The organism is Pseudomonas sp. FBCC-B1667 (assembly GCF_059133255.1).
Genome location: NZ_CP101437.1, coordinates 2877045 through 2991160, shown reverse-complemented (window position 1 = coordinate 2991160; position 114116 = coordinate 2877045). Strand labels below are relative to the sequence as shown.

Genomic DNA, 114116 nt, shown 5'->3' with positions numbered 1-114116 from the left:
TGGTCGAGGTTACGCCCCTCCTGACCCGCGCCAGCACCACCCTTGCGCCCCAGCTCCCCGTCCAGGCTGACGAGGTCGATCATGGAAGTCCCGGCGCGCAGATGCACCAGCCCAAGAGGGTCTTGGCGCTTGACCAGTTCAGCGCCGAATACCTGGGCGTAAAACGTGATGCTGCGCTCCAGATCCTGAACGCGTAGCACAATGTGATCAATGTGTTGAATCGTGAACGGATGCATGAAATCAGTTCCTGAAGGGTTGCATGACCGGTAACCCGAACACTGTAGTCCAGGGCCACAAAAATTCACTGTCGATTTTCCGGTGGAGTCACCGCCCGCAGGGTTTTATGCTCAGCCCATGAACATACAAACCGCTTTGCTGCCGCCCCACGCCGAAATGGTTCGCGCCATGCTCGAACGCGACACCGCCTACGAAGGCGTGTTCTTCACGGCCGTGAAAACCACCGGGATCTTCTGCCGCCCTGGCTGTACCGCGCGCTCGCCAAAACCGGAGAACGTCGAGTTCTTTGCCCACGCCGATGAATGCCTGGCGGCGGGTTATCGCGCGTGTCTGCGCTGCAAGCCGCTGGACGCAGCGGCCATCGCGCCCGACTGGGTACAGACACTGCTGAAGTCGGTGGACGCCGACCCCGAGCAGCGCTGGACCGACGCCCAGTTGCTGGCCGAGGGCATCGAGCCGCTGAAATTGCGGCGCTGGTTCAAGCAGCATTTCGGCATGACCTTTCACGCCTGGCTGCGCACCCGTCGTCTTGGCATGGCCTTGGGCGGGATCAAACAGGGCGATTCCATCGACAGCGCAGCCTTCGACTCGGGTTATGAATCCCTCAGCGGATTTCGTGACGCGTTCCAAAAGTCGTTCCATATCACTCCGGGCCGAGCCGCGCAGAGTGAACCCCTGCTCTTCACACGGCTGACCACGCCACTGGGACCGATGATCGCCATGGCCGAGCGTCGCGGGCTGGTGTTGCTGGAGTTCCTCGACCGCCCGGCATTGACCCGTGAAGTCGAAGCGCTGCAAAACCGATATGGCTATGCAGTCGCGCCGGGGCATAACGCACACCTGCAACAAATCGAAGCCGAACTGGCGCAGTACTTCGCCGGCAAACTCAGCGAATTCACCGTGGCGCTGCACACGCCCGGCAGCGAATTTGCCCGGCAGGTCTGGGCTGCACTGGCACACATCCCGTACGGCCAGACCAGCACCTACGGCAGCATCGCCAGGTTATTGGGCAAGCCCGGCGCCAGTCGCGCGGTGGGTCTGGCCAACGGGCATAACCGGCTGGCCATCGTGGTGCCGTGCCACCGGGTGATCGGTGCAGACGGCTCGTTGACCGGCTATGGTGGAGGACAACCGCGCAAGGCTTTTCTGCTCCGGCTGGAAAACGCCGCGATGCAGATGACCCAACAACTGGCGTTCTGATTGCCTCAATCGTCATAAGGAAGGACATTCGATGGACAAGCAATTCCACCAACTGCACCACGAAGGCTTGTTGATCCTCACCAACGTCGCCGACGCCACCGGCGCGCGCATCGTTGAGCAACTGGGCTGCAAAGCCGTCGCCACCAGCAGCGCGGCCGTGGCCTGGGCCCATGGTTATGCGGACGGCAACACCCTGCCCCTCGACCGTCTGGTCTCGACCGTCGAGTCCATCGCCCGGGTGACTGCCGTGCCGTTGACCGTGGACGTCGAGGCCGGTTATTCCGATGACCTGACGCGGGTCGCGCAAGTGATAGAAGCGGTGATTGCAGCCGGTGCGGTCGGGATCAATATCGAGGACGGCGCGTCCCCGCCCGAGTTGCTGGTGCGCAAGATCGAAGTGGCGCGCAAGGTGGCGGATCAGCGCAATGTGAAGCTCTTTATCAATGCGCGCACCGATGTGTACCTGAAGGGGCTGGTTCCGGCTGAAGATCGCGTGGCCCAGACACTCAAGCGTGCCGCGCTGTATCAAGCGGCGGGTGCCGACGGGTTGTTCGCGGCGGGGGTGTCGGCGGAGTACGAAATCGCCGCACTGTGCCAAGGCACCACGTTGCCGGTGAACGTGCTGGGGCTGGCAAGCCTGCCTTCGCCTGAAACGCTGAAAGCCCTGGGCGTGCGGCGTTTGAGTGCCGGCTCGGGCATCGCCGAATTTCTGTATGGCGCCATGGCCGGGCTGGCCAAGGGGTTTCTGGACACCGGCAAACTCGACAGCAGTCAGCTCAAGGCGTTTACGTACGGTGAAGTCAACGCCTTGCTGAAAACGGCCGGGAACGCTTGACCGCGATGCCCGACCCCTATCGTTCCGCGACCGGGTTTCTGGCGTCCCTCGACGCAGACTGGGCGCGCCACATTGCCGCCGTCGGCCCGTGCCTGCACCAACCGCATGCGGCTCGCGATCCGTATGAGTCGCTAGTGCGGGCGATTGCCTACCAGCAACTGCATGCCAAGGCCGGGGATGCGATTATCGGCCGCTTGTTGGCGTTGTATCCGTCAGTGACGTTTCCACGGCCGGAACAGATCCTGGCGTCCGGGTTTGATCAACTGCGCAGTTGCGGGTTTTCGGCGGGCAAGATCGCGACCATTCAGGGGATTGCCCAAGCGACGCTGGATGGCGTGGTGCCCGATTATGCGACGGCGTTGGCCATGGACGATGAGGCATTGATCGAGCGCTTGATCACCTTGCGCGGCGTCGGGCGCTGGACGGTTGAGATGTTGCTGATCTACAGCCTTGAGCGGCTGGATATCTTGCCAGCCGATGACTTTGGGGTGCGTGAGGGGTATCGGCGTCTGAAGGGGCTGGAGGTGCAGCCGACGCGCAAGCAGATGGTGGAGATCGGGTTGGGGTGCAGCCCGTATCGGACGGTGGCGGCGTGGTATCTGTGGCGGGTGCCTGGCCAGTAGACCGCGTTATCGTTCATCGCGAGCAAGCTCGGCTCCTACAGGGGATTTGGGCGTTCACAAAACCAATGTAGGAGCCGAGCTTGCTCGCGATGACGGAATCAAATTCACCCCATGTCACAACCCCGACTTCAACCGGCTAAACGCCCGAATCAACGCCCGGTTAAACGCCTTCCCATTGTCATTCTTGCTATACAACGAAGCCCTGACCTGCGCCGACGGATACGTCCCCGGGTCATCGCGAATCGCCGGATCGACCAGCCCGTCCGCCGCCGTAATTGCATTGGCGTAGTGAATGGTGTCGGTGATCGGCGCGATCACTTCAGGTGTCATCAGGTAATCCATCAATGCCAGCCCCGCCTCGGGGTGTGGCGCATCCTTGGGAATGACCATCGCGTCAAACCAGATCAACGTGCCTTCCTTGGGTATCCGGTACTTCAGCGTGAACGGTTTCTTCGCCGCCTCGGCCTGCCCCGCCGCGATGGCCACGTTGCCGTTCCAGGACATCGCCACGCAGGTGTTGCCGTTGGCCAGGTCGCTGATGTTCAGGTCATTGTCGAAATAGCGAATGTACGGCCGGATCTTCGCCAATTGTTGCTCGGCCAGTTTCAGGTCATCGAGGTTCTGGCGGTTGATATCCAGGCCCATGTATTTCATGACCGCCGCAAACACCTCGTTGGGATCGTTGAGCAGGCTGACCCCGCAATCGGCGAATTTCGACACCACGGCCGGGTCGAACAGCATCGCCCAACTGTCCCGTGGCGCGTCGGGCAGGCGCTGCTTCACCGCTTCTTCCTGATAACCGACGCCGGTCGTGCCCCAGGCATAAATGCCGGCGTAACGGTTGCCCGGATCGAACACCGCCATGTGCTGGCGGAACTCCTCGCCGACGCCTTGAAAGTGCGGCGTTTGCTTGCGGTCCAGTATCTGGATCGCGCCACTCTGAATCGCTCGGGAAAGATGTTGCCCGGCGGTCAGCACCAGGTCATAGCCGCTGCGACCGGTGAGCAATTTGGTTTCGACGGTTTCCAGCGAATCAAAGTGATCGGCGACCACATGGATGCCGGTTTGCTTCTCGAAATTGCTCAGCGTATCCGGCGCCAGGTACTCGCCCCAGATGTACAGGTTGACCACCGGTTTGGCGGTGTCGGCGGCCTGCACACACAGGGGTGCAAGCACCAGCATTAACGCTTGAGTCAGTTTGTGCAGGCCCATGTTCATACTCCCTTTTTGTGGCTGGCAGGCGCGGCGTATTGAGGCATGGTGATGCAAGCCACGTTGCCACCACCGAGGAGGATTTCCCGGGAGTTTTCGATGCCGATGATTTTGTGCTGCGGGAACAGTTCGGCCAGGGTCGCCATCGCAGCCTGATCATTGCGATCGCCAAACAGCGGCACCACGATCGATGTGTTGCCGGCGTAGTAGTTGATGTACGACGCGCAGATTTGCGTTCCGGCCTGACGCGTGTGCGTGCTGTCTTGCTGATCCAGGCCCTCGGCTTCTTCGGCTGTCCACTCCAGCACGTCCGGTTGCGGCAGTTTGTGCACGATCAATTCGCGACCACGGCTGTCGCGGGTGCTGCGCAGGATGTCATAGGCCTCCTGATAGATTTCCCACTGCGGGTCATCGCGGTTGTCGGTCCATTGCAGCACCACTTCGCCGGGGCGCACGTAGCACGCGAGGTCATCGACGTGGCCGTCGGTTTCGTCGAATTTGCAGCCCCGTGGCAGCCAGATAACTTGCTCGGCACCGAGGTAATCGGTTAAGCGTCGCGTGACTTCTTCCTTGCCCAGATGTTGGTTGCGATTGCGGTTGAGCAGGCATTGTTCAGTGGTGAGAATGCTGCCCTGGCCATCGCTCTGTATGCCGCCCAGTTCGGCGATCAGCGGTGCGCGATAGCGGTCGAAACGTTCGATTTCGAGGACCTTGCTGGCGATCTGGTCGTCCTTGTCCCACGGGTAGTACAACCCCCCGTCGAGACCGCCGTAAGCGTTGAATTCAAAGTCGACACCGCGCACTTCGCCGCTGTGGTCATTGACCACAAAGCACGGCCCGCTGTCGCGGAACCAGGTGTCGTTGCAGGTCATTTCCACCACACGTACTTGTGGCGGCAATTGGCGGCGGGCGGTGGCGAATTGCGCGGCCGAGGCGCAAACGGTGACCGGCTCGCTGTGCGAGATCGCGGTGACGATTTGCACCCAGACTTTTTGCGCGGGCTTGGCACCGTTGCGCCAGACGTCGGTGCGCTCCGGCCAACCGAGCCAGCAACCGGACTTGGTTTCGAATTCGCCGGGCAAGCGGAAACCGTCTTGCTTGGGGGTGGAATCGAGCAAACGTGCCATGGTCAAACCTCATCAGCGGGGATTGGAATGACCACAGGCTAAGGTCGCTGGCGCCGTCCTCGCCAACGATGATTATTTCGGAACAGTTGAATTCAACTCATCAATCGATCAGCTGATCGTTGAACCATTCCAGCATCTGCGCCACGGCCGGACGCTCCAGCCGTACCCGCTCACACACCAGTGCGTATTGGCCGAGGGCGGTCATGCTGGAAGTGAAAGGCCGGACCAGGCGACCGCTGAGCAAATCTTCCTGCGCCGTCAGGTTATCGCCCATGGCCACGCCCTGCCCCTGGGCTGCGGCTTCCAGTGCGAGGCCGGCGTGAGCGAAATACAGCTGTCGCTCGGGGCGTTGGTCCCCGGCATGACTGGTCAGCCAGGCGGTCCAGGTCTTGCCGTCCTGATCGTCGTGCAACAGGCAATGGCGGGCTAGATCCTTAGGCGTTTTCAACGTGCCCTGATTGAACAGGCCGGGGCTACACACCGGGAAGAACTGCAACGCCGGCAAAGGTTTGACGAAGTACGCACTGCTGTCCACCGGACCAGTGCCATAGGTGATCGCCAGGTCGATGTCTTCTCCCGGCGCCGTGCCGTCAATCGGTTGTTCGTACAGGTGCAGGGTGATGTGCGGATAGCGCGCATAGAAATCCGTGAGGCGGCTCATCAACCACTTTTGCGCCAGCTCGGCCGTCACGGCCAGGCGCATTACCGCCAGCGATGACGGATCGCGCAGCTCATCGCAGGCATCGCCGATCAGTTCGAAGGCTTGCTGCAGGCTCTGCATCAGTCGGCCTGCGGCCATGGTCGGGCGGATCTGCCGGCCTTCGCGGATGAACAGCGAAACGCCGAGGTGTTCTTCGAGTTGGCGGATTTGATGGCTGACGGCGCTGTCGGTGACGCACAGTTCCGAGGCGGCCCGGCCGAAATGCGCGTGGCGGGCGGCGCATTCGAAGGTTCGCAGTGCGGCCAGTGAGGGTAGTCGTCGCATGAGTCAGCCTTGAAGATTAAGGCCTCCATGCTGCCTTGGCCATTTGCGGGCGTCCAGTAGGACCGCGTTATCGTTCATCGCGGGCAAGCCCGGCTCCCACAGGGGATCTGTGGCGTTCGCAATACCCTGTAGGAGCCGAGCTTGCTCGCGATGACCGCAGCCCATTCACCACAAATCCGTAGGCCCATCACCCTCCCTTATCCACCATGACTTCCCTCCAGACCCGGCGCATGTTGATGCCTCAACCGGAGGGATTCGCCATGCTCGACACACTCAAACAGATCAACTCAACCTCAGCCTTCAACCGCTGGGCCGGTATCGAAGTGACCCATGTCGCCAGCGGAGAAGCCGAGCTGACCATGGCTTTTCGCGACACCGATATGGCGCAATATGCAGGCTTTCTGCACGCCGGCCTGATCGGCGCGCTACTCGACACCGCGTGCGGTTTTGCCGCTGGCACGGTCGCCGGCAACGTGCTGGCCTCGCACTTCTCGGTCAATTGCCTGGCGCCCGCCGTCGGTGAAGTGTTCTTCGCACGCGGCCGTGTGGTAAAGGCCGGCAAGAAACAGGTATTCGCCCGCGCCGAGCTGTTTGCCCAGAGCGGTGATCAACTCAAACTGGTGGCGACGGGTGATGCGATTCTGGTGCCGGTCTAGTCTGTCTGGATAAACCCAGACAGGTTGGAGGTTGCCATGCAACTCGAAGGTTCCTGCCATTGCGGCGCGGTATCGTTCAGTTTGAACAGCGCCCACCCCTACCCTTATCAGCGTTGCTACTGCTCGATCTGCCGCAAGACCCAGGGCGGCGGCGGGTTTGCGATCAACCTCGGCGGCGATGCCGGGAGCCTCAAGGTTCGCGGTCGCAAACACATCGCGATCTACCACGCGCGCCTGAAGGACGAAGGCGATAAACGTGCGCACAGCAGCAGCGCCGAGCGGCATTTCTGCTCGCTGTGCGGGACAGGACTGTGGCTGTTCAGCCCGCAATGGCCGGAGCTGATCCACCCGTTCGCCTCCGCCATCGACACCGCGTTGCCGGTACCGCCAGAGCACACGCATTTGATGCTCGGTTCAAAAGCACCGTGGGTCGAGGTTGAGGCGCATGCGGGGGATCAACAATTCGAGGTTTATCCCGAGGAGTCTATTGCCGATTGGCACGAGCGGCTGGGTTTGACTCGTTGAGTGGATGTTGCGGTGGTGCTGATGGCCTCATCGCGAGCAAGCTCGCTCCCACATTTTGGAATGCATTCCCCTGTGGGAGCGAGCTTGCTCGCGATTGCCCTTGACCTTACAAGGCATCACGCCGCGGCAGGCACTCCGCTGTGAAAACGGAACTCCACGTCCGGCGACTCGATCAGTTCCTGCTCGGCTGCGCGAACCTTGTCGATCACTTGCGCGATGTCCTTGGCGTCGCCGTACTGGTAAGCCAGCTTCAGGTAACCCTGGAAGTGCCGGGCCTCGCTTTTCAGCAGGCCGAAATAGAACTTGCCCAGTTCCTCGTCCAGATGCGGCACCAGCGCCTCGAAACGCTCGCAGCTGCGCGCTTCGATGAAGGCGCCGACCACCAGCGTATCCACCAGTTTCACCGGCTCATGGCTGCGCACCACTTTGCGCAGGCCCGAGGCGTAGCGCCCGGCGGACAACTGGCGCAGCTCGATCTTGCGCTTTTTCATCAGGCGCATGACTTGCTCGTGGTGCACCAGTTCTTCACGGGCCAGGCGCGACATCAGGTTGATCAGGTCGACGTGGGCGTGATACTTGGCAATCAGGCTCAGTGCTGTGCTGGCGGCCTTGAATTCGCAGTTCTTGTGGTCGATCAGCAAGGTTTCCTGATCGGCCAGTGCGGCCTGCACCCAGCCGTCAGGGGTCCGGCAGCCGAGGAACTCGTGAATTTCGGGAAGGATCATGGGGCTCACGGATAAATGGTCAAAACGAAGGGCGCCGATTATACCGGCCTGCCGGCAGACCACCAGACGCCATCCGTTGATATGCATCAAGTACCTGGTTGGCGAGCAGCAACTATAGTTGTGCAACGCCGTGCTTTTTAGCCGTTTATGGAGATCCCGATCATGCAAGCCATTCGCAGCATCCTGGTGGTCATCGAACCCGAACACTCGGAGAGCCTGGCGCTCAAACGGGCCAAATTGATTGCCGGAGTGACCCAGGCCCATTTGCACCTGCTGGTCGGTGACCGCAAACATGACCATAGCGGTATGTTGGGCGTGCTCAAGGCCGCGTTGTTGGCGGACGGTTTCAGTGTCACCACCGAACAGTCCTGGAATGAAAGCCTGCACCAAACCATCATCGATGTGCAGCAAGCCGAAGGCTGCGGGCTGGTTATCAAGCAGCATTACCCAGACAGCCCGCTGAAAAAAGCATTGCTGACCCCGGACGACTGGAAGTTGTTGCGTGCATGCCCAACGCCGGTGTTGCTGGTGAAAACGGCCGGTTCCTGGAAAGACAAAGTCATTCTGGCTGCCATCGATGTTGGCAATAGCGACGGCGAACACCGTCACCTGCACAACACCATCATCGATTACGGCTATGACATCGCCAGCCTGGCCAAGGCGCATCTGCACGTGATCAGTGCGCATCCGTCACCCATGCTGTCGTCGGCCGACCCGACTTTCCAGCTCAAGGAAACCATCGAGGCGCGCTATCGCGAGCAGTGCAAGGCGTTCCAGGCGGAATTTGACATCGACGATAGGCATCTGCATATCGAGGAAGGTCCGGCGGATGTGTTGATTCCGTTCATGGTGCGCAAGCTGCAGGCGGCGGTGACTGTGATTGGCACCGTGGCGCGGTCGGGGCTGTCGGGGGCGTTGATCGGCAATACGGCGGAAGTGGTGCTGGATTCGGTGGAGAGTGATGTGTTGGTGCTCAAGCCGCAGGAGATTGAGGATCACCTTGAGGAACTGGCTCAGCATTGAAATGCTGGAGCGTCTGAACTGACGCCTTCGCGAGCAGGCTCGCGAAGGTTCAAGATTTAACCGCCAAAGGCGTCTTTCAGGAAACCCGGGGCAATGTAGCGCTGGTAATGCGCCTCGGAGAGCAAAAAGAATTCCCGATCAATGGCATCACGCAATTCCGGCAGGTTCCAGTCACGAAACTCCGGCATCAGCACCATCCCATATGCCTCAAGGTTATTGATCACCCGCGCCCCACGGGCTATCAGCTGATACGCCCAGCAATACTCCGACTGGTGCGGTACAAAACGAATTTTCCGTTGTTCAAGCTGCAGACGCAGGCGCTGGGCGTCGAAAACCTCCAGCTTGCTGGCCATCACTTGGGACAGCAATTGCTCAAGACGCAGCCATACCGCGCGCTTCTCCTCCTCGTTGTAACCATTCCAGTTGATCACTTCATGGTGGAAACGCTTGCAGCCACGGCACACCAGATCACCGTAAACGGTGGAGCAGAGGCCGACGCAGGGGGTCTTGATGGTCTGATTGGGCATAGGTAGGCAAAACACGGGAAAGCAGAACAGGTCGGCATGTTAGCCCTTTGTCTAACATTCATCACCCCTCAAAGTTCAGGGGCTAACTTACCTTTAATTTTTTTTTGCCGTAGAATCAGCCAGCCTTTTAAGGCGCCAATGTCCGTTAGAAGCTGTTTTCAAAGCGTCACGAGCACAGTCGTTCCTACAGAGCGGTGTTGGCGAAGGGTTTTTCCAGCGGGGAAAAGCTCAACGCCAACCCTCATCAGCTCCCGTTCTGCAGGCGTAAAACTTTGAAAGCAGCTTCTGTAAGGAATTGTCGGTAATTCTGGCTAAGTGGCCCACAACGCCACGCAGCGCATGAGTACGGCAATTTCGGGATGAGCGTCCCGGACACCCATTTGGGACCACTGATGAGGGTAATAACTGTGCTTGAAGCCTACCGCAAACATATCGAAGAGCGTGCAGCACTGGGTATCGTTCCCCAGCCGCTTAACGCCGAACAAACTGCAGGCCTGGTCGAGCTGCTGAAGAATCCCCCGGCTGGCGAAGAAGCTTTCCTCGTTGACCTGATCACCAATCGCATTCCACCTGGCGTGGACGAAGCAGCCTATGTCAAGGCCGGCTTCCTGTCCGCCCTGGCCAAAGGCGAAGTCACCTCCCCCCTGATCGACAAGAAGCGCGCTGTAGAACTGCTCGGCACCATGCAGGGCGGCTATAACATCGTGACGCTGGTTGACCTGCTCGACAGCGCCGAACTGGCTCCAGTCGCTGCAGCTCAACTCAAGCACACCCTGCTGATGTTCGATGCGTTCCACGATGTCGCGGAAAAAGCCAAGAATGGCAACGAGCACGCTAAAGGCGTGCTCCAGTCGTGGGCTGACGGCGAGTGGTTCCGCAACCGTCCGACCCTGGCCGACAAGATCAGCCTGCGCGTGTTCAAGGTCACCGGCGAAACCAACACCGACGACCTGTCCCCTGCCCCGGATGCCTGGTCCCGCCCGGATATCCCGCTGCACGCCCTGGCCATGCTGAAAATGGCCCGTGAAGGCATCGTGCCTGACGTACAAGGCGTGACTGGCCCGATGAAGCAGATCGAAGAAATGCGCGGTCAAGGCTTCCCGATCGCCTACGTCGGTGACGTGGTCGGTACCGGTTCGTCGCGTAAATCGGCAACCAACTCGGTACTGTGGTTCTTCGGTGACGACGTTCCTCACGTTCCGAACAAGCGTGCCGGCGGTTTCTGCTTCGGCAGCAAGATCGCTCCAATCTTCTACAACACCATGGAAGATGCCGGCGCACTGCCAATCGAGTTCGACGTGTCCAACATGCACATGGGCGACGTGATCGACCTGTACCCGCATGCTGGCAAAGTCTGCAAACACGGCTCCGATGAAGTCCTGGCCACCTTCGAAATGAAGACGCCGGTCCTGTTGGACGAAGTTCGTGCCGGCGGTCGTATCCCGCTGATCATCGGTCGCGGCCTGACCGACAAGGCGCGTGCCGAGCTGGGCCTGGGCCCGACCGACCTGTTCAAACTGCCAGAAGCACCTGTCGACACCGGCAAGGGTTTCACCCTGGCACAGAAAATGGTCGGCAAGGCTTGCGGCCTGCCAGAAGGCAAAGGCGTTCGTCCTGGCACCTACTGCGAACCGAAAATGACCACCGTCGGCTCTCAGGACACCACCGGTCCGATGACCCGTGACGAACTGAAAGACCTGGCGTGCCTGGGCTTCTCGACCGATCTGGTAATGCAGTCGTTCTGCCACACCGCGGCTTACCCCAAGCCGATCGACGTGACCACCCATCACACCCTGCCAGACTTCATCATGACCCGCGGCGGCGTTTCCCTGCGTCCGGGCGACGGCATCATCCACAGCTGGCTGAACCGCATGCTGCTGCCGGACACCGTCGGTACCGGTGGTGACTCGCACACCCGTTTCCCAATGGGCATTTCGTTCCCGGCCGGCTCCGGTCTGGTGGCGTTTGCCGCAGCCACCGGCGTGATGCCGCTGGACATGCCGGAATCGATCCTGGTGCGCTTCAAAGGCAAAATGCAACCAGGCGTTACCCTGCGTGACCTGGTTCATGCCATTCCTTACTTCGCGATTCAGGCTGGCCTGTTGACCGTTGAGAAGAAAGGCAAGAAGAACGCCTTCTCCGGCCGCATCCTGGAAATCGAAGGCCTGGACAACCTGAGCATCGAACAGGCTTTCGAGCTGTCCGACGCCTCGGCCGAACGTTCGGCTGCCGGTTGCACCATCAAGCTGTCGAAAGAGTCGATCACCGAGTACCTGAGCTCCAACATCACCCTGCTGCGCTGGATGATCGGCGAAGGCTACGGCGATGCACGTACCCTGGAACGTCGTGCTCAAGCGATGGAAGCCTGGATCGCCAACCCTGAGCTGATGGTTGCCGATGCTGACGCCGAATACGCTGAAATCATCGAAATCGACCTGGCCGACATCAAAGAGCCTGTGCTCTGCGCGCCAAACGATCCCGACGACGCCCGTCTGCTGTCCAGCGTTGCTGGCGAGAAGATCGACGAAGTGTTCATCGGTTCGTGCATGACCAACATCGGTCACTTCCGCGCGGCCGGCAAGCTGCTGGATCAGGTCAAGGGTCAGCTGCCAACCCGTCTGTGGCTGTCGCCGCCGACCAAAATGGACGCTCACCAACTGACCGAAGAAGGCTACTACGGCATCTACGGCAAGGCTGGCGCACGCATGGAAATGCCGGGCTGCTCGCTGTGCATGGGTAACCAGGCACGTGTAGAGCCGAATTCGACGGTTGTGTCGACGTCGACCCGTAACTTCCCGAACCGTCTGGGTGACGGCGCGAACGTTTACCTGGCCTCGGCCGAGCTGGCGTCCGTTGCTTCCATCCTGGGTCGCCTGCCGACCGTCGAGGAGTACATGGAATACGCTGGCAAGATCGACAGCATGGCGGCTGATGTCTACCGCTACCTGTCCTTCGACCAGATTGCCGAGTTCCGTGAAGCTGCTGCGAACGCCAACATTCCGGTCGTTCAAGCCTAACGCTGCAACGCAATAGAAAACGCCGCCCATCGAGAGATGAGCGGTGTTTTTTTATGCCTGCGAAATCGACCAGCACAACACAACCCCCTGTGTTAGCGAGCCTGCTCGCGCCCACAGGGTTACGCGTATGTCTTGAGGGCTTGTTGTACCGCGCCATCCACGCTCAGACCGCTGAGGCTCACCTGTGTCTCCTTCACTTCCGGTAACGCCGACAATGCCCTTTGTGCCGAGTCCTTGAGCCGAGCGAGCATCAGCTGCTTCCCTTCCCCCCGCACCCGCACGAAAAATTCCTGTAATGCCTCAATACTGGTGCCATCCAGATCCGGCGATTCCTCCAGGCTGAGAACCACCGAGTGAATCGGCGTCTGCGAATGACGGATCAAGTGCAACGTGCTACCCAGAATCCGCTCGACGTTGGCAAAGAACAACGCCTCTCCCGGCCGGACAATCAACACGCCTGGCACCGCTTGCGCCGTCGGATGGAGTTGCAGGTCCACGAAATCGTGACCGCCATCAATGCGCCCAAGAATCTGAATATCCGCCGCCGACATTTGCTTGAGCATCAGCACCACACTGATCGCCACCGACAGCAGCAACCCGTCCAGCACCCCCAGCACCAGCACGGCGGCCACCGCGCAGATGACCAGCAACCGGTCGCGCCGCCAGCTGAAATAGCGTCCCAGCGGTTGCAGGCTCAGGCCTCGGGCCAGGGCATGGATGACGATGGCAGCGAGAATCGGCTCCGGGGTCAGAGCGATGCAGGGCAACACGGTCAGCACGATGAGCAACACCACCAGCGCCGCCACTCCACCCGCCAGCCGCGACGTGGCCCCTGCTGCCTCATTGGCCGACGTTGCCGAGTACCCCGCCCCCGCCGGCATGCCATGGAACAAACCGGACAACAGGTTGGTCGCACCCAATGCCAACAGATCCCGGTTCGACGAGATCCGGTCGCCGTGCTTGACCGCGTAGGCGCTGATCGAACCGTAAGACTCCGCGTACAGGATCATCACCATGGCAAAGGCCAATTCACCCAGGCGCAGCCAGTCAGTGAAAGGCAATACCGGCAGCTTGGGCACCTCCAGGCTCAAATCGATCACACCGATCAGCTTCACGCCATACGCCGGCAGGTTCAGCCACTGACTGGCCGCAATGCCGAGCGCCACCACCAACAAGCCACCCGGCAAGCGCCGGAACCTTGCAAACAGCACCAACAAAGCCAACGCCACGGCGGCGACACCCGCTGCCACCCAGTTCCATTGCGGCAATTGCTCGAGCAGTTGCGGCAGAAAACGCACCAGATTGCCGTCGCTCAGGTGCACACCGACCACACTGGCGACCTGCTTGAGAATGATGGTCAGTGCCAGGCCGAAGGCAAAGCCGCGCAGCACCGGTTTGGCTATGAACGAAGTCACGCGGCCCAACTTGAACAACCCGGCCAGCAAGAAGAACGCGCCGGTGACCAGCACCAGGCCGATGGCCAGGGTCGAGCGCAGTTGCGGATCGCCGTTGGCCAGCGTCGCGGTGGCGGCAGCCAACACAGCCGCAGACGACGATGTGGCCGACACAATGGCGAAACGGCTGGTGCCGAACAGGCCATAACACAGCAAACCGGCAAACAACGCGATCACCCCGGCCTGCGGTGCCACTGCGGCAATGCTTGAATACGCGACCGCTTCAGGCAGCAACAGGCCGGCAATCGACAACCCGGCCAGCACGTCCTGCCAGCGATTGGGTTGTTCAATGAGATTGGGGGGTGAGGCGCTGGGCAATCCGGTGTCTCCAGGCGAAAAAAAAACCGCTGCGCGCAATACGCGCAGCGGCCACTGTAGCTGTCAATCCGGCGCTGCGCGAGCAGGCCGAACGATCACGCGGTCAGCGAGTAAATCAACGCCGTAATCGCCACCAGGCCCACCGCCGTCACGAAGACATTGGACGCTTGCCCGCGATAACGGGCCATCGCTGGCACCTTGCGGATCGCGTACATCGGCATCAGGAACAGAATCGACGCGATGACCGGACCACCGAGGGTTTCGATCATCCCCAGAATGCTCGGGTTCAGCGTGGCAACGATCCAGCACACCACCAGCATGAACGCAGCGGTCATGCGGTCGAGGGTCTTCGGCGCCGGACGCTTGCCGCTTTTCACGATCAGGCCTTTAAGCCCTTCACTGGCACCGATGTAGTGGCCCAGGAACGACTTGGAAATTGCCACGAAGGCAATCAACGGTGCCGCGAAGGCGATGGTCGGGTTGCTGAAGTGGTTGGCCAGGTACGACAGGATCGACAGGTTCTGTGCCTTGGCTTCGGCCAGCTGTGCCGGCGACAGGGTCAACACGCAACTGAAGACGAAGAACAGCACCATCACCACCATCAACAGGTGCGCGCGGGACAGGATCTGCGAGCTGCGCGCTTCCGCGTGTTCGCCGTAACGGCGCTTCTGGTCGACCGCAAACGCCGAGATGATCGGCGAGTGGTTGAACGAGAACACCATCACCGGAATCGCCAGCCACAGGGTGTGCAGCAGCGCCGAGGGCTCAGGCAGCGTGCTGGCGGTGGACAGAATGCCGCCGTTCCAGTGCGGGATCAGGAACACCGCCAAAAACAGCAATGCAACGATGAACGGATACACCATCAGGCTCATGGCCTTGACGATCGCCTGTTCGCCGCAACGCACCACTGCCAGCAAGCCGAGAATCAGCACGAACGACAGCACCGCGCGCGGGGGCGGCATGATGTGCAGCTGATGCTCAAGGAAACTGCCCACGGTGTTGGTCAGTGCCACGCTGTAAATCAGCAGGATCGGGAAGATCGCAAAGAAATACAGCAAGGTGATCAGCGCACCGGCCTTGATGCCGAAGTGTTCTTCCACCACTTCGGTGATGTCCGCGCCTTCGCGTCCGGACAGCACGAAGCGGGTCAGGCCACGGTGTGCGTAGAAGGTCATGGGGAACGCCAAGACCGCCAGGATCAGCAGCGGCCAGAAACCGCCCAACCCCGCGTTGATTGGCAGAAACAGCGTGCCTGCCCCGATGGCCGTGCCAAAAAGGCCCAGCATCCAGGTGGTGTCATGACGATTCCAGCTCGAAAGAGTCGCTGGTGCCGCCGCTACATAGCGTTTGTCGACGCTATTGGCCTGATCATTCATCCGGTGGGATCTCCGCATTCCGGTCAGTTGCTACCCGGCCAGGACGAGTCGGAAAAACCCGACGGGCAGCGCCCTGGCCGAAACAGGGGCGCGATTGTCCGGGATTAATCAACAGAAGCAAAGACTTAGCTGAGCAATGGTGGTGCGGATCAATGTTCAGGAGTGACGCAGGAGTCTGACGTTTACCTGACTGACTACCCGCCCTACGGCAGCGGTGTGCCAGTCGATCGCCCTGCTGGATGCCCCTTCGCAATCGCAAACAGACTCGCTCCACGGGTTTGTTTCATCGCCGAATAGCAGTCCCCTCTTGATAAAGGACATCTGTCATGTATTTTTAACTGACCGGCCTTTTTTCTGGAGACAGCCCATGCCACTGGTTCGTGTCGACATCAAAAAACATCAAGATCCCCTGTTCGCCAAACGCGTCGGCCAGCTGATTTACGCGGCCATGCACAGCGCCATCGCCGTTCCGGAGGACGATAACTTTCAGATCCTGGCGGAACACGATGATCACCACTTCATCTTCGACCCCGGTTACCTCGGCATCAAACGTACCGACAAGCTGATCTTCATCCAGATCACGCTGAGCGAAGGCCGAACGGACGAGAAGAAAAAACTGCTCTACAAAACCATCGCCGAGAGCCTGAATCGCGAGCTGGCAGTGCGCCTTGAGGATGTTTTCATCAATCTGGTGGAAGTGAAAAAAGAGAACTGGTCGTTCGGCAACGGGATTGCCCAGTACGCCCTTTGATTCCCCCCCATAGACCTGTGAGCCACAGATGCCCCGAGTTTCCCGCAAGCAAGCCGATCTCAACCGCGAAATCATCGTCGAAGCCGCCACGCGGCTGTTTCGCGAGCGAGGCGTACACGGTATCAGTGTCGTCGACGTCATGGGCGCCGCAGGCCTTACCCATGGCGGCTTCTATGGGCATTTCGAGTCCAAGGAAGCATTGGCGCAGGAGGCCAGTGGTCGGGCGTTCGAGCAGTCGGCTGAACGCTGGCAGGAACGAATCGCCGCCCATGTCGACGACAAGGCAGCCGCCCGTCGCGCCCTGATCGAGCCTTACCTGTCGCAGGCCAGTCGCGACAACCCGGGTGACAGTTGCCCGGTGGCCGCTTTTGCCGGGGATATTTGCCACGAAGCGGCGGACAGTGGTTTGCGCCAGACCTTCATGGACGGGCTCAACCGGCTGCTGAAATCCTATGGTTCGCTGCTGGACTCAGGCGATGCCGGTGCGGATCGGCAGCAGGCGCTGGTGGAATACTCGCTGATGGTGGGCGCCCTGACCCTGGCGCGCGCCACCCGCGGTGAGGCGGTATCGGACGAGATTCTCGACGCCGCACGCACCTATCTGACCTCAAAGGGTTCATCAAACTGAACATCGGCGTGTGCGACTGTTGGCCGTTGCTAAACTGTTCGGGAGTCCGCAATCTGAAGCAACGTTCGAGCCCCGACAATTCCGATGCCCACAGGAGCGCAGCATGCCTGCAACCGTTCTGGTACTGGTTGAAACCATCAATGATTACTTGCCGATTCTCGAACATCAGGGATTTCACCTGATTCTTGCCCCCACCCCCGCCGAACGCGCGGAGGCCATCAACCGTCATGGAGCGCAGATCGATGCCGTGCTGACACGCGGTCCATTGGGTCTGTACGCCGATGAAATCGCCGCCCTGCCCACTCTCAAGATTATTTGCGTCATCGGCGCCGGCTATGAACACGTCGACCTGCAAGCTGCCGCCGACCGCGGCATCACGGTGACCAACGGTGCCGGGGTGAATGCGTCATCGGTCGCCGACCACGCCATGGCGATGCTGCTGGCGCTGGTGCGTGACATCCCCCGCTGTGATGCGGCGGTACGTCGTGGTGAGTGGCCAAAGATCATGCGCCCCTCCCTGGCCAACAAGCGCCTGGGCATCCTGGGCCTCGGTGCCGTCGGCATGGCCATCGCCAAGCGCGCCGCCAATGGCTTCGACATGACGGTCAGCTACCACAACCGCCAGCACCGCAGCGATGTGCCCTACACCTTTTGCTCAACGCCCACCGAACTGGCACGCACCTCGGATTTTCTGATCATCGCGACCCCAGGTGGCATTGGCACACGCCATTTGATCAACAAACCTGTCCTCGACGCCTTGGGACCCAACGGCTTCCTCGTCAACATCGCCCGCGCCAGCGTGATCGTCAGCGCCGACCTCATCAGTGCGCTAGAACAACGTCGCATTGCCGGTGCCGCGCTGGACGTGTTCGATGCCGAACCGCATGTGCCAGAACCGCTCAAGTCGCTGGCCAACGTGATCCTGACGCCGCATGTGGCGGGTTTGTCCCCGGAAGCAACCCAAGGCACTGTTGAACTGGTCGGGCGCAATCTGGCGGCGTTCTTCTCCGGAAACCCGGTCTTGACCCCCATCGAACTGCCGTCACCGCTGAGCAGCGTCGCGATGTGAGGTTCATTCAAACAGGTGTATCAAAAGCAATGATTGCCCGGCAACACGCTCACCTATAAGGGCCGTTGATGGTTGTGGGGACCGGGTGCGCGGATTAGATTAGCCAATAGTCGCAGGCCTCCAAAATAAGCAGAAGGGATAAGCATGGCGCTTACTGACCAGTCCACCCGTATCCGCGCTGGCGAAGAACTTGATGCCAGCCTGATCGATCCGTACCTCAAGGCGCACATTCCGGGTCTCAGTGGTTGGCCGCAGATCAGCCAGTTTCCCGGCGGCGCGTCGAACCTGACGTACCTGCTGGAATACCCCGAACAGGAATTCGTCCTGCGTCGACCACCGTTTGGCCACAAAGCCAAATCTGCCCACGACATGGGCCGCGAATTCCGCATTCTCAACCAGCTCAAGGACGGCTTCCCGTATTGCCCCAAAGCCTACGTGCACTGCACCGACGAATCGGTGATCGGCGCCGAGTTCTATGTGATGGAACGGGTCAACGGGATCATCCTGCGTTCCGAGCTGCCGCCGGAACTGGGTCTGGATTCGGCACAAACCGAAGCCCTGTGCAAAAGCTTCATCGACAAGTTCGTCGAACTGCACCGTGTCGACTACAACGCCTACGGCCTGGGTGATCTCGGAAAACCCGAAGGTTATGTCGCCCGCCAGATCAAAGGCTGGAGCGACCGTTACGACAAAGCCCTGACCCCGGATGCGCCACAGTGGGACGTGGTCAAAGCCTGGCTCAACGACAAAATGCCGGCCGACCACCCGTCATCCAGCATCGTCCACAACGACTATCGCTTCGACAACGTGATCCTAGACCCGCAAAACCCGATGCAGATCATCGGCGTGCTCGACTGGGAACTGACCACCCTCGGCGACCCGCTGATGGATTTGGGCAACACCCTCGCCTACTGGATCGAAGCCGGCGACCCGGCACCGGTGCAACTGATGCGCCGTCAGCCGAGCCACGCTCCGGGCATGCTGACCCGCCGTGAGTTCGTCGATTACTACGCCGAGCGCTCGGGCATCCAGATCGACAATTTCGACTTCTATTACACCTATGGTCTGTTCCGCCTCGCCGGCATCGTGCAGCAGATCTACTACCGCTTCTTCCATGGTCAGACCCAGGACAAACGTTTCGCGCAGTTCATTCACATGAACAAACTGCTTGAGCAGATGAGCCTGCAAGTCATCCAGAAATCCAGCCTTTGACGACGCGCCTGGCCCAATAACAAGACTTTTTATAAGAGAACCCCATGTCCAAGACTCAGTTGTTCGACCTCGACGGCAAGATCGCTTTCGTTTCCGGTGCCAGCCGTGGCATCGGTGAAGCCATCGCCAAACTCCTGGCCCAGCAAGGTGCCCACGTCATCGTCTCGAGCCGCAAGCTCGACGGTTGCCAGCATGTGGCCGACGCGATCATCGCCGCTGGCGGCAAAGCCACTGCCGTCGCATGCCACATCGGTGAAATGGAACAGATCAGCCAGGTCTTCGCCGGCATCAAGGAACAATTCGGCCGTCTCGACATTCTGGTCAACAACGCAGCGACCAATCCGCAGTTTTGCAACGTGCTGGACACTGACCTCAGCGCCTTTCAGAAAACCGTTGACGTCAACATCCGCGGCTACTTCTTCATGTCGGTGGAAGCCGGCAAAATCATGCGCGAAAACGGTGGCGGCAGCATCATCAACGTCGCCTCGATCAACGGCGTCTCGCCAGGCATCTTCCAGGGCATCTACTCGGTGACCAAGGCCGCCGTGATCAACATGACCAAAGTGTTCGCCAAGGAATGCGCGCAATTCGGCATCCGCTGCAACGCCCTGCTGCCGGGCCTGACCGACACCAAATTTGCTTCGGCACTGGTGAAGAACGACGCGATTCTGAAGACCGCGTTGCAGCAGATTCCGCTCAAGCGTGTTGCCGATCCGAGTGAAATGGCCGGCGCGGTGCTGTACCTGGCGAGCGATGCGTCGAGCTACACCACTGGGGTTTCGCTGAATGTGGACGGTGGGTTCTTGTCCTGACAAGATTGGTCAGCAACCTGTCAAGGGCTGGCACACCACAAACCTTAGGGAGCCGCCCGGGGCGAGCTCGGCTCCCACAGGGTTTGTGGCTTGACTGACAGTAAGCAGCCAACACTTCAAGCACCCAAGGTTATTGGGTGATGCAACGCGTGGTTGTGGTCATCCGCTTCACTTCCCCATCCGCCCTCGCATCACCCAACACTTCGGTCTTGTCGATGGTTTCGCAGTGGCGTTCTACCGGGGGTAGCGGTGGTGGTGGCGGTGGAGGACTGGAGCAACCACTGAGGATCGCAACGCAGAAGGCGAGCGACAGCGGCGAAAAAGCACGTTTTCCAAGACTGTTCATAGGCTGACCCGCGGTAAGTAATCGATGTTTTCCGCGACACGACAACAACACCGCGAAGCCGCGGATCGGTCACAGAAAAATTTTACCCTCGCATTTCTTATAGCCCAGTCACCGGCCAATGCCAGCAAATAAGGCTTTGAGGTCTAGTTTTTTCCCAATAAACGACAGCTCCTACTCGCTGCCGCCCGGGCGATGCAAATTGCTGCTCTGCAATTCATAACGCAGCTCTTCAATCAACGACGCCATGGCTTGCGGCGAATTGAGGCTCGTCACCTTCAATCCGCTGACCACCAGATCGACTTCACCCGATTCAGGGTGATACAGCTTCACCGTCACGGAATTGTCGCCCGACACACTGCATTCGCAGGCGCGGGGCGAAAAGTGCTGCTCCAGCAGCGCACGCAATTGCGTCAGGTAAATCACTGCGATTCCCCCGCCGGCTGACTGACAACCTCATTGACCAAAATGGAGTTGAAGTGGCGACACATGGGGTGGTTCCTTGAGCTGTTCATAAAGGAGGCCAAGTAGTCAAAGACTGGGCTCACACCTTGGCAGCCTAAAGGTTGACTTCGGCTATCAACACCTCCATTTGCACCCTGTTGACTAGTGCATTTGCACCCTAGCGCTGGCTCTTGGGTCGCCATTTAGTGGAGAACAGTCCACGTTCCCGCGCCCACACAATTGCCTCGCTGCGACTGTGAACGTCGAGCTTGGAATACACCGTCGAAACGTGATTGCGCACTGTGTTGAGCGCCAGTTTCAGGCGCACGGCAATCTCCTTGTCGGCAAGTCCCTCGCAGATCAGACCGAGTACATCGCGCTCGCGAGCGGTCAGGTCGGTGAACGACACGTTGGGCAACTTCGGCGAGTTGACGCTTTTCACGTTGGCGAGTTTTTCGATCAGCGTACGGCTGAACCAGGAGGCGTCTTTCATCACTTCCTCGATCGCCGCGACCAGTTCGAGCTCGGTGCGTTTGCGTTCAGTGATGTCCATCAACACCATCAGGTAACAAGGACTGTCCTGAATATCCACCGTGTCAGCGGAGATCGTGCAGTCCATCAGGGCCGTGTCTTTCTTTCGGATTCTGACATCGACGCAATCCAGGCTCCCGGCCTTCTCCAGCGCCGCAAAGAGCTGCGTGCGAGCCGCCTTGTCGTCGATAAAGGCGATCTCCGCGAGGGTCTTGCCGAGCACTTCCTCGCTGGGATACGCGAGGGTATCGAGAAAGGCTTCGTTAACATCGATCACCACTAGATCCTGCGCGCTGCATACCAGCGTCGGCACCGGTGTCAGGCGGAACGCCTTGGCGAAGCGCTCCTCGCTCTGGCGCAGGGCAACTTCGGCTTTGTGCCGGGGCTCCATGTCGACGAACGAAAACAGCATGCAATCTTCTTCGTTCAATTCCAGCGGCTGCCCCGCAACGATCACCTGTTTGCTGCCACCGTCAGCCATGCGCAACTCGGCCTTCATCTGTGGAATCGTGGCGTGTTCGCGCAGACGCTCGATGGCCAGGTCTTTCTTTTCGGCGCCTTCGAGGATGTCCAGTTCGTAGGTCGATACGCCGATGACCTGATCGCGGGTAAACCCCGTCATCTCCAGAAAACCAATGTTGACCTTGATGTAACGCAAATCACTGAGGCGACAGATCACCGCCGGAGCCGGGTTGGCATTGAAGGTCTTTTCGAAACGCTGCTCGGCGCTGGCCCACTCGGTGACGTCGTCCATGATCAAAACCAGCGATTCCGGCTCACCGGTGCTGTCGGCCAGTACCATGCTGCGCACCCGGTGCACCCACCTGCGCTCTTCGTCGTCGGTCGGACTCACTTCAACCAGCACATCGCTGAACGTTTCACCTCGAGCGACACGACTGATCGGGTAATTGTCCTTCGGCACCGGGTGATTGTTGCGATAGCGCAAGGCGAAGCGTTTAGCGTACTCGCGCGCATTGGCACCCAATTCGCTGATCTGCCCGACACCGTGCATTGTCAGTGCGGCGTCGTTGGCCCAGCGTAGGCTTTGGTCGGGCTCCAGCAGAATCACGCCGTCGGACAAACCTGCAATAATCTGCTGCAACTGGCGACGATTGGTTTCGGTACTCAGAACGTCCTGGCTCATTGGATCTCCACAAGTACATCGGGGCTTTTTGCCCCGGTGAAAAGTTCGACCGCGCAGGGATTGGATCGTGCAAAGAACCTGTAGGGGGGACAGTCGGGGCCGGGTGACTGCATGTCCAACGAATCCCTTAATCCCGACAGTTTGTAAGGATGCTGAGGTTTCGGGTATGTGACGTGCGCTGATTTTTTTCAGCGCACCTCGGGTGGGTCAGGCAGCCAGTTCCCCGCTCGCAATCGCCGCCGACGCCGCCAACATCGCCCGCAACAACACCGCACACCCCGCCGCCAAATCATCCGGTGCGGCGTTTTCGATTTCGTTGTGGCTGATGCCGCCTTCGCACGGCACGAAGATCATCCCGGCAGGACCGAGTTCGGCGAGGAAGATTGCGTCGTGCCCTGCTCCGCTGACGATGTCCATGTGCGACAAGCCCAGGCCTTGCGCGGCGTTGCGTACCGCGTCGACGCAGCCTGGGTCGAAGTACAGCGCAGGGAAATCAGCCGTCGGGGTGAGCTCGAAGCTCAGGCCGTGTTGCTCGCAGGTGGTTTCGATCACGTGGCGCACTTCAGCAATCATCGAGTCCAGCCGTGCTGGCTCCAGATGCCGGAAGTCGAGGGTCATGCGCACTTCGCCGGGGATGACATTGCGTGAGCCGGGATACGCTTGCAGGCAGCCGACGGTGCCGCAGGCATGGGGTTGGTGGCCGAGCGCGGCGCGGTTGACCGCACCGACAATCACGGCGGCGCCGACCAGGGCGTCCTTGCGCAGGTGCATCGGGGTCGGACCGGCGTGGGCTTCGACCCCGCGCAGTTTGAGATCGAACCACTTCTGACCGAGCGCGCCCATCACGACGCCGATGGTTTTGTGTTCGTCTTCGAGGATCGGGCCTTGCTCGATGTGGGCTTCAAAATAAGCACCCACTGCATGTCCGCTGACCTGGCGCGGACCGGCGTAGCCGATGGCGTTGAGTGCCTGGCCCACGGTGATGCCTTCGGCGTCGACTTTGGCGAGGGTTTCTTCGAGGGTGAATTTTTCGGCGAAGACCCCGGAACCCATCATGCACGGGGCAAAGCGCGAGCCTTCTTCGTTGGTCCAGACCACCACTTCCAGCGGCGCTTCGGTTTCGATGTTCAGGTCGTTGAGGGTGCGCAGCACCTCGACGCCGGCCAACACGCCGAAGCAGCCATCGAACTTGCCGCCGGTGGGCTGGGTGTCGATGTGGCTGCCGGTCATGACCGGTGGCAGGTTCGGGTTGCGGCCCGGACGGCGGGCGAAGATGTTGCCGACGGCGTCGACGCTGACGGTGCAACCGGCCTCTTCACACCAATTGACGAAGATGTCGCGAGCCTGACGGTCGAGGTCAGTCAGGGCGAGGCGGCAGACACCGCCCTTGACCGTGGCGCCAAGTTTGGCGAGCTCCATGAGGGATTGCCACAGGCGGTCGCGGTTGATGTGCTGATGGGTGGATTGCAGAACGTCTACGGCTGCGTTCATGGTGATCTCCTCAGGCAGTTGTTATAGGTTATTCAGGTATTTCCTGGGTGTTCTTTAGGCCGCCATCGCGGGCAAGCCCGGCTCCCACAGGGTTTTTGTGACCACTGGAGATCCCTTGTGGGAGCCGAGCTTGCTCGCGATGGGGCCATCAGTCACACCGCAGATTTCGCGACGGATGGACTAGGCCGCAACGAGCACAATCCGTAATAAATCACCCCGCCCAACGCCGAGCCGGTAAACCAGCCATAGCTGTAGAACCAGCTGAACGCATCGCTGCCCAGCGACAGCAGGGTCAACGCTACCGGCACACCGAACGCGATAAAGCCGAACCAGTTCCAGGCCGGGTACACGTCATCGCGATAGAGCCCGGCCAGATCCAGTTGCTGTTTCTTGATCAGGAAATAATCCACCACCATGATCCCGGCAATCGGTCCGAGCAAGCTGGAATACCCCAGCAACCAGTTGGAGTAGACCGTTTCCAGACTCAGGTCCGAGACGATCAGCCCGAGTTTTTTCAGCAGTTCATGCGCCATCAGCAGCAGCCCCACTACCCCGGTGAGCAACACCGCTTTGGTGCGGTTGATCAACTTGGGCGCAACGTTCTGGAAATCGTTGGTCGGCGACACGATGTTGGCCGCGGTGTTGGTCGACAGCGTGGCGATAATGATCAGCGCCATGGCCAGCGCGACCCAGACCGGGCTCTGAATATGCCCAATCAGCGTGACCGGGTCGGAGACGGTCACGCCCACCAGTTTCACCGACGCGGCAGTCATGACCACGCCCAGCGAGGCGAACAGGAACATGGTCAGCGGCAGGCCGATAATTTGCCCGACGATCTGGTCTTTCTGGCTTTTGGCGTAGCGGCTGAAGTCGGGAATGTTCAACGACAGGGTGGCCCAGAAGCCGACCATCGCCGTCAGGCCGGCGGCGAAGTAACCCGCCACGCTCGCGCCTTCCGGGCGCTTGGCCGGAATCGCCAGCAACTCGGTCATCGACACATTCGGCAGCGCCCACACCAGCAGGCCTGCGCCGACCAGGATCAACAGCGGCGCGGAAAGGGTTTCCAGCCATTTGATCGACTCGGCGCCCCGGATCACGACCCACAGGTTCAGTGCCCAAAACACCATGAAGCCAATGACTTCGCCGGTGCCGCCTAACGACTTCCAGCCCTCGAACACCGAGCCCAGGAACAGGTGAATAGCCAGCCCGCCGAACATTGTCTGGATCCCGAACCAGCCACACGCCACCAGGGCGCGAATCAGGCAAGGGATGTTGGAACCGAGAATGCCGAAGCTTGAACGCAGCAACACCGGAAACGGGATACCGTACTTGGTGCCGGCGAAAGCGTTCAGCGTCAGGGGGATCAGCACAATGATGTTGGCAAACAGGATCGCCAGCAACGCCTCACCCACGGTCAGCCCGAAGTACGCGGTGAGCACGCCGCCCAAGGTGTAGGTCGGCACACAAATCGCCATGCCGATCCACAGTGCGGTGATGTGCCATTTGTTCCAGGTTCGCTCATGCAAACTGGTCGGTGCCATGTCGTGGTTGTAACGGGGGCTGTCGAGGACGTCGCTGCCGGCTTCGAGTTCATACAAGCCGTTGCGCTCGGTCACTTGCGATCTGATCTGTTGCATGGCCGCTCCACTGTTCTTTGAATTATTGTTTGCTCATCAAGGTGCCGGGGCATCAATAAACGTGCCGGGCACCTCGATTACGCATCGGGCAGTTCCATAAAACGTTACAAACTACTGTTTTTATTCATATATCCAGTGAGCCTTCGGCGACATGCCTGTTCACTCAGGCTGAATGTCAGGCAAGTTGTCCGAATCATCGGGACTCAAACTGGTGCATCACACTTTTTTGAAACGTGGCGCATCAACCATAGACCATCCTCAAGCGGCTGATTTCACATAGAAAATCTCGTCTATTTTTGGAACCTGTCAAGTGCGTCAAAATGGTGAGAAGCCTCACCATTTTGGTGATTTACAAACTTAATCGTTATTAATCAAATGGTTAAAACAGCCATAAGCTTATAAAAAATATTCTTGCTGATTTCACAAACTCAGACTAGCTTCAATTCCTGACAGTGCTGACAGGAATAAACCTGTTGGCGACAGTTTTATATAAAACACCTAGAACCGGCATAAGCCGGTCATTGCCTGCGAGGAACTCGGAATGTCTCTGTTGATCCGTGGCGCCACCGTTATCACCCATGATGAAAGTTATCGCGCCGACGTCTATTGCGCCGACGGCGTGATCAAAGCCATTGGCGATAATCTTGATGTTCCGGCAGGTGCCGAAGTGCTCGACGGCAGCGGCCAATACTTGATGCCCGGCGGCATCGATCCGCACACGCACATGCAACTGCCCTTCATGGGCACCGTGGCCAGTGAAGATTTTTTCAGTGGCACGGCGGCGGGACTGGCCGGTGGCACCACATCGATCATCGACTTCGTGATTCCCAATCCGCAGCAGTCGCTGATGGAAGCGTTTCACCAGTGGCGCGGCTGGGCCGAGAAGTCGGCGTCGGATTATGGCTTCCATGTCGCGATCACCTGGTGGAGCGAGCAAGTGCGCGAGGAGATGGCTGAGTTAGTCAGTCACCACGGCGTCAACAGCTTCAAGCACTTCATGGCGTACAAAAACGCGATCATGGCGGCCGACGACACGCTGGTGGCGAGTTTCGAGCGTTGCCTGGAGCTCGGCGCGGTGCCGACCGTGCATGCCGAAAATGGCGAGTTGGTCTATCACCTGCAACGCAAGTTGATGGCCCAGGGCATCACCGGCCCGGAAGCGCATCCGCTGTCACGGCCGTCGCAGGTGGAAGGCGAAGCGGCCAGTCGGGCGATCCGCATTGCCGAGACGCTCGGCACGCCGCTGTACCTGGTGCATGTCTCGACCAAAGAAGCCCTCGACGAAATCACCTACGCCCGCAGCAAGGGCCAACAAGTCTACGGCGAAGTGCTGGCCGGGCATTTGCTGCTGGACGACAGTGTCTACCAACACCCGGACTGGCAGACCGCCGCCGGTTACGTGATGAGCCCGCCCTTCCGCCCTCGCGGTCACCAAGACGCGCTGTGGCACGGTCTGCAGTCCGGCAATCTGCACACCACCGCAACCGACCACTGCTGCTTCTGCGCCGAACAAAAAGCCGCCGGGCGCGACGACTTCAGCAAAATCCCCAACGGCACCGCCGGTATCGAAGACCGCATGGCGGTGCTCTGGGATGAAGGGGTCAACACCGGGCGACTGTCGATGCAGCACTTCGTGGCGCTGACCTCCACCAACACCGCGAAGATCTTCAACCTCTACCCGCGCAAAGGCGCGATTCGGGTCGGAGCCGATGCGGACCTGGTGCTGTGGGATCCGGAAGGCACGCGGACGATTTCAGCCAAGACTCATCACCAGCAGGTCGACTTCAACATCTTTGAAGGCAAGACCGTGCGCGGCGTACCGAGCCACACCATCAGCCAGGGCCGCGTGGTCTGGGCCGATGGCGATTTGCGCGCCGAGCGCGGTGCGGGACGGTATGTCGAACGGCCGGCGTATCCGGCGGTGTTTGATTTGTTGAGCAAGCGGGCTGAGTTGAACAAACCTACTGCTGTGAAACGCTGAAAGCGGCCGTCGGCCTATCGCGGGCAAGCCACGCTCCCCCAGGGGAATGCATTTCAAATGTGGGAGCGTGGCTTGCCCGCGATGGCGGCAGCCCTGACAACACAAAAACAATGCCCGACAGAGGCAGCACCTCCATCACCGTGAGGCTAAAACCGTGATCAAGACCCTGAACCACCTCCCGCATCCTTATGAGAATGCCGCCGCCCTCGCCGGCCATTTCACCGACCTGGCGCCGCCGCTCAACGACCGCCAGGCCCATCTGGAAGCCTCGCGTTGCCTGTATTGCTACGACGCGCCCTGCGTGAACGCCTGTCCCAGCGAGATCGACATTCCGTCGTTCATCCGCAATATCCATCAAGAAAACGTTCAGGGCGCTGCGCAGAAAATCCTCTCGGCGAACATTCTCGGCGGCAGTTGCGCCCGTGTGTGCCCAACGGAAATCCTCTGTCAGCAAGCCTGCGTGCGCAACAACGACCAAGAATGCGCACCGGTCTTGATCGGCTTGCTGCAACGCTACGCCGTCGACAACGCACACTTCAGCGAACACCCGTTCGCGCGTGCGGCATCAACCGGCAAACGCATCGCCGTAGTGGGTGCCGGGCCGGCCGGTTTGTCCTGTGCGCACCGCAGCGCGATGCACGGCCATGACGTGGTGATTTTCGAAGCCCGGGAAAAGGCCGGTGGCCTCAACGAATACGGGATTGCCAGGTACAAACTGGTGGACGACTACGCGCAGAAGGAGCTGGAGTTCCTCCTGCAAATCGGTGGCATCGAAATCCGCCACGGGCAAAAGCTCGGCGACAACTTGAGCCTCAGCGACTTGCATCAACAATTCGACGCGGTGTTTCTCGGCCTTGGCCTGAATGCCAGCAAACAACTCGGCCTGCCCCATGAAGAAGCGCCCGGTCTGCTCGCCGCCACCGATTACATTCGCGAACTGCGCCAGGCCGATGACCTGACGCAACTGCCGCTGGCTGACCATTGCATCGTCCTCGGCGCCGGCAATACCGCCATCGACATGGCCGTGCAAATGGCCCGTCTCGGCGCTCGCGATGTGAATCTGGTGTACCGCCGTGGCGTGGAAGACATGGGCGCCACCGGTCATGAACAGGACATTGCCAAGGCCAATCAGGTGCGTTTGCTGACGTGGGCGCAGCCGGAAGACGTGCTGCTCGACGACCAAGGCCAGGTGCGTGGCATGCGCTTTGCCCGCACCCATCTGGTGGACGGTCGCCTGCAAACCACCGGGCAAACCTTCGAACTGGCCGCTGACGCCATCTTCAAAGCCATCGGTCAGGCCTTAGATGGCAGCGCCCTCGTCGATCCGCTGGCCCGTGAGCTCAAGCGTCAGGGCGAGCGGATTGAGGTGGATGAACAATTGCGCACCAGCATCCCCGGCGTGTATGCCGGCGGCGACTGCACCAGCCTCGATCAGGACCTCACCGTGCAAGCCGTGCAACATGGCAAACGCGCCGCCGAGGCGATCAATGCTCAACTGATGCTCAACGTGGAGGCTGCGTAAATGGCCGATCTCTCGATTGTTTTCGCCGGCATCAAAGCGCCCAATCCGTTCTGGCTGGCCTCCGCGCCGCCGACCGACAAGGCCTACAACGTGGTCCGCGCCTTTGAGGCCGGATGGGGCGGCGTGGTCTGGAAAACCCTGGGTGAAGACCCGGCGGCGGTCAACGTGTCGTCACGCTACTCGGCGCATTTCGGCGCCAACCGTGAGGTGGTGGGTTTCAACAACATCGAGCTGATTACCGACCGCTCGCTGGAAATCAATCTGCGGGAAATCACCCAGGTCAAAAAGGACTGGCCGGACCGTGCGCTGATCGTGTCGCTGATGGTGCCCTGCGTCGAGGAATCCTGGAAATTCATCCTGCCGCTGGTGGAAGCCACCGGCGCCGACGGCATCGAACTGAACTTCGGCTGCCCCCATGGCATGCCGGAACGGGGCATGGGCGCGGCGGTCGGCCAGGTGCCGGAGTACGTCGAACAGGTCACCCGCTGGTGCAAGACGTATTGCTCGCTGCCGGTGATCGTCAAGCTCACACCGAACATCACCGACATCCGCGTCGCCGCCCGCGCGGCCCATCGCGGCGGTGCGGATGCGGTGTCGCTGATCAACACGATCAACTCGATCACCAGCGTGAATCTGGAGCGCATGGTCGCCAACCCGATCGTGGGCAGCCAAAGCACCCACGGTGGTTATTGCGGCTCGGCGGTCAAGCCGATTGCGCTGAACATGATCGCCGAAATCGCCCGTGACCCGCAGACTCAAGGCCTGCCGATTTCCGGCATTGGCGGCATTGGCAGTTGGCGCGATGCGGCGGAATTTATTGCATTGGGCAGCGGCTCGGTGCAGGTGTGCACAGCGGCGATGCTGCATGGTTTCAGGATCGTTGAGGAAATGAAGGACGGTTTGTCACGCTGGATGGACAGTCAAGGCTACGCCAGCATTTCGGATTTTTCCGGGCGGGCCGTGGGCAATACCACGGATTGGAAGTACCTCGATATCAACTATCAGGTAATCGCCAAGATTGATCAGGAGGCATGCATTGGGTGTGGGCGCTGCCACATCGCCTGCGAGGATACGTCGCACCAGGCGATTGCCAGCGTGAAGCAGGCGGACGGGACGCATCAGTATTCAGTGATTGATGAGGAGTGTGTGGGCTGCAACCTGTGCCAGATCACCTGCCCGGTGCAGGACTGTATCGAGATGGTGCCGACGGACACGGGCAAGCCGTTTCTGGATTGGAATCATGATCCGAGGAACCCGTACCATGTCGCGGTCTGAGTGTTGCAGCGCCTGACCGGCCCCTCGCGAGCAGGCTCGCTCCCACATTTGTAAGTATTCCAATGTGGGAGCCTGCTCACGAACGGGCCCGCAGCACCACCACACACATCACGGCTCCAGGCCGATCCCCCGCAAAATCACGCTGGTCACCGTCTGCACCGCCCGCTCGAACTGCATGTCCGACAACGGCTGATGATCATTCAAAATGTTCACCTGATGATCAAAGTCCGCATAGTGCTGGGTCGACGCCCAGATCATGTACAGCAAGCTCGAAGGTTCCACCGGCAGGATGCGTTTGTCGTCCACCCACTGACGGATTTTCGCTTCTTTCATCTTCGCCCAGTCGTACAGGCTGACGTCCAGCGCCTCGCCCAAAGTCGGCGCACCGTGGATGATCTCGTTGGCCCACACTTTCGAGCCGTAAGGCCGACTGCGCGAGTGGTTCATCTTGGCGCGGATGTAGCTGCTGAGCACCACGCGCGGATCGTCGAACATCTCGAAGCACAACGCGTCCTGTTTCCACACTTCCAGCAGATCGAACAACACCGCGCTGTACAACTCGGTCTTGGTGCTGAAGTAGTAATGCAGGTTGGAGCGCGGCAGTTGCACTTCGGCAGCGATGTCGGCCATGGCGGTGCCGCCAAAGCCTTTCTCGGCGAAGACCTTTTCCGCCCCCAGCAGAATTTTTTCGACGTTACTGCGACGAATCCCGATCTTGTGATTGCCCATGAGGGCTCCCTGACACCAGCGTTGGCCAAGACTAGCATCCGGCTCTGCATCACGGCGACAGGCTAAAACGAAACTTCGACACTCAGCGGTCGGCGGGTAAACTGGCGCCACTTCGAACCTGCCTCAGAGGTATCCACGATGCTCAAGAAAGCCCTGGTCACCACCGCCCTCCTCGGCTCGCTGCTGGCCGCTTCGTCGGTGTGGGCCCACGCCCATCTCAAAGGCCAGACGCCGGCCGCCGACAGCACCGTGAGCGCGCCCGCGCAGTTGCGCCTGGAATTTTCCGAAGGCGTTGAAGCGACGTTCACCAAGGTCACGCTCACCAGGGACGGCGCCGCGGTGCCGCTCAAGAGCCTCGCCACCGAAGGCAGCGACAAGAAAACCCTGATCGTGACGCCTGCCGCACCGCTGACCGCGGGCACTTATAAAGTCGAGTGGCACGCGGTGTCCGTCGACACCCACAAAAGTGAAGGCGCCTACGCCTTCAAGGTGGGCCAGTAATTCATGACGAGCGCGATGGTGCTGTGTCGCTTCGTGCATTTCACCATGGTGCTGATGCTGTTCGGGGCGTGGGTGTTTCGACCGTTGTTGCTCAATGGCCGCGCTGAACACCTCGATCGAAAACTGGCGTTGACCAGTCGTTGGCTTGCTGCTGTGGCGTTGGCCAGCGGCGTTGCCTGGTTGCTGCTGATCACCGCGAGCATGGCCGGAGCGTGGGAGGCGGCGTTCGATCCGTCGACCCTGAATCTGGTGTTGGGCAACACGTTTTTTGGCCAGGTCTGGCGCTGGCACTTGCTGCTCAATGGAGTGTTGGTGGCGTTGCTGCTGAGTCCGTGGCGGGCCAGCAAGCTGCTGCGAATCGGCCTCGTCAGTCTATTGCTGGCGACCCTCGCGCCAGTCGGTCATGGCGCGATGCTGGACGGGCTCAACGGCCAGTTGTTGATGCTCAATCAAATCGTTCACCTGACCTGCGTGGGTGCATGGCTCGGCGGGTTGATGCTGTTGGTGATGATCTTGCGTCAACCGGCAGGGCAGCCCGTCAAAGCGATATTGCAGCGTTTCAGTGGTGTCGGTTATGGCTTGGTGGCGGGGCTGCTGATCACCGGATTGATCAACGTTCGGGTCTTGACCGGGGTGTTCTGGCCGACGCCGTTGTTCACTGGTTTTGCGTTGATCCTGTTGATCAAGGTGGCGCTGATTGCGGCGATGCTCGGGTTGGCCCTGTTCAATCGCCTGCGCATCAACGACTGCGAGCAGCGTCTGTCGACACTCAAAACCAGCGTGATCCTCGAATGGATGCTGGGGATGGGCGCAGTCGCAGCGGTTTCCCTCCTGGGCACCATGCCCCCCATGATCGCCAGCTGACGCCCAACAGGCTTTTTTTGTCCAGACCAATAGCAATTGGTCATCGTATAACTTCTGATTGACAAGCCTTCGAGCTCTCGCAAATAATCGCCGCCAATGTTGTACGACGACGTATGACAAAAATAAAAACAACAAGAAACAAGGGAGCGTCACCGTGAGCAAGCTCGTCCGCAATTCGTCCGCCCACACCCCCACCCCGATTTTCAAACGCCGCCATACCCTGAGCCTCATTGGTTGCAGCGGACTTGCCCTCGCCCTGCCGATGGCCAGCCATGCCGAAGGTTTCACCGACGACGCCAAGGCCACGCTGAACCTGCGCAACGCCTACTTCAACCGCAACTACACCAACCCGGCGTATCCGCAAGGCAAGGCTGAAGAGTGGACGCAAAACTTCATTCTCGACGCCAGATCCGGGTTCACCCAGGGCACTGTCGGCTTCGGCGTGGACGTGCTCGGTCTGTATTCGCAAAAACTCGACGGCGGTAAAGGCACCGGTGGTACGCAACTGCTGCCGATCGACAGTGATGGCCGCCCGGTCGACAATTTCGGCCGCTTGGGTGTGGCGCTCAAAGGCAAGATTTCGAAGACCGAACTGAAGGTCGGTGAATGGATGCCGGTACTCCCAATCCTGCGCTCCGACGACGGCCGTTCGCTGCCGCAAACCTTCCGCGGCGGTCAGGTTACGTCCACCGAGATCAGCGGCCTGACGCTGTATGGCGGTCAGTTCCGCCAGAACAGTCCGCGTAACGATGCGAGCATGGAAAACATGTTTATGAACGGCAAATCCGCTGCCTTCTCATCGGACCGGTTCAACTTCGGCGGCGGTGAATACGCGTTCAATGACAAACACACCCAGATCGGCGTGTGGTACGCCGAACTCAGCGACATCTACCAGCAACAGTATTTCAACCTGAGCCACAGCCAGCCGATCGGCGACTGGACCCTCGGCGCCAACCTTGGTTACTTCATCGGCAAGGAAAACGGCAGCGCCCTGGCTGGCGACCTCGACAACAAAACAGCGTTCGCCCTGCTCTCTGCCAAATACGGCGGTAGCACCTTCTACGTCGGCCTGCAAAAGCTCACCGGTGACGATCAATGGATGCGCGTCAACGGCACCAGCGGCGGCACCCTGGCCAACGACAGCTACAACTCCAGCTACGACAACGCCCAGGAAAAATCCTGGCAAGTGCGCCACGACTACAACTTCGTCGCCTTGGGTGTACCTGGCCTGACCCTGATGAACCGCTACATCAGCGGTGATAACGTGCACACCGGGAAGATTACCGACGGCACCGAATGGGGCCGCGAATCGGAACTGGCCTACACGGTGCAGAGCGGTCCGTTGAAGAACCTCAACGTCAAATGGCGCAACGCGAGCATCCGCAAGAGCTTCAGCACCAACGAATTCGATGAAAACCGTATTTTCATCAGCTACCCGATTTCGTTGCTGTAACGCCGACGTTTTTCAGGGATTACCACAATCCCCTGTGGGATCGAGCGTGCTCGCGATAGCTATCTTTCAATCAGCACATTCGTTGACTGAACCACCGCCATCGCGAGCAAGCTCGCTCCCACAGGGTGCTCTACAGTCTGGAAGATTGTCGGCGGATGTAATGAAACGACCCTCTGTCCATTTCAACCAACGTCGCGTTGACAAGACCCGGAGAGCCTTACGATACTTCCACATAGTCGTACGACAACCTACAACGAATCAATAACAACAACTGTTTGTCCAGGATTCCCATGACTACTACAACCACCCGCCTCCCTTTCAATCGCCTGCTGCTGACCGGTGCCGCCGGTGGCCTGGGTAAAGTCTTGCGCGAAACCCTGCGCCCTTACGCCCATGTGATTCGCCTGTCGGACATCGTCGATCTCGCTCCGGCAATCGATGACCGCGAAGAAATCGTGCCGTGTGATCTGGCAGACAAGCAGGCCGTGCATCAATTGGTCGAAGGCGTGGACGCGATCCTGCACTTTGGCGGTGTGTCGACCGAGCACTCGTTCGAGCAGATCCTCGGTGCCAACATCTGTGGCGTGTTCCACATCTATGAAGCCGCGCGTCGGCATGGCGTCAAGCGGGTCATCTTTGCCAGCTCCAACCACGTGATCGGTTTCTACAAGCAAGACCAGGTCATCGACGCCCACTCCCCACGTCGCCCGGACAGCTACTACGGTTTATCCAAGTCCTACGGTGAAGACATGGCCAGTTTTTATTTTGATCGCTACGGCATTGAGACCGTCAGCGTGCGTATCGGCTCCTCCTTCCCGGAACCGCAAAACCGCCGCATGATGAGCACGTGGCTGAGCTTCGGCGACCTCACCCACTTGCTGGAATGCGCCTTGTACGCCCCGAACGTCGGCCACACCGTGGTATATGGCGTGTCCGACAACAAGAACGTTTGGTGGGACAACCGTTTCGCATCCGGCCTGGGTTATCAACCACAGGACAACTCCGAAGTATTCCGCGAAAAAATCGAGGCCCAACCGATGCCGGCCGCTGATGACCCGGCGATGGTTTACCAGGGTGGTGCGTTTGTCGCGTCGGGCCCGTTCGGCGACTGACCCCCAACAACAAAAAACCAAGGGAATGTGGCCATGCAAGCCGAATTGATTGTCGATGCCCGTAACGCTGTTGGTGAATGCCCGGTGTGGGTCCCCGAGGAAAACGCCCTGTACTGGGTCGATATTCCTGCAGGGGCCCTGCAACGCTGGAATGCCGCCAGCGGGCACGTCGATGCGTGGACCGCGCCGGAAATGCTCGCGTGCATCACTCGCCACCGCGACGGTGGCTGGGTGGCCGGGATGGAAAGCGGGTTTTTCCATCTGCACCCGCACACCGACGGCAGCCTCGACAGTCAATTGCTCGCCCACGTCGACCACGCCCGCTCGGACATGCGCCTGAACGATGGTCGTTGCGACCGTCAGGGGCGTTTCTGGGCGGGCAGCATGGTGTTAAACATGGGCGCCAACGCCGCCGACGGCACGCTTTACCGCTACAGCACCGGTCAACGCGGGCCGCTGGAGGCGCAACTGGGCGGGTTTATTGTCCCGAACGGCCTGGGTTTCAGCCCGGATGGCCGGACGATGTACCTGTCCGACTCGCATCCCGACGTTCAGAAAATCTGGACCTTTGACTACGACCTCGACAGCGGCACACCGTCCAATCGGCGGTTGTTTGTCGACATGAAACAGTTCCCCGGCCGCCCTGACGGCGCCGCTGTCGACGCTGAAGGTTGCTACTGGATCTGCGGCAATGACGCCGGATTGGTTCACCGCTTTACCCCCGACGGTCGACTGGATCGTTCACTCGCCGTCCCGGTGAAGAAGCCCAGCATGTGCGCCTTCGGTGGCAGTCGACTGGATACGTTGTTCGTGACCTCGATCCGCCCCGGCGATGACCATGATGAACAGTCCCTGGCCGGCGGTGTGTTCGCCCTCGATCCCGGCGTTACCGGATTGCCGGAACCCCGGTTCAACGCATGAGCCTATTTAGATGACGCCTACACTGCTCGAACTCGAAGACGAACTGACCCACCTCACCCTCGCCCCCGAACTCGGCGGCAGCCTCGTCAACTGGACGGTGCGCAGCACTGGCCAACCGCTGCTCCGTCACAATGACGCCCAGGCGTTGAACACCGGCCTGCCGGGAAAACTCGGTTGCTATCCCCTGGCGCCGTGGTCCAACCGCATCGCCGAAGGTGGGTTCGATTGCCCCGATGGCTGGCTGGCGTTGGCGCCCAACAGCCTGACCGATCCGCTGCCGATTCACGGCAGCGCCTGGCAGCAACCGTGGCAGGTGGTGTCGCAATCGGCCAATGAAGTAATTCTGCAACTCGACAGCAGCACGCCGTTCGCTTATCGCGCCCGGCAACGGATTCGTCTGAGCAACGGTCAGTTGAGCATCGAATTACAGGTCACCCACTTGGCCGACCGTGCCGCGTGGCATGGCCTCGGTTTGCACCCTTACTTTCCGCGCACCGCGAACACACAGCTACAGGCCAAGGCTGAGCAAGTCTGGTTGTGCGATGGCTCGAAACTGCCGACGGAATTGATTGCGCTGCCCGCCGACTGGGACTTTCGTCAACAGGGCAATTTACCCGCGTCACTGGTCGACAATGGTTTCTGCCACTGGGATGGCCATTGCCTGATCCAGCAACCCGACCTCGGTTATTCGCTGGAATGCCAGGCCACCGGCAGCGATTACTACTTGCTCTATTGCCCGGTCGGTCTGGAGTTTTTCTGCATCGAACCGGTAAGCCACCCCGTCAACGCACATCACCTGCCGGGGCGTCCAGGGCTGCGGTTGCTGGAGCAAGACCAGTCGGCGGAGCTTGGATTCAGCCTGCAATATCGCGCGCTCGGATAACGCCATTACCCGAGCATCTGACTCAGCGCCGCACGCAGCTTGCCGGGCTTCACCGGTTTGTTCAGCAGCGGCGCGCCGAGTCGCTGCAACGAGCGCCGACACTGATCCGTGCGGTCCGCCGTGATGATCACCGCCGGAATCACCTGGCCATAATGCTCACGCAAATGCCTGACCACATCGCAACCGACCACGCCATGATCGAGGTGATAGTCCGCCAGGATCAGTTCCGGCGCTTGCCCGCGAAGCGCCGCCAGCGCCGAGGATTCATCCGTGGCCGTGACCACCTCACACCCCCACTGCCCGAGCAGCGCGCTCATGCTTTCGAGAATGCTGACTTCGTTGTCCAGCACCAGCAGGCGTCGACCCGGCAAGGGATTGCCCGTGGTCAACTGAGGCGCGGCCTGGCTGATCGGCAGCGGAACCTCATGGGAAATCGGTACGTCGATGCTGAACATTGAGCCTCGCCCCGGCACCGATTTAACCCGAATCCGATAACCGAGAATCTTGCCGATGCGCTCAACAATGGCCAGGCCCAGCCCCACGCCTTTGCGGTCGGCGGCACGTCCGACGTCGAGTTGGTTGAACTCCAGGAAAATCGAATCCAGTCGGTCCGCAGCGATTCCACGCCCGGTGTCCCAGACCTCCAGGCGCAGCATCTCGCCGCGACGCCTGGCGCCCAGCAGAATGCTGCCCTCGTCGGTGTAGCGGCAGGCGTTACTGAGGAAGTTACGCAGGATGCGCGTCATCAGGCGCAGGTCGGTGCTGATGGCGTATTCGCCCACATGCACCCGCAGGTTCAGCCCTGCCGCCTCGGCGACCGACTGAAATTCGGACACCAGCGGCCCGAGCAATTCGTCGAGACGATAAAGGGCAACGTCGGGTTTCACCGCGGCGTGATCGAGCCGGGAAATATCCAGCAAATCAGTGAGCAAATCTTCCGCCCCCTCCAGCGCCTGATGAGTGCGCTCGACCAGGACCTGTTCAACGTCAGGCAGTTTTCGCTCACGCAACGTCGAGATCAGCAAGCGTGCGGCGTTAAGCGGTTGCAGCAAGTCGTGACTGGCCGCCGCGAGGTACTTGTCCTTGCTGCGATTGGCGGCCTCGGCGGCGTCGCGGGCATCGCGCAAGGCTTCGGCAATCTGCTTGCGTTGGGTGATTTGCTGTTGCAGGTTGCGGTTGGCTTCCAGCAACTCATCGGTGCGCGCAGCGACCCGCTGCTCCAGTTCGTCGTTGAGTTGCTGTAAACGCTGCTGGGCTTGTTTGCGTTCGGTGATGTCAGCGACAAACCCTTCAACCAGACCTTCCTGATCGGGTTTGAGCAACAGGTTCATCAATACATCGAGGCTGCTGCCGTCCTTGCGCCGCAACTGGGTTTCATAGCCGTGCAGGCTGCGTTGATGCTTGAGGATTTCGCCGATGTTTTCCAACTCGCTGGCCCCGCCGACAAACAGGTTGCTCGCCAGGTCCGCCAGGGAAAACAGCACCTCTTGCGGGTTCTGATAACCGAGCATGTGCGCCAACGCCGGGTTGGCGGCCCGCATGCCTTCTTGCAGGCTGGCCTGGAAAATCCCCTGGACCGCGTTTTCGAACAGCCATTTGTAGCGATTGCGCTCGGCTTCCAGGTCGTCGAGCCGCGCGGCCAGTTCCGGGTAATGACTCTTGCGCGCCGAATGGCTGCCTAACCCGAGTAACCCCGCCAGTGCCCGTTGCTGATCGTCAGAGGGCTTCGCCATAGACGACCTCGACATCACGCTGGCTGGATTCGCGCGGATTGGTCAGGATGCACGGGTCGTGCATGGCGTGTTGCGACAGGAACGGAATGTCTGCCGTACTGACCCCGTGCAAGCCAAGAGTCTCGTGGAAGCCGATCGCGTGTTTGAGCGCGATCAGATGCTCCACCAGCCGCGCGCAGATCTGCCGGTGGTTCAGGCCACGGCAATCGATGCCGAAGGTCTCGGCGATGACCTTGAAGCGATCCGGCGCCGAGCTGTAATTGAACGCCACCACATGTTCCACCAACACCGCGTTACAGAGGCCATGGGGCAGATCGAGGAACCCGCCCAGGCTGTGGGACATGGCGTGCACCGCGCCAAGAATCGCGTTGGAGAACGCCAGCCCGGCTTGCATGCTGCCGAGCATGATCTTCTCGCGCAGGGCGATGTCCGTGGGGTTGGCAATCATTTGCACCAGGTTGCCGTTGATCAACCGCATGGCTTCCAGCGCATGGGGATCTGTCAGCGGCCCATGGCCGGTGGAGACAAACGCTTCGATGGCGTGCACCAACGCGTCGATGCCGGTGCACGCCGACAGGAACGGGTCCATGCTCAGGGTCGTTTCCGGGTCGATCAACGAGACGTCCGGCACCACCGCCTTGCTGACGATGGAGAACTTCATGCGTTCTTGCTGGTTGGAAATGATCACGAACTGCGAGACATCAGCCGACGTGCCGGCGGTGGTCGGGATCAGGATCAGGGGTGGGCTGGGCACGCGAATGGTGTCCACGCCTTCGAATTCGAGAATGCTGCGTCCGTGAGCAACGACAATGCCGATGCCTTTGCCGCAATCCATCGGGCTGCCACCGCCGACGGCGACGATCACATCGCAATGGTTTTCCCGGTACAGCTCGGCGCCGAGCATCACTTCTTCGACCCGCGGGTTGGGCGAAACATCGGCGTACAGGAAGTAGTCGATACCCAAGGCTTGCAGGCTGGCCTCGACATCGGCAACCCAGCCGGCGGCAATCACCCCGGGGTCGCTGACCACCAGGACTTTGCGGGCGCCAAAGGTCTTGGCGTAATTGCCGACATTGTGCCGACAGCCGGCACCGAAGATGATTTCTGGAGACACGAACTTACGCAACTGGCTGAGACTCTGGCTCATTGGAAAGCCTGTTCTTATTGTTTTGAAAGATAGAACCCACACTAAACCATCCAACCGTGAATGCAATCAGACCAAAGAACAGCACTTTGTGCATTCACCGCAGATCCACTGTGGGAGCGGGCTTGCCCGCGAAGACGGAATGTCAGTCAACATAGATGTTGAATGTTAAGCCGCTATCGCGGGCAAGCCCGCTCCCACAGGGATCGACGTATGGCGACTATCCGCGGTAGATCAGTCGCGAGGCCTTTTCGTTGCGCAACGTCAGGTGTTCCATGCCCTGCCCCACAGCCTCGGCTTCTTCCCGGGCCTTGAGGATCACGCCGTGGTGCGGCGACTTGCTGCACACCGGGTCGGCATTGGCGGCATCGCCGGTGAGCATGAACGCCTGGCAGCGGCATCCGCCCAGATCCTTGTGCTTTTCATCGCACGAGCGGCACGGTTCCTTCATCCAGTCATCGCCACGAAAACGGTTGAAGCCAAACGAATCGGTCCAGATGTGCTCGATGCTGTGCTCGCGCACGTTGGGAAACTGCACCAGCAACTGGCGGGCGCTGTGGCAAGGCAGCGCGGTGCCGTCCGGGGTGATGTCGAGAAACAGATTGGCCCAACCGTTCATGCAGGTTTTGGGGCGTTCTTCGTAATAATCCGGCGTGACGAAGATCAGCTTGCACGGGTGGCCCTGGGCCTCAAGCCGTGCGCGATACTCGTTGGTGATGCGCTCGGCGCGCTGCAGTTGTTCGCGGGTGGGCAGCAGGCCGACGCGATTGAGTTCGGCCCAGCCGTAGAATTGGCACGTGGCCAACTCGACAAAATCCGCTTCCAGCGCCAGGCACAAGTCAATGATCTGCGCGATCTGGTCAATGTTGTGCCGATGGGTGACGAAGTTCAGCACCATGGGATAACCCTGGTCTTTTACCGCGCGGGCCATGGCCAGTTTCTGGGCGAAGGCCTTGCGGGAGCCGGCAAGCAGGTTGTTGACCGCTTCGTCGGCTGCCTGAAAGCTGATCTGGATATGGTCCAGCCCGGCCACTTTGAAGTCACGGACTTTCTGCTCGGTCAGGCCAATGCCCGAGGTGATCAGGTTGGTGTAGTAGCCCATGTCTCGCGCAGCTTTGATCAGTTCGGCCAGGTCCTGTCGCACCAATGGTTCACCGCCGGAAAAACCCAATTGCGCGGCGCCCATCTCACGGGCCTCGCGAAACACCCGAATCCACTCCTCGGTGCTCAGCTCCTCGCCGTGTTGGGCAAAATCCAGCGGGTTGGAACAATACGGGCATTGCAGCGGGCAGCGGTAGGTCAGCTCGGCTAACAGCCACAGCGGTGGGCCGACGGGTGAATCATTCAATCCAGAATTGCGCATGGGCCACCTCCAGGAACGCCAGCACATCCTCATCAATCCCCGGTACGCCGGGAAAATTTTCGGTCAGTCGTTCTATGATCGCCGAGACACTGCGCCGGCCATTCACCAGATCGAGGATCTGTCCGGCGCTGGCGTTGAGTTTGATCATGCCTTCGGGGTACAGCAGCACGTGACAGTCCTGGCGGGGCTCCCATTGCAAACGAAAGCCCTGGCGCAACGACGGCAACGACTCGCGATGGATCAGGCTCACAGGGCAATCCCCCGGTGCCAGACCTTATCGGCCGTGACGGTGTGATATGGCGGGCGCTCCAGCTCGTAGGCCATGCTCATGGCGTCGAGCATGCTCCACAGCACGTCGAGTTTGAATTGCAGGATCTCGAGCATGCGTTGCTGCGCCTCACGCGTGACGTAGTGCGCCAGGGTAATGCGCAAGCCGTGTTCCACATCGCGCCGGGCCTGACTCAAGCGGTTGCGAAAATAGTCATAACCGCCCATGTCGATCCACGGGTAATGCGTCGGCCAAGCGTCGAGTCGGGACTGATGGATCTGCGGGGCAAACAGCTCGGTCAGCGAACTGCTCGCCGCTTCCTGCCAGCAGGCACGGCGGGCGAAATTGACATAGGCATCGACGGCGAATCGCACGCCGGGCAGCACCAACTCTTGGGACAGAATCTGCTCGCGATCCAGCCCCACCGCTTCGCCCAGACGCAGCCAGGCTTCGATGCCGCCTTCACTGCCGGGCACGCCGTCGTGGTCGAGAATCCGTTGCAACCACTCACGGCGCACGTCGCGGTCCGGGCAGTTGGCGAGGATCGCGGCATCCTTGAGCGGAATGTTCACCTGGTAATAGAAGCGATTGGCGACCCAGCCCTGAATCTGCTCACGGCTCGCGCGGCCGGCGTACATGGCTTGGTGGAAGGGGTGATGAATGTGGTAGTACGCGCCTTTCGCGCGCAGGGCGGTTTCGAATTCGGTGGGTGTCATTGCGGGGCTGGTCATTGCGGGTCTCCGATGGATTTTCGCTGTCGGGTCTGGCCTCATCGCGGGCAAGCCACGCTCCCACAGGATCACGCGATCAACTGTGGGAACGTGGCTTGCCCGCGATGGGGCCATCCGCTAAAGCTCAATACTCATGCCGTCATAAGCCACTTCGATTCCACGCCGCTCCAGCAAGGCGCGCTCGGCCGAGTCTTCGTCGAGGATCGGGTTGGTGTTGTTGATGTGGATCAGCACCTTGCGCTGGCGGGTAAAACCGTCCAGCACTTCAAGCATGCCGCCGGGGCCACTTTGCGACAGGTGCCCCATTTCACTGCCCAGGCTCTGGCCGACTTCGCAGACGCGCATTTCGTCGTCACGCCACAGGGTGCCGTCCAGCAGCAAACAATCAGCACGCTGCATCCAGCTCAGCACTTCGTCATCGATTTGTCCCAGCCCCGGCGCGTAGAAGAGTGATGCGCCGCTGCGTCGATCCTCGACGAACAAACCGATGGTGTCGCCCGGTTGCGGATGGTCGCGATTGGGCGAGTACGGTGGTGCGTTGCTCACCAGGGGAATCGCACGCCAGCGCAAGTGCTGGCAGGCAGGAATGTTGAATGGCTGGCGATCCAGGCCGATCGGTTGCCACTGCAACCCACCGTTCCAGTGACGCAACATGTTGAACAGCGGGAAGCCGCTGCTCAGGTCCTGATGAACCCGTTCGGTGCACCAGACGGCATGCGGACAGCCTTCGCGCAGGCTCAGCAGGCCGGTGCAGTGATCGATCTGGCTGTCGAGCAGCACGACGCCGGCGATGGCGCTGTCACGCAGTCGGCGAGCCGGCTGCAACAGCGGAAAACTCGCCAGTTGCGCACGAATGTCCGGAGAAGCATTGCACAGCACCCAATCCACACCGTTGTCGCTCAAGGCAATCGAGGACTGGGTACGCGGTTGTGCCCGCAGGCTGGCATTGCGCATCCCGGCGCACTGGTGGCAGTTGCAATTCCACTGCGGGAAACCGCCACCAGCAGCCGAGCCGAGAACGCGAATGTGCATGAATGAGGCTCCAAAGGCAGGCCCGGCCAACCCGATGGCTGGCCGGGTGAGCAATCAACGGTTGGCGAAATACATCGTCACTTCGAAGCCAATGCGCAGATCGGTAAACGCGGGTTTAGTCCACATGGGTCAATCCTCTTCTTGTGCCGGGCGATTCCGGTAAAGCCATTAATGCACGGGGCGCCGGGCGCCCGAATGCTACTTTCGAAGGAGAATGCGGGGTGCGTTGGTAGGGGGTGTTGCTCGATTTCCCATACGCTGCAGACCCATGTGGGAGCGGGCTTGCTCGCGAAGACGGCGTCACTTTCAACACATTCGTTGACTGACAGATCGCTTTCGCGAGCAAGCTCGCTCCCACAAGGGGTTACGGTGATTCCAAGGGTCAGAAGAACCCCAGCGGATTGATGTCGTAGCTGACCAGCAGGTTTTTGGTCTGCTGGTAGTGATCGAGCATCATTTTGTGGTTTTCCCGACCGACGCCGGACTTTTTGTAACCACCGAACGCCGCGTGCGCCGGGTACAGGTGGTAGCAGTTGGTCCACACGCGCCCAGCCTTGATCGCCCGGCCCATGCGGTAGGCGCGGTTGATGTCGCGGGTCCAGAGACCGGCACCGAGGCCAAACTCGCTGTCGTTGGCAATCGCCAGCGCTTCAGCTTCATCCTTGAAGGTGGTGACGCCCACCACCGGGCCGAAGATTTCCTCCTGGAACACGCGCATCTTGTTGTGGCCCTTGAGCAGCGTCGGCTGGATGTAATAGCCGCTGGACAGGTCACCTTCAAGCCGCTCGGCGGCACCACCGGTGAGGAGTTCAGCCCCCTCCTCCTGAGCGATTTTGAGGTACGAGAGGATCTTGTCGTATTGCTGCTCCGACGCTTGGGCGCCGACCATGGTTTCGGTGTCCAGCGGGTTGCCGCGTTTGATCTTGACGATCTTCTTCATCACTTCGGCCATGAACGGCTCGTAGATCGACTCTTGCACCAGCGCCCGCGATGGGCAGGTGCAGACTTCGCCCTGGTTGAAGAACGCAAGCACCAGGCCTTCGGCGGCTTTTTCGATGAACTGGGGCTCGGCGTTCATGATGTCTTCGAAGAAGATGTTCGGCGACTTGCCGCCCAGCTCGACCGTGCTTGGAATGATGTTCTCGGCGGCGCAATGCATGATGTGCGCGCCGACCGGTGTGGAACCGGTGAAGGCGATCTTGGCGATGCGCTTGCTGGTGGCCAACGCTTCCCCGGCTTCACGACCGAAGCCTTGGACGATGTTCAACACACCCGCCGGCAGCAAATCGGCGATCAGCTCAGCAAAGACCATGATCGACAGCGGTGTTTGTTCCGCCGGTTTGAGCACGATGCAGTTGCCGGCGGCCAAGGCCGGGGCAAGTTTCCAGGCCGCCATCAGCAGCGGGAAGTTCCACGGAATGATTTGCCCGACCACGCCCAAAGGCTCGTGAAAGTGATAGGCAGTGGTCAGTTCGTTGATCTCGGCGGCGCCGCCTTCCTGGGCGCGAATGCATCCGGCGAAATAACGGAAATGGTCGGCGGCCAACGGCACGTCGGCGTTCAGGGTTTCGCGCACGGCCTTGCCGTTGTCCCAGGTTTCGGTGACCGCGAGGATTTCCAGGTTTTGTTCGATGCGATCGGCGATTTTCAGCAGCACCAGCGAACGGTCCTGGGCCGAAGTCTTGCCCCAGGCATCCGCAGCGGCGTGCGCCGCGTCGAGGGCCTTGTCGATGTCGGCGGCGCTGGAGCGCGGGAACTCGGCAATCACCTCACCGTTCACCGGCGAGGTATTGGTGAAGTATTCGCCATTGACCGGCGCGACAAACTCGCCGCCGATGAAGTTGCCATAGCGCGGCTTGAAGGAAACAACAGCGCCTGGGGTTCCGGGTTGTGCGTAGATCATGGTGGGCCTCTGTCTGGGTCGATGCCTGTCGTGCCGACAAGCGATGAACCGATACTAGAGAGCCCCGCGTGCCGGACGAATGCGCCGTTGGCAGGAGGGCTCTCGTTATTTGGTCGTAGGTTTCACACAAAACACTGTGGGAGCGAGCTTGCTCGCGATGGCGTCTGTTCAGTCAGAACTGCTGTGACTGAGACACCGCTATCGCGAGCAAGCTCGCTCCCACAGGGGTTATGCGGTGGACTGGGGGTTAGTGCTTGGCCACCAGGTCTTTCGGCAGCTTGAAGGTCCAGAGCATGCCGCCCTGGTTGAAGTCCTTGATGCGCTTGGCCACTTCCCCGCCCCATAACGGTACGGCGCCGCCCCAGCCGGAGAGGACAGATACGTACTGTTCGCCGTCCATTTCCCAGGTCACAGGCGAACCGAGGACGCCGGAACCGGTCTGGAATTCCCAGACTTTCTCGCCGGTCTTGGCATTGAACGCCTGAAGGAAACCTTCCGGCGTGCCGGTGAACACCAGGTTGCCCTTGGTGGTCAGGACCCCGCCCCACAGCGGCGCGTAGTTCTTGTGGCGCCAGACTTCCTTGCCGGTTTTCGGGTCGATGGCACGCAGCACGCCGATGTAGTCTTCGTTCAACGGTTTGATGGTGAAACCCGCGCCGAGGAATGCCGCGCCTTTTTTGTAGGCGATGCCTTCGTTCCAGATGTCCATGCCCCACTCGTTGGAGGGCACGTAAAACAGCCCGGTGTCGCGGTTGTAGGCCATCGGCATCCAGTTTTTCGCACCGAGGAACGCAGGCGCTACAAAGACTGAACTGCCCTTGGGATCAGCGCCCGGAGCGCCAGGGCGGCTGGCTTCGTTGTAGATCGGCCGACCGTCTTTATCCAGGCCGCTGGCCCAGGTGATCTTGTCCACGAACGGGAAGCCGCGGATGAACTTGCCATTGGTACGGTCCAGCACGTAGAAGAAACCGTTACGGTCCGCCGTGGCCGCTGCTTTGATTTCCTTGCCGCCCTCGGTGTAGTTGAACGAGACCAGTTCGTTCACGCCGTCATAGTCCCAACCGTCGTGGGGCGTGCTCTGGAAGTGCCATTTGATGGTGCCGTCGTCCGGGTTGAGCGCCAGGCGCGACGACGAGTAGAGGTTATCGCCAGGGCGCAGATGCGAGTTCCACGGTGCCGGGTTGCCGGTACCGAACAGCAGCAGATTGGTTTCCGGATCGTAGTAACCGCCAAGCCAGGGTGCGGCGCCGCCGGTCTTCCACAGGTCACCCGGCCAGGTCTTGCCGGCTTCACCGCCAGAGATGCCATTCTCGATGGCCTTGCCGTCCTTGTAGACGTAGCCCATGTGGCCTTCAACCGTCGGCCGGACCCACAACAGATCGCCGTTTTTCGGGTCGTACGCCGAGATCTTGCCCACCACACCGAACTCGCCACCGGCCACCCCGGTAATCAGCTTGCCGTTGATCACCAAAGGCGCGGCGCTGATCGAATAGCCTTCCTTGTGGTCGGCCACCTGCTTGCTCCACACCACTTTGCCGGTGTCTTTGTTCAAGGCCACCAGCTTGGCGTCGAGCGTGCCAAAGAACACCAGATCGCCATACAGCGCCACGCCACGGTTGATCACGTCGCAGCACGGACGGATGTCATCCGGCAGGCGTGCATCGTATTGCCAGAGTTTCTTGCCGGTACGGGCATCGACCGCGAATACCCGAGAGTAAGAACCGGTCATGTACATCACGCCGTCCTTGATCATCGGCTGTGCTTGCTGGCCACGCTGTTTTTCGCCGCCGAAGGAAAATGCCCAGGCAGGTCGCAACTCCTTCACGTTGTCGACGTTGAGAATATCCAGCGGGCTGTAGCGTTGCCCCTGGACGCCGAGGCCGTTGGTGACGATTTGCTCCGGGTTTTTCGGGTCCTGGAGAATGTCCTGGTCGGTGACCGCGGCCAATGCCTGGCCGGACAACAGCATGGCACTGAGCAGCAGGCTCAAGACGAAGGGCTGGCGACGTGCGGGTTGAGTCATGACGGCTACCTCTGCGGTTTTTGTTATTCGCGGGAGTGTTTCCCGGCGTAGTGCAGATTCTTGGGCGCCGTCGCCCCGACAACAATTACCCGCAATATGGAGATTCCTAATCCCTTAGTAGCGGGTCGAATGCGTTCAAGCGTTATTGGGTTGCGCCGGAATCCACCCGGTTCATCTGCCCACGCTCGTAGCGCGGGTACAAATGACTGACGCTGCGGATCAATTCATAGCGGCTCAGGGTGATATCGGCGAAACGTTCCGGGATCGGACTGCGGATCATCTCGGCCATGTCGCTGCCATTCGCCGCACCCGCTTGCAGCAACTGGTCAAGCCAGGTCAGGTAGTCGCGCATTTGTTCGAAGGGTTGTGCGTCGCTGGACACGGGGCCGTGACCCGGCACGATCAGCGTCCAGGGCACGCCTTGCAGGGTGGCGATGTCCGCCAGCCACACTGACAACCCGGGGCTATTGGGGGTGGTCAGAGCCCGTTGATAAAACACCAGGTCCCCGGCAAACAGCACGCCGGTTTTCTGGTCGAGAATAGCCAGATCCGCTCCCGTATGCCCACCCAGGCCCAGCAAGCGTAAATCGTGATTCCCAAAACTGCGTACGCCTGGCGTCACGACTTGATTGGGCAGCACCACTTCGGTGCCCCGCATCCAGTCACCCACCATTCGATACATATTCTCGGCCAGCGCATCACCTTGTTGATGCAACAGCTCGGTGGTTCCCGCCAGTGCGCCGATGGGCACATCAGCAAACGCCTGATTGCCCAGCACATGGTCCGGGTGGTGATGGGTCAGGAACACCTGGACCACCGGTTTATCGGTGATCCCGGCAATCGCCTTGCGCAAGGCTTCGCCGTAGCGCTTCGACGGCCCGGTGTCGATGACTACGACCCCGCCCTCGGTGACGATGAACGCGGTGTTGACGATATTGCCGCCGTTGGCCTTGGCGAAATTATCCGTGCTGCCTTCCAGCAGCCAGGTGTCTTCGGCGATCAGCCGGGGCTTGAGCGAATACTCAAGGTCGGCCATGGCCGGCAAGCTGACGCTCAACACCATCAGCAGTATCCAGCGCATGAACTGCTCCTTTGGCTCAGGGAATCGACGCATCAAATTCATTGCCGCTGTTGTCCCGAACAATCAGACGCGTCTGTCCTGCCCCTGCGATGTCGAAGGCCAGGTTGGGGTTTTCACTGACGGCAGGAAACAGCTCCAGCCGCGCCAACAATTGATCGTCGGCACCTCGCAACTCCGCATGATTGATGAAGAATTCCGGGATGCCGCTGACCATGCCGTTGTCCATCGGGTGCGCCACCTGCACGCGCAATCGGCTGAAGTCAGTGCGCGGGTAGCGCGCGCCCAACACTTCGCCAATGTGTTCCTCCCAGCCGGGCTGGGTACGCACCACGCTGGGGGCAGTGCAACCACCGCCCGCCGCATCGATCACGGTCGAACCGACATGCCACAGCCCATCGCGCGTCAGGACCGCGGCGCGTAAAGGGGTGGCCTGTTCGATACGGATCCGGATCGCCAACCACGGCAACACGCGGTCCAGCGGCTGGAAGTCGACGATCTTCGGCAGCGGATTGAGCTCGGCCCAGGCAAGGATTTTCACTACCTCGCCCTTGAACGCTCGCGCATCGATTTCCAGTGGCACCTGCCGGGCATCTTCGGCGAACGGCGGCGCCAGCAGCTTGACCCGGTCATCAAAGACAAAAGGAGCATCGCCGAGCATTTGCTTGTGATAGAACGCCCACATCACTGAGGGCACCGGGTCTTTGCCCGGATCGATACTCGCGGCGTGCGCGGCCAGGGGTAACCAGCAAGCCAACAGCCACAGGATTCGCCAGCTCATCACCCGCTCCTATTGATACATCTCCGGCACGTCATACCGCAGGCCGTAATGGCTGTAGATCGTCTTAACGGCACCCTCGCGGATCAGGCCTTCCAGCGCCTCTTCCACGGCATAGGCCAGTTGCCGATTACTTTCGTGCACAGCCATGCCGATCTCCCACAGTTGCTTGCCCATGTTCGGATAGGCGTTTTCTGCCAACGCCAATTGCGGGTCGGCCGCCTCATGCACCTGCCAGTCGATTTCGCCACGCATGGCCATGACCGCGTCGACCTCACCGGCCTTCATCGCAGCAAAGGCCTGGGGTACGCCCGGGTAGTGGTGGGTTTTGCCCGCGAGCATGCCGTTGAACACCGACGTCAGGTAGAACGACGGCACACTGTCGACCTCGACGCCTATCGGATGCGAGTCGAATACCGCCACGCTGCCGACCTTGTCCAGTCGGCGCTGATCATAGGCCACCTGCCATTGTTCGGTCTGATAGGGCCCGAACATCACCACATGACCGTTTTCCATTTCGCCGAATTCGTTGCGCTTCTGGGCGTAGTCACGGTCATAGGGCACACGCATCATCAGGTCGGCCAGTTGCTGGTTGTGCAAGGCACTGGCGCGCCAGATGTAATCACGCAGATCGTCATCGAGTTTTTCCCCGGCGGGGGCCCAGATCAGCGTCAGGTGCACGCCGAGGGCCTTGGCCAGTGCCTCGGCAAGCTCGACATCGACGCCTCGAGGCTGGCCGGCCTGCTCAAAACTGTAGGGGGCGAAGTCCTTGTAGACCGCCACTTTCAGCTCCCCGGCGGCGATCATTTCGTCATAATTGCGAACCTGCGCCTGCACCGTCTGGCAGCACAGCCACAACGCACTGATCAACACCGCGAGCAGGCGCATGGCATCACTCCTCGACGTGAACGCTGTCCAGATAAGTGCGCACTGCCCACAACGCTTCCTGGCTCAGGTAATCGGCCATTTTCGGCATGTAGACCCGACCGTCACGCACAGCGCCATGGCGCACGCGTTCGACAAACCACTCGTCACCCGCCTCGCCGACATCGAGCAGACGCAGGTCCGGGGCGATCCCGCCGGACTTGGCTTCCAGGCCATGACACGCCGCGCAGTTCTGGTTGTAGGCCGACGAACCGATTTCCAGGGCTCTGTCGTGCTCCGGGGAGGCTCGATAGGGGTTGGCCGCGGCCCAGCCATCGCCATCCACCGTTACACCGGCGTCCTTGATCGGTGTCAGACCTTGAGTTTCAACCGCTTGCGGCACCACATTGCCGTGAGCCCACACGGAACCCGCACTGATAAAGCCGGCCAGCAGACCGACGACGAGCAAGGCGTTGCGTTTTGTTGTCATTGTTATGCCCTCAGGATTGCACGCAAAACCTCTTGGCAGAGGCTATGGCACTCATCTTAGAAACGGCATCGCCCTCACCCCATGCTGCTTTGGTGGTCGCCTTCTAATCCCTTGGTAGTAAGGCGATGGATGCACACCTCCGGTAGGTCGCCAACAGGCCTGGTGTCCCGGCGTGACCGGAAAACCGCACTGCCGGGCGCCAGTTACTACCTTGGTACTGGCTCACCGGTACTTTCTGCATATTTCCTCTGTTCCACAGGCTTCCTATGCTGGCGCTACCTGTAAAGGAGTGCCCTATGCGCCTGCTTGCCCCTTACGCCTTGCTGTACCTGCTGGCGATTGCCTGCGCCGCTGGCGTGGCTACCCAGAGCCAGGCTGCAGAGGCGCCGCTAGAGGTGCGAATCGGCTACCTGGGTTATCGCCCCGATCCGGGTCCGCTTCTGTCGAACGTGATTCCCGAACCGAGCGATGCCGGACTGCGCGGCGCCGAACTGGCGATCACCGACAGCAACAGCACCGGACGTTTCCTCAACCACAGCTACGCCCTGGTCAGTGCCAGCGCCGACAGCCCCGAAGCCTTGCTCGATGTGGCCAACACCCAACACGCGCAGGGTCTGCGGCTGTTTGTGGTGAACGCCCCGGCCGACAGCCTGCGCCAGCTCAGCGCCGCCCTGCCCGACAGCCTGATATTCAACGCCGGCAGTCCTGACGACCGCCTGCGCAGCACCGATTGCCTGTCGAACGTGCTGCACACCCTGCCGAGTCGCGCGATGCTCGCCGATGCGCTGGCGCAATTTCTGGTGGTGCGCAAATGGCAGCGAGCGCTATTGATCGTTGGCCCGACGGCCGACGATCAAGCCTACGCCGCCGCCCTGCGCCGCGCGGCAAAACGCTTCGGCCTGCAACTGGTGGCGCAAAAGGCCTGGAGTTTTGATAACGACCAACGTCGCAGCGCGCAGGCGGACATGCCGCTGTTCACCCAGACCGCCGAATATGACGTGGTGCTGGTGGCCGATGAACGCGGCGACTTCGGCGAATACGTGCCCTACCAGACCTGGTATCCGCGCCCCGTCGCCGGCACCCAAGGGCTGACCCCGGTGGGCTGGCACAAAACCGTGGAAACCTACGGCGCCGCGCAGTTGCAAAAGCGTTTTGAAGCCCTGACCGGCCGTTGGATGAACGACCGCGATTTCGCTGCCTGGATGGCCGTGCGCAGTATCGCCAGCGCGGTGAGCAAACTGCGCCAGACCGAACCGACGGCGATCCGTCAGCTGGAAATCAGCGATCAACTGCCACTGGACGGTTTCAAGGGCCGCAAACTCAGTTATCGCCCGTGGAACGGCCAGTTGCGCCAACCGATCCCCATCGTCCAGCCCCGCGCCCTGGTCAGCACGTCGCCGCAAGACGGCTTTCTGCATCCCTTCAACGAAATGGACAGCCTGGGTTACGACAAACCCGAGGTCAGTTGCCGCTTTCCCTGATCCAGCTTTCCACAAGAACGACAACAAAAAGGAATCCGCCATGCGTCGCACTTTGATCTGCCGCTCCCTGTTTTCCGGGGCCCTGCTCTTCGCCGCCGGGCATGCCGCGGCCAGCACCGCGTGGGTCTCCAACGAAAAGGACAACAGCCTGAGCCTGATCGACATGCAGACCCTGCAAGTCACCGACACCCTGCCCGTCGGCCAGCGGCCACGCGGCCTGTTGCTGTCCCATGACAACAAACTGCTGTACATCTGCGCCAGCGATTCCGACCGGGTCCAGGTGATGGAAGTGGCCACACGCAAGATCATCAAGGAACTGCCCTCGGGCAAAGACCCCGAGCAATTCGCTCTGCACCCCAACAACCGCTGGCTGTACGTCTCCAACGAAGACGATGCGCTGGTCACGGTGATCGACACCGAAACGTCCAAAGTGCTCAGCCAGATCAACGTCGGCGTCGAACCCGAAGGCATGGCCGTCAGCCCCGACGGCAAGTGGGCCGTGAACACCAGCGAAACCACGAACATGCTGCACTGGATCGACACCAGCACCCAGACCCTGGCCGACAGCACGCTGGTGGACCAGCGGCCACGCTTTGTCGAATTCAATCAGGACGGTTCACAGCTCTGGGCGTCAGCGGAAATCGGCGGCACGGTGACGATTCTCGACGTCGCCAGCCGCAAGATCCTCAAGACCCTGAACTTCCAGATCAAAGGCGTACACCCGGACAAGGTCCAGCCCGTGGGCATCAAGCTAAGCGCCGACGGCAAGTACGCTTTCGTCGCGCTCGGCCCGGCCAATCACGTAGCCGTGATCGATGCCAGGACGTTCGAGATTCTCGACTACCTGCTGGTCGGACGGCGAGTCTGGCAGCTGGCGTTCACCCCCGATCAAAAGCAACTGCTCGCCACCAACGGCGTCAGCGGTGACGTGTCGGTGATTGATGTCGACAGCCTCAAAGTGAGCAAATCGGTGAAAGTCGGACGCTACCCTTGGGGCGTGGTGGTGACGCCATGAGCGCCCTGCAAGTCAGCGACTTGAGCTTTGCCTATGGGGCTCGGGAAGCCTTGCGCCACGTGAACTTCGAGTTGGCCCCTGGGCGTTTCGCTGCATTGCTGGGGCCCAACGGCGCCGGCAAATCGACCCTGATCGCCCTGTTGACCCGGCTGTATGATCTTCAGCACGGCGACATCCGGGTCGGCGGCTGTTCATTGCGGGATGCGCCCCGCCCGGCGCTCAAGCAGTTGGGCGTCGTGTTCCAGCAAAGCACCCTGGACCTGGACCTCAGCGTCGAGCAGAACCTGCGCTATCACGCCGCGCTGCACGGTCTGTCCCGGCGCGAGAGCGGTGTCCGGGTTGACGCCGAGCTGGCCCGTCAAGCCCTGACCGAACGCCGCCGCGAACGGGTGCGCGAACTCAATGGCGGCCACCGCCGCCGGGTGGAAATCGCCCGTGCCCTGCTGCATGAGCCACGCCTGTTGCTGCTGGACGAAGCCAGTGTCGGCCTCGATCCCGCCAGTCGCCTGGCGCTCAATCAGCACCTGCGCACCTTGTGCAGTGAACACGCCATCAGCGTGCTATGGACCACGCATTTGCTCGATGAAGTGCAGTCCAGCGACGATTTGCTGATCCTCCATCAAGGCCGGCTGGTGGCCAGCGGACAGGCCGATGCACTGAGCCTGGAACATGGCGGTGATCTCGGTTCGGCCTTTACTCGACTGACCACTTCAGGAGCGGCGCGATGAATGCGTACTGGCATTGCTTCAGCGGCATCGTGCTGCGCGAATGGCTGCGTTTTGTGTTGCAGCGCACGCGGTTTCTCAGTGCCCTGGTGCGACCGCTGTTGTGGCTACTGGTGTTCGCGGCCGGTTTCCGCGCAGCCTTGGGGATCGCCATTATCGAACCCTACGATACGTATATTCCTTATGAGGTCTACATCATCCCTGGCCTTGCCTGCATGATCCTGCTGTTCAATGGCATGCAAGGTTCACTGTCGATGGTTTACGACCGTGAGATGGGCAGCATGCGTGTGCTGCTGACCAGCCCGCTGCCCCGGAGCTTTCTGCTGTGCAGCAAGCTGCTGGCCACATCGCTGATTTCCCTGTTGCAGGTGTATGCCTTTTTGGCGATCGCCTGGCTCTATGGCGTGCAACCGCCGCCCATGGGGTTATTGATCGCGCTGCCGGCATTACTGTTGGTGGCGTTGATGCTCAGCGCGCTGGGCCTGTTGCTGTCGAACGCCATTCGGCAATTGGAGAACTTTGCCGGGGTCATGAACTTCGTGATCTTTCCGCTGTTTTTCCTGTCCTCGGCGCTGTATCCGCTGTGGAAAATGCGTGAATCCAGTGAGTGGTTGTACTGGCTGTGCGCGGTGAACCCGTTCACCCATGCGGTGGAGTTGGTGCGGTTCGGCCTTTATGAACGCTTCAATCCGCTGGCGTTGGCGGTGTGCGTGGGGTTGACGTTCGTGTTCGTGCTACTCGCTGTATTCACCTTCAACCCTCAGCATGCAGCCCTGCGCAAATCCAACTGACCACACAAATCCAACTGTGGGAGCGGGCTTGCTCGCGAAAGCGATCTTTCAGCCAACATCAATGTCGCCTGATACACCGCTTTCGCGAGCAAGCCCGCTCCTACATTTGATCTCCATCAGCGGGGAGGAATTACTACTTTAGTACTGGTTTCCCTGTCTATCGTCGCATTCACAAAGCGCCCCGTCTGGCCTGTAATAGGTCCATAACGATAAGGATCGCCCCCATGCCGCGTGCCCGACGTTGTCTGTTGCGCCCTGCTTTCGCTGCGCTGCCGCTCTGCCTTTTTCTGAGTGCTGCGCACGCCGAATCGCTGTTTTCCGCTGACGGCTTTCGCATCAACCTGTACCGCAGCCCGACGCCGGACAGCCTGCAAGGCGCGACCATCGTTGACACCCCGGCCCTGCAAACACTGCTCAGTCAAACGCCGCCACCGGTGCTGATCGATGTCTACCGCCGTCAATGGCTGCAAGGCCAGTTCATCGAAGACCAGCCGCATGAAAACCTGCCCGGCAGCCACTGGCTGGCCAATACCGGTGACGGTGACCTGACGCCCGACTGGCAAGCCTATTTTGCGCGTAACCTGAAGGCATTAACCGCCGAGGACCCGTCACGACCGCTGGTCTTCTATTGCCGCGCCGACTGCTGGCTGAGCTGGAACGCCGTGAAACGAGCGTCCGCCATGGGCTATAAGACACTGTATTGGTATCGCGACGGCCTGGACGCCTGGCAAGCCGCCAACCTGCCCGTGACGCCCGCCCGGCCTGAACCTTTCCCCTGATCTTTACGCGGGCATGTTGTTGCTACACCCTGATAAAAAATAATGAGGTGAAAGGCTATGTACAAAATTCTGATTGCCGACGATCACCCGCTGTTTCGCGAAGCGATTCATAACGTCATCAGCGACGGTTTCCCGGATTCCGAAGTCATGGAAACCGCCGACCTCGACAGTGCCCTGGCCCTGACCCAGGAACACGACGACCTGGACCTGATTCTGCTGGACCTGAATATGCCGGGCATGCACGGCCTCAATGGCCTGATTAATCTGCGCAACGAGGCTCCGACCATTCCAGTGGTGATTGTCTCTGCCGAGCAGGACAAACAAATCGTCCTGCAAGCCATTACCTACGGAGCGGTGGGTTTCATCACCAAGTCGTCACCGCGCACGCAAATGACCGAAGCCATCCAGCAAATTCTCAACGGCAACGTGTACTTGCCGCCGGACATCATCCGCACGACCCGAACCAACACCCCCCGCCGGATGAACGACACGCCGAGCTTCCCCCCTGAATTGCTCCAGGCCCTGACCCGCAAGCAATTGCAGGTGCTTGAACGCATGACCAAAGGCGAATCGAACAAACAGATCGCCTACACACTGGAAATCGCCGAGACCACCGTCAAGGCTCACGTTTCGGCGATCCTGCGCAAACTCAACGTGCACAACCGGGTGCAGGCGATCTTGAGTGCCGGGGATATTGATTTCGGGTCTTATATGCGGCGTTGAGTCAGGGAAACTGTGGGGCCTCATTCGCGGGCAAGCCCGCTCCCGAAGGTAGGGCGCTGTCCTTGTGGGAGCGGGCTTGCCCGCGATGACGGTGGTACTGACGCAGAAGCGCTCAAGGCCTGCCGAGCAAATGACTCATCGCCGTCTTGAGTTTCATCGGCCGCACCGGTTTATGCATCAGGGTGTGGCCCAGTTCGCGGATCTGCTGTTTGAGTTCGTTGCTGTAGTTGGCGGTGATCATCATGGCCGGGATGGGTGATGTGCGGCAGGCATTGATCCTGGCCACGGCGTCCACGCCATTCTGATCGTTGTCCAGATGGTAATCGGCGATCAACAGGTCGACCTCGGCGTTGAAGTTGTCCACTTTTCGCGCCAGGTCCTCTTCCGACAGCGCCGTCACTACCCGACAGCCCCAGCCTTCAAGCAAGGTGCGCATGCCGGCACAAATGGTCGCGTCATTGTCCAGCACCCACACCCTTGCCCCGCGCAGGCGTTCAAGCATCGGTTCACTCATCTGCAAGGCCGGCAACGGCTTGGGAGCCGTGGCGCTCAACGGCACTTCGACCGAGAACATCGAGCCCTTTCCCGGCCATGAGCGCACATGAATCCGATGCCCGAGGATGCCTGCAATTTTCTCGACAATGGCCAGGCCCAAGCCCAGACCGCGATCCTGGTCCGGACGCTGTACGTCCCCGCGTTTGAACTCCTGGAAAATCTCTTCCAGGCGATTGTCAGCGATGCCCATGCCGGTGTCCCAGACCTGGATCAACAGCCGCTGGTGCCGGCGCCGACACCCGAGTACCACCCGGCCACTGTAGGTGTAGCGAATCGCATTGCTCAGCAGGTTGCGCAGAATGCGCGCCAGCAACTGGATGTCACTGCGCACCAGCGCCGAACAGGCAATGAAATGCAGCTCAAGCCCTTCACTGCGTGCCACCTGAGTGTATTCAGCCGCGAGGTTTTCCAGCAGTTCGCTCAGGGCGAACGGCGCCACATCGGCTTTGATGACCCCGGCATCGAGCTTGGAAATGTCCACCAGCGTGCCCAGCAGGTTCTCTACATCTTCCAGGGAATTACTGACATTACGCACCAGAATCTCGTTACAGACCCGTTCACGTCGTTCCATCAACGCACTGGTAAACAAACGGGCAGCGTTCAGCGGTTGCAGCAAATCGTGGCTGACGGCCGCCAGAAATTTGGTCTTTGACAGATTGGCGTGCTCGGCTTCGAGCTTGGCCTCGCGCAAACGGGATTCCACCTGGCGGCGCTCTTCGATTTCACGCAACAACTGATCATTGAGGGTGGTCAACTCCGCCGTGCGTTCACGCACCCGCAGCTCAAGATTCTGATAGGCCTGATGCAGCGCCTCGGCAGTGCGGCGACGTTCGGTGATGTCGCGGATCAACACGAAAATCCCCACCACTTCCCCGGTGGCCAGGCGATTGGGCACGTAGGAGCGCAGCATGTAGCGCTCCTGATTATTAACATTGGTTTCGGCGAACTCGAAGGTGACGCTCTCGCCAGCCAGCGCTCTCGCCACATAAGACTCCAGACGCTGGTAATGCTGTTCACTGTGCACTTCGCGCAGGCTTTGGCCGAGCATCACGCCTCGGGGCCAGCAATACCATTCCTCATAGACCTTGTTAGTGAACTCGTACACCAGATCGGCATTGAGATAGGCAATCAACGCCGGTACATGGTCGGTGATCAGGCGAATCCAGCGCTCGCTTTCACTCAGCGTCTGGGCGTGCTGGTAACGTTCGGTGATGTCGGTGAAGGTGTTGACGAAACCGCCGGTCGGCAACGGGTGCGTGCGGATTTCCAGGACGCGTCCGTCATACAGGCGTTGCTCGCATTCCTGCACTGGCCGGCCATTGCCATCGTGACTGGCCGGGGTCAGCAGCTTCAATTCGCTGTCTACCATCACTTCAGCAAACGGTCGATGGGCCGCGACTGGCGCCAGACCGCTCAATTCGAGGAAACGCCGGTTCCACAATTCCAGAATGCCCTCGGCATTGACCATGGCCACACCCTGAGACAGGTTATCGACCGCCCGCTGTAACAAATGCGACTTCTGCGCCACGGCCTGTTCGCGGCGTACGGTTTCACTGAGTTTGACCTCGGTAATATCGGTGAACAACATCACGCGCCCACCTTCCTGGGTCGGACGCTCACTGACTTGCAGCCAACGCCCGTTCTGCAAGCGATACAGCAGACTCTCGTCGGCATGCCCGCGTGGCTCTTCGGTGAACAACCCATTGCTCATCATCAGGCGCTTGACCTCGGTCAGACGCATGCCCGCGCTGATCCGCACCCGGCCATTGCGCCAGAACGCCTTGAAGCGACTGTTGAACAACACGATGCGCTGCTCGGCGTCGAACAATACGAAGGCATCGGAAATGCTCTCGATGGCATCGATCAGGTGTCGATGCGCGGTCTCGGCGCGCAGACGGGCCTCACTGAGCAAATGGTTGCCGGCCTTGAGTTCGGCCATGGCCTGGTTCAAGGCATCGGTGCGCTCACGGACCTGCTCGGCCAGCACCACCGAGTGCTGGAACGCCGCGTACGGGTCATTGCCCCGGGTGATGCCCGACTCGATACGCTCGATCAACGCTGCGTTGATGCGCTGCAGTTTATGGTTGTCGTGACGCAGGCTGGCCAATTCGGCCTGCAGCTCAGCGATGTCCTGGGGCACGGCCGCGGGCAATGGCAACGCCGGTGAAGGTCTGGTTGATGTGCATGCCATTGAACTGTTCTCCGTAGGTGTTAAAACCCATCACCCGTTGCTCGCGCAAAAACGTCCCGATCTCATCGAGGCGGCCGTCGTCTTCCAGCTCCAGACGCCTGAGAAAACAGTCGCAACCGATGGTCAGCAACAGCTCACCCAAGCGCTCCTGCAATCCTTCGAACAGGTTTTTCAGGTTCGGCAGCATCGGCCCGGGGGTCATGGCGGTCAGCACGATGCCATTCTCCACGGCGCAGTAAAAACTCAGGCTCAAGTCCGCGTGCACCTGCTGGATGGCCCGCACGTAATACTGTTCGTTGATCCTCACGGCCAACGGGTGCGCGGCGAAAATCCGGTGATCCAGCTCGTTTACGGGCACGCCGATGAGCCGCGCGTACTCGGCGGCGGCGGGTTCCGCATTGAGTTCATAGACACGGCGCGAGGCGCTGTCGGCCCCGGTGACCACCAGTTTTTCGGCCCTGGGCAGCATGTGGTGGGTGGTGAACACTTCGAAATCCAGCCAAGTGTTGACCAGCACGACGACCGCCGCGCCACTGTGGAATTCGCCGTCGAAGTAGACGTGGGTATGGGTCAGGTAATTGTCGTCGCCGGCGGAACCGCCGAAATGCGGAATATCGCCCAATGCCGCACTCAAGGCCGCGAGGACCATTTCTTCACGGCTGGACAACCCATCGAGCAGGGTCAGGGCAAAGCTGTTGCCCTTGATCGGTGCCAGGGTGTTACTGCGACAGCCGCTGACCAGGCGCTCGACCATCTGCTGCGCATCGATCAGGCTGAAGCGCTCCATTTCGTCGATCAACTCGAGCGCAATGGAAAAGTGCCGGTGATCGAAGCCCACCGCCGTGACGCAATTGCGTCCATAGCCCAACGGGGTGATTTCCCCGGCGCTGGTGCAACCCACCAGGCGAATCCCCCCGAAACTGTCCTGCAAAGCCTGCCCCAGTGCCTGCAAGTCATACTCGGCGGAACAGAAAAAGAGCACGAAGCCCAGATGCGGATGCAGCAATTGACGCGCCAGTTCCTGCGCCACTAGCCGGGCATCGGTGGCCTGGGACATTGCGCTGACCACACCTTCACCCTGGACCTGCTGCATCGTCGCCTCCCGCAGGTGCGTATGGTTGAGCAGGGAGTTTACGAAACCCGTGGCGTGCAACGAATGCTACTTGGGTAGCAGTCAGGCGCTTCGATGGGATGAGAGCGGTTAGACACCCGCCCTGAGCAGCATGCAAGCGGCTATCACAATGCAGACGCTGGCAAAGCCGATTTGCAACGCTCGCGCGGGCACCTGTGCGCACAGTTGGCGGCCAATGATCATGCCGACAATGCTGGCAACGATGAAACTGGCGCCGAGGCTATCGATGCGCACGCCCGCGTGAAACGCGCCGACCACGCCGATGGCGGAAATCAGGCTGATCACCATCAAGGACGTGGCGATGATCCCGCGCATCTGCACGTCCGTCAGTTGCTTGAACGCCGGGACGATCAGAAAACCGCCGCCCACGCCCAGCAACCCGGACACCACCCCCGTCACCGCGCCGAGTGCTGCCAGCGTCGCGGTGCATTTGGCGGTCCAGGAAAAGCGCCCGGTCTGCTGATCGAGCATGCAGTTCTTCTGCCCCCAGTTGGCGTGTCCGTGATCGCTCGGCCCCTCGTCCGGACGCTCTCGGCGCAGCATCCGCCAGGCGACCATGACCATCAGCAGGCTGAACAGAATCATCAGGATTTTTTCCGGCAACTGATGGGCAAAGTAAATGCCCACCGGCGAAAACACCGCGCCCAGCAGCGCGATCAATATCGCCGCGCGATACCGCACCAAGCCATGCCGCAAGCCGTCAATCGCCCCCACCGCCGCCGCACTCCCGACCGCAAACAAAGCGACGGGCGCCGCCTGAGTCATGGTCAAACCCAGCCCCAACACCAGGGCCGGCACCGCAAGAATTCCACCACCGGCCCCGGTCAACCCGAGGACCAGGCCCATGACCACCCCAAAAAAACTCGCCAGCAACATAAAGCACTCGTGATCTGCACAAAAAGGCCGGGAACGCCCGGTATCGATGAGTGACAGGATAGAGCCCGCGCAGATTTTTTCATCAAATGAATTAATTGCGGTGCTGGCCAATGCAGGGAGAATGAATCTACCCTCAGTGCTTGTTCAGATAGAAATATTCGCCATGCCTGCCTTGATTGAAGCTTTCCTTGACCCCGCCTCGTCGACCTACAGCTACGTGATCTACGAAGCCGATGGCGGGCAGTGCGCCATCGTCGACCCGGTGCTCGACTACGATCCGGCAGCCGGCAGGACGTGCACTGTTCAGCCCGACAAAATCATCGCTTTTGTTCGTCAACATCAGCTGCAGGTGCAATGGCTGCTGGAAACCCACGCCCATGCCGATCACTTGTCTGCCGCGCCTTATCTGCGCCGCGAACTGGGGGGCAAGATCGCGATCGGGCAGTCAATCAGCAAAGTTCAGGGGGTGTTCAAAGGCCTGTTCAACCTTGAGCCGGAATTTCGCGTTGACGGTTCGCAGTTCGATCATCTGTTCGCGCCGGACGAGTCGTTCATGATCGGCAATCTCAAGGCCACCGCCTTGCACGTGCCCGGCCACACGCCGGCGGACATGGCCTACCTGATTGACGGTGAGCAGATTCTGGTGGGCGACACGCTATTCATGCCCGATGTGGGCACCGCGCGTTGCGACTTTCCGGGCGGCAACGCCAATCAGTTGTTTGCCTCGATACGCAAACTGCTGGCGTTCCCGGCCAGTGTGAATTTGTACGTCTGCCACGATTACCCGCCCGAAGGCCGCCAGGCGCAATGCCAGACCACGGTTGGCGAGCAGCGCAAAAGCAACGTTCACGTGCATGACGGCATTGATGAGGCTGCGTTTGTCGACATGCGCACCCGACGCGATGCAGGGTTGGGCATGCCAAACCTGTTGCTGCCAGCGATTCAGGTGAACGTGCGGGCCGGGAACTTGCCACCCGCCGAGAGTAACGGCGTGACCTACCTGAAAATCCCCATAAACAAGCTGTAAACGCAAAACCTGTGGGAGCGAGCTTGCTCGCGATGACGGTGTGTCAGGCAACATATATGTCGACTGGCACGACCCCATCGCGAGCAAGCTCGCTCCCACAGGGGTTCGCTTAGCTGCCGAGGGTCAAGCCATTGGCCGGCAACGGCAGTGCTGTTTTGTAGCGCACTTGCTTGAGGGCGAAACTTGAGCGGATGTTCGCCACGCCGGGGACTTTGGTGAGGAAGTCCATCATGAAGCGCTCCAGCGACTGAATGGTCGGGACCAATACCCGAATCAAATAATCCGGGTCGCCGGCCATCAAATAGCACTCCATCACTTCCGGGCGATCCGAGATCGCTTCCTCGAAATGCGCCAACGCCTCCTCCACCTGCTTTTCCAGGCTGACATGAATGAACACATTCACGTGCAACCCCAGCAGATCAGCGTCCAGCAGCGTCACTTGCTCACGAATCAGGCCCAATTCTTCCATCGCCTTGACCCGGTTGAAGCACGGCGTCGGCGACAGGTTGACCGAGCGTGCGAGGTCGGCATTGGTGATGCGCGCGTTCTCCTGAAGGCTGTTCAAAATGCCGATATCGGTACGGTCCAGTTTGCGCATGAGACAAAACCACCTGTTTTTTGTGTTTATGCAGATTATTTATCCTCAAATGATCACCAGCGCAACGAAACAGAGATAAATATTCTTCTTCGCCGGGCCTATGATTGTTGTAGGACAAGATTTCTTCCATCGAAGAATGACGGTCAGCTCACTACAAGAAATTCACAAGATCGAGCGTAGAAGCCATGAACCAAGCGTACGAACCGCTGCACCTGCACGTTCCCGAACCTTCGGGCCGTCCTGGCTGCAAAACCGACTTCTCCTACCTGCGTCTGACCGACGCCGGTACGGTGCGCAAACCTTCCATCGACGTTGAACCGGCCGACACGGCTGATCTGGCCAAAGGCCTGATTCGCGTGCTCGATGACCAAGGCAATGCCCTCGGTCCGTGGGCGGAAGGCGTACCGGTCGAGATCCTGCGTAAGGGCATGCGCGCCATGCTCAAGACGCGGATCTACGACAACCGCATGGTGGTCGCCCAGCGCCAGAAAAAAATGTCGTTCTACATGCAAAGTCTTGGCGAAGAGGCCATCGGCACGGGTCAGGCCCTGGCCTTGAACATTGACGACATGTGCTTCCCGACCTACCGCCAGCAAAGCATCCTGATGGCGCGCGACGTTCCGCTGGTGGGCCTGATCTGCCAACTGTTGTCCAACGAGCGCGATCCGCTCAAGGGTCGTCAGTTGCCAATCATGTACTCGGTGAAAGACGCCGGCTTCTTCACCATTTCCGGCAACCTTGCGACGCAGTTCATCCAGGCAGTGGGCTGGGGCATGGCCTCGGCAATCAAGGGCGACACCAAAATCGCCTCGGCCTGGATCGGCGACGGCGCCACCGCTGAAGCGGACTTCCACACCGCCCTCACCTTCGCTCACGTGTACCGTGCGCCGGTGATCCTCAACGTGGTGAACAACCAGTGGGCGATCTCCACCTTCCAGGCCATCGCTGGTGGTGAAGCCACCACGTTTGCCGGTCGTGGCGTCGGCTGCGGCATTGCCTCCCTGCGGGTTGATGGCAACGATTTTGTCGCGGTCTACGCCGCCTCTGCCTGGGCCGCCGAACGTGCGCGCCGCAACCTCGGCCCGACCATGATCGAATGGGTCACCTACCGAGCCGGCCCACACTCCACCTCCGATGATCCGTCCAAGTACCGTCCTGCCGACGACTGGAGCTACTTCCCGTTGGGCGACCCGATTGCGCGCCTCAAGCAGCACCTGATCAAGATCGGTCACTGGTCCGAAGAGGAACACACCGCTGTCAGCGCTGAACTGGAGGCCGAAGTCATCGCCGCGCAGAAAGAAGCCGAACAGTACGGCACCCTCGCCGGCGGCCAGATTCCAAGCGCCGCGACCATGTTCGAAGACGTCTACAAAGAGATGCCGGAGCACTTGAAGCGCCAGCGTCAAGAGTTGGGGATCTGACATGAACGACCACAACAATAACATCGAGCTGGAAACCGCCATGACCACGACCACCATGACCATGATCCAGGCCCTGCGCTCGGCCATGGATGTGATGCTTGAGCGTGACGACAACGTCGTGGTGTTCGGGCAGGACGTGGGCTACTTCGGTGGCGTGTTCCGTTGCACCGAAGGCCTGCAAGCCAAATACGGCACCTCCCGCGTGTTCGACGCACCGATCTCCGAAAGCGGTATCGTCGGTGCCGCCGTGGGCATGGGCGCCTACGGTCTGCGCCCGGTGGCCGAAATCCAGTTCGCCGACTACGTGTACCCGGCGTCGGACCAGATCATTTCCGAAGCCGCCCGCCTGCGTTATCGCTCGGCCGGCGAATTCACCGCGCCGATGACCTTGCGCATGCCGTGCGGCGGCGGCATCTACGGCGGCCAGACCCACAGCCAGAGCATCGAGGCGATGTTCACCCAGGTCTGCGGTCTGCGCACGGTCATGCCGTCCAACCCTTACGACGCCAAAGGCCTGCTGATTGCCTCCATCGAAAACGATGACCCAGTGATCTTCCTTGAGCCCAAACGCCTGTACAACGGCCCGTTCGACGGCCATCACGACCGCCCGGTAACCCCGTGGTCGAAACACCCGGCCGCCCAGGTGCCGGACGGTTACTACACCGTGCCGCTGGACGTTGCCGCCGTCGCCCGTCCGGGCAAGGACGTGACCATCCTGACTTACGGCACCACGGTTTACGTGTCGCAAGTTGCGGCTGAAGAAACCGGTATTGATGCTGAAGTCATCGACCTGCGCAGCCTGTGGCCGCTGGACCTGGAGACCATCGTCAAGTCGGTGAAGAAAACCGGCCGTTGCGTGATCGTTCACGAAGCGACCCGCACGTGCGGCTTCGGCGCCGAACTGGTCGCCCTGGTGCAAGAGCATTGCTTCCACTACCTGGAAGCGCCTATCGAACGCGTCACCGGTTGGGACACCCCCTACCCGCACGCACAAGAGTGGGCGTATTTCCCTGGCCCGTCCCGAGTGGGCGCGGCTTTGCATCGGGTTATGGAGGTCTGAATGGGCACGCACGTTATTAAAATGCCGGACATTGGTGAAGGCATTGCAGAAGTTGAATTGTCGGTATGGCACGTCAAGGTCGGTGACATGGTCGTCGAAGATCAGGTGCTGGCCGATGTGATGACCGACAAGGCGATGGTCGACATCCCTTCGCCGGTCCACGGCAAAGTGATTGCGCTGGGCGGTGTGCCGGGCGAAGTCATGGCGGTGGGCAGCATCCTGATCAGTATTGAAGTGGAAGGCGCGGGCAACGTTAAAGAGTCCGCGCAGCCTGCCCCAGTAAAAGAAGCGCCAGTTGCAGCCCCTGAAATTGCAGCCGTGGTTGAAAGCAAACCGGTCGCTGCTGCCGCTGCGCCGCGAGCGGCCGTTTGCCAAGGCCCGATGGTCGCTCGCGAGGCAGACGAACGTCCGCTGGCCTCCCCGGCCGTGCGCAAACACGCGCTGGACCTCGGCATTCAATTGCGTCTGGTGCGTGGCAGCGGCCCTGCCGGTCGCGTGCTGCACGAAGACCTGGACGCCTATCTGGCGCAAGGCCAGTCGAACGCTTCGACCGTGCCCACCGCTTATGCCCAGCGTAACGACGAAGAGACAATCCCGGTTATCGGCATGCGCCGCAAGATCGCCCAGCGCATGCAGGACGCCACCCAGCGTGCCGCCCACTTCAGTTACGTCGAAGAAATCGACGTCACCGCCGTCGAAGAACTGCGTGCGCACCTGAACGAAAAACATGGCGCCACCCGTGGCAAGCTGACCTTGCTGCCGTTCCTGGTCCGTGCCCTGGTCGTCGCCCTGCGCGATTTCCCGCAGATCAACGCCCGCTACGACGACGAAGCCCAGGTCATCACCCGCCTCGGCGCGGTGCATGTGGGCATCGCCACCCAGGCTGACATCGGTTTGATGGTGCCGGTGGTGCGTCACGCCGAAGCCCGCAGCCTGTGGGACAACGCCAGCGAAATCTCGCGTTTGGCCACCGCGGCACGCAACGGCAAGGCCAGCCGCGATGAGTTGTCCGGCTCGAGCATTACCCTGACCAGCCTCGGCGCGTTGGGCGGCATTGTCAGCACGCCGGTGCTGAACCTGCCGGAAGTGGCGATTGTCGGCGTCAATAAAATTGTCGAACGCCCGATGGTGGTCAAAGGCCAGATCGTGATTCGCAAGATGATGAACCTCTCCAGCTCCTTCGATCACCGTGTGGTCGATGGCATGGACGCGGCGCAATTCATCCAGGCCGTTCGTGGCCTGCTCGAACAACCCGCCACCCTGTTTGTGGAGTAAGTCATGCAGTCTCTGAACACCACACTATTGATCATCGGCGGCGGGCCTGGCGGTTATGTCACGGCAATTCGTGCCGGTCAGTTGGGCATTTCCACCATTCTGGTGGAAGGCGAATCGCTGGGCGGTACCTGCCTGAACATCGGCTGCATTCCGTCAAAAGCGCTGATTCACGTGGCTGAGCAGTTTCACCAGACTCAACACCACAGCCAGCACTCGGCCTTGGGCATCAGCGTTTCCGCGCCAACCCTCGACATCAGCAAGAGCGTCGAGTGGAAGGACGGCATTGTTGATCGCCTGACCACTGGCGTCGCGGCATTGCTGAAGAAGAACAAGGTCCAGGTCATTCAAGGCTGGGCCAAGGTCGTCGACGGCAAAACCGTCGACGTCGGCGACACGCGCATTCAGTGCGAGCACCTCGTGCTGGCCACCGGCTCGAAAAGTGTGAACCTGCCGATGTTGCCGATTGGCGGCCCGATCATCTCCTCCACTGAAGCCCTGGCGCCGACGTCCGTGCCGAAGCGGCTGACGGTGGTCGGTGGCGGTTACATCGGTCTGGAGCTGGGGATTGCATACCGCAAGCTCGGCGCCGACGTCAGCGTAGTCGAGGCACAGGAGCGTATCCTGCCGGCCTACGACGCCGAACTGACCCAGCCGGTCCACGACGAACTGAAAAAACTCGGCGTGAAGCTTTACTTGAAACATAGCGTGCAAGGCTTTGATTCTTCGAATACTTGCCTGCAAGTATTGGGGCCGGATGGCGACACCCTGAACCTGGAAACCGATCAGGTATTGGTGGCCGTGGGCCGCAAGCCTAACACTCAGGGCTGGAACCTCGAAGCGCTGAACCTGGACATGAACGGCTCGGCGATCAAAATCGACAACCGCTGCCAGACCAGCATGCGCAACGTGTACGCCATCGGCGACCTGAGCGGCGAACCGATGCTCGCGCACCGGGCCATGGCTCAGGGCGAGATGGTGGCCGAACTGATCAGCGGTAAAACCCGCGAGTTCAACCCTACCGCCATTGCTGCCGTGTGCTTTACCGACCCGGAGCTGGTGGTGGTCGGCCAGACCCCGGACGAGGCCAAGGCCGCCGGTCTGGACTGCATCGTTTCAAGTTTCCCGTTCGCGGCCAATGGCCGGGCAATGACGCTGGAATCGAAAAGCGGCTTCGTGCGGGTGGTCGCTCGTCGGGACAATCATGTGATTGTGGGCTGGCAAGCGGTGGGTGTCGGCGTGTCCGAACTGTCTGCCGCGTTCGCGCAAAGCCTGGAAATGGGCGCGCGGCTGGAAGACATCGGCGGCACCATTCACGCGCATCCGACGCTGGGCGAGGCGGTGCAGGAAGCGGCGTTGCGTGCCCTCGGCCATGCGCTGCATATGTGATTCAGGGCGATTGGTGGGGTCAATGATGGCCTCATCGCGAGCAAGCTCACTCCCACATTGGATTTGTGGCGTTCACAAAACCCTGTGGGAGCGAGCTTGCTCGCGATTTTCACAGGCAACACGATTTATCTGCCAATCAGCCGATAGTCCGGGCTGCGATTTCGCTCCGGAATGAAGTATTGTTGTCCCCATCCAAAAAACGTCAGAAGCCTTGAACCGTTTCGGCGGTTGTTCAGTGATAGAGGGTGTCATGGGTAACGAAAGCATCAATTGGGACAAGCTGGGTTTTGACTACATCAAGACAGACAAGCGTTTCTTGTCGTACTGGCGCAATGGCGAGTGGGACAAAGGCACCCTGACCGAAGACAACGTGCTGCACATCAGCGAAGGTTCCACCGCCCTTCACTATGGCCAGCAATGCTTCGAAGGCATGAAGGCCTATCGTTGCAAGGACGGCTCGATCAATTTGTTCCGCCCGGACCAGAACGCCCTGCGCATGCAGCGCAGCTGTGCACGCCTGCTGATGCCGTTCGTGGAAACCGAGCAGTTCATCGAAGCCTGTAAAGCAGTGGTCCGCGCCAACGAGCGTTTCATCCCGCCTTACGGCACCGGCGGCGCGCTGTACCTGCGTCCGTTCGTGATCGGCGTGGGTGACAACATCGGCGTGCGTACCGCCCCCGAGTTCATCTTCTCGATCTTCGCCATTCCGGTAGGTGCCTACTTCAAGGGCGGCCTGACCCCGCACAACTTCCTGATCTCCAGCTTCGACCGTGCGGCCCCACAAGGCACCGGCGCAGCCAAGGTCGGTGGCAACTACGCCGCCAGCCTGATGCCAGGTTCCCAGGCCAAGAAGGCGCACTACGCCGACTGCATCTACCTGGACCCGATGACCCACACCAAGATCGAAGAAGTCGGCTCGGCCAACTTCTTCGGGATCACCCACGACAACAAGTTCGTCACCCCGAACTCGCCGTCGGTCCTGCCAGGCATCACCCGCCTGTCGTTGATCGAACTGGCCAAATCGCGTCTGGGCATGGAAGTGATCGAAGGTGACGTGTTCATCGACAAGCTCTCCGACTTCAAGGAAGCCGGCGCTTGCGGTACCGCGGCCGTGATCACCCCGATCGGTGGCATCAGCTACAACGACCACCTGCATGTGTTCCACAGCGAAACCGAAGTCGGCCCGGTCACCCAGAAGCTCTACAAAGAGCTGACCGGTGTACAGACGGGTGACATCGAAGCGCCAGCGGGCTGGATCGTCAAGGTTTGATCTGACGCTGCTGCCTGAGCAAAAAAGCCCGGCTATCGATTGGATAGCCGGGCTTTTTTTCGCCATCGATATTTAACAGTCAGCCTTTTATTTCAATGAGTAACAGCAATACCCTGATGCTTTTTATCCATAGGCGGCGTGATGCCACCTGAAGTCGGCAGCGCCAAATCAAACTGACTGCCAAGCGCCTTGCGCCCCACAGTCGTCAACGTCAACGCCCGACTGTCCAGATCCTGCGTCACCCATTTGCGCTTGATCGCCGAATGCAGCAACGCCGCCCCCAGCGAACCGCCAAGATGCGGCCGACGCATGCTCCAGTCCAGGCACGGGCAGGCGAAACGTCGACGCAGCGTGCTCAGGTCCTTGACCTCGATACCCAATCCTTCAAACAACGCCTCGCCGCTGTCACTCAGCCGATACGCCTGCTCATCGGTTTCCAGCAACCAGCCTTTTTCCAACATCCGGTCATGCAACAACACCGCCAGCGTGCCGGCCATGTGGTCGTAGCAGGTCCGGGCGAATTGCAGCCGATCCGGCGTGCGCGAGCTGTAAGCCGGCGCGCTGTTCTGGCCAATCACCATCAGCGCTTCCAGCGCCTGGGCCACGCGCTTGTCCGCCAGGCTGTAATAGCGATGGCGACCCTGCACGTGCAGCCGCACCAGCGCCTGTTCCTTGAGCTTGGCCAGGTGTGCGCTGGCGGTTGAAGCGCTGACTTCGGCAATCGCCGCGAGCTCAGTGCTGGTGCGGGCGTGGCCGTCCATCAGCGAACAGAGGATTTTCGTCCGGGCCGGCTCCGCGATGGCGGCCGCGACCTGAGAGACGCCGATGTCGTGTTGTTCTGCGTTCATATTTCGCTCCCGGACGAATCAAGGGCCTTTGGGACTGGAGATAGTAGCAACACTTCTCCTCCAACGAACAAGGCTGCGACCCATGGACCCGATCATCGCTGCGACCCATGCCAACCCTTATCCCTATTACGCGCAACTGCGCACCCAAGGAGGGCTGATTTATCACGAAGCACTGAACATGTGGGTAGCCAGCAGCGCCCGAGCGGTCGCTGCCGTGCTGGCCCATCCTGATTGCCATGTCCGCTCGACCGCTGAACCGGTGCCCAGGGCAATTGCCGGTGGCATGGCGGGCAAGGTGTTCGGGCAGTTGATGCGGATGAATGAAGGCGAACGGCAACGCTGTCCGAGGTCGGCGATTGAGCCGGGGCTGGGATTGATTGACAGGGATGAAGTCAACGCGCTGGTGGCCGCGCGGCTGATCACGCCGGACGCCGACGGGTTGTACAACGCCATGTTTCGCGGGCCAGTGTGCGTGATGGCTGCGTTGTTGGGGTTCACGCCGGCTCAGGGGCGAATGCTCAGTGCGCTGACGGCGCAGTTCGTGCCTTGCCTGTCGCCGCTGAGCAACCAGGCGCAACTGGACGCTGCACAGGCGGCGGCTGAACATTTACAGGGGTACTTCGTTGAGTTGCTGGATGACCCGGACAACAAAAGCGCGCTACTGGCCGGGATTCGCGGACGCTTCAACGGTCACCAAGAAACCCTGATTGCCAATCTGATCGGCTTGTTTTCCCAGACTTTTGAGGCCACTGCGGGCCTAATCGGGAATGCGCTGTTGGCGGTGATGCGAAATCCATTGCTACACGAGGCGCGAGGGGAGGATCTGATTGCCGAAACCCAGCGTTTTGACCCATCGGTACAGAACACTCGGCGGTTTGTGGCCGCACCGTGCGAAATCGAAGGGATGAGCCTCCAGTTGGGCGATGTAATTTTGCTGCTGCTGGCGTCGGCTAATCGCGATCCGCAGTTGAATGACCGCCCTGACGATTTTCTACTGGATCGCCCGCAGCGCCGCAGTTTTACCTTTGGCGCGGGTCGGCATCAGTGCCCGGGGCAAGTGTTGGCGGTGGGGATTGCCAGTGCAACGTTGCGGGAAATTCTGGTGCACCGGTCTGCGCTGGGGCGGTTGGCCTGGGCGTATCGGTCTTCGCTGAATGGGCGGATTCCAGTGTTTCGTGACCTGGCTTGAGACCGCGTTATCGTTCATCGCGAGCAGGCTCACTCCCACAAGGAATTTGTGAACAATGGAGATCCCCTGCAGGAGTGAGCCTGCTCGCGATGGCGTCCTGAGAACCACTACATCACCAACCGCCCCACCACAAACTCCACAAACGCCTTCAACTTGGGCAATGACTTTCTCGACCGCGGATACACCATCTGCACCGGCTTGGGCGGCGGACCATAGTCCTCCATGATCCGCACCAGTTCACCCTTGGCCAACGCCGTCGCCACCAGAAAGTCCGGCTGCATCAAGATCCCCTCCCCAGCCACCGCCGCTTGCAACAACACCTGCCCGTCATTGCTCTTCAACACCGCACCTTCCGGCCAGGGCACCAAACTGGCGCCGTTGCGCAGTGGCCAGGCAAACCGGTTATTCCACGAAGTGTGCGTGAGAATCCGATGCCGATGCAGGTCTTCCGGGGATTTGGGCGCCTGCCATTTTTGCAGGTAGCCGGGCGATGCACAGATCACCATGCGATACGGCGGCAATGGCTTGGCCAGCAGATTGACCCCAATCAGCTCGGAAATCCTGAAGGCCAGGTCGAACGACGTTTCGTACAGATCCACCACTTCATTGCTCAAGATGAGTTCAACCTGAATCTGCGGATAAAGCTGCATGAACGCCGCCACCAACGGGCCGACCAACGACACACCCAGGCTCATCGGCGCGGTGATTCGCAACAGGCCACTGGGCTCAGGGTTCGACGCTTCGACCCGACTGAACGCGTACTTCACCTGTTCCAGCGCCAGCTTGGCCTCTTCATAAAACAACCGCCCCTCAGCCGTGATCGATTGCCGTCGCGTGGTGCGCTGAATCAGCTGGGTGTTAAGGGTTTTTTCCAGGCCCTGGATATGCCGCCCGATCATCACCGCCGACATGCCGACTGCATGGGCCGCATCGGCGAAGCTGCCCGCCTCGACCACCGCGACGAAGACTTCCATTTGCCTGAGTTTGCTCATGAACATGCCTTGCATTAAATACATCAGGTTAAAGGAGTAATAACCGGCGATGCGTTTATCCGCCGGGAGTTTCTCCCTAGAGTCAGGGTAATAACACTGAACAACGAGGCGTCATCGATGCAAACCCTACTGGATACGTCACTGAGTTCCTTTGCCCGCGCCGACCTTCTGCAAGGCCCGACACCGATCCAGCGCGCCGAACGCCTCGAACAGCGACTGGGTTTGAAAGCGCAAGGCATCGGCCTGTTCCTCAAGCGCGATGATCACATGCTGATCGGCGGTGGTGGCAACAAACTGCGCAAACTCGAATTCCACTTCGGCGCGGCCCTCGCAGCCGGGGTCGACACGATCATCACCATCGGCGGCCTCCAATCCAACCATGCGCGCCTGACCGCTGCCGTGTGCGCTCGCCTCGGGATTGCCTGCGAACTGATCCTGACCCGTTCAGTGCCCAAAACTGAAGTGGACTACGAACTCAACGGCAACGTCCTGCTCGACCAGCTGTTTGGCGCTACCCTCCGCGTGCTGGCCGGCGGCAGCGATTCGCTGGCCGAAGCCGAGCAGCGTGCCGGACAACTTCGGCTTGAAGGGCACAAGGTGCTGGTGATTCCCACGGGAGGCTCGACACCACTGGGCAGTCTTGGCTATGCGCGCTGCGCGGCGGAGATCGCGCAACAGGAGAGCGAACTCGGCCTCACCTTCCACCAGGTCGTGGTGCCCAACGGCAGTGCCGGCACCCACGCCGGGCTTGCGGCGGGGTTTGAGTTGCTGGGTCGAGGGACTTCGCTGGTGAAGTCGTACTCGGTGTTGTCCGATAAAGCGTCGTCAGCGGTCCGAACCCGGCAATTGACCCAGGAGGTTCTGGGGTTGATGGGTAGCAGTGCGGTTGTTCAGGCGTCAGAGATTGTCATCGACGGCAGTCAGTTGGGCGACGGTTACGGTCTGCCGACACCGGCCATGCAGGAGGCGGTGCGCTTGATGGCTCGGGCTGAAGGGTTGCTGATCGATCCGGTGTATTCCGGCAAGGCGTTTGCCGGGTTGGTGGCCGATCTTCGGGAGGGGCGCTTTCAGCGGGGGGACAATGTGCTGTTTGTGATGACTGGCGGTACACCGGGGTTGTATGCGTATCGGGAGGCGTTTCAGGGCTAAGCCATCGAGAAGAACGGCCGCAATTTCAGAACTCTCCTACATCTATCAGAAGCCCATTGATATAGCGTTCGCATCGTTTTTACAGATGAGAGAAGAACGCTAATGGCTCGTATGACAGAGACACCTTTGGTTCAAAACCTGACGTTGGTCGACGGGCACGCTGCCCATTTTTTCTGGATCAGCGGATTTTTAAAAGGTGATCAGGAGGGTGACTTTCTAATATACGAACTCACCGTTCCGCCCGAGTCGGAAGCCGTGATACTCGGCGTACTGGGCTGGAAGAACCTTGATCAAAGTGAGGACGGGGACTGTTTACTAGACGCCGGGCAGGTCCAACAAATCGCCATAGCGCTCAATGAGCAGCTACCGACTGAGTTGGACCTTTTCATCGGGCTGCGGGGGTAGGTTTTCAGTCAATCATCCCGCGTCAGCACTTCCAGCAATTCAATCTCGAAAATCAGGTTCGAATTCGGCGTGATCACTCCCATCGAACGTTCGCCATACGCTAGATGTGCAGGCACCAGCAGCTTGCGCTTGCCGCCGACTTGCATCCCCATGATTCCCTGATCCCAGCCTTTGATAACCCGGCCCGTGCCAATCACACACTGAAAAGGTTTGCCACGGTTGTAGGAAGAGTCGAATTCCGTGCCGTCTTCCAGCCAGCCACGGTATTGAGTGGTGATCAGCGCGCCTTTGACGGCGGTTTTGCCATCGCCTGGCTGGAGGTCGATGATTTGCAGTTCGTTATTCATGACGGTGTTTATCTGTTTGCGGTATTCGAGGGTCGTGGTTTTCCCAGAAAATCAGCTTGCTGGCAACTTTTCAGGTGCCTTTATCGGGGTGGGACAACATTTCCACGACTTTTTTGTCTTCCTTTTGTTTTGCATCGACCGCGAAGTCTTTGCCGAAGATCGCTTCTGGAAGGATCCATTTGCCTGTACTGCTTTTCTGGTCAGTCACAATCCCGATCTGGTCGCCTTTGGAGAAATCAAACCAATGCAGGTCCGGGAACTGTTTCAAGTCGAGGGTCTGGACCGTATTGCCCTCCATCACTTCGATTTTTTTAGCCGTAGGGTCCACGCTGACCACCTCTAACGGTGAGCGAGTAATCAACGATGGCGCCATGACAACGATGTCACCTCCGGCCTTGCACCGTTGGCTCGTCGGCTGGATCGTGCCGTCAGCCGAACTATGGTTTTTTTTTGCGCAATCAACAAAAATGCCTGAGTGGTCCACGGTTTCGTTGCCAAGGTACTGGTCGCCAGTGGGCATCCTCAATATCTGTTCGCCTTGCGCCGCATTCACAAATAGAACGAGCGTAAGGGTAATCTTCCGTCTGGTCATAGCGCACCTGCCTTTGGTCCAGCCCGCGTGGCGACTACAGGAACTCGTCTAAAAACAATGTCCTGATAACGCGCGGCATATTGGGCACATCCATTTCTACGTAAATCACCTGCTTCTTCGGCACTTGGTACACCGTGCCGAATGAATCGTAACGTTGCGGCTGCTTGTCGGTTTTCATCAACACCTTTTGAACCAGTACATAGTAAGTCTCGTCCGTTTCAATCAGCAGCACGGCTTCTTTAATCCCGCCATCCTTGCTGGCCGTCGCCATCATCAGTTCCGGCGGAAAGTTTTTGACCTGTTTGTCGTCGAAGTGCAGGCGAATCGGGTGCAATACACCGCTGTCGCGGACTTGCTGGGCCTGTAACGTACCGAGGTACTCAGCCAGGACGGACGTGCCCCAGAGTCCCAAGACCAAAAAAAGCGCAAATAGCATTTTGTGCAAAAAAAGCGGAAACAGCTTGTGGTCCGAAGACCAGCCTCCGTTAAGCGCAACATAGAGGATGGCACCGCCGCCCAGAATGAGGGGAATCCAGCCCCCGAACTGTTTCACTGCAGTCCAGGCAAACGCCAGGTAGAAATAAAGCGAGATATCCAGCGAAACCAACGGTACGCCGAACGTTTTGAAGTAATAAAACAAATGCAGCCAGGAATAGAAAAACAGATAAGCCGCAAACAGCAACGTCGGCCCACCAAAGTGCGCCGACAACTGTGAACTCTCCGGCGCAGGTGGTGGGGGCGTCGGGCCAGACGGGTTGACCTGAGTCATGCTGAGGATCTCCTGGCTGACGGATGATCACGAAGCAGATGGCGTGCACAGAAAGTCTAGCGCTCGTCAGACATAAAGCGACTGCAACCCAACAGCGCGGTGAACTAACATAAGCACCAACGTTTCCCTCGGTTTAATACCCAATGACTCTCCCTGAATGATTCTGGCCTGGACCAGCGCAGCCGTCGGCTCTGTCATGTTTGCCCTGCTTATCGCGGTGATCTATCGCGTGCGCACGCTGAAACAGCAGTTGGCCGAGTGTCGTGCGCTGATCAACAGCCTCTGCGAGGGACCGTCCGTACGCCAGGACGGTGACGCCGAACGCTTCAAACGCAGCCAATACTTCGCCCGCATTGGCACCTGGGACTGGGACGTCGACACCGACAAGCTCTACTGGTCGGATGCGATCTACGGCATGTTCGGCTTCAAGATCGGCGAAGTGACACCCTCCTACGCGCTGTTTTGCGCCTGCGTACACCCGGAGGACCGCGCCAGCGTGCGGGCCGGGGAATTGCGCTGCCTGGACACCGGAGAAAACCACGACGAGGAATATCGCGTCGTCTGGCCCGACGGCAGCATTCACTGGCTGCGAGAGACCGGCAACGTGGTCAAGAACGACCACGACGCCACCATCAAGATGATGGGCGTGGTGCGCGACATCACTGAAGAAAAAGCCTCCGCCAGTTACCTGCAACACTTGGCCCATTACGACCCCTTGACCGGTCTGCCTAATCGCCTGGTCCTGGAAGAACGATTGTCCGAAGCGCTGGAACAAGCGCGTATCGGCGCTACCCGGGTGGCGCTGGTGTTCGTCGACCTCAACGGCTTCAAGGCCATCAACGATCATTACGGCCATGCGGCCGGCGACCGCGTCCTGATTACCACTGCCACACGCCTGAAGAAAATCCTGCGTTCCACCGACACCGTCGCCCGCATCGGTGGAGACGAATTCGTGGTCATCCTTCAAGGGTTGCCCAAGGGCATCGATCTGCAGGATGAAGCGCGCAGCATCTGCCAGAAAATCCTCATCGAACTGTCAGCGCCCATCACCATCGGCAACGACCAGCGCCACATCGGCACCAGCCTCGGTGTCGCGGTGTACCCGGACCACGCGCCGAGCATGGACCGACTGATTCACATTGCGGACCTGGCGATGTATGAGGCCAAGCGCAGTGGTAATAATCAGTATCGGTTGGGCGAACAGATGGGGATTCACAGCCAGGTTGAATGACCCGCCCTGTCCTTGCGTTGGCCAAAAAGCATGCCGTGTAGTCGAGCCCTTAACGGCGCGTTCCGTGTATCGAACCCCGTGACACGTCGCTCTTGATTTCAGCCTTGGTATTACGCTGGCGCCGATACTCGCCCGCAACGTCGTTGCGCCGAACGCCCCGAGTACGGGTGTTTTCCTTGCGGTAAAGAGGTTTCTTTTCCAACGAGCCGCTCCTGACATCCAGTCAATGAAATCGCCGCAGAGATTCACCCGAACGGCAGGCGCATTCAATTAACCCTCCATGGCTAGTTGTTGCAGGCGACTAACGCTCCACCGGCGTAATGTCCACAATCGTCCCGTTGGTGATCATCACCATCATGTACTTGTCATTGATCTGCACCCACTGCGCCTGATCCTTCGGGGCCTTCAGGCCTTTTTCCTGCCAATTGGCGAGGGCTTTTTCGCTGCGCTGGTAGATGTCCGGGGCGCGGTCGCCGATCACCAGTTCGCGGGTGTTGTTGACGCCGGGCTGGACGGTTTTATGAGGGGACTCAGCCGCCTGAACGATGGGATTGAGACCGGAAACGCTGGCGGCAATGGCAAGGGCGGCGATGAGAGTTTTGCGGTTCATGGGTGATCCTCCAGTAATGTCATGGCACCTGAACTCCGACTGTGTTCGCGATGAATCATTCCTTACTGTTGCGATGAATCTGTGTCGGCGGTACCGGGAGTTGCGACTCAGGTTGCCACTTCGCGCTGAATGAGAAGGAAGAATAGGCGGCTCGGGGGGTGGCGCATATCGAGGCGTTTATTTTATTGCTCGGTTGCCCGCCCCATCGCTCGCGAGCAGGCTCACTCCTACAGTCAACCGCGTTTTCCCTGTAGGAGAGAGCCTGCTCGCGATAGAGGAATTTACGACTTATTGGGCATCACGGCTGACGCATCCCGCCTCAGCCTTTATCCTTGGCGCCCCGCCGTATCGAGTGTTGGAGTAAGCCATGCCCCATGAAGGCAACCTGTTGCAAGCCGCTGTCGTGTTTCTGTTCGCAGCGGTGCTCACCGTGCCCTTGGCCAAACGCCTGCAACTGGGAGCCGTGCTGGGTTATCTGTTTGCCGGGGTCCTCATCGGGCCTTCGGTGCTGGGACTGATCGGCAATCCGCAAAGCGTCAGCCATATTTCTGAACTCGGCGTGGTGTTGCTGCTGTTCATCATTGGTCTGGAGCTGTCGCCGCGACGTCTGTGGGTGATGCGTAAATCGGTGTTCGGCGTGGGTCTGGCGCAAGTGCTGCTGACCGGTTCGGTGATTGGTGTTTTAGCGCTGTTTGTCTTCGGACAGCCGCTGAACAGCGCCATCGTGCTCGGTCTTGGCCTTGCCCTGTCGTCCACTGCGTTTGGCTTGCAAAGCCTGGCTGAACGCAAGGAACTGACCAGCCCCCACGGTCGATTGGCGTTTGCGATTCTGCTGTTTCAGGACATCGCCGCCATCCCGCTGATCGCCATGGTCCCGCTGCTGGCCGGCGGCGATCACACCTCCACCGCCGCTGACGATTTGAATCACGGTTTGCGCGTGTTGGGCAGCATTGCGGTGGTGGTCATCGGTGGACGCTATCTGTTGCGCCCAGTGTTTCGCATCGTGGCCAAAACCCGTTTGCCGGAGGTGTCCACTGCCACGGCGTTGCTAGTGGTGATCGGTACGGCGTGGCTGATGGACCTGGTCGGCGTATCCATGGCGCTCGGCGCGTTTCTCGCCGGGCTGCTGCTGGCGGACTCTGAATACCGACATGAACTGGAAGCGCAGATCGAGCCGTTCAAGGGCCTGCTGCTGGGTCTGTTCTTCATCAGCGTCGGCATGGGCGCCAACCTCAGCCTGCTGCTCAGCGCCCCGCTGGCGGTACTGGGGCTGACCCTGCTGCTGATCGCAATCAAATTGCCGCTGCTGTTTGTGGTTGGCCGATTGGCCGGTGGCTTGGGCAAAGTCAGTGCGCTGCGCTTGGGCATCGTGCTGGCGGCTGGTGGTGAATTCGCGTTTGTGGTGTTCAAGATCGGCCGGGATCAAGGTCTGTTCGAGCCGCACCTGTACGACTTGCTGGTGCTGACCATCACCCTGTCCATGGCCGTGACACCGCTGTTGTTGCTGCTGTGCGCCCGGCTGTATTCGCCGAAAGTGCAACCCGTGGTGGTCCCGGAAAAATTCCGCGACATCGACACCGACGCACCGCGCGTCGTGATCGCCGGCATGGGCCGCATGGGTCAGATCGTCGCGCGGATTCTGCGGGCACAGAACATCAAGTTCGTGGCGCTCGACACGTCGGTGGAGACCATCGAACTGTCCCGCAGTTTTGGCGGTGTGCCGGTGTTCTATGGCGACCCGATGCGCCCGGAAATCCTCAGCGCAGCCAAGGTCGAACAGGCGGAATATTTCATCATCGCCACCGATGATCCGGACACCAACATCAAGACTGCCGAGGTGGTGCATCGGTTGTACCCGCACATCAAAATCATTGCCCGCGCACGTAACCGTCAGCATGTGCATCGTCTGGTGGACCTGGGGGCCGAGGCGATTCGTGAAACTTATTACTCAAGCCTGGAAATGAGCCGGCGCACGCTGGTTGGCCTGGGGCTTACCCAAGCGCAGGCCGATGCGCGGATCAAGCGTTTCAAGCATCACGATGAACAGGTGCTGGAGGCCCAGCACGCGGTGTATGACGATGCGGCGAAGGTGCTACAGACGGCACAGGAAGCGCGGGCGGAACTGGCTAAATTGTTTGAGTCGGACCAGTTGGAGGAGCAGGAAGCAGGCAAGGCCTAAGTCATGTGGTGATAGTGATGCCGCCATCGCGAGCAAGCTCGCTCCCACAGTAGACCGCACTCCCCTGTGGGAGCGTGGCTTGCCCGCGATGAACGATAACGCGGAGCAATGCCAGGATCAGTTGGAAAACACAAACTGCCCCTTCACCTTTTTCGAACCTACAAAACCCAGATCCGGAAACAGCAGCGCCTTCACCCAAGCCACAAAAATCACCATCGCCAAGGTGATTACCACACCGACCACCGTCATCACCGGATCCTCCTCATACCCCTGAAACATCCGCCCGATCTGGCTGACGGTCAGAATCATGTAAAGGGTGTAGGCCTGCGCGAAGTGCTTGTAGAACCCCCAGGCAAACGCCAGCGGCACCAGCGCCGCAAACAGGGTGAAAAACACCACCGCACCGGGGCCGATCATCGAGCCCAGGTAGAATCCGGTGGCGGCCCCCAGCAAGGCTTGAAGGCAAGTCAGTGCGAGCAGAATGTTGACCTTGAGCGAGTGTTTTTCCCGCAACGCCGGATCCGGCCTCGCGCCGATCCAGTAAGCGAGTACCCGGTCCTTGACCACTCCACCGGAAAACGCCTTGAACGTCGCGGTTTTGGAGTGCCCGTTGTCGAGCGCCACCATCAGTTGCCGCTTGATTTCCTTTTTGTCCAACGCACGTCTCCCCTAAAAAAAAACACCCCACAGTTGTAGGGCATCTTCGCTTTTTTGGGGGCCACAAAGCAAAAACGCCGCTTCCACCAAAGGCAGAAGCGGCAGAGGCATGGGCCTCAGCGGATCAATGCATGAACAAAGCGATCAGGATAATGATCGGGATCGGCACGCCAAGAAAGAACAGCAGTAATGAGCGCATGATGATTCTCCTGGTTTAGCGGACTGGGGTGGCGGTGACGTAAGTCTCGGTTTCCACGTACACAACGGCGTCCCGACGACGACCGCCAAAGGTCGCGGCAAGGCTGGCGAAAAACGCGCCGATCAACAGGGCGATGAACATCCACAGCGACGTCCAGGCAGCGGTTTTCGCGGCTTTGTCAGCTGCTTGCTGAGCAGCCAGTTTGGCGTCGGCCACGGCTTTCTGCGTACGGGCATAGACTTCATCGACACGACGTTCGGCATCGGCCTGAGTCAGGTTGGTGCGTTGAGCAACCATTTGTGCGAGGTAGGTCCGGTCGTCGGCACTCAGACCGTTGTTGCCCAGGCTGCGCACGAATATGCGCGTCACGGTGCCACGTGCAGCGTCATCGCTAACGGCGGCCGGACGATCGTCACGAAACAGGCTGTCGACAAAATAGCCGTACTGGTCGCTATTGGTATTGGCTGCAGCGGTGCCGGCCGCTTGAGTGGCCGCACTGGCCGCCCCTCCGACCATATTGGCCCCGGCTTGCATGCCGCCACTGACCACACTGCTGACCGAGCCGACCACCAGGGTCGCGGTCACCAGCGTCGCCACGCACCAGGCGAGAAAGCCGTGGGCGGTATCACGGAAATACACCTCATCCCCGTGCATGTTGGCCCACTTGACCCGCAAGCGACCGGCAATGTAACCGCCGGCCCCGGCCGCCAAAATCTGCGTCACCGCCAGCCATACGATGGTGGATATGCCCAGACCCTTGGCACTCACACCTTCATTGGCCCACGGCGACACCGCCGAAAAGCCCAGGCCGAAACCGAGCAGCACGAGGATCAGCGACAACGCTGCCGCCGCAGCGGCCCCGGCGAAGATCGCCCCCCAGGACACACCCGAGAGCGTGCTCGTTTCTTCTGCGACGGGATAGAAACCATCAGAAGATCTATTCATTGTTGTATCGCTCCAGGCAGGAAAGATGGTGTTACAGCTCTTCAAATGCACCATTGCAGTGAGCGTGCCAGTCGCTATCTTTAAATATTTCGTTGTTTTTCAATTACTTATAAAGATTGAACTTCCTTTTCTCATGCAATTTGCAAGGAATGCCTTTACGCAACGGGTTTTCTGCATTGATCAAAATAATCACCGCATGAAGTTTTATTTAGAAAGACGCCGATCATTTCTTGGCAAAATGCTGCACATCATTGAGAACCGCTAATCAGGCCAGCCCTATGACACGCATCTTGACCATCGAAGACGACGCCGTGACCGCCCGGGAGATCGTCGCCGAACTGAGCAGCCACGGCCTCGATGTCGATTGGGTCGACAACGGCCGCGAAGGCCTGGAGCGTGCGGTCAGCGGTGACTACGACCTGATCACACTCGACCGCATGCTGCCGGAGCTCGATGGCCTGGCGATTGTCACTACGCTACGGACCATGGGCGTGGCCACGCCGATCCTGATGATCAGCGCCCTCTCCGACGTCGATGAGCGCGTGCGCGGCTTGCGCGCCGGCGGTGACGATTACCTGACCAAGCCATTCGCCACCGATGAAATGGCCGCCCGCGTTGAAGTGCTGCTGCGCCGCCAGAACACCGTGACCGCTCAGGCCACCACCCTGCGAGTGGCCGACCTGGAACTCAACTTGATCAGCCACGAAGCCAGCCGTGCTGGCGTCCTGCTGACGCTGCTGCCGACCGAGTACAAATTGCTCGAATTCCTGATGCGCAACACCGGGCAGATTCTGTCGCGCATGATGATTTTCGAAGAAGTCTGGGGCTACCACTTCGACCCCGGCACTAACCTGATCGACGTCCACATCGGCCGTCTGCGCAAGAAGATCGACCCACAAGGCCAGGCCCCACTTATTCGGACCGTGCGAGGCTCGGGTTATGTCATTGCCGAACCCGTCTAAAGGCTGGCGCTCTTCCAGCAGCCGCTTGCTGGCGCTCTACAGTTCGTTGTTCGTGATCTGGAGCGCGATCCTGATGGGCGTCATGTACTACGAGGTGTCCGCTTACCTCGACAACCTGGCCAAGCACTCGCTGATGCAACGCCAACATCTGTTTTCGCGCTTCCAGGGCGAGCAACTGTTGGACGCCCTCGCCGTCAGCATGACTTTCGACATTCGGGGCATCGATGCCTATGGCCTGTTCGATCACCAGCATCGCTACCTCAGCGGCGCCCTGCGTTTTATTCCCGAAGACCTGCCGCTGGACGGCAAGATTCACATGCTCAACGATTGCTCCGACTCCGACGACCCGATCCTGCCGGCCGACAGTTGCGACGCGGTCGCGACCCAGACTCGCGACGGCCGTTGGCTGGTGCTGGTGCGCGACAATGGTTCGTTGTTCGCCGTCACCCGGATCATCCTTCATGCATTGTTCTGGGGCGTCACGCTGACGATCATTCCAGGCATCGCCGGTTGGCACCTGTTGCGACGCCGGCCTCTGCGACGTATCCGCGCGATCCAGGCCAGCGCCGAAGCCATCGTTGCCGGTGACCTGACCCGGCGCCTGCCGTTGTCCAATCGCCGCGACGAACTGGACATGCTCGCTACCATCGTCAACGCCATGCTCGAACGCATCGAGCGCTTGATGCACGAAGTCAAGGGTGTCTGCGATAACATCGCCCACGACCTGCGCACCCCGCTGACACGCTTGCGAGCACAGCTGTACCGGATTCAGCAGCAGGCGGGAGATGACTCGACGCTGGCCGTGCAACTGGATTCCGTGCTCGGTGAAGCGGACACCTTGATGGCGCGCTTTCGCGGATTACTGCGGATTTCCGAGCTGGAGGACCGCCAGCGCCGCTCGGGCTTTGTGCGATTGGACCCGGTGCCATTGCTGCAAGAGCTGCACGACTTCTACCTGCCGCTGGCGGAAGAAGGCGAGCTGGTTTTCGAGCTGCAATTGCCGCAGACATTACCAGCGCTGAATGGCGATCGGGCGTTGTTGTTTGAAGCAGTGGCGAACTTGTTGAGCAATTCGATCAAATTCACACCGCCGGGGGGCGAGGTGATTTTGCGTGGGATCAGTGAGGGCGGGTTTACCCGGATCGAAGTGCTCGACTCCGGCCCCGGGATTCCAGAGGCCGAACGCGAAGCGGTGTTTCAGCGCTTCTATCGGGCTGAGGGTGGAAATCAGAAAAGCGGGTTTGGTTTGGGATTGTCGATCGTTGCAGCGATTGCGGGTTTGCATGGGTTTTCGCTGGAGGTGGGCAGCAGCGAACTTGGTGGCGCGCGGTTGGTGCTGGATTGCCGGGAGAGCCTGATTCCCCAGTCCTGACCCGAATCTTCTGAACTGACACATAACCTGTGGGAGCGGGCTTGCTCGCGATAGCGGTGTAACAGTCAGCATCACTGTTGAATGTTAGTCCGTCATCGCGAGCAAGCTCGCTCCCACAGGGGATTTGTGGTGATTTTTAGCAGGTGTTGTCAGGTTGGGTAATTGGCCCGCAATGCCTCCAGACCACCCTGATAAATCCCGGCAAACAACGCCACCACTTCTTCCTCACTCACTCCCACCGGCTCAAACCGCCCCGACCACGTCACCCGACTACCCTGCCCCTGAGCTTCAACCTTGATCGTCGCCAGATACGCAGTAGCCGGAAACGGTGCCTGCTCAATCGAATAGCTGTACGTCTTGCCGGCGTTATCAAACGCCTCAAGCCGCTCAACGATCACCGCGCCATCCGCGGTTTGCAGGCTGCGCACCCGCCCGCCTTCGCTCAGTTCGCTTTTCGGAATAAACGGCAGCCAGTCCGGCAGCGAGTTGAAGCCGCCGATCAAATGCCACACGTCGTCGGCCGGAGCCGGAATTTCAACAAACGCTGATGCAGTTGCCATGTAACCCTCTCTCTTAATCAAAAAATTCAGATTGCCATGCTGTCGACAACACCGCCGTCAACACGCAATGCCGCGCCGGTCGTGGCCGAGGACAGCGGCGAAGCGATGTAGGCCACCAGGTTCGCCACCTCCTCGACATCCGCTACACGCTGGATGATCGACGTCGGCCGCGCTTTCAGCACAAACGCATCGGCTTCTTCGCGAACGCTACGCCCGGACGCGGCAGTGGCGTCCTTGAGCATCTGCTCCAGGCCATCGGTCAACGTCGGGCCGGGCAGGATTGCATTCACCGTCACGCCGGTGCCCGCCAACCGTTTGGCCAGACCATGGGACACCGCCAGGTTGGCGCTTTTAGTCACGCCATAGTTGAGCATGTCGGCCGGGATCGAGATACCTGACTCCGAGGACACAAAGATCACCCTGCCCCAGCCCTGCTTGACCATGTCCGGCACGTAATGCCGGGACAAGCGCACGCCGGAGATCACGTTGACCTCATAAAAGCGCGTCCACTCGCTGTCCGGCGTATCGAAGAAATCCACGTCATTAAAGATGCCGAGGTTATTCACCAAAATGTCCGCGCGCGGTTCGGCGGCGAACAGCACCTCAGCGCCTTCGGCGGTGCCCAGGTCCGCAGTCAGGCCACGCAATTGCGCACCCGGTACGCTGTGACGAATGCTCGCCAGCGCCTGTTCGACCTTGGCCGTCTCCCGGCCGATCACCACCACCGTGGCGCCGGACTCGGCCAACGCCTTGCTGATGCCCAGGCCAATGCCGGCGGTGCTGCCGCTGACAATGGCGAGTTTTCCACTCAGATCAATCTTCATGCTCAAACTCCTGTGATTGGCAATGGCGCGCGGTCGCAGACCAGGTTTGCCTCACGCATCGCCTGCCAGAAAGCGGCCGGAATCACCGCCGACAGCGCGGCAACGTCTTCAGCAATTCGCTCAGGACGGCTGGACCCTGGGATCACCGCCGCTACTGCCGGGTTAGCCAGCGAAAATTGCAAGGCTGCCGCTTTGATATCAACCCCATGAGCGGCGGCGATGCGCTTGATGTGCTCGACTTTGTTGATGATCGCCGGGCTGGCTTTCTGGTACTCGAAGTGCGCACCACCGGCCAGAATGCCCGAACTGTAAGGACCACCGACCACGATTTCGACGTTCTGCGCCAGGGCAGCGCCCATCAGACGTTGCAACGCGCGGTCGTGGTCGAGAAGAGTGTAGCGACCCGCCAGCAGAAAGCCGTCTGGCTGCGCTTCGGTCAGATCAAGGGTCAGTTCACACGGCTCGACCTTGTTCACACCCAGGCCCCAGCCCTTGATCACGCCTTCTTCGCGCAAGCGGGTCAGCACTTTGAACGCGCCGGTGCGGGCCTGGTTGAAGTACTCCAGCCATTGATCGCCGTAGAAATCCTGCGCGATGTCATGCACCCAGACGATGTCCAGACGGTCGGTTTGCAGACGCTTGAGGCTGTCCTCGATGGAGCGCAGAGTGGCGTCAGCGCTGTAGTCGTTGACGATTTTGTTCGGGAGCCCATGTTCGAACACCCCGCTTTTCTCGCCCAGGTCTCGGGCCGCGGTGTCTTCGACGTCATCCAGAATGACCCGGCCGACTTTGCTGCTCAGCACGTAGTCGTCGCGGTTGTATCGGGACAGCGCGGCGCCGAGGCGGATTTCCGACAGGCCCGAACCGTAGAACGGCGCGGTGTCGAAGTAGCGCACGCCGGCGTCCCAGGCGGCGTGCACGGTGGCCAGTGCCTCGTCTTCAGGAATGGCGCGGAACATGTTGCCCAAGGGTGCGGTGCCGAAACCCAGCGCGCCGGGCAGTTTGTCTTTCAAGCTCATGATTCAATCCTCGTCAGTTTCAGTGGCCAGTCGCCTGACCGTTGAGCCGATCCTAGATTGCGACGGTCGGACCGTCCAAGACATAATGTGCAGCACTTGAGTCCCCAGAGGTCTGACATGATCGACATCCGCCAATTGCGCTACTTCGTCGCCGTCGCCGAAGAAGAACACGTCGGTCGCGCCGCCGAACGCCTGCACATTTCCCAGTCCCCTCTGAGCCGGCAGATCGCCCAGCTCGAAGAACGCCTGGGCCTGACCCTGTTCGAACGCAGCCAGCAACGCATCCGCCTGACTCGCGACGGCCAGACCTTCCTCGCCGAAACCCGCGCCCTGCTGACCCACGCCAGTCGTTTGGAATCCCTTGGTAAACGCCTCGGTCGCGGTGAAGAAGGCGGTTTGTGCATTGGCTACATCGAAAACGCCATGCACGCCGGCGTGTTGCCCAATGCCCTGCGCGTGTTGCGCGTCGAGCGGCCGAACGTGCATGTCGCGCTGTACAACCTGCGTTCCACTGAACAGCTTGAAGGCTTGCGCCAGCGCAGCCTCGACATCGCCCTGGTCAGCGAACCGCCGGACAAAAACGATCCGGACCTGATAGGCTTTCAGGTGTTGGACGACCCGATGTTGCTGGCATTGCCTGAGGATCATCCATTGGCCAACCAGACCACATTGACCCCGGCCGACCTCGCCGATCAGGAGTGGATCGGTGTGCAACACCACACCAGCCGCCAAGACTTCGTCAGTGCTTGCATCCGCGCCGGTTTCAACCCGGACATCCGCATGGAAGCCACCGGCCCCTTCACTGCCATGGCCCTGGTGGCCTCTGGACTGGGCATCGCGATGATTCAGAAAGGCTTGAGCCGCAACGCACCGCCGGGCGTGGTGCTGCGGGAAGTGCCGTGGATTGCCTTCACCCACCCCCTGTGGGCGGCGTGGCACCGGATCAATTTGCGGCCGCTTGTGGAAACGTTCCGCAAAGTGCTGACAGAACCGAGATCAGTGCAGGAGTGAGCCTGCTCGCGATGGCGTTGTGTCAGGCGACGTCCTCTGTGCCTGATACACCGTCATCGCGAGCAAGCTCGCTCCCACAGTTGCTCGGTGATGTTCACAAATAATGTGTTCACAGAGAGCCCCTGTGGGAGCGAGCTTGCTCGCGATGAGGCCCGACCAAACGCCAAAAAACTAAGCTATTAGCCTTGCGGTTATGACATCAACTATGCGGGTCGATGTTAACCAGCATCCGGTTCACCGCCATCTCGCCCAACATCACGGAGTTTTGAATGCCCAGCGGGGTGTGGCGCTGTGTGCCGTTCAGTTGTCCGGCGAAATCACTCAACATGACACTCGCTGACGCCAACGTCTCACAGGCGTTGACCAGCAGGGTTTCGTTATCGGTGTCGGGGCCGACGAAGTAGATCGTGCTGGGTTTGCGCGGGATGTCTTTGGGGATGACCGGTTTAAGGTAGTAGTCGAGGGCGCGGTCGGCGGCGGTGTTGAGCTTTTTGGAATCGGCGGATTCGTAGGGGGAAACGTCGTCGGTTTCGGTTTCTGGCGGGTTGGGTGTGATTTTGAACATGGTGAAGCTCCTTGATTAGTGGCGCCGCCACCGTCCGCGGTCAAACGAATCAAGGTGGCAGCTGTACGCGGGTTGACCGACCGGAAATCAAGGAATCCGGCACACCCGAAGGTGTCCCGCGCACAGCCGCCGCAAAAGGTCGGAACCTTTCTTTGGCACTGGTACGCCTTGATTGAGTCGGACGGTCAAATCCGATCGCTGATTTGTCAGCGACCCGAAAACAATAAAGTCCCGGCCCAAGGCGCACAAGCCGGCGAATTCTGGCGCAGTCGTAGGCAACGGCGCAAGGTTGTGTAGCCTCGCAGAGTGTCTGGAGATGTGTGTTAAACGTCGCCGTTTAAATGACCCATTCAGGTTTGATGCTTTACTGAAAAGACCCCAAAAAAACCTGCGAGCAACCCCCATGAACCGCAACGACCTGCGCCGCGTGGACATGAACCTGCTGGTGATTTTCGAAACCCTGATGTTTGAGAAAAACCTGACCCGCGCCGGGGAGAAGCTGTTCCTCGGCCAACCCGCCGTCAGTGCCTCATTGGCGAAGTTGCGGGATCTGTTCGACGATCCATTACTGGTACGCAACGGCCGGACACTGGAGCCGACTCAGCGAGCGCTGGCCATCCTCCAAGAACTGCAACCGGCCATGGACACCATTTCCGGCGCGGTCAGCCGGGCCAAGGATTTCGACCCGTCCACCAGCCGTGATGTGTTTCGCATCGGCCTGTCCGACGACGCCGAGTTCGGCTTGTTTCCGCCGCTGCTCAAGCAGATTCGCGAAGAGGCGCAAAACGTCGTGGTGGTGGTGCGGCGGGTGAATTTTCTGCTGATGTCGTCGATGCTCGCCAGCGGTGAGATTTCGGTCGGGATCAGTTACACCACCGAGCTGCCGGCCAACGCCAAGCGCAAGAAATTGCGGGATCTGAGCGTGAAAATCCTGCGCGGCGACGACCGCCCCGGTCCCCTGACGCTGGATGAATTCTGCGAGCGCCCGCATGCGCTGGTGTCGTTTTCCGGGGATTTGACCGGGGCCATCGACAATGATCTGGCGCGTATCGGACGCTCGCGACGGGTAGTGCTGGCAGTGCCGCAGTTTGCCGGATTGCGCTCGTTATTGGCCGGCACCGATATGCTCGCCTCGGTGCCGGATTACGCCGCGTGTGCGCTGATCGAAGGCAGCAGCCAGTTGCGGGCCGACGACCCGCCGTTTGACATTGTGCTGTCCGAACTGTCCATGGTCTGGAACGGCGTCAACGATAACGATCCGGCAGAACGCTGGTTGCGCTCGAAAATTGCACAGCACATGTCGATTCAACTGCCGGGGCATGCAGCGATTTGAACGCCGTCGGCTGGGTTTCGCGCAGGTACACCGGCAAGTCCGTCACCGGTGGCATGGCCGGTATTTCGAAGTACATCTGGATCACCCAGCCACGGTGATAGCTGGCGTGGTTGACCACGTGCATCAACATGGCACCGGCGCTCATGGTCCCGCTTTCACCCGAGACAAACGTGAATTCAACGGGTGCTTCCAGCGACGCCTCGGTCTGCCGTTCGCTCCAGTCGCAGTACCAGTGATCGATCTCTCGCTGTGCCATGTGCAGTTCGGCAAGGTCGGCATGCAACAGATCATGTGAGGTTTTGAAGCCGTGCCCTCGGCCTTCGAGGTGAGCCTGCCAGATGCAGTCCACGACGTAGATGTGGTTCAGGGTGCCGATCATGTTCTTGAACACCGACGTGCGTTCTTTGCTGATCTCACCCGCCGGCAATTCGGCCAGGCTGGCAAAGAGGCGCTGGTCGGCCCAGTGCTTGTAATCGGCAAGCATGCGGGCGGTGCGTACGTTGATCATCAGAGGTCTCCCATGGTGATGGGCGCACTGCAAAGCATAGCCCTCATGGCTCGCGGCATCGAAAAGGCTGATAACCGGCAGCTGTTACAGGACCGCGTTGTTGGGACAAAGGCGTTGCACCACCCGGTCGGCCAGTGCCAGGCAACTGGTCAGGCCTGGCGATTCGATGCCGAACAGGTTCACCAGCCCCCGGCACACCATGCTCGGCCGGTCCGCTGATGATGAAGTCGGCCGCAGGTTCGGTCGGACCGGTGATTTTCGGGCGAATGCCGCTGTAGGCCGGTTGCAGACTGTTATCGGGAAGACCGGGCCAGTAACGGCGGATCGCCTCGTAAAATCCATCGGCGCGGCGCGGGTCCACGCGGTAATCGAACTGATCGACCCATTCGACGTCCGGCCCGAAACGCGCCTGGCCGGCGAGGTCGAGCGTCATGTGCACGCCAAGCCCTGCACTTTCCGGTGCCGGATAGACCAGATGCCGGAACGGCGCGCGGCCGCTGAAACTGAAATAACTGCCTTTGCACAATCGGCCAATTGGAACGTGCTGCGATGGCAAGCCTTCGATCCGGCTCGCCACGTCAGGCGCAGAAAGCCCGGTGCAGTTGATCAACTCACGGCAACTCAAATTCATGGGTTGCGCGCCCCCGATGAGCAGATCGAAACCGTGCGCAGTGCAACGAGCGAATTCCAGCGGTGTGTGAAAGGCAATCGACATTCCGCTGGCTTCCCCATCCGCCTGAAGCGCCCGACCACTACGCAGTCGGTATGGATACTCGATTGTCCTGTGCTCATTTTCAAACCGACCCTCGCTGCACTCCGTCACATAAAAAACAACTTACTGTCATTTGGCTGAACTCAATAATCAAATGTGCAACTTTTCCATTTAATGCACTATTAATCGGGCCGTTAAGGTTGACGGACTTCACCTCGCTGAGTAAATTGCCCGGGCCTTCAACGAAGGCTTTTTTTCAACTCACTCCGGAAACCAATGGACACAGTATCCAGTCGCTGTCGGATTACTGCGAAACGGCAGAATCTGGCACACAACCCAGACAATGACGGGACTCGACTTTTCGGTCGGGTGAGCTGCGCTAGAGCTTGAGGCTCCACCGTAACTTGCCTCGCCGGCGCCGGTCCGGCCCAGAGGCATGTTATGAACTTCACCACCACTGTAATGCCCGGCGTACGCGCCTTTGCTTCGACCATGCGGGTCAAGCCCTGCCGTGAGCCTACGCTCGCGAACCGCGCCGCTGCGCCGTTTTCCAGCCCTTCTTCCCCTGCCAGCGCACACCCGCGTGCCAACTGGCGCGTCTGCCCGATGACGGGTCGACTTCAGCAACGCTGGAGCCTGGACGACAGCCAGGAACCACCGGGGCGACGCATCGTTCGTCGCTTCCGGCTGCGAAGCCAAGCCTGAGAGGCCGCACATTCAATTGATTTGAAGGCACTTTAAAGTCCTTCCTTCAACGGTTTCCTGATAAGGGGAACCGACAACTTCTTATTGCCTTTTAAACCATCAGTTAATTGGAGTTAGTTATGGACGAAGCCAGTAGACGGTTCGCTGCCTGTCACTTTCTTATTGATAGCCAGCGAACGTTAAAACAACAAAACACCACTTCTGACATCGATCGCTTGTTGGCGGCTCGACATACATTCGCTCGCCTGTAGTTCGGTGAGCCGGCTGTGTGTCGTGCCGCAAGTCAGCGGCAGGAGCACACGCGATGACCACTGTAAAAACGCCCGATATCCGCACCAAAGGCACCCGCAGCGATAGCGCCAAACTGTCGATGCGAGCCGCACGAGAAGCTCAAAACGGCCTCGCCGTCACCCTCTCCAACCTCAATGCAACCCCTGACGGTCTGACGGAACTGGAAGCCGAAGGTCGACTGGCCCGTGGCGGCTACAACGAAGTCGCCCACGACAAGCCGCCTCACGCCGTCGTCCAACTGCTCAAAGCCCTGCACAATCCCTTCATCTATGTGCTGCTGACCCTGGCCGGCATCAGCTTCTTCACTGACTACTGGCTGCCGATCAGCCAGGGTGAAAGCGACGACGCTGACCTGACCAAGGTCATTATCATCATGACCATGGTCACCTTGAGCAGCTTGCTGCGGTTCTGGCAGGAATACCGTTCGGCCAAGTCCGCCGAAACCCTCAAGGCCATGGTGCGCACCACCGCCACCGTGCAGCGGCGCGGGCAACGCGGCAATGAGCCGGTGCTACGCGAAGTGCCGATGCGCGAGCTGGTGGCCGGCGACATCGTGCAACTCAGCGCGGGCGACATGATCCCGGCGGACATCCGCCTGATCGAATCCCGTGATCTGTTCATCAGCCAGGCGGTGCTTACCGGCGAAGCCTTGCCGGTGGAGAAATACGACACCCTGGGCAACGTCGCCCAGAAGTCGGCGACCGGCAACGCCGCCGATCAATCGAACCTGCTCGACCTGCCGAACATCTGCTTCATGGGCACCAACGTGGTCAGCGGCACCGCCAAAGCCGTGGTGGTTGCGACCGGCTCGCGCACTTACTTCGGATCGCTGGCCAAAGCGATTGTCGGCTCGCGGGTACAAACCGCGTTCGACCGTGGGGTCAACAGCGTCAGTTGGCTGTTGATCCGCTTCATGCTGGTGATGGTGCCGATCGTGTTCCTGCTCAACGGTTTCTCCAAGGGCGACTGGAGCGACGCGTTTCTGTTTGCACTGGCCGTGGCGGTCGGGCTGACCCCGGAAATGCTGCCGATGATTGTCAGCGCCAACCTCGCTAAAGGCGCGATGGCCATGGCCAAGCGCAAAGTGGTGGTCAAGCGCCTCAATGCGATCCAGAACTTCGGCTCGATGGACGTGCTGTGCACCGACAAGACCGGCACCCTGACCCAGGACAAAATCATTCTGGAGCACCACGTCGACGGCAACGGCCGGCGCGACGATACGATCCTCGAACTGGCATGGCTCAACAGCCATCACCAGAGCGGTCTGAAAAACCTGATGGATCAGGCAGTGGTGCAATTTGCCAACGCCAACCCCACGTTTCGAGTGCCGTTCGCCTACAGCAAGGTCGATGAATTGCCGTTCGACTTCGTCCGCCGGCGCCTGTCGATCATCGTCAAGGACAGCCGCGACGATCACTTGATGGTGTGCAAAGGTGCGGTCGAGGAAATGCTGTCCATCGCCAGTCACCTGCATGAAAACGGCAGCGTCGTCGCGCTCGATGATCAGCGTCGTAAAGACCTGCTGGCGCTGGCCAACGAGTACAACGAAGACGGTTTCCGCGTGCTGCTGGTCGCCACTCGCGAGATCCCCAAGGCGCACAGCAAAAACCAGTACACCACCGAGGATGAACGCGAGTTGGTGATTCGCGGCTTCCTGACCTTCCTCGATCCGCCAAAGGAAACCGCCGGCCCGGCGATTGCCGCGCTTCGGGACATGGGCGTGACCGTCAAGGTGCTGACCGGCGACAACGCCATCGTCACTTGCAAGATTTGCCGCGACGTCGGCCTGGAACCTGGCACCCCGCTGCTTGGCCAGGACATCGAAAACATGGACGACACCACCCTCAGGCTGCGCGTTGAAGAACGTACGGTCTTCGCCAAGCTGACGCCGCTGCAAAAGTCGCGGGTGCTGAAAGCGTTGCAGGCCAACGGTCACACCGTCGGCTTCCTTGGCGACGGCATCAACGATGCCCCTGCCCTGCGCGATGCCGACGTCGGCATTTCGGTGGACAGCGGCACCGACATTGCCAAGGAATCGGCCGACATCATCCTGCTGGAAAAGAGCCTGATGGTGCTCGAAGAAGGCGTGCTCAAGGGCCGCGAAACCTTCGGCAATATCATGAAGTACCTGAACATGACCGCCAGTTCCAACTTCGGCAACGTGTTCTCGGTGCTGGTGGCCAGTGCGTTCATTCCGTTTTTGCCGATGCTGTCGATTCACTTGCTGCTGCAAAACCTCATGTACGACATCTCTCAGCTGGCCCTGCCGTGGGACAAGATGGACAAGGAATTTCTCAGCAAACCGCGCAAGTGGGACGCGAAGAACATCGGCCGTTTCATGCTGTGGATCGGGCCGACCTCATCGGTGTTCGACATCACCACGTTTGCGCTGATGTGGTACGTGTTTGCCGCCAACAGCGTTGAAATGCAGGGCCTGTTCCAGTCCGGCTGGTTCATCGAAGGGCTGCTGTCCCAGACGCTGGTGGTGCACATGCTGCGCACGCAGAAGATCCCGTTCTTCCAGAGCACGGCGGCGTTGCCGGTGATTCTGATGACCGGGTTGGTGATGGTGCTGGGCATCTACATACCGTTTTCGCCGCTGGGCACGCTGGTCGGTTTGCAGCCATTGCCGTGGGCGTATTTCCCTTGGTTGGTGGGCACGCTGCTCAGCTACTGCGTATTCGCGCAGGTCATGAAAACGGTCTACATCCGCCGCTTCAAGCAGTGGTTCTGATGGCCTGAATACCCCCGCTTCTGAAAACCACACCCCCCTGTGGGAGCGAGCTTGCTCGCGATGGCGGTGACACATTCAACGCTTGTGTTGCCAGACACACCGCTATCGCGAGCTAGCTCGCTCGCACAGGTTTCTGAATTAAGCCTTCGATTAATGCAACTCGGATAAAGGAGAGTTCTCATGTCGGGAACGACTCTACTGATCAACCTCGCAGGCTCCATCGCACTGCTGCTGTGGGGCACTCACATGATTTCTTCGGCGTTGCTGCGTGGCTTTGGCTCGCCGCTGCGCCAGTGGCTCGGCCACAATCTGAACAACCGCTGGATGGCGCTGCTGTCAGGAATCGGCATTACCGGTCTTTTGCAAAGCAGCACAGCAGTCAGCCTGATGGCGACCTCGTTTACAGCGGCCGGCACCCTCGCGCTGGCCCCGGCGCTGTCGATGATGCTCGGCGCCAACATCGGTTCGACCCTGGTGGTGCAACTGCTCAGCCTCGATTTGTCATTGCTCACACCGCTGATGCTGCTGACCGGGTTGATCGTCTTTCGCCTGCGCGATGATTCACGTTTTGAAAGTGTCGGTTGTGCACTGATCGGCCTGGGGCTGATGCTGCTGGCCCTGCACATGCTCGGTTCAACCCTGGCGCACGTCGAAAGCACGCCAGTGTTCCAACTGATCATGCAGAGCCTGGACGGCGACCTGTTGATTGCGCTACTGGTGGCCCTGATGCTCACCTGGCTGTGCCATTCCAGCGTCGCCGTGGTGTTGCTGATCGTCTCGCTGGCCGCGACTGGCATGCTCTCGGCGACCACGCTGGTTGCGCTGGTCCTGGGGGTCAACATTGGCGGCGCCTTGCCGTCGGTGATCAGCGCCGGATCAAGCGTCGGTCGACGCCTGCCGCTGGGTAATCTGCTGGTGCGTGTGGTCGGTGCGCTGGCGGTATTGCCATTTGCCGGGTTACTGGCCGAGACGCGTCTTGATCCCTCGACGCTGGTCGTGGTCCTGCACAGCGGTTTCAATCTGCTGCTGGCGCTGGTGTTCATCGGTTTGACCGACATCCTCGCCAATGCCCTGACCCGGCTGCTGCCGGAGCCTGTGCGCGATGTCGACCCGGGAATGCCGCACTACCTGGACGAAGCCGGACTGGAAGTGGCTAACATCGGTTTGGCCAACGCTGCCCGCGAAGCACTGCGCATGGCCGATATGTTCTCGACGATGCTCGGGCGCCTGTTGCACCTGTTCCATTCGTCCGCGCCGACCTGTGTTGAGGTCGTGCGACGCATCGATCAATCGCTGGACCTGCTCAGTGCGGCGATTCGCGCCTACCTGGCCGACATTGGCAAAGAAGGCCTCAGTGATGACGACGCCGATCGCGCCCAGGAAATCCTCCTGTTCGTGATCAACCTCGAACACGCGGCAGACATTCTCTCCAGCAGCCTCGCGCAATTGGCCCTGCGCCGGGTGCGCCGTGGCGAACAGTTCTCGGCGTTCGAACTGGGCAACATCGCCCCGCTGCACGATGCATTGCTCGAAAGCCTGAGCCTGGCAATCAGCGTGTTCCTGCGCGAAGACACGGCCATCGCGCATCAACTGATCAATCGCAAGGAGGCGGTCAGACAGCTCGAAGCACAGGCCAGCCGCGAACACTTTCGCAAATTGCAGGAGGACAAAAACACCTGGGCCGAATCCGGTGACATTTTCCAGCGCGTATTGCGCGATTACCGCCGCGTGCATCACCACATCGCCGCCCTCGCCTATCCACTGCTCGAACGCGCCGGCGAGCGGGTCATCGAGAATAACGATCCGGCGAAGGAGAGCCCGTCATGCGCCTGCTGATCTGTGCGGGTCGCCATTACGCCGACAGTGGCCAATGCCGACGGGTGCTCGACGCCTTTCAGCGCGTACACCCGGTGCGCGTGCTGATCCATGGCGGTAACCAGCATCTGGGCGGTGAAATCGAAGAATGGGCGCGAGAACGGGGCATCGACATTGTGCGCTACCCGCCTAACTGGCAACGCCACGGCAAGTCGGCAGAGCGCTTGCGCAACCACTTCATGTTGCGCGACAGCCGACCGGACGTGGTGATCGCCCTGCCCGGCGGCGAAGACACCGAAGAACTGCTCGCCCAAGCCAGGGCGGCCGGTTTGCAAACCTTAACGCTGGCCACCCCAACACAACGCAACCCTTGTAGCCGTTGTCGAGGAATACTTCATGCCGAAACCGACTCGTGAATTCATGTCCTTTTTACGCAGCCTCCCGCCCGTGCAAGGCCGAAGGGTGCGGCGCAATGTGATGTTCGTCAGTATCACCCTGAGCCTGATCGCACTCCTGACGGCGATGTCCAACGCCAAAGCGGCTGGGGGTGCATACGTGGTGGATGATGCCGCGATCAATGCACCGGGCGAATGCAACATCGACACCTGGTACCAGAGCGGTCGCCACAATCAACCATCGAGCAACGCCTCGTTGTCTCAGGACTGCACGCTGAAGGGCGTGCCCAACCTGCAACTCGGCGCGGCCATTGGGCACAGTCGCGATGACGCAGACTCGGAAACTCAACTGAGCCCGCAGTTCAAGGCCTCACTGTTCGCGCGAGAAGCGCTCGGTCTTGAATGGGCGCTGTCAGGCGCGGCGCATTTCGCTGTCAACCGGGCACACGCCTTCGATGGGGGTGAACTGAACCTTCCGTTCACCTACCAGCCGATTCAAGCGCTGCGCCTGAATCTTAATACTGGCTGGGCACAGGCCTATGACGACGGTGAACACAACCATCGCTGGACCTGGGGCGCCGGCGTCGAATACGACCTGGCCCGGACACTGACCCTGATTGCCGAACGCTATGGCCAACGGGGTGCTGAACAGGCTTGGCAAGCCGGGCCACGGTTTCACCTTGGCAAGCGTATCGACGTGGATGTGGTGGTGGGACGCAACCTGACAGGGGATCGTGATCAGTGGCTGACCACCGGAGCCGCCCTGCGGTTTTGAACGAGATCGCGCGGTTAAGGAACTCCTGGCGATGGTCGTGCATCCTAAACTATGAGGTACTTCCTATTTGCGTCATGCTTTCAGAGGACACTGTCATGCGCCGTCTGATTATCATCTCTTCACTGATGCTGTGTTTACCCTTCGGCTCGGCTATGGCCAGCGTGGATGCGGGCGATGTTGCCACGTCGGCCGGGGTATCGGCGTCGCTGTACTCGACATTCAAGGACCATAAACTCATGATTCCCGCCCGGGATGACGCCTCCAGCTTCGTGGCCAGTGGCGGTGCGATTCGCGGGGTTTATCTGGAGTCGGTGCTGAAAAAAATCCGTCAGGACAATCCCGGCCTCAACGCCACTGATGAAGACCTGGCGCGGGCCATCCTGATCCAGGAAGGCAATGCTGCCGGCCAATGAAGGCCGTAAAAACAGCGGTGGGGCTAGTGACACCTGGATAGCGTTCCCGGCCCTACCTCGCTTTCCCTTGATCGCGTCTTCATCGCTGAGTACTACGGCACCACAATGCACCCACTCAACCCAAGGCTGGCGGCAGCGATGGCGGTGGCAACACCGGCATTGCCGCCTGAGGGGCACATCACTCGGCCTTTGTCCTGCGCCTTTAGCGATAACGCGGTGCGGCGCTGGAGTTGCCAAACAACCCCGACAGGTTCTGACGCTGGGCTTCATAACGGTCCCATTGCTCACCGTCGTGCAGGCTCGGAACGGTCACCACTTCGCCGCTCGCCAAACCCGCCAGCGCGGCATCGACCATCTCTTGCGCCGACATCACGATCTCTTGCGGCAGGTTTTCCACCGGGTTACCCGCCTCGCTCCAGAAATCGGTCGCGGTCGCGCCGGGCAATACCGCCTGAATGCGGATGCCTTTATCCGCCAGTTCACGGTGCATCGACTGGCTCAGGCTCAGCACGAAGGCCTTGGTCCCGCCGTACACGCCGTTAAGGATTTCCGGGGCGACGGCAACGATCGACGAGATGTTGATCACGGTGCCGGTGCCACGGGCGACGAAGCCTGGCACTACGGCGTAGGCCAGACGCATCAGCGCGGTAACGTTGAGGGTGATCATGTCTTCCATCTCCTCGACCGGGCTGCCCAGCAAAGGCATGACAGCGCCCACGCCAGCGTTGTTGACCAGCATGGTGATGCTGGCGTCGCTACGCAGGATTCCCTCGACCCTCAGCACATCGGCTTTGACTTTCAAATCGGCGGCGACCACTTCCACGGCGCGCCCGGTTTCGTTGCTGAGGCGGTTCGCCAGCGTGTTCAGCTTGGCCTGGCTGCGGGCGACCAGAATAAGGTCGTAGCCCTGCCGGGCGAGGCGGTCGGCATACACCGCACCAATGCCCGAAGAAGCGCCAGTGATCAGTGCAGTGCCTTTGGATGAGAGCGACATGTCGGGTTCCTTCACAGTGAGGCGATCAATTCGCCGGGTGTGAACCGTTATAAAGACTCTTTCACTTGTCTCAAATGACGTTTAAGGTACGTTTTCAGGACATGTCTTTTGAGAGACTGGCAATGACTAGCGTGGCATTTGTTGTGTTCGAGGGTTTCCAGTCCATGGCGCTGGCCGCCATGCCGGTGTTCGAGTACGCCAACTTCAGCGCCGGTGAGACGCTGTATGACGTCGGCGTTATCTCTGAGGATGGCAGCACGCTGCGGGCCTCCGGGGGATTAAGCGTGGGGACCCAGCCGTTCGGTGAGCGGGTATTCGATACGGTCATTGTGGTCGGTGGCGATTGCATCATCGAACAAGCGCCCGACAGTGTGTTGACCTACCTGCGCGACAGCGTGAGCAGCGTGCGGCGGATGGCAGCGATTTGTTCGGGGGCGTTCGTGCTGGCCCAGGCCGGCCTGCTCGACGGACGGCGCGCCACCACGCACTGGGCCTATGCCCGGGAGCTACAAGCACGCTTTCCTTCGATCAAGGTAGAAGAAGACCGAATCTACGTGGTCGACGGCTCGATCTGGACCTCGGCCGGCATGACCGCCGGCATCGACCTGGCGCTGGCCATGGTCGAGAAGGATCACGGCGCCGAGCTGGCGCGTTCCGTGGCGCAAAAACTGGTGATGTACCAACGACGTGCGGGCGGCCAGTCCCAGCATTCGGCCTTGCTCGAACTGGCGCCCAAATCCGACCGCATTCAGACCGTTCTCGGCTACGCCCGGGAACACCTGGCTTCGCCGCTGTCAGTGGAGCAATTGGCCGATGTGGCGCGCCTGAGCCCGCGGCAATTCAGCCGCAGCTTTCGCGCCGAGACCGGGCAGACGCCGGCCAAGGCCATCGAAAACCTGCGTCTGGAAGCGGCGCGGCAAATGCTCGAACGCGGGCGCCTGACCCTCGACCAGATCGCCACCGAGGCCGGCTTCACCGACCGGCGCCGCATGCGCGAAGCCTTTCTAAGGGCATTCGGCCAACCGCCGCAAGTCATCCGGCGTAACGCCAGATCAGCGTTGAACGCGTGAGCAGCATGGGGACTCTAAACTGAAACGGGCCATGGCTCATCGGGAGTGCCCATGAAAATCTCGACCAAACTGGCGTTCTTCGCCATCGTCGGCACCCTTGCCTACCTCGGTCTTGCCGTGTGGGGCATGGGCGGGTTTGCGGCGTTTTTTGCGCATGGGTCGTTGGTGGTGGTTGGCCTCGCTACTGTGGTGATGACCGTGGTGTCGCTGTTCAGCGAGGTCAATCTGAGTGCCGGTGAACGTGAGGACCGGGCCAATCGCTGGGTGCTGCCGGCGTTTGGGGTGATCGGGTTGCTCAGCGGATTCCTCCCGGCCTACACCGATCGGATCGATTTCTGGACCTTTGGCGGTGAAGAGGTGCGCTGGATGGGCGCGTTGTTGTTCGGCCTTGGCGGCGCGCTACGTTTGTGGCCGGTGTTTGTACTGGGCAAGCGTTTCAGCGGTCTGGTGGCGATTCAGCCGGGGCACACGCTGGTCACCGACGGGATTTATCGGCGCCTGCGCAACCCCAGTTACCTGGGAATGCTGGTGATCGCCGTGGGCTGGGCACTGGCATTTCGTTCAGGGGTAGGGCTGTTGCTGGCGGCGTTGACGGTGATTCCGCTGATTGCGCGGATTCACTCGGAAGAAGCGTTGTTGAGGGCGCAGTTCGGCGGAGAGTACGACCGTTATTGCGCCGACACCTGGCGACTGATACCCGGATTCTATTAACCATCCCACAACTCTATTGTAGGAGCCGAGCTTGCTCGCGATGGCGTCGGGTCAGTTGCATTTTTGTCAACTGACACTCCGCTATCGCGAGCAAGCTCGGCTCCTACAATTAGATTTGATTGAGGCGGATATGGTGGTCGGGATCCACGGACGCAGCGACCGTCTGATAGTTGGCCAACGTGGCATGTTGCGTCTGGATCGGATGCTCATGCGTTTCAGTAATGATCACCAAATCCGCCCCCGCCGCTTCTGCCGCGAGAATGCCTACACTGGCATCTTCGAAGATCAAACAATCCGTAACCTCGACACCCAAACGCTTGGCTGCCAAACGGTAACCCGCTGGATCCGGTTTCCCGGCGCTGACCTCTTCAGCCGTCACCATGACATCCGGTTCGGGAATCCCCGCCGCCGCCATCCGCCGCAACGCCAGTGCTCTCGGCGCGGACGTGACGATCGCCCATTGACCCGCCGGCAACGAACGAAGGAATGCCGCCGCCCCACGGACCTCGACAACCCCCTCCACGTCCTCGATTTCCGCCTCGGTAATCCACGCGGCTTCCGCTTGGGCATCAACACCCGGCAACCCCTGGCGGTTCACCGTGTCGATGGCGCGGGCGCCGTGAATGGTTGGCAGGAAAGCCGCGACGTCTACCCCGTGGCGCACGGCCCAGATCGTCCAGATCCGCTCGGCAGCGGCAATGGAGTTGAGCACAGTGCCGTCCATATCGAACAGGAACGCGCGGTAAGGTGTGTTGAAAACGGATGGGTAAGCAGACAAGGATGAGCCTCCTCTCGCAAGGGCCTGGCGGGTGTGCCGAGCAATGTAGCATTTACTTGCGAGATGGACTCATGCAACGCAATGACGCTTCAGTTGAGAGGTTTGGACTTCAAGGCGCCCGCGACGCAGTCGAGCAATTGGCCGATTGCCCAGGGCTTTTTGATGAACGAAACTGAATGCCGGACCCCGGAGCTTTGAGGGGTTTCATAACCGGACATGATCATGATCGGCTTGTCTGGCCAGCGGTCACCAAACTGATTGGCCAGGTCAGCGCCATTGAGCGTGCCCGGCATGGTGATGTCGGTGAGCAACAGGCAGACATTGTCCGCCTGTTGCTCCAGGTACACAGAAGCGGCATCCGCGTTGGGCTGTGGCTGAACCTTGAACCCCTCGCCCTCAAGAATTTCGCAGAGAAAGTCAAGGATCACCGGGTCATCCTCGACCACCAGAATCAACCCGCCAGTTACGTTCGTGCCCATCGTCGATACTGGCCCCATGATTCAATACTCCCTGAATACACCTATGATTTTGCGCAATAAATCCGCGGCTTATCCGTATGAGCAGCGGACGGGGCGGAAATTCATTTTTGATACTCAGAGGTTATGAAATCAGGCGTCCTGCAAAATCAGATCGGCGCCCTTCTCGGCCACCATCAGCACCGCCGCGTGGGTATTGCCCGACGTCACGTTAGGAAAAATCGACGCATCGACGATGCGCAATCCCTCAAGACCATGGACTCTCAAACGTTGGTCGACCACGGACTTCTGCTCATCCGAACCCATGGCGCAGGAACCACACAGGTGGTAGATCGAGCCACTGTTTTCGCGGAAGTATTGCAGCATTTGTTCGTCGGTTTCGACGACCGGCCCCGGCAACACTTCTTCAACCGTGACGCCTTTAAGCGCTGGCGCCTGCATGATTTTGCGCATCAAGCGGCTGCCCTGAACGACCTCGTCGATGTCCTTCTGGGTGCTCAAGTAATTGGGGTCAATCAGCGCAGCATCCCGCGGGTTTTTTGAGGCAATCTCGACGTGCCCGCGACTGGTCGGACGGCACGGGTTGAAGCACAACAGAAAGCCTGAGTACGGCTCCGGCTTGAGGCTGGCCTTGTTGTTTTTCGGGATCTGGTACGACAGCGGGTTGAAGTACAACTGCAGGTTCGGGTTGGTTTGCTGGTCGTTGCCACGGAAGAATCCGCCGGCCTGATTGACACTCATCGCCAGCGCGCCCTTGCGGGTAAACAGGTATTTGAGACCAAGTTTGAACTGACCGAACAACGAACTCAGCTCATCGTTGAGCGTCGGGATATTGGCCTTGTAGTAATAGCTGGCGCACAGGTGGTCCTGCAGGTTTTGCCCCACCGCCGGCAGGTGCTTGACCATCGGGATCTTGTGTTTGGCCAGCAGCTTCTCGTCCGCGACACCGGACAGTTGCAGGATCTTTGGCGTGTCCACGGCACCGGCGCAAAGAATCACTTCCTTGTTGGCGGTGAAGGTTCGGACCACGCCGTGCTGGGTGATGGAAATGCCGGTGGCGCGGTCCTTATCGAACAGTACCCGATCCACCAGGGCGTAATGCTCGACGGTCAGGTTCGGCCGAGTCAGTGCCGGGTGCAGATGCGCGAAGCTGCTGGAGCAACGCTGACCGTTTTTGGTGTTGACGTCGTAGATGCCCGCGCCTTCAAATGTCGGTCCGTTGAAATCGTCGCTGAGCGGATAGCCGAGTTCATCGCAGCCTTTGAGGAACACGTCGCAGATCGGATGGGTCTGGCCCTTCATCGGCGTGATGCTGATCGGACCGCTGCTTCCATGGTATTCGCTGTCCCCCAGCGGATGGTTTTCCAGTTTGCGGAAATACGGCAGGACGTCTTTGAAGCCCCAGCCTTCGTTGCCGTTGGCCGCCCAATCGTCAAAGTCATGGGCCTGGCCACGGACGTAGATCATCGCGTTAATCGAGCCTGAACCGCCCTGAACCTTGCCGCGGGGTGCGTAGATTTCGCGGTTAGCCAATTGCTTTTGTGGCTGGCTGTAATACATCCAGTTGAAGGTGGGGTTGTAATACATTTTGGCGAAGCCGACCGGGATCTTGAACCACAAGGAACTGTCCTTGCCGCCCGCCTCCAGTAGCAATACCGAATGTTTGCCACTGGCCGATAGCCGGTTGGCCAGGATGCAGCCTGCGGCGCCAGCGCCAGCGATGATGTAGTCGTAAGTCATGCAGGGTTACCGCGTAAGTCGTTGTACAAAAAAACCACCCAACTGTCAGTCAATCCACGATCCCTGTGGGAGCGAGCTTGCTCGCGATGGCGTCGTGTCAGTCAACATCAATGCTGAATGTCAGGCCCTCATCGCGAGCAAGCTCGCTCCCACAGGTGTTGCGAATGGGCGGCGTCCCGTCAGCCTCTGGCTGGCGATGTGTCTTTGACGTCTGCCGGAGTCGCCGCCATTTGCAGGTGCAGGCGCTCGCCGGTGTATGGCGAATGCTTGCGCACCACGTCCATGTTCAGCTCCACACCCAGGCCCGGCTCGGTGGACGGGATGATGTAGCCGTCCTCCCATTGCAGCGGCCTGGTCAGGACTTCGGCGTGGAAACCGCCCCAGGTCATGATGCTTTCCTGGATCAGGAAGTTCGGCGTGCAGGTCGCCAGCTGGAAACTCGCTGCCGCGCCAATCGGCCCGTTGTAGAGGTGCGGGGCGATCTGCGCGTAATAGGCTTCAGCCATGCTGGCGATCTTTTTCGCTTCCAGCAGACCGCCGCAACGGGCGACGTTCATCTGCAGAATCGACGCACCGCCGGCTTGCAACAGCTTGAAGAATTCGTACTTGGTGGTCAGTCGCTCACCCGTGGCAATCGGAATCGAAGTCTTGGCCGCGACCTGTGCCATGGCCTCTTCCTGACCCGGCGGCACCGGTTCTTCGAACCACAGCGGGTCGTACTTCTCAAGACGCTTGGCCAGGCGAATCGCCGATGACGGCACCATTTGCCCGTGGGTGCCGAAGAGCAAATCGCACTTGTCGCCCACCGCTTCGCGGATCTTGCGGCAGAAAGTTTCGCAACGGTCCAGCACTTCCAGGGAAATCTGGTGCCCGGAGTACGCGGTGTACGGCCCGGCCGGGTCGAACTTCACGGCGGTGAAGCCTTTGTTCATGTTCTCGATGGCGCACTCGGCGGCCAGGTCCGGGTCGTCGTAGTCGTACTCGCCCTTGCTGTTCACCGGGTAGAGGTAGGTGTAGGAACGCAAGCGTTCGTTGACCTTGCCGCCCAGCAGTTCATACACCGGTTTGTTCGCCGCTTTGCCAATGATGTCCCAGCACGCCATTTCCAGGCCACTGACCACGCCCATCATGGTCAGGTCCGGACGCTGGGTGAAACCGCTCGAATAGGCCTGACGGAAGAACCGTTCGATGTGGTGCGGGTCCTGGTTGAGCAGGTAGCGTTCGAATACGTCTTCGATGATTGGCAACATGGCTTTGGGTCCGAAAGTCGCGGCGTAGATTTCGCCCACGCCTTCGATGCCGCAATCGGTTTTGATCTTGACGAACAGCCAGTACATCCCGCCGATGTGCGGTGGCGGTACGGCGACGATATGGGTTTCTAAGGCGACGATTTTCATCACAGGCACCTGCTTATTTCAAAGAAGTCTTGATCAAAGATTTACGATTGATACGTGCGCGCAAGGTCAGGGCCGCGAAGGTCCCGAGCAGGCCGACGAAAGCGATGTAGCTGAAGTAGAGCTTGTAACCAAAGGCGCCCGGGAAATGTTCGGTGAGGTAGCCGTTGATCAACGGAATAAACGCGTCTGGCAGGTAACCGACCACCGAGACAATGCCGATGGCCAGCCCCGTGATGCGCAGCGGAATGTTGCAGGTATCGAGGATCGCCCAGTACAAGCCGCGAATGGCGTAGGTCATCAGGCCGATGAAAATCACCGTGCCGACCAGCAGGCCCATGCTGTTGAGCGCCGGGAACACGATCAGGCCGACCATCGCCAACGTCGCGCAAAACAGCGCCACGATCAGCACGGAGATGTTCGAGAACTTGTCACCCAGCCAGCCGCCGCCGATACCACCAATCGGGCGCATCCACAGCTTGATGGTGGTGATGGTGCCGGCCATGACCGCGGTCATGCCGCCGCCCTGCAGGTAATCGGAGAAGCTGTAAGTGGCCCAGAAGATGTGATAACCGCAGAACACGATGGCAGTGACCAGCCAAAGCTCCGGGATTTTCACCAGGGTGGTCAGGTCGCTGAGCAGGTTGTACTTGCCCTTCTCCACCGGCGCCGTGTCTTCCATCGACTTCGGGTCCTTGATCAACACCAGCACACAGCCGATGGCGATACAGGTGAAGGCGTACAGGTAGATCACGTGCTTGAAGCCTTCGGCCGCCGATTCGCCGCGGGTTTCGGTGGCGAAGGCAAACAGCCCCAGTGCGACCGTTGCCAACAAGGCTTCGACCAGGCCACGACCGCCATCGAGGATGCCGAAGAACCGGCCCTGTTCGGTGTGATGGGCAATCATTTTCACGCGCTTGAGCACCGAGGCCCAGAACGTCAGGCCGGTGGTCAGGCCCCAGCAACCGAAGATGATCATCAAGCCGGTCATGGACGGCGCGGTGGAATACCACAGGCCCAGGGCGCCGGTGGCGACCAGCGAGAAGAAAATCAGAAAGCGAGGGGCAATGCGATCCGCCAGCCAGCCACTCGGCAAGTAACTCAGGAGGAAAATCGTACCGAGCATCGAGTACAGATAACCCAGCTCGCTGTGGCTGATCTGGAACACGTCGAGCATGGTGGTCTGGTAGACCTGGCGCAGGTACAGGATCGGGTAGATCGCACCGGCGGCCAGCACCAATAACATCAGTTGGACATAGCGACTTCCCTTGTCACTGTGACTCATTGAACCCGCATTCGAACCCTGAACAGCGGCAGCAGTGGATGCTAGCTTGGACATCTAGGTGACCTCTGGCCGCCCGGTGGTCCGGGTGGCCCTGTTAATTGTTTTTATGGGTGTTGCGTGAGGCGTGTTGCCGGTGGATCAGTACGTCATGACCACGAGACGGGTCTGGGTGAACTCGAGCATGCCGTGCTTGCCGTCATCGCCGCCCAGGCCTGAGCGTTTCCAGCCGGCGTGGTAGCCCTGGTACGGATCGGCCGGGGTGCGATTGACGTAGAGCTCGCCGGCTTCGATGGCGTTGGCGACTTTCATCGTGGTGCGGTAGTTCTCGGTGTAGAGCACCGAGGCCAGGCCGAACTGATGGTCGTTGGCCATCGCCAGCGCTTCGTCGATGTCGCGGTACTTGAGCACCGGCAGCACCGGGCCGAAGATTTCTTCCTGGATGATTTCCATGTCCTGGCGGCAGCCGCTAAGCAGCGTCGGCGGGTAGAAATGGCCCTTGCCCTGCGGGATGAAACCACCGGTTTCCAGGACCGCGCCGTCCGCGATGGCGCGTTCGACCATGGCGTGGATGTTTTGCTGCGAACTGGCGTTGACCAACGGGCCCATCAGACGGGTATCTGTGGCGCGGTCGCCGAACTTCACGGCGCTGATTTTCGCTTTCAGCAGCGCGAGGAACTGTTCGTACACGCTTTCCTGCACGTAGACCCGCTCCACCGCCGTGCACAACTGCCCGCAGTGAGTAGTCTTCGAGGCGATGATGGTGGTTGCAGCGGCTTCAAGGTCGGCGTCGGCTTCGATGATCGCCGGGGTTTTTCCGCCCAGCTCCAGCGATGGCTTGGCGATGTTGGCCTTGCAGTAATCGAGCACGATGCGCCCGGCATTGACGCTGCCGGTCAGGGTGATCAGGCCCACAGCCTTATGCGTACATACAGCGGCAGCCGTGGCGTGATCCATGGTCAGGATGTTCACCACGCCGGCAGGCATTCCGGATTGCGCCACGGCCTTGGCGATTTCAAATGCCGAGGTCGGTGTGTTGTTGCTTGGGCGCACCACCACGGTGTTGCCAGCAATCAGCGCCGGGGCGATTTTGCGCAGCAGCGTATAGACCGGGTAGTTGAACGGAATCAGGCACGCGACCACGCCAATGGCTTCGCGGTGCAGGAACAGGTTTTCGTTCGGGGAGTCGCTGGGAATGATCTCGCCTTCAATGCGGCGGGCCCATTCGGCGTGATAGCGGGTGATCTGCGCCGCGTAACGGGCTTCGTTGCTGGCATCAGCAACGCTTTTGCCGGATTCAGCTGCCAGGGCGGCGCCGATGGTTTCGGCGCTAGCGTCCAGGGCATCGGCGAAGGCACGCAGGTGTTCGGCGCGTTCGATGCTGGTGAGTTTGCCCCAGACCTTTTGCGCAGCGGCAGCCGTTTCGACCGCGTTGACCGCTTCACCAGCGGTGGCGGCCGAGACGTGGCCCAGCAATGCTTCGGTCGCCGGGTTATAGACTGCGATCAGCGCGTCGCTGGCAGGTTCGATGAATTGGCCGTTAACAAAGTTTCGCTCGAGTCGCATGTGCATCGCCCATCGTTGTTTTTATCCAGTTCGAGCAGTCTTGGCATCCTGAGCGGGTTGAACAAACGATTTATTGAGCGGGCAAACATTCGAAAAATGAAGGTTACTCCCAAAAACGATGAGATCCCTTGTAGGAGCCGAGCTTGCTCGCGATGGCGTCAGACCTGCCAGCACCTATGTTGAATGACACGCCGCCATCGCGAGCAAGCTCGGCTGCTACAGGGGTTGTGTGGATTAGAGGGCGGCGGTGGAGGGTTCGAGCTGTCGTTGCGCCAACCAGATTTCTTCCTGCAACCACTGGCTGAACACTTGCAATTGCGGCATCTGGGTCTGCTCCGGCCGGGTCACCAGCCAGTAGGACTGGTGCCCTTCCACGTGCACGTTGAGCACCTGGGTCAACTGCCCGCTGGCCAGTTCCGGGGCGACCATGTGCCAGTCGGCAATGGTGATGCCCAAACCGTCGATGGCCGCGCGGATCGCCAGGTCCAGCAAGTCGAATTCATACCCGCCCTGGGTGTCGACCCCGTTGATGCGCGCTGCGTCCAGCCAGTGTTTCCAGGTGAGGTAACGCTGGTCTTCCCGGGCCAGCACGTGCAGCAACGTCAGGCGATTGAGGTCGATGCCCTGCTCGCCCCACTCCCGGGCATACAAGGTCGGCGCGCACACGGCGATATGCCGTTCCTGGATCAACATCGAGCTGTCCAGGCCATCCCATTCGCCGTCGCCGAAGCGGATCGCACAATCAAGGGTGCTGGTTTCCGCCAGGCTGTCCTGCAAGCGCGTGGTGATGCTCAATTCCAGCTCGGGATGCTTCTCCCGCAGGCGCCCCAGACGCGGCATCAGCCAGCGATTGGTAAAGGTCGGCGGCGCATTGATGTGCAGGCGATTGGAATGGGTTTTCTGCTGGATGCTGCGCACCGTCAGCTCGATCTTGTCGAAGGATTGATGCAACGCCCGCAGCAGCACTTTGCCGGCGCTGGTCAGTTCGAGGTGATGATGGCGACGCTCCAGCAGGCTTTCTCCAAGCTGTTCTTCCAATTGACGGACCTGGCGACTGACCGCGCTCTGGGTCACGTTTAACAACTCGGCGGCGCGGGTAAAACTACCGGTGCTGCCGGCCACTTCAAACGCCTTGAGGGCATTAAGACCGGGCATTTTGCGTTTCATGAAAAGCACTCGAGGACGTTAGCTGATGAGGCAAGCATCCCATGGCTGCCACACATTGTCCTACAGGATTTTCCCACTAACATGCATCTGAGGAAGGTTCCCGCGTATTTTTAATCGTTTGTTCAACCCACCGTTCATCGCAAGACTGGCAGGCATCTCATATAAAAATAACCGAGAGCTGCCCCATGCCCTTCTCTGCTTCATTGCGCCTAAGTCCTCTGTACATCGCTCTGTTTTGCACCTTTGCGGCCCCAGCCATGGCCGTGCAAGTGACCGACAATCTTGACCTGGGCGGCGCGGTTCGTGCGCGCTGGGACTATGACCCGGATCGCGACATCCAGAAATTTGGCCTGGACACGATGTTCCTCAGCGCCAAGTACAACTCCGACAGCTGGATCGGCGAGGCCCAGTACCGTTTCTATGGTCGTTCCTATCCGTATCAGTACACCAAGCATTACGGTGATATTCAGTTCGCCAAGTTCGCGTGGGCTGGCTACAAATTCAACCCCGACCAGCAGGTGCAAGTGGGCCTGAACACAGTGCCATTCGGTTTGCAGCCGTACTTCGGCAGCACCTTCTACGAAACCCTGGGCAACGTCATCGGCCTGGAAGATCTGCAACAAGTCGGCGCCAAGTACATCCAGCAAATCGGCGACTGGAACCTCCAGACCGGTTACTACCTGCGCCCGGCGTGGCAAGGCAAAGGCACCAGTAACGGGGTCACTTACTCCAGCGTGGTGTCCGAAGCCGACAGTTATGTCGCCGACGGCAGCAACAATCAGGAGCGCAACACCGTGGTGCTGCGAGTGGCCAAGGCATTGGACCTGGGACCGTGGAAATCGGAAATCGGCCTCTCGGGCCTGAGCTCATCGCTGGAGAACAAGGACACCCATGACAATGGCCGGCGCAACGCCGTGGCCATCCACTACCTGGGCAAGAACGGTCCATGGGGGGTGCAATTGCAAGCGGCGCGGCAACAGATGTCGCCGCGCAACCCTGGCACCGATGAGCTTGTCACCTTTGGTGGTTATGACGGCACGTACAACGTCGCCAGCCGCGGCAACTTGTATGTGGCAGATCTCAGCTACGACGTGGCCGGGAAATACCTGTTCGATCAGGTCAGCGGGGTCAAGCTGTACGCCAACTACAGCGCCTTCGATAAATCCGCCAGCGCGTTCAAGACGTCGGAGCGGATGATTTTGGGCAGCTCATTTTCGGTGAGCAAGTTGTGGGTCGCGGCGGAGTGGTTGTTTGGCAAGAATGATCCGTATATCGGGGGGAGCAGCTATACCCAGAGTCTGGGGGCTGGCGGGAGTGATCAGTGGGAGAATCAGTTGTATGTGAACGTTGGGTATTACTTCTGATCGGGTATTTCTAGCGTCCTTTAGGACGAATCAACACTTGCATCAGCCCTTGGCAAATAGTCAGATAGGCACCACAGAGACCGCCACCAAAACAATAAACCGGCCCGACGCGACACCGGAGGCCGGTACGGAGTCCACCTTCGATGCGTCAACTGCCCTCGCTCACTATGCTGCGCGTCTTCGAAGAGGTCGCGCGTCATCGCAGTTTCAGCCAGGCAGCGCTGGGCCTGAACGTCACCCAAGGCGCCGTCAGTCGCCAGATCAAGCAGCTGGAAGATTACCTCGGCGTCGCGCTGTTTGTGCGCACACCGCAAGGCTTGTCGTTGACCGAATCCGGCATCGCCCTCTCCCCGCATCTGGCGGAAGCCTTCGATCACATTGAACGGGCCCTGCAAGCCGTGCGCGTGCCCAACCTGCGCCAGCGCCTGAGAATCCTCGCGCCACCGACCTGGGCGACACGCTGGTTATCGGCGCATTTGCGCGTGTTCTGTCAGCGCTATCCCGACATCAGCCTGAGCGTCACCAACCAGGCCGGCCACGACAGCCTCGCGGAAATCGACTGCCACATCCGCTTCGGCCTCGAAGCCAACAGCCATTGCAGCAGCCAATTGCTGGTGATGGAACGGCACATCGCCGTGGCCAGCCCGGAGTTGTTCAGCGACGGTCAGCCACCGGATCTGCGGCGTTTTCCGCTGCTGCACATCCTGCACGACGGCAAGCGCCTGAAGGTCTGGGAAAACTGGCTGGCGGCCATGGGGCGCGACGATGTCGATGCGGGGCAAGGGCTGGAATTCAGCACGCTGGATCAAGTGATCCACACCGCACTGGCGGGGGGTGGCCTGGCGGTGATTGACCGGCAGATGATCGAGAAGGAATTGGCCAATGGCAGCCTGCTGCCGATTACCCCGGTGGAGGTGATCGGGCCGTATGGCTACTGGCTGGATGTGGCGAATGACAAGCAGGGATTGTCGAAGGTGCGGTTGTTTACCGATTGGTTGGGGCTGGTCAGCAATCCCTGAATCACCCCATACCCCTGTGGGAGCGAGCTTGCTCGCGATGAGGGAGTGCCAGTCGACATCAATGTTGACTGATCCGCCGCCATCGCGAGCAAGCTCGCTCCCACATTGGGACTTTGACAGTCAGTTAGACCGGGGCCGGGACTTTCACTGCCACCGCTGCGCCACCCTCCACCGGGCTCTGCGCCTTGCATGCCTGGCTCAGTGTCAGCGATTTGGTTTCCGGCGCCCAGGCCCAGGACAGCCAGGCCCCGATGGCCAGGATCGCCGCCAGAATCCCCATGGTCGGGCTCAAGCCGATCCCCGCCACACTCACCGGCAACAGGAACGTGCTGATCGCCGAACCCAACCGGCTGACCGCCGTGGCCAGGCCAATTCCGCTGGCCCGCACTTCAGTCGGGAAGCTCTCGGCCGGGAACACGCCCACCAGGTTACTTACCGCCGACAACACCAGGGTGAACAGCCCGAACACCAACACCATCAAGAACGCTGCACTGCTCGGCAACACCGCCAACATGAACAGCGCGACCGCCAGGATGATGAACGAGTTGATCAAGAACCCGCGGCGCGAGAATTTGATCGTGCACCAGATCCCGATCAACGCGCCGAGGATCAGCAGCATGTTCAACATCAGCTCAGTGCCGAAACCTTCGGCCAGGCCCATCTTCTGCAGAATCGACGGCAGAAAGGTGTAGATGGCGAAGTACGGCATGACGATGCAGACAAAGAACAGGCAGTTGAACGCCGTGCGCTTGCGGTATTCACGGCTGAACAGCACTGCGTAGCCGGAACGGGTTTCGGTGGATTGGGTTTCGTCGAGTTCGACGTTGGCGCCCAAGTGCTTCTTGACGATCGCTCGCGCCTCGGCAATTCGGCCCTGGTTCACCAGCCAGCGCGGCGATTCCGGCGTGCCGATGCGCGCAATCAGAATCAACGCCGCAGGAATCGCTGAAGACGCCAGCATCCAGCGCCAGGCGTCATCGCCGAGGCTGAGCATGGCGGTGCCGACAAACGTCGCGGCAACATAGCCGAAGGTCCAGATCACACTGAATGAACCGAGCAACACGCCACGATGTTTCTTCGGCGCAAACTCGGCCAGCATCGCGTGACCGACGCTGAAATCACCGCCTAGCCCGATGCCGATCAGCACCCGACACAAAAACAGGCCCATGGCGGTTTCCGCATAGAACTGCATCACCGAGGCGATGGTGATCAGCACGAAGCTGACCAGGAAAATTTTCTGGCGGCCGACCTTGTCGGAGATCCAGCCGAAAAACAGACTGCCCAGGAACAGGCCGATCAGGGCCGAAGCGCCGATCAGCCCTTGCCAGAACGCATCCAGGTGCATCTGCGGGCTCAGCAAGGTGAATGCAATGCCGATCAGGCCGAGGATGTAGCCGTCGGTGAAGTGCGCGCCGAAAGTCAGGCCGGCGATTTTCAGGTGAAAGCGCCCGATGGGCAGGTCGTCGATTTTTACCGGTTGTACAGACATGTAAATCTCCCATTGTTGTTATTGACGGAGAAATGAAACCGATCGTGCTTTTACTGTGGGAGCGAGCTTGCTCGCGATGGCAGTGTGTCAGTCGAAGCCGTATTGCCTGATACACCGCCATCGCGAGCAAGCTCGCTCCCACAGGGGGTGGGTGACGCCTTAAAGGCCGCCCATCAACAAGTATTTGATTTCCAGGTAGTCATCCAGACCGTACTTCGAACCCTCGCGACCGAGGCCCGATTCCTTGATGCCACCGAACGGCGCCACTTCTGTGGAAATGATCCCTTCGTTGATCCCGACCATCCCCGCTTCGAGGCCTTCGGCCATGCGCCACACGCGGCCGATGTCGCGGCTGTAGAAGTAGGCCGACAAACCGAATGGCGTGTCGTTGGCCTTTTGCAGCACTTCGGCTTCGTCCTTGAAACGGAAGCAGGCCGCCACCGGCCCAAAGGTTTCTTCCTGGGCAATGAGCATTTCGCTGCTGGCTTCGGCGAGGATAGTCGGCTCGAAGAACGTGCCGCCGAGCGCATGACGGCGACCGCCGCACAACAGCGTGGCGCCCTTCTCCAGCGCATCGCCGACGTGCAGTTCGACCTTGGCCAGCGCCGCCGCATTGATCAGCGGGCCTTGCTCGGTTTCACCGTCCAGCGCACTGCCAACCCGCATCGCCGCCACCGCTTCCGCGAGCTTGCCGGTGAAGGCTTCGTAAACGCCGTCCTGAATGAAGAAGCGGTTCACACAGACGCAAGTCTGCCCGGTGTTACGGAATTTCGAGGCCATCGCGCCTTTGACCGCCGCATCCAGATCGGCGTCGTCGAAGACAATGAACGGCGCGTTGCCACCCAGTTCCAGCGAGACCTTTTTCAAGGTTTCCGCCGCCTGGCGCATCAGCAATTTGCCGGTGCGCGTGGAGCCGGTGAACGACAGTTTGCGCACGATGCTCGACGCTTGCAGCGCCCCACCGATGGCCACTGCATCGCCGGATACAATGTTGAACACTCCGGCCGGAATACCCGCCTGCTCCGCCAACACCGCCAGGGCGAAGGCCGACAGCGGCGTCTCTTCCGAAGGTTTGAGGATCATCGTGCAACCGGCCGCCAATGCCGGACCGACCTTGCGGGTGACCATGGCCAGCGGGAAATTCCACGGGGTGATCGCGGCGACCACACCGATGGCTTCCTTGACCACAATGATTCGCGCATCAGCCTTGTGGCTCGGGATCACGTCGCCGTAAGCACGCTTGGCCTCTTCGGCAAACCACTCCAGAAAACTCGCGGCGTAAACCACTTCGCCCATGGCTTCGGCCAACGGCTTGCCTTGTTCGCGGCTGAGCAGGATTGCCAGATCCTTCTGGTTGCTCAGCATCAGCTCGCTCCAGCGCTTGAGCTTCTGGCTGCGTTCCTTGGCGGTGAGCTTGCGCCACGCCGGCAACGCGCGGTTGGCGGCGTCAATGGCCCGATTGGTTGCTTCGGCACCGGCCTTTTCTACGTCGGTGATCAACTCGCCGTTGGCCGGGTTGAACACCGGGTAAGTCGGGCCACCGGACGACCATTGGCCGTCGATAAAATTGCCCGTGCGGATCAGCGCGCTCATGCCACAGCCTCAGTCAGGGTGAAGCGTTCCAGACCCGGACGGGCCGAACGCAGGATACGTTTGCCGGCGGTGTAATCGTTGATCACGTCGCACGGGGTGTAATTGCGTTCCAGTTCGTGCAGTTCTTCGGCGTCGAGTCTGGTATCGAGCGCGGCCAGCGCACTGTCGAACTGTTCGGTGGTGTCAGCGCCGACCAGCATGCAATCCACACCCGGATGGTTGGCGACCCAAGCCTGGGCGATTTGCGCGTTGGACACGCCGCGGGCACGGGCGACACGTTGCACAGAATGGGCGATTTCGAACGAGGCTTCGTCGCTGTACATCTGCTGCGTGAAGAAGTCGGTCTGGTTGCGGGTCGACTGCGCGTCGCCGGTCAGCAAGCCACGGGCCAGCGGGCTGAACACCGAGACGCCGAGGCCTTGGTCGCGGCAGAACGGAATCATTTCCCGCTCTTCTTCGCGGTAAGCGCAGTTCAGTTGCAGCTGCATGTTGATCGGCTTGACCCAACCGTT

The 114116-nt window shown here is 60.1% G+C and carries 108 protein-coding genes and 2 pseudogenes (2 of these 110 cut by a window edge); 52 read left to right on the top strand and 58 right to left on the bottom strand.

Translation table 11 applies throughout. The annotated features are described in order from the left end of the window. Positions 1-236: the 5' portion of a VOC family protein gene (locus tag NL116_RS13610; RefSeq protein WP_494377615.1), read on the bottom strand. 184 nt of this gene lie to the left of the window's left edge; 236 of the gene's 420 nt are visible here — the first part of the coding sequence; its start codon is at positions 234-236; the stop codon falls past the left edge of the window. 118 nt (positions 237-354) lie between these two features. Between NL116_RS13610 and NL116_RS13605 the strand changes: the two genes are divergently transcribed. From NL116_RS13605 to NL116_RS13595, 3 genes are read left to right on the top strand one after another with little or no spacing between them, the layout of a single operon-like run. Beyond that, positions 355-1437: a bifunctional transcriptional activator/DNA repair enzyme AdaA gene (locus NL116_RS13605; RefSeq protein WP_494377614.1), complete on the top strand. Its 1083-nt coding sequence runs from the start codon at positions 355-357 to the stop codon at positions 1435-1437. Positions 1438-1468: 31 nt separating this feature from the next. Next, positions 1469-2272 (top strand): isocitrate lyase/PEP mutase family protein, encoded by an 804-nt coding sequence (locus tag NL116_RS13600; protein WP_494377613.1) that lies wholly within the window; start codon positions 1469-1471, stop codon positions 2270-2272. A 5-nt stretch (positions 2273-2277) separates the two neighbouring features. Then, a complete protein-coding gene (locus tag NL116_RS13595; RefSeq protein ID WP_494377612.1) occupies positions 2278-2895 on the top strand; it encodes a DNA-3-methyladenine glycosylase family protein in 618 nt (205 codons plus the stop codon). Positions 2896-3009: 114 nt separating this feature from the next. Here NL116_RS13595 and NL116_RS13590 read toward each other — a convergent pair whose 3' ends face one another. From NL116_RS13590 to NL116_RS13580, 3 genes are all read right to left on the bottom strand, one after another. Continuing rightward, on the bottom strand, positions 3010-4107 hold the full coding sequence (locus tag NL116_RS13590) for an extracellular solute-binding protein (RefSeq protein ID WP_494377611.1): 1098 nt from the start codon (positions 4105-4107) through the stop codon (positions 3010-3012). Between the two features lie 2 nt (positions 4108-4109). Continuing rightward, positions 4110-5234 carry an agmatine deiminase gene (gene aguA, locus NL116_RS13585; RefSeq protein ID WP_494377610.1) on the bottom strand — a complete coding sequence of 375 codons (1125 nt, stop codon included), beginning with the start codon at positions 5232-5234 and terminating at the stop codon, positions 4110-4112. 100 nt (positions 5235-5334) lie between these two features. Then, complete coding sequence (locus NL116_RS13580) at positions 5335-6219, bottom strand: LysR substrate-binding domain-containing protein (protein WP_494377609.1); 885 nt, start codon at positions 6217-6219, stop codon at positions 5335-5337. Positions 6220-6449: 230 nt separating this feature from the next. On the opposite strand from NL116_RS13580, the gene NL116_RS13575 reads away from it, so the two are divergent. After that, a complete protein-coding gene (locus NL116_RS13575; protein WP_494377608.1) occupies positions 6450-6875 on the top strand; it encodes a PaaI family thioesterase in 426 nt (141 codons plus the stop codon). Between the two features lie 36 nt (positions 6876-6911). Further along, positions 6912-7400: a GFA family protein gene (locus NL116_RS13570; RefSeq protein WP_494377607.1), complete on the top strand. Its 489-nt coding sequence runs from the start codon at positions 6912-6914 to the stop codon at positions 7398-7400. A gap of 116 nt (positions 7401-7516) precedes the next feature. Here the strand turns inward: NL116_RS13570 and NL116_RS13565 are convergent, their stop codons facing one another. Beyond that, a complete protein-coding gene (locus NL116_RS13565; RefSeq protein WP_494377606.1) occupies positions 7517-8125 on the bottom strand; it encodes a MiaE family protein in 609 nt (202 codons plus the stop codon). A 162-nt stretch (positions 8126-8287) separates the two neighbouring features. On the opposite strand from NL116_RS13565, the gene NL116_RS13560 reads away from it, so the two are divergent. Further along, entirely contained in the window at positions 8288-9148 is an 861-nt protein-coding gene (locus NL116_RS13560; RefSeq protein ID WP_494377605.1) for a universal stress protein, read from the top strand. Positions 9149-9204: 56 nt separating this feature from the next. Here NL116_RS13560 and NL116_RS13555 read toward each other — a convergent pair whose 3' ends face one another. Next, entirely contained in the window at positions 9205-9675 is a 471-nt protein-coding gene (locus tag NL116_RS13555; RefSeq protein WP_131062789.1) for a DUF1289 domain-containing protein, read from the bottom strand. Positions 9676-10082: 407 nt separating this feature from the next. Here NL116_RS13555 and acnB point away from each other — a divergent pair, with 407 nt between their 5' ends. Then, positions 10083-12692, top strand: coding sequence for a bifunctional aconitate hydratase 2/2-methylisocitrate dehydratase (acnB, locus tag NL116_RS13550; RefSeq protein WP_494378057.1), 2610 nt, complete (start codon positions 10083-10085; stop codon positions 12690-12692). Between the two features lie 119 nt (positions 12693-12811). On the opposite strand, the gene NL116_RS13545 is transcribed toward acnB, so the two are convergent. Beyond that, a complete protein-coding gene (locus tag NL116_RS13545; protein WP_494377604.1) occupies positions 12812-14464 on the bottom strand; it encodes a SulP family inorganic anion transporter in 1653 nt (550 codons plus the stop codon). A gap of 95 nt (positions 14465-14559) precedes the next feature. After that, the gene (locus tag NL116_RS13540) at positions 14560-15840 is read right to left on the bottom strand and encodes a serine/threonine transporter (protein ID WP_494377603.1); all 1281 of its coding nucleotides are present in this window, start codon (positions 15838-15840) and stop codon (positions 14560-14562) included. Positions 15841-16207: 367 nt separating this feature from the next. Between NL116_RS13540 and NL116_RS13535 the strand changes: the two genes are divergently transcribed. The 5 genes from NL116_RS13535 to NL116_RS13515 all read left to right on the top strand — a co-directional run bounded on the left by NL116_RS13535 (position 16208) and on the right by NL116_RS13515 (position 20312). Beyond that, positions 16208-16591, top strand: coding sequence for a tautomerase family protein (locus NL116_RS13535; protein ID WP_494377602.1), 384 nt, complete (start codon positions 16208-16210; stop codon positions 16589-16591). 28 nt (positions 16592-16619) lie between these two features. After that, positions 16620-17219 carry a TetR/AcrR family transcriptional regulator gene (locus NL116_RS13530; RefSeq protein ID WP_494377601.1) on the top strand — a complete coding sequence of 200 codons (600 nt, stop codon included), beginning with the start codon at positions 16620-16622 and terminating at the stop codon, positions 17217-17219. Positions 17220-17322: 103 nt separating this feature from the next. After that, the gene (locus NL116_RS13525) at positions 17323-18288 is read left to right on the top strand and encodes a 2-hydroxyacid dehydrogenase (RefSeq protein ID WP_494377600.1); all 966 of its coding nucleotides are present in this window, start codon (positions 17323-17325) and stop codon (positions 18286-18288) included. A 144-nt stretch (positions 18289-18432) separates the two neighbouring features. Beyond that, complete coding sequence (locus NL116_RS13520; protein WP_494377599.1) at positions 18433-19500, top strand: phosphotransferase family protein; 1068 nt, start codon at positions 18433-18435, stop codon at positions 19498-19500. Positions 19501-19544: 44 nt separating this feature from the next. Next, a complete protein-coding gene (locus NL116_RS13515) occupies positions 19545-20312 on the top strand; it encodes an SDR family oxidoreductase (RefSeq protein ID WP_007948679.1) in 768 nt (255 codons plus the stop codon). Positions 20313-20442: 130 nt separating this feature from the next. Here the strand turns inward: NL116_RS13515 and NL116_RS13510 are convergent, their stop codons facing one another. The 5 genes from NL116_RS13510 to NL116_RS13490 form a co-directional block, all read right to left on the bottom strand. Further along, a complete protein-coding gene (locus NL116_RS13510; RefSeq protein ID WP_494377598.1) occupies positions 20443-20658 on the bottom strand; it encodes a hypothetical protein in 216 nt (71 codons plus the stop codon). Between the two features lie 171 nt (positions 20659-20829). Continuing rightward, complete coding sequence (locus tag NL116_RS13505) at positions 20830-21081, bottom strand: DUF1652 domain-containing protein (RefSeq protein ID WP_494377597.1); 252 nt, start codon at positions 21079-21081, stop codon at positions 20830-20832. 196 nt (positions 21082-21277) lie between these two features. Beyond that, complete coding sequence (locus NL116_RS13500) at positions 21278-22774, bottom strand: helix-turn-helix transcriptional regulator (protein ID WP_494377596.1); 1497 nt, start codon at positions 22772-22774, stop codon at positions 21278-21280. Positions 22775-22981: 207 nt separating this feature from the next. Beyond that, the gene (locus tag NL116_RS13495) at positions 22982-24265 is read right to left on the bottom strand and encodes a Zn-dependent hydrolase (protein ID WP_494377595.1); all 1284 of its coding nucleotides are present in this window, start codon (positions 24263-24265) and stop codon (positions 22982-22984) included. A gap of 152 nt (positions 24266-24417) precedes the next feature. Continuing rightward, positions 24418-25902, bottom strand: coding sequence for an NCS1 family nucleobase:cation symporter-1 (locus NL116_RS13490; RefSeq protein WP_494377594.1), 1485 nt, complete (start codon positions 25900-25902; stop codon positions 24418-24420). A 541-nt stretch (positions 25903-26443) separates the two neighbouring features. Here NL116_RS13490 and hydA point away from each other — a divergent pair. From hydA to preA, 3 genes are all read left to right on the top strand, one after another. Further along, complete coding sequence (gene hydA, locus NL116_RS13485) at positions 26444-27883, top strand: dihydropyrimidinase (RefSeq protein WP_494377593.1); 1440 nt, start codon at positions 26444-26446, stop codon at positions 27881-27883. A 154-nt stretch (positions 27884-28037) separates the two neighbouring features. Beyond that, entirely contained in the window at positions 28038-29405 is a 1368-nt protein-coding gene (locus NL116_RS13480; protein ID WP_494377592.1) for an NAD(P)-dependent oxidoreductase, read from the top strand. Next, a complete protein-coding gene (gene preA, locus NL116_RS13475; RefSeq protein ID WP_494377591.1) occupies positions 29406-30680 on the top strand; it encodes an NAD-dependent dihydropyrimidine dehydrogenase subunit PreA in 1275 nt (424 codons plus the stop codon). A 108-nt stretch (positions 30681-30788) separates the two neighbouring features. Here preA and NL116_RS13470 read toward each other — a convergent pair whose 3' ends face one another. Further along, a complete protein-coding gene (locus tag NL116_RS13470) occupies positions 30789-31409 on the bottom strand; it encodes a TetR/AcrR family transcriptional regulator (protein WP_140669974.1) in 621 nt (206 codons plus the stop codon). A 138-nt stretch (positions 31410-31547) separates the two neighbouring features. Here NL116_RS13470 and copC point away from each other — a divergent pair, with 138 nt between their 5' ends. The 6 genes from copC (at position 31548) to NL116_RS13440 (ending at position 37143) form a co-directional block, all read left to right on the top strand. Then, the gene (gene copC / locus NL116_RS13465; protein ID WP_494377590.1) at positions 31548-31910 is read left to right on the top strand and encodes a copper homeostasis periplasmic binding protein CopC; all 363 of its coding nucleotides are present in this window, start codon (positions 31548-31550) and stop codon (positions 31908-31910) included. Positions 31911-31913: 3 nt separating this feature from the next. Continuing rightward, positions 31914-32774 carry a copper homeostasis membrane protein CopD gene (gene copD, locus NL116_RS13460; protein ID WP_494377589.1) on the top strand — a complete coding sequence of 287 codons (861 nt, stop codon included), beginning with the start codon at positions 31914-31916 and terminating at the stop codon, positions 32772-32774. 154 nt (positions 32775-32928) lie between these two features. Further along, positions 32929-34227: an OprD family porin gene (locus tag NL116_RS13455; RefSeq protein WP_494377588.1), complete on the top strand. Its 1299-nt coding sequence runs from the start codon at positions 32929-32931 to the stop codon at positions 34225-34227. A 290-nt stretch (positions 34228-34517) separates the two neighbouring features. Then, positions 34518-35339 carry an NAD-dependent epimerase/dehydratase family protein gene (locus NL116_RS13450; protein ID WP_494377587.1) on the top strand — a complete coding sequence of 274 codons (822 nt, stop codon included), beginning with the start codon at positions 34518-34520 and terminating at the stop codon, positions 35337-35339. Positions 35340-35372: 33 nt separating this feature from the next. Continuing rightward, complete coding sequence (locus tag NL116_RS13445) at positions 35373-36260, top strand: SMP-30/gluconolactonase/LRE family protein (RefSeq protein WP_494377586.1); 888 nt, start codon at positions 35373-35375, stop codon at positions 36258-36260. A gap of 10 nt (positions 36261-36270) precedes the next feature. Next, positions 36271-37143, top strand: coding sequence for an aldose 1-epimerase (locus NL116_RS13440; RefSeq protein WP_494377585.1), 873 nt, complete (start codon positions 36271-36273; stop codon positions 37141-37143). Between the two features lie 5 nt (positions 37144-37148). Here the strand turns inward: NL116_RS13440 and NL116_RS13435 are convergent, their stop codons facing one another. The 13 genes from NL116_RS13435 to pedF form a co-directional block, all read right to left on the bottom strand. Next, positions 37149-38876 (bottom strand): PAS domain-containing hybrid sensor histidine kinase/response regulator, encoded by a 1728-nt coding sequence (locus NL116_RS13435; protein ID WP_494377584.1) that lies wholly within the window; start codon positions 38874-38876, stop codon positions 37149-37151. Beyond that, entirely contained in the window at positions 38860-40023 is a 1164-nt protein-coding gene (ercA, locus tag NL116_RS13430; protein WP_059180994.1) for an alcohol dehydrogenase-like regulatory protein ErcA, read from the bottom strand. The genes NL116_RS13435 and ercA overlap by 17 nt, the downstream gene beginning before the upstream one ends. A 217-nt stretch (positions 40024-40240) precedes the next feature. After that, entirely contained in the window at positions 40241-41383 is a 1143-nt protein-coding gene (pqqE, locus tag NL116_RS13425) for a pyrroloquinoline quinone biosynthesis protein PqqE (RefSeq protein WP_494377583.1), read from the bottom strand. After that, positions 41361-41633: a pyrroloquinoline quinone biosynthesis peptide chaperone PqqD gene (gene pqqD, locus NL116_RS13420; RefSeq protein WP_494377582.1), complete on the bottom strand. Its 273-nt coding sequence runs from the start codon at positions 41631-41633 to the stop codon at positions 41361-41363. The genes pqqE and pqqD overlap by 23 nt, the downstream gene beginning before the upstream one ends. Then, positions 41630-42382 carry a pyrroloquinoline-quinone synthase PqqC gene (gene pqqC / locus NL116_RS13415; protein WP_494377581.1) on the bottom strand — a complete coding sequence of 251 codons (753 nt, stop codon included), beginning with the start codon at positions 42380-42382 and terminating at the stop codon, positions 41630-41632. The genes pqqD and pqqC overlap by 4 nt, the downstream gene beginning before the upstream one ends. 117 nt (positions 42383-42499) lie before the next feature. Continuing rightward, positions 42500-43414: a pyrroloquinoline quinone biosynthesis protein PqqB gene (pqqB, locus tag NL116_RS13410; RefSeq protein ID WP_494377580.1), complete on the bottom strand. Its 915-nt coding sequence runs from the start codon at positions 43412-43414 to the stop codon at positions 42500-42502. 54 nt (positions 43415-43468) lie between these two features. Then, on the bottom strand, positions 43469-43540 hold the full coding sequence (gene pqqA, locus NL116_RS13405) for a pyrroloquinoline quinone precursor peptide PqqA (RefSeq protein ID WP_003253598.1): 72 nt from the start codon (positions 43538-43540) through the stop codon (positions 43469-43471). A gap of 256 nt (positions 43541-43796) precedes the next feature. After that, complete coding sequence (gene exaC / locus NL116_RS13400; protein ID WP_494377579.1) at positions 43797-45317, bottom strand: acetaldehyde dehydrogenase ExaC; 1521 nt, start codon at positions 45315-45317, stop codon at positions 43797-43799. A 247-nt stretch (positions 45318-45564) separates the two neighbouring features. Continuing rightward, the gene (locus NL116_RS13395) at positions 45565-47340 is read right to left on the bottom strand and encodes a PQQ-dependent methanol/ethanol family dehydrogenase (RefSeq protein WP_494377578.1); all 1776 of its coding nucleotides are present in this window, start codon (positions 47338-47340) and stop codon (positions 45565-45567) included. Between the two features lie 142 nt (positions 47341-47482). Then, positions 47483-48421 (bottom strand): quinoprotein relay system zinc metallohydrolase 1, encoded by a 939-nt coding sequence (locus NL116_RS13390; RefSeq protein ID WP_494377577.1) that lies wholly within the window; start codon positions 48419-48421, stop codon positions 47483-47485. Between the two features lie 16 nt (positions 48422-48437). Beyond that, the gene (locus NL116_RS13385) at positions 48438-49199 is read right to left on the bottom strand and encodes a quinoprotein dehydrogenase-associated SoxYZ-like carrier (RefSeq protein ID WP_494377576.1); all 762 of its coding nucleotides are present in this window, start codon (positions 49197-49199) and stop codon (positions 48438-48440) included. Positions 49200-49208: 9 nt separating this feature from the next. After that, a complete protein-coding gene (locus NL116_RS13380) occupies positions 49209-50084 on the bottom strand; it encodes a substrate-binding periplasmic protein (protein ID WP_494377575.1) in 876 nt (291 codons plus the stop codon). 4 nt (positions 50085-50088) lie between these two features. Continuing rightward, on the bottom strand, positions 50089-50550 hold the full coding sequence (pedF, locus tag NL116_RS13375) for a cytochrome c-550 PedF (protein WP_027923292.1): 462 nt from the start codon (positions 50548-50550) through the stop codon (positions 50089-50091). Between the two features lie 296 nt (positions 50551-50846). Between pedF and NL116_RS13370 the strand changes: the two genes are divergently transcribed. The 6 genes from NL116_RS13370 to NL116_RS13345 all read left to right on the top strand — a co-directional run bounded on the left by NL116_RS13370 (position 50847) and on the right by NL116_RS13345 (position 56064). After that, positions 50847-52031, top strand: coding sequence for an ABC transporter substrate-binding protein (locus tag NL116_RS13370; protein ID WP_494377574.1), 1185 nt, complete (start codon positions 50847-50849; stop codon positions 52029-52031). A gap of 40 nt (positions 52032-52071) precedes the next feature. Beyond that, positions 52072-53046, top strand: a complete 975-nt coding sequence (locus tag NL116_RS13365) for a YVTN family beta-propeller repeat protein (protein WP_494377573.1) — start codon at positions 52072-52074, stop codon at positions 53044-53046. Continuing rightward, the gene (locus NL116_RS13360; protein ID WP_494377572.1) at positions 53043-53774 is read left to right on the top strand and encodes an ATP-binding cassette domain-containing protein; all 732 of its coding nucleotides are present in this window, start codon (positions 53043-53045) and stop codon (positions 53772-53774) included. The genes NL116_RS13365 and NL116_RS13360 overlap by 4 nt, the downstream gene beginning before the upstream one ends. Further along, positions 53771-54562, top strand: coding sequence for an ABC transporter permease (locus NL116_RS13355; protein WP_494377571.1), 792 nt, complete (start codon positions 53771-53773; stop codon positions 54560-54562). The genes NL116_RS13360 and NL116_RS13355 overlap by 4 nt, the downstream gene beginning before the upstream one ends. Before the next feature lie 224 nt (positions 54563-54786). Continuing rightward, positions 54787-55341 (top strand): PQQ-dependent catabolism-associated CXXCW motif protein, encoded by a 555-nt coding sequence (locus NL116_RS13350; protein ID WP_494377570.1) that lies wholly within the window; start codon positions 54787-54789, stop codon positions 55339-55341. 57 nt (positions 55342-55398) lie between these two features. After that, positions 55399-56064 (top strand): response regulator, encoded by a 666-nt coding sequence (locus tag NL116_RS13345; RefSeq protein ID WP_483839628.1) that lies wholly within the window; start codon positions 55399-55401, stop codon positions 56062-56064. A gap of 112 nt (positions 56065-56176) precedes the next feature. Here the strand turns inward: NL116_RS13345 and nahK are convergent, their stop codons facing one another. The 3 genes from nahK to NL116_RS13330 all read right to left on the bottom strand — a co-directional run bounded on the left by nahK (position 56177) and on the right by NL116_RS13330 (position 60818). Then, a complete protein-coding gene (nahK, locus tag NL116_RS13340) occupies positions 56177-58810 on the bottom strand; it encodes a hybrid sensor histidine kinase/response regulator NahK/ErcS' (protein WP_494377569.1) in 2634 nt (877 codons plus the stop codon). Further along, positions 58740-59903 carry a nitric oxide-sensing protein NosP gene (nosP, locus tag NL116_RS13335; RefSeq protein WP_494377568.1) on the bottom strand — a complete coding sequence of 388 codons (1164 nt, stop codon included), beginning with the start codon at positions 59901-59903 and terminating at the stop codon, positions 58740-58742. The genes nahK and nosP overlap by 71 nt, the downstream gene beginning before the upstream one ends. 108 nt (positions 59904-60011) lie before the next feature. Further along, the gene (locus NL116_RS13330; protein ID WP_494377567.1) at positions 60012-60818 is read right to left on the bottom strand and encodes a sulfite exporter TauE/SafE family protein; all 807 of its coding nucleotides are present in this window, start codon (positions 60816-60818) and stop codon (positions 60012-60014) included. A 163-nt stretch (positions 60819-60981) separates the two neighbouring features. On the opposite strand from NL116_RS13330, the gene NL116_RS13325 reads away from it, so the two are divergent. Further along, a complete protein-coding gene (locus NL116_RS13325) occupies positions 60982-61845 on the top strand; it encodes an MBL fold metallo-hydrolase (RefSeq protein WP_494377566.1) in 864 nt (287 codons plus the stop codon). A 109-nt stretch (positions 61846-61954) separates the two neighbouring features. Here the strand turns inward: NL116_RS13325 and bkdR are convergent, their stop codons facing one another. Continuing rightward, positions 61955-62443, bottom strand: coding sequence for a Bkd operon transcriptional regulator BkdR (bkdR, locus tag NL116_RS13320; RefSeq protein ID WP_092269679.1), 489 nt, complete (start codon positions 62441-62443; stop codon positions 61955-61957). Positions 62444-62628: 185 nt separating this feature from the next. Between bkdR and NL116_RS13315 the strand changes: the two genes are divergently transcribed. From NL116_RS13315 to NL116_RS13295, 5 genes are all read left to right on the top strand, one after another. Then, positions 62629-63864, top strand: a complete 1236-nt coding sequence (locus tag NL116_RS13315; protein ID WP_494377565.1) for a 3-methyl-2-oxobutanoate dehydrogenase (2-methylpropanoyl-transferring) subunit alpha — start codon at positions 62629-62631, stop codon at positions 63862-63864. Position 63865: 1 nt separating this feature from the next. Beyond that, positions 63866-64924 (top strand): alpha-ketoacid dehydrogenase subunit beta, encoded by a 1059-nt coding sequence (locus tag NL116_RS13310; protein WP_494377564.1) that lies wholly within the window; start codon positions 63866-63868, stop codon positions 64922-64924. After that, a complete protein-coding gene (locus tag NL116_RS13305) occupies positions 64925-66199 on the top strand; it encodes a dihydrolipoamide acetyltransferase family protein (protein ID WP_494377563.1) in 1275 nt (424 codons plus the stop codon). A gap of 3 nt (positions 66200-66202) precedes the next feature. Further along, positions 66203-67585 (top strand): dihydrolipoyl dehydrogenase, encoded by a 1383-nt coding sequence (lpdA, locus tag NL116_RS13300; RefSeq protein ID WP_494377562.1) that lies wholly within the window; start codon positions 66203-66205, stop codon positions 67583-67585. A 250-nt stretch (positions 67586-67835) separates the two neighbouring features. Further along, the gene (locus NL116_RS13295; protein WP_223516966.1) at positions 67836-68855 is read left to right on the top strand and encodes a branched-chain amino acid aminotransferase; all 1020 of its coding nucleotides are present in this window, start codon (positions 67836-67838) and stop codon (positions 68853-68855) included. Positions 68856-68947: 92 nt separating this feature from the next. Here NL116_RS13295 and NL116_RS13290 read toward each other — a convergent pair whose 3' ends face one another. Next, on the bottom strand, positions 68948-69703 hold the full coding sequence (locus NL116_RS13290; protein WP_494377561.1) for an ArsR/SmtB family transcription factor: 756 nt from the start codon (positions 69701-69703) through the stop codon (positions 68948-68950). Positions 69704-69785: 82 nt separating this feature from the next. Between NL116_RS13290 and NL116_RS13285 the strand changes: the two genes are divergently transcribed. Then, on the top strand, positions 69786-70892 hold the full coding sequence (locus NL116_RS13285) for a cytochrome P450 (protein WP_494377560.1): 1107 nt from the start codon (positions 69786-69788) through the stop codon (positions 70890-70892). A 107-nt stretch (positions 70893-70999) separates the two neighbouring features. Here NL116_RS13285 and NL116_RS13280 read toward each other — a convergent pair whose 3' ends face one another. Further along, entirely contained in the window at positions 71000-71884 is an 885-nt protein-coding gene (locus NL116_RS13280; protein WP_494377559.1) for a LysR substrate-binding domain-containing protein, read from the bottom strand. A 117-nt stretch (positions 71885-72001) separates the two neighbouring features. Between NL116_RS13280 and NL116_RS13275 the strand changes: the two genes are divergently transcribed. Together NL116_RS13275 and NL116_RS13270 are read left to right on the top strand one after the other, a co-directional pair. Then, positions 72002-73033 carry a D-cysteine desulfhydrase family protein gene (locus NL116_RS13275; protein WP_494377558.1) on the top strand — a complete coding sequence of 344 codons (1032 nt, stop codon included), beginning with the start codon at positions 72002-72004 and terminating at the stop codon, positions 73031-73033. A gap of 102 nt (positions 73034-73135) precedes the next feature. Continuing rightward, positions 73136-73438: a pyocin S6 family toxin immunity protein gene (locus NL116_RS13270; protein ID WP_494377557.1), complete on the top strand. Its 303-nt coding sequence runs from the start codon at positions 73136-73138 to the stop codon at positions 73436-73438. An 8-nt stretch (positions 73439-73446) separates the two neighbouring features. Here the strand turns inward: NL116_RS13270 and NL116_RS13265 are convergent, their stop codons facing one another. The 3 genes from NL116_RS13265 to NL116_RS13255 all read right to left on the bottom strand — a co-directional run bounded on the left by NL116_RS13265 (position 73447) and on the right by NL116_RS13255 (position 75146). Beyond that, positions 73447-73785, bottom strand: coding sequence for an FKBP-type peptidyl-prolyl cis-trans isomerase (locus tag NL116_RS13265; protein WP_494377556.1), 339 nt, complete (start codon positions 73783-73785; stop codon positions 73447-73449). Positions 73786-73855: 70 nt separating this feature from the next. Further along, on the bottom strand, positions 73856-74377 hold the full coding sequence (locus NL116_RS13260) for a hypothetical protein (RefSeq protein ID WP_494377555.1): 522 nt from the start codon (positions 74375-74377) through the stop codon (positions 73856-73858). 34 nt (positions 74378-74411) lie between these two features. Continuing rightward, a complete protein-coding gene (locus tag NL116_RS13255; protein WP_494377554.1) occupies positions 74412-75146 on the bottom strand; it encodes a hypothetical protein in 735 nt (244 codons plus the stop codon). 157 nt (positions 75147-75303) lie between these two features. Between NL116_RS13255 and NL116_RS13250 the strand changes: the two genes are divergently transcribed. Next, positions 75304-76377 (top strand): diguanylate cyclase domain-containing protein, encoded by a 1074-nt coding sequence (locus NL116_RS13250; RefSeq protein ID WP_494377553.1) that lies wholly within the window; start codon positions 75304-75306, stop codon positions 76375-76377. Positions 76378-76426: 49 nt separating this feature from the next. Here NL116_RS13250 and NL116_RS13245 read toward each other — a convergent pair whose 3' ends face one another. Beyond that, entirely contained in the window at positions 76427-76579 is a 153-nt protein-coding gene (locus tag NL116_RS13245; protein ID WP_494377552.1) for a hypothetical protein, read from the bottom strand. A gap of 99 nt (positions 76580-76678) precedes the next feature. Further along, complete coding sequence (locus tag NL116_RS13240) at positions 76679-76987, bottom strand: RcnB family protein (RefSeq protein WP_494377551.1); 309 nt, start codon at positions 76985-76987, stop codon at positions 76679-76681. A gap of 367 nt (positions 76988-77354) precedes the next feature. Between NL116_RS13240 and NL116_RS13235 the strand changes: the two genes are divergently transcribed. After that, positions 77355-79166 (top strand): monovalent cation:proton antiporter-2 (CPA2) family protein, encoded by a 1812-nt coding sequence (locus tag NL116_RS13235; protein ID WP_494377550.1) that lies wholly within the window; start codon positions 77355-77357, stop codon positions 79164-79166. Between the two features lie 117 nt (positions 79167-79283). On the opposite strand, the gene NL116_RS13230 is transcribed toward NL116_RS13235, so the two are convergent. Continuing rightward, positions 79284-79823, bottom strand: coding sequence for a hypothetical protein (locus NL116_RS13230; protein WP_494377549.1), 540 nt, complete (start codon positions 79821-79823; stop codon positions 79284-79286). Between the two features lie 214 nt (positions 79824-80037). After that, on the bottom strand, positions 80038-80967 hold the full coding sequence (locus NL116_RS13225) for a hypothetical protein (protein WP_494377548.1): 930 nt from the start codon (positions 80965-80967) through the stop codon (positions 80038-80040). Between the two features lie 278 nt (positions 80968-81245). Here NL116_RS13225 and NL116_RS13220 point away from each other — a divergent pair, with 278 nt between their 5' ends. Together NL116_RS13220 and NL116_RS13215 are read left to right on the top strand one after the other, a co-directional pair. Then, the gene (locus tag NL116_RS13220; RefSeq protein ID WP_494377547.1) at positions 81246-81929 is read left to right on the top strand and encodes a response regulator transcription factor; all 684 of its coding nucleotides are present in this window, start codon (positions 81246-81248) and stop codon (positions 81927-81929) included. Continuing rightward, positions 81907-83301, top strand: coding sequence for a sensor histidine kinase (locus NL116_RS13215; protein ID WP_494377546.1), 1395 nt, complete (start codon positions 81907-81909; stop codon positions 83299-83301). The genes NL116_RS13220 and NL116_RS13215 overlap by 23 nt, the downstream gene beginning before the upstream one ends. A 149-nt stretch (positions 83302-83450) precedes the next feature. Here the strand turns inward: NL116_RS13215 and NL116_RS13210 are convergent, their stop codons facing one another. From NL116_RS13210 to NL116_RS13200, 3 genes are read right to left on the bottom strand one after another with little or no spacing between them, the layout of a single operon-like run. After that, positions 83451-83861, bottom strand: a complete 411-nt coding sequence (locus tag NL116_RS13210; protein WP_494377545.1) for an SRPBCC family protein — start codon at positions 83859-83861, stop codon at positions 83451-83453. Between the two features lie 26 nt (positions 83862-83887). After that, entirely contained in the window at positions 83888-84685 is a 798-nt protein-coding gene (locus NL116_RS13205; protein WP_494377544.1) for an SDR family NAD(P)-dependent oxidoreductase, read from the bottom strand. A gap of 2 nt (positions 84686-84687) precedes the next feature. Beyond that, positions 84688-85704, bottom strand: coding sequence for an aldo/keto reductase (locus NL116_RS13200; RefSeq protein ID WP_494377543.1), 1017 nt, complete (start codon positions 85702-85704; stop codon positions 84688-84690). A gap of 117 nt (positions 85705-85821) precedes the next feature. Here NL116_RS13200 and NL116_RS13195 point away from each other — a divergent pair, with 117 nt between their 5' ends. Next, positions 85822-86715, top strand: coding sequence for a LysR substrate-binding domain-containing protein (locus NL116_RS13195; protein WP_494377542.1), 894 nt, complete (start codon positions 85822-85824; stop codon positions 86713-86715). Between the two features lie 199 nt (positions 86716-86914). Here the strand turns inward: NL116_RS13195 and NL116_RS13190 are convergent, their stop codons facing one another. Next, the gene (locus NL116_RS13190) at positions 86915-87280 is read right to left on the bottom strand and encodes a DUF6124 family protein (RefSeq protein WP_494377541.1); all 366 of its coding nucleotides are present in this window, start codon (positions 87278-87280) and stop codon (positions 86915-86917) included. 403 nt (positions 87281-87683) lie between these two features. On the opposite strand from NL116_RS13190, the gene NL116_RS13185 reads away from it, so the two are divergent. After that, positions 87684-88613, top strand: a complete 930-nt coding sequence (locus NL116_RS13185) for a LysR substrate-binding domain-containing protein (RefSeq protein ID WP_494377540.1) — start codon at positions 87684-87686, stop codon at positions 88611-88613. Here NL116_RS13185 and NL116_RS13180 read toward each other — a convergent pair. Continuing rightward, positions 88525-89121 carry a DinB family protein gene (locus tag NL116_RS13180; protein ID WP_494377539.1) on the bottom strand — a complete coding sequence of 199 codons (597 nt, stop codon included), beginning with the start codon at positions 89119-89121 and terminating at the stop codon, positions 88525-88527. The genes NL116_RS13185 and NL116_RS13180 overlap by 89 nt on opposite strands. An 84-nt stretch (positions 89122-89205) precedes the next feature. Beyond that, a pseudogene (locus NL116_RS13175) lies at positions 89206-89866 on the bottom strand (NAD(P)/FAD-dependent oxidoreductase); the annotation flags it as partial. A gap of 408 nt (positions 89867-90274) precedes the next feature. On the opposite strand from NL116_RS13175, the gene NL116_RS13170 reads away from it, so the two are divergent. The 6 genes from NL116_RS13170 (at position 90275) to NL116_RS13145 (ending at position 96961) form a co-directional block, all read left to right on the top strand. Continuing rightward, a complete protein-coding gene (locus NL116_RS13170) occupies positions 90275-90538 on the top strand; it encodes a hypothetical protein (RefSeq protein WP_494377538.1) in 264 nt (87 codons plus the stop codon). Between the two features lie 304 nt (positions 90539-90842). Next, a complete protein-coding gene (mgtA, locus tag NL116_RS13165) occupies positions 90843-93563 on the top strand; it encodes a magnesium-translocating P-type ATPase (RefSeq protein WP_494377537.1) in 2721 nt (906 codons plus the stop codon). 180 nt (positions 93564-93743) lie between these two features. Next, entirely contained in the window at positions 93744-95399 is a 1656-nt protein-coding gene (locus NL116_RS13160) for a Na/Pi cotransporter family protein (protein ID WP_494377536.1), read from the top strand. After that, positions 95387-95794 carry a DUF2493 domain-containing protein gene (locus NL116_RS13155; protein ID WP_494377535.1) on the top strand — a complete coding sequence of 136 codons (408 nt, stop codon included), beginning with the start codon at positions 95387-95389 and terminating at the stop codon, positions 95792-95794. Before NL116_RS13160 ends, NL116_RS13155 begins: the two co-directional genes overlap by 13 nt. Next, on the top strand, positions 95775-96548 hold the full coding sequence (locus tag NL116_RS13150; protein ID WP_494377534.1) for a PA4824 family protein: 774 nt from the start codon (positions 95775-95777) through the stop codon (positions 96546-96548). Before NL116_RS13155 ends, NL116_RS13150 begins: the two co-directional genes overlap by 20 nt. 95 nt (positions 96549-96643) lie before the next feature. After that, the gene (locus tag NL116_RS13145; protein WP_494377533.1) at positions 96644-96961 is read left to right on the top strand and encodes a DUF2388 domain-containing protein; all 318 of its coding nucleotides are present in this window, start codon (positions 96644-96646) and stop codon (positions 96959-96961) included. 95 nt (positions 96962-97056) lie between these two features. Here NL116_RS13145 and NL116_RS13140 read toward each other — a convergent pair. Together NL116_RS13140 and NL116_RS13135 are read right to left on the bottom strand one after the other, a co-directional pair. Next, positions 97057-97158: pseudogene (locus tag NL116_RS13140) on the bottom strand (pyridoxal-phosphate dependent enzyme); the annotation flags it as partial. A gap of 5 nt (positions 97159-97163) precedes the next feature. After that, entirely contained in the window at positions 97164-97955 is a 792-nt protein-coding gene (locus NL116_RS13135; RefSeq protein WP_494377532.1) for an SDR family NAD(P)-dependent oxidoreductase, read from the bottom strand. Between the two features lie 122 nt (positions 97956-98077). On the opposite strand from NL116_RS13135, the gene NL116_RS13130 reads away from it, so the two are divergent. Together NL116_RS13130 and NL116_RS13125 are read left to right on the top strand one after the other, a co-directional pair. After that, a complete protein-coding gene (locus NL116_RS13130) occupies positions 98078-99025 on the top strand; it encodes a GlxA family transcriptional regulator (RefSeq protein WP_494377531.1) in 948 nt (315 codons plus the stop codon). A 51-nt stretch (positions 99026-99076) separates the two neighbouring features. After that, on the top strand, positions 99077-99736 hold the full coding sequence (locus NL116_RS13125; protein ID WP_494377530.1) for a methyltransferase family protein: 660 nt from the start codon (positions 99077-99079) through the stop codon (positions 99734-99736). Positions 99737-99845: 109 nt separating this feature from the next. Here NL116_RS13125 and NL116_RS13120 read toward each other — a convergent pair whose 3' ends face one another. The 7 genes from NL116_RS13120 to NL116_RS13090 form a co-directional block, all read right to left on the bottom strand. Continuing rightward, positions 99846-100514: an HAD-IA family hydrolase gene (locus NL116_RS13120; RefSeq protein WP_494377529.1), complete on the bottom strand. Its 669-nt coding sequence runs from the start codon at positions 100512-100514 to the stop codon at positions 99846-99848. 89 nt (positions 100515-100603) lie between these two features. Continuing rightward, positions 100604-101011, bottom strand: a complete 408-nt coding sequence (locus tag NL116_RS13115) for a response regulator (protein WP_494377528.1) — start codon at positions 101009-101011, stop codon at positions 100604-100606. 111 nt (positions 101012-101122) lie between these two features. Next, positions 101123-102730 (bottom strand): GMC family oxidoreductase, encoded by a 1608-nt coding sequence (locus NL116_RS13110; RefSeq protein ID WP_494377527.1) that lies wholly within the window; start codon positions 102728-102730, stop codon positions 101123-101125. Between the two features lie 179 nt (positions 102731-102909). Then, complete coding sequence (locus tag NL116_RS13105) at positions 102910-104127, bottom strand: mandelate racemase/muconate lactonizing enzyme family protein (RefSeq protein WP_494377526.1); 1218 nt, start codon at positions 104125-104127, stop codon at positions 102910-102912. Between the two features lie 13 nt (positions 104128-104140). Continuing rightward, positions 104141-105463, bottom strand: a complete 1323-nt coding sequence (locus NL116_RS13100) for an MFS transporter (RefSeq protein WP_494377525.1) — start codon at positions 105461-105463, stop codon at positions 104141-104143. A gap of 84 nt (positions 105464-105547) precedes the next feature. Next, entirely contained in the window at positions 105548-106972 is a 1425-nt protein-coding gene (aldA, locus tag NL116_RS13095) for an aldehyde dehydrogenase (protein WP_494377524.1), read from the bottom strand. 234 nt (positions 106973-107206) lie between these two features. Next, positions 107207-108139, bottom strand: coding sequence for a LysR substrate-binding domain-containing protein (locus tag NL116_RS13090; protein ID WP_494377523.1), 933 nt, complete (start codon positions 108137-108139; stop codon positions 107207-107209). A 185-nt stretch (positions 108140-108324) separates the two neighbouring features. Between NL116_RS13090 and NL116_RS13085 the strand changes: the two genes are divergently transcribed. Together NL116_RS13085 and NL116_RS13080 are read left to right on the top strand one after the other, a co-directional pair. After that, the gene (locus NL116_RS13085; RefSeq protein WP_494377522.1) at positions 108325-109503 is read left to right on the top strand and encodes a hypothetical protein; all 1179 of its coding nucleotides are present in this window, start codon (positions 108325-108327) and stop codon (positions 109501-109503) included. Positions 109504-109646: 143 nt separating this feature from the next. Continuing rightward, a complete protein-coding gene (locus NL116_RS13080; protein ID WP_494377521.1) occupies positions 109647-110522 on the top strand; it encodes a LysR substrate-binding domain-containing protein in 876 nt (291 codons plus the stop codon). Between the two features lie 124 nt (positions 110523-110646). Here NL116_RS13080 and NL116_RS13075 read toward each other — a convergent pair whose 3' ends face one another. From NL116_RS13075 to NL116_RS13065, 3 genes are all read right to left on the bottom strand, one after another. Further along, complete coding sequence (locus tag NL116_RS13075; RefSeq protein WP_494377520.1) at positions 110647-112011, bottom strand: MFS transporter; 1365 nt, start codon at positions 112009-112011, stop codon at positions 110647-110649. A 159-nt stretch (positions 112012-112170) separates the two neighbouring features. After that, entirely contained in the window at positions 112171-113604 is a 1434-nt protein-coding gene (locus tag NL116_RS13070; protein ID WP_494377519.1) for an NAD-dependent succinate-semialdehyde dehydrogenase, read from the bottom strand. Beyond that, positions 113601-114116, bottom strand: the end of a protein-coding gene (locus NL116_RS13065; protein WP_494377518.1) for an aldo/keto reductase. Its footprint extends 519 nt past the window's final position; the window shows 516 of its 1035 coding nt (coding positions 520-1035); its start codon lies off the right edge, out of view — the gene reads right to left on this strand; it ends in the stop codon at positions 113601-113603. Before NL116_RS13065 ends, NL116_RS13070 begins: the two co-directional genes overlap by 4 nt.

Bases quoted from the DNA above. Each gene is read 5' to 3' on its own strand.
- NL116_RS13605 (WP_494377614.1), top strand. From the start codon at position 355: ATGAACATACAAACCGCTTTGCTGCCGCCCCACGCCGAAATGGTTCGC.
- NL116_RS13600 (WP_494377613.1), top strand. From the start codon at position 1,469: ATGGACAAGCAATTCCACCAACTGCACCACGAAGGCTTGTTGATCCTC.
- NL116_RS13595 (WP_494377612.1), top strand. From the start codon at position 2,278: ATGCCCGACCCCTATCGTTCCGCGACCGGGTTTCTGGCGTCCCTCGAC.
- NL116_RS13590 (WP_494377611.1), bottom strand. From the start codon at position 4,107: ATGGGCCTGCACAAACTGACTCAAGCGTTAATGCTGGTGCTTGCACCC.
- aguA (WP_494377610.1), bottom strand. From the start codon at position 5,234: ATGGCACGTTTGCTCGATTCCACCCCCAAGCAAGACGGTTTCCGCTTG.
- NL116_RS13580 (WP_494377609.1), bottom strand. From the start codon at position 6,219: ATGCGACGACTACCCTCACTGGCCGCACTGCGAACCTTCGAATGCGCC.
- NL116_RS13575 (WP_494377608.1), top strand. From the start codon at position 6,450: ATGTTGATGCCTCAACCGGAGGGATTCGCCATGCTCGACACACTCAAA.
- NL116_RS13570 (WP_494377607.1), top strand. From the start codon at position 6,912: ATGCAACTCGAAGGTTCCTGCCATTGCGGCGCGGTATCGTTCAGTTTG.
- NL116_RS13565 (WP_494377606.1), bottom strand. From the start codon at position 8,125: ATGATCCTTCCCGAAATTCACGAGTTCCTCGGCTGCCGGACCCCTGAC.
- NL116_RS13560 (WP_494377605.1), top strand. From the start codon at position 8,288: ATGCAAGCCATTCGCAGCATCCTGGTGGTCATCGAACCCGAACACTCG.
- NL116_RS13555 (WP_131062789.1), bottom strand. From the start codon at position 9,675: ATGCCCAATCAGACCATCAAGACCCCCTGCGTCGGCCTCTGCTCCACC.
- NL116_RS13540 (WP_494377603.1), bottom strand. From the start codon at position 15,840: ATGAATGATCAGGCCAATAGCGTCGACAAACGCTATGTAGCGGCGGCA.
- NL116_RS13535 (WP_494377602.1), top strand. From the start codon at position 16,208: ATGCCACTGGTTCGTGTCGACATCAAAAAACATCAAGATCCCCTGTTC.
- NL116_RS13530 (WP_494377601.1), top strand. From the start codon at position 16,620: ATGCCCCGAGTTTCCCGCAAGCAAGCCGATCTCAACCGCGAAATCATC.
- NL116_RS13525 (WP_494377600.1), top strand. From the start codon at position 17,323: ATGCCTGCAACCGTTCTGGTACTGGTTGAAACCATCAATGATTACTTG.
- NL116_RS13520 (WP_494377599.1), top strand. From the start codon at position 18,433: ATGGCGCTTACTGACCAGTCCACCCGTATCCGCGCTGGCGAAGAACTT.
- NL116_RS13515 (WP_007948679.1), top strand. From the start codon at position 19,545: ATGTCCAAGACTCAGTTGTTCGACCTCGACGGCAAGATCGCTTTCGTT.
- NL116_RS13510 (WP_494377598.1), bottom strand. From the start codon at position 20,658: ATGAACAGTCTTGGAAAACGTGCTTTTTCGCCGCTGTCGCTCGCCTTC.
- NL116_RS13500 (WP_494377596.1), bottom strand. From the start codon at position 22,774: ATGAGCCAGGACGTTCTGAGTACCGAAACCAATCGTCGCCAGTTGCAG.
- NL116_RS13495 (WP_494377595.1), bottom strand. From the start codon at position 24,265: ATGAACGCAGCCGTAGACGTTCTGCAATCCACCCATCAGCACATCAAC.
- NL116_RS13490 (WP_494377594.1), bottom strand. From the start codon at position 25,902: ATGCAACAGATCAGATCGCAAGTGACCGAGCGCAACGGCTTGTATGAA.
- hydA (WP_494377593.1), top strand. From the start codon at position 26,444: ATGTCTCTGTTGATCCGTGGCGCCACCGTTATCACCCATGATGAAAGT.
- preA (WP_494377591.1), top strand. From the start codon at position 29,406: ATGGCCGATCTCTCGATTGTTTTCGCCGGCATCAAAGCGCCCAATCCG.
- NL116_RS13470 (WP_140669974.1), bottom strand. From the start codon at position 31,409: ATGGGCAATCACAAGATCGGGATTCGTCGCAGTAACGTCGAAAAAATT.
- copC (WP_494377590.1), top strand. From the start codon at position 31,548: ATGCTCAAGAAAGCCCTGGTCACCACCGCCCTCCTCGGCTCGCTGCTG.
- copD (WP_494377589.1), top strand. From the start codon at position 31,914: ATGACGAGCGCGATGGTGCTGTGTCGCTTCGTGCATTTCACCATGGTG.
- NL116_RS13450 (WP_494377587.1), top strand. From the start codon at position 34,518: ATGACTACTACAACCACCCGCCTCCCTTTCAATCGCCTGCTGCTGACC.
- NL116_RS13445 (WP_494377586.1), top strand. From the start codon at position 35,373: ATGCAAGCCGAATTGATTGTCGATGCCCGTAACGCTGTTGGTGAATGC.
- NL116_RS13440 (WP_494377585.1), top strand. From the start codon at position 36,271: ATGACGCCTACACTGCTCGAACTCGAAGACGAACTGACCCACCTCACC.
- NL116_RS13435 (WP_494377584.1), bottom strand. From the start codon at position 38,876: ATGGCGAAGCCCTCTGACGATCAGCAACGGGCACTGGCGGGGTTACTC.
- ercA (WP_059180994.1), bottom strand. From the start codon at position 40,023: ATGAGCCAGAGTCTCAGCCAGTTGCGTAAGTTCGTGTCTCCAGAAATC.
- pqqE (WP_494377583.1), bottom strand. From the start codon at position 41,383: ATGCGCAATTCTGGATTGAATGATTCACCCGTCGGCCCACCGCTGTGG.
- pqqC (WP_494377581.1), bottom strand. From the start codon at position 42,382: ATGACCAGCCCCGCAATGACACCCACCGAATTCGAAACCGCCCTGCGC.
- pqqB (WP_494377580.1), bottom strand. From the start codon at position 43,414: ATGCACATTCGCGTTCTCGGCTCGGCTGCTGGTGGCGGTTTCCCGCAG.
- exaC (WP_494377579.1), bottom strand. From the start codon at position 45,317: ATGATCTACGCACAACCCGGAACCCCAGGCGCTGTTGTTTCCTTCAAG.
- NL116_RS13395 (WP_494377578.1), bottom strand. From the start codon at position 47,340: ATGACTCAACCCGCACGTCGCCAGCCCTTCGTCTTGAGCCTGCTGCTC.
- NL116_RS13390 (WP_494377577.1), bottom strand. From the start codon at position 48,421: ATGCGCTGGATACTGCTGATGGTGTTGAGCGTCAGCTTGCCGGCCATG.
- NL116_RS13385 (WP_494377576.1), bottom strand. From the start codon at position 49,199: ATGAGCTGGCGAATCCTGTGGCTGTTGGCTTGCTGGTTACCCCTGGCC.
- NL116_RS13380 (WP_494377575.1), bottom strand. From the start codon at position 50,084: ATGCGCCTGCTCGCGGTGTTGATCAGTGCGTTGTGGCTGTGCTGCCAG.
- pedF (WP_027923292.1), bottom strand. From the start codon at position 50,550: ATGACAACAAAACGCAACGCCTTGCTCGTCGTCGGTCTGCTGGCCGGC.
- NL116_RS13370 (WP_494377574.1), top strand. From the start codon at position 50,847: ATGCGCCTGCTTGCCCCTTACGCCTTGCTGTACCTGCTGGCGATTGCC.
- NL116_RS13365 (WP_494377573.1), top strand. From the start codon at position 52,072: ATGCGTCGCACTTTGATCTGCCGCTCCCTGTTTTCCGGGGCCCTGCTC.
- NL116_RS13360 (WP_494377572.1), top strand. From the start codon at position 53,043: ATGAGCGCCCTGCAAGTCAGCGACTTGAGCTTTGCCTATGGGGCTCGG.
- NL116_RS13355 (WP_494377571.1), top strand. From the start codon at position 53,771: ATGAATGCGTACTGGCATTGCTTCAGCGGCATCGTGCTGCGCGAATGG.
- NL116_RS13350 (WP_494377570.1), top strand. From the start codon at position 54,787: ATGCCGCGTGCCCGACGTTGTCTGTTGCGCCCTGCTTTCGCTGCGCTG.
- NL116_RS13345 (WP_483839628.1), top strand. From the start codon at position 55,399: ATGTACAAAATTCTGATTGCCGACGATCACCCGCTGTTTCGCGAAGCG.
- nahK (WP_494377569.1), bottom strand. From the start codon at position 58,810: ATGGCATGCACATCAACCAGACCTTCACCGGCGTTGCCATTGCCCGCG.
- nosP (WP_494377568.1), bottom strand. From the start codon at position 59,903: ATGCAGCAGGTCCAGGGTGAAGGTGTGGTCAGCGCAATGTCCCAGGCC.
- NL116_RS13330 (WP_494377567.1), bottom strand. From the start codon at position 60,818: ATGTTGCTGGCGAGTTTTTTTGGGGTGGTCATGGGCCTGGTCCTCGGG.
- NL116_RS13325 (WP_494377566.1), top strand. From the start codon at position 60,982: ATGCCTGCCTTGATTGAAGCTTTCCTTGACCCCGCCTCGTCGACCTAC.
- bkdR (WP_092269679.1), bottom strand. From the start codon at position 62,443: ATGCGCAAACTGGACCGTACCGATATCGGCATTTTGAACAGCCTTCAG.
- NL116_RS13315 (WP_494377565.1), top strand. From the start codon at position 62,629: ATGAACCAAGCGTACGAACCGCTGCACCTGCACGTTCCCGAACCTTCG.
- NL116_RS13310 (WP_494377564.1), top strand. From the start codon at position 63,866: ATGAACGACCACAACAATAACATCGAGCTGGAAACCGCCATGACCACG.
- NL116_RS13305 (WP_494377563.1), top strand. From the start codon at position 64,925: ATGGGCACGCACGTTATTAAAATGCCGGACATTGGTGAAGGCATTGCA.
- lpdA (WP_494377562.1), top strand. From the start codon at position 66,203: ATGCAGTCTCTGAACACCACACTATTGATCATCGGCGGCGGGCCTGGC.
- NL116_RS13295 (WP_223516966.1), top strand. From the start codon at position 67,836: ATGGGTAACGAAAGCATCAATTGGGACAAGCTGGGTTTTGACTACATC.
- NL116_RS13290 (WP_494377561.1), bottom strand. From the start codon at position 69,703: ATGAACGCAGAACAACACGACATCGGCGTCTCTCAGGTCGCGGCCGCC.
- NL116_RS13285 (WP_494377560.1), top strand. From the start codon at position 69,786: ATGGACCCGATCATCGCTGCGACCCATGCCAACCCTTATCCCTATTAC.
- NL116_RS13280 (WP_494377559.1), bottom strand. From the start codon at position 71,884: ATGAGCAAACTCAGGCAAATGGAAGTCTTCGTCGCGGTGGTCGAGGCG.
- NL116_RS13275 (WP_494377558.1), top strand. From the start codon at position 72,002: ATGCAAACCCTACTGGATACGTCACTGAGTTCCTTTGCCCGCGCCGAC.
- NL116_RS13270 (WP_494377557.1), top strand. From the start codon at position 73,136: ATGGCTCGTATGACAGAGACACCTTTGGTTCAAAACCTGACGTTGGTC.
- NL116_RS13265 (WP_494377556.1), bottom strand. From the start codon at position 73,785: ATGAATAACGAACTGCAAATCATCGACCTCCAGCCAGGCGATGGCAAA.
- NL116_RS13260 (WP_494377555.1), bottom strand. From the start codon at position 74,377: ATGACCAGACGGAAGATTACCCTTACGCTCGTTCTATTTGTGAATGCG.
- NL116_RS13255 (WP_494377554.1), bottom strand. From the start codon at position 75,146: ATGACTCAGGTCAACCCGTCTGGCCCGACGCCCCCACCACCTGCGCCG.
- NL116_RS13250 (WP_494377553.1), top strand. From the start codon at position 75,304: ATGATTCTGGCCTGGACCAGCGCAGCCGTCGGCTCTGTCATGTTTGCC.
- NL116_RS13240 (WP_494377551.1), bottom strand. From the start codon at position 76,987: ATGAACCGCAAAACTCTCATCGCCGCCCTTGCCATTGCCGCCAGCGTT.
- NL116_RS13235 (WP_494377550.1), top strand. From the start codon at position 77,355: ATGCCCCATGAAGGCAACCTGTTGCAAGCCGCTGTCGTGTTTCTGTTC.
- NL116_RS13225 (WP_494377548.1), bottom strand. From the start codon at position 80,967: ATGAATAGATCTTCTGATGGTTTCTATCCCGTCGCAGAAGAAACGAGC.
- NL116_RS13220 (WP_494377547.1), top strand. From the start codon at position 81,246: ATGACACGCATCTTGACCATCGAAGACGACGCCGTGACCGCCCGGGAG.
- NL116_RS13215 (WP_494377546.1), top strand. From the start codon at position 81,907: ATGTCATTGCCGAACCCGTCTAAAGGCTGGCGCTCTTCCAGCAGCCGC.
- NL116_RS13210 (WP_494377545.1), bottom strand. From the start codon at position 83,861: ATGGCAACTGCATCAGCGTTTGTTGAAATTCCGGCTCCGGCCGACGAC.
- NL116_RS13205 (WP_494377544.1), bottom strand. From the start codon at position 84,685: ATGAAGATTGATCTGAGTGGAAAACTCGCCATTGTCAGCGGCAGCACC.
- NL116_RS13200 (WP_494377543.1), bottom strand. From the start codon at position 85,704: ATGAGCTTGAAAGACAAACTGCCCGGCGCGCTGGGTTTCGGCACCGCA.
- NL116_RS13195 (WP_494377542.1), top strand. From the start codon at position 85,822: ATGATCGACATCCGCCAATTGCGCTACTTCGTCGCCGTCGCCGAAGAA.
- NL116_RS13190 (WP_494377541.1), bottom strand. From the start codon at position 87,280: ATGTTCAAAATCACACCCAACCCGCCAGAAACCGAAACCGACGACGTT.
- NL116_RS13185 (WP_494377540.1), top strand. From the start codon at position 87,684: ATGAACCGCAACGACCTGCGCCGCGTGGACATGAACCTGCTGGTGATT.
- NL116_RS13180 (WP_494377539.1), bottom strand. From the start codon at position 89,121: ATGATCAACGTACGCACCGCCCGCATGCTTGCCGATTACAAGCACTGG.
- NL116_RS13170 (WP_494377538.1), top strand. From the start codon at position 90,275: ATGAACTTCACCACCACTGTAATGCCCGGCGTACGCGCCTTTGCTTCG.
- mgtA (WP_494377537.1), top strand. From the start codon at position 90,843: ATGACCACTGTAAAAACGCCCGATATCCGCACCAAAGGCACCCGCAGC.
- NL116_RS13160 (WP_494377536.1), top strand. From the start codon at position 93,744: ATGTCGGGAACGACTCTACTGATCAACCTCGCAGGCTCCATCGCACTG.
- NL116_RS13155 (WP_494377535.1), top strand. From the start codon at position 95,387: ATGCGCCTGCTGATCTGTGCGGGTCGCCATTACGCCGACAGTGGCCAA.
- NL116_RS13150 (WP_494377534.1), top strand. From the start codon at position 95,775: ATGCCGAAACCGACTCGTGAATTCATGTCCTTTTTACGCAGCCTCCCG.
- NL116_RS13145 (WP_494377533.1), top strand. From the start codon at position 96,644: ATGCGCCGTCTGATTATCATCTCTTCACTGATGCTGTGTTTACCCTTC.
- NL116_RS13135 (WP_494377532.1), bottom strand. From the start codon at position 97,955: ATGTCGCTCTCATCCAAAGGCACTGCACTGATCACTGGCGCTTCTTCG.
- NL116_RS13130 (WP_494377531.1), top strand. From the start codon at position 98,078: ATGACTAGCGTGGCATTTGTTGTGTTCGAGGGTTTCCAGTCCATGGCG.
- NL116_RS13125 (WP_494377530.1), top strand. From the start codon at position 99,077: ATGAAAATCTCGACCAAACTGGCGTTCTTCGCCATCGTCGGCACCCTT.
- NL116_RS13115 (WP_494377528.1), bottom strand. From the start codon at position 101,011: ATGGGGCCAGTATCGACGATGGGCACGAACGTAACTGGCGGGTTGATT.
- NL116_RS13110 (WP_494377527.1), bottom strand. From the start codon at position 102,730: ATGACTTACGACTACATCATCGCTGGCGCTGGCGCCGCAGGCTGCATC.
- NL116_RS13105 (WP_494377526.1), bottom strand. From the start codon at position 104,127: ATGAAAATCGTCGCCTTAGAAACCCATATCGTCGCCGTACCGCCACCG.
- NL116_RS13100 (WP_494377525.1), bottom strand. From the start codon at position 105,463: ATGTCCAAGCTAGCATCCACTGCTGCCGCTGTTCAGGGTTCGAATGCG.
- aldA (WP_494377524.1), bottom strand. From the start codon at position 106,972: ATGCGACTCGAGCGAAACTTTGTTAACGGCCAATTCATCGAACCTGCC.
- NL116_RS13090 (WP_494377523.1), bottom strand. From the start codon at position 108,139: ATGAAACGCAAAATGCCCGGTCTTAATGCCCTCAAGGCGTTTGAAGTG.
- NL116_RS13085 (WP_494377522.1), top strand. From the start codon at position 108,325: ATGCCCTTCTCTGCTTCATTGCGCCTAAGTCCTCTGTACATCGCTCTG.
- NL116_RS13080 (WP_494377521.1), top strand. From the start codon at position 109,647: ATGCGTCAACTGCCCTCGCTCACTATGCTGCGCGTCTTCGAAGAGGTC.
- NL116_RS13075 (WP_494377520.1), bottom strand. From the start codon at position 112,011: ATGTCTGTACAACCGGTAAAAATCGACGACCTGCCCATCGGGCGCTTT.
- NL116_RS13070 (WP_494377519.1), bottom strand. From the start codon at position 113,604: ATGAGCGCGCTGATCCGCACGGGCAATTTTATCGACGGCCAATGGTCG.